Genomic DNA, 112,685 nt, shown 5'->3' with positions numbered 1-112,685 from the left:
GCCGTGCCGACAGTGCCGTGGCACCGAGATCGGCCACTCGGGCCGTCGCGGCGCGCAGAATATAGCTGCCGTCGCTCCCCACCAGCTCCAGCGGCTGATCCAGCAGCAAACCGGCCGGCAGCGTCATGACCAAGGGGCGCTCCTCCCCCACCTCTCCGCTCACCACGATGCCGGTAGCGGCCTGGCGCAGCAGCAGGGCGGCCCCCAGCCCCAGGCGGGTCGTCACATCGAGCCGCACGGTCAACTCGCTGCGGGTATGGGTCGGTACCGGCTCAACCGGCGGCTCTGTGGGTGGCGTCACCACCGGAGGTTCTACCGGCGGCTCTACCACGGGCGGTGTCACCACCGGCACAGAGGGAACGGGCGCCTGGCTATGGTTGTCATTGCAGGCGGTAAGGATCAGCAGGCTGACCAGTAAGAGGCTGGTTTTCATCGTGCAAAGGGTGAGTGGTCTGAGGAGTCGGCGATTATCCAGTCAAATGACAATCATTATCAATATCATCTTACAAATATGTGTTTTGACAACAACCATCCTGCCTCGGGCGACATGACAAGAGGGCAGGCATCCGTCGATGCCTGCCCTCTTTATCTCCGTGTACCGGCCACCCGGTGACCTCAGCTTGTCGTCAGGAGCACTTCTTCAGGCTGATATGCCAGTTGGCGCCCGATTGCACCTGATGTTGGGCGGCGAAGCTGTCCATGTTCAGTGCCACCGACACCTGCAGCAGGCTGTTGAGGTAGACCAGCGGCTGGCCTTCCGGCACATCGCCAAAGCTGCTGACATAGGGGGCCTTGCCCTCGTACTTCAGCGCATCCCCTTCGCTGATCTTGATGCAGGCGTTGTCGCCCTTGTTGATCCCCGCCTTGGTCAGCAGGCTGTCGTCGATGTTGGTCCAGACGTTGCCGTACTGCACGTCCAGGATTGGAATGGTGCCCCTGAGGGTGCCGTCCTGCTCGGCCACTGCCGGCTGATAGGGGATCTTCACCACCTCGGCCGGCAGCTTGGGCCCCACCTGCTCATAGCTGATGGCACCGGAGGCGAGGCGGGCGCCGGTGTAGGCGTAGACGTCGCGGCCGTGGAAGGTGTAGGACTTCTCGGAGCCCTTGAGGCGGTTGGTCTTCTCGTCGATCTGGCGCACGGTATCGATGCCGAAGTGCTCCGCCACCAGGGTCAGGGTGCCGTTGTCCGGGCTGACGATGTAGTGGCCGCTCTTGGTCTTGAGCACCACCGACTTGCGATCGGTGCCGACCCCCGGATCCACAACGCTGACGAACACGGTCCCCTTGGGCCAGTACTGCAGAGTCTGGTAGAGGCGGTAGGAGGCTTCCCAGATGTTGTAGGCCGGGATCTCGTGGGTCAGGTCATAGAGCGGCAGGGTGCGGTCCACCCCGAAGGCGACCCCCTTCATGGCCGAGACGGCACCATCCTTGAGACCAAAGTCGGTCTGGATCACCAGCGCCTCGTTGGCGGTGGCCAGGCCGCTGGCCAGCAACAGGGCGAGCGCAAGCGCGCGCGGGGCGGTACGAATATCCATATCTGAACTCCTGAAGGTAACGACAAAATAACCATCTAGACATCCAGAATGCCATCGATACCACATATTGCAAGCCGTATTCCCCGGATGGGGGGCGCCGAAAGCCCTCGCCAGCAGGTCGCGGCGGGTGTATGGATAGGGCTGAGTCGCGACCGCTACAAGGAGATCCCATGACCCACAACCAGACCGCCATCCTGCTCAGCCTGGGGGAGCACAGCAGCCAGCTGCAGCTGACCCGGGCCGACGGCACCCGCTTCACCCGCGACTTGGGCTTCGGCCTCGAAGCCATGACGCCGGGCCCGTTTCGCCGAGATCCGCCGAGCGCGCTGGAGTTGGAGCAGGCCATCATGGTGGTGGAGGACGTGCTGATGCCGCTGGCCGCCGAGGTACCGCCCCATGAGGTGGTGACCCTGCAGGCGCCGCTGCCGCTGGCCGAGGTGCTCGGCAGTCGTGAACTGAGCCGGGAGAGCCTGGAGCAGCTGTTCGGCCAGTTTGCCGCCATGGTGGAGGGTGACCCGCTGGCCGCAGCCAATCTGCCCAAGACCCGGCGCTTTGCCGCTGCCCTCTTGATCCTGCGTGAATGGATGCACCATCTGTCAGCCGAGCGAGTAGTGCTGGCCGACTGAGCCACACTAACCTGCCCAAGACCCGGCGCTTTGCCGCCGCCCTCTTGATCCTGCGCGAATGGATGCACCATCTGTCGGCCGAGCGGGTGGTGCTGGCCGACTGAGTCACGCTAGCCGGCAGCCGGCTCGAAGCGGGTGCGCCAGGCCGCCCAGGCCAGCCCCAGGCTGATCAGCACGCTGCCGACGGTGAGCAGATCCACCGCCGCCTGCACGCCGGCCCCGTCGCTGACCCAGCCCAGCAACACAGGCACCCAGTTCGCCACATAGGCGATCACGTAGAAGAGCGACACCAGCCGGGCGTGGCTGGCAGCCGGCGCGATGCGGTTGACCAGGGTCGCACTGCCGACGAACACCGCCCCCTGGGCGTAACCGGCCACCAGCAAACCGACCACCGCCAGCCACCACGACTGGGCATGCACGGCGCCGGCAAATAGCAGCATGCAGAGCGCCAGCGCCAGGGCGCCGCTTTGCATGGTGTGACGGGCATCGAGCCGGCGGGCCCAGAGCTGACAAAGGCCGGAGAGCACCATGTAGGCCGCGATGAGATAGCCGAACAGGCCCAGATCCCGCAGCCCCAGCAGCTGGCTCGCCACCTTGGGGCCGATGGCCAGCAGGCTGGCCGCCACCGCCCAGGCGGTAAACAGCGCCAGTGCACAGATGAAGAAAGCCACCCCGGTGGCCTTGAGCCCCTCCCCCAGCGATCCCCTGCCCTGCTGCGTTTCCGCAGCCGGCGCCCCTTGCGCGCGGGAGGGCCAGCTCAACGCCACCCCCGCCATGGCGCAGGCCGCCAGCCCCATGATGAGCAGGAAGGGCAGTTGGGTCGGATAGCACTCCAGCTGCAGCGCCAACCCGCTGAACACCGGACCGAGTGCCAACCCGGCGGTGAAGGAGAGGGTCGCGCTGAGGGCGGCCCGCTTGCCGCCATCGCGTGGGCCGAAGCGCAGCAGAGCCACGTTGGCGGCGCCGGTCAGGGCGCCGGTGCCGATCCCGGCCAACACCCGCGCCAGTAGCAGCGACCAGAAGGAGTCCGCCAGAGAGAACAGCAGGGCGCCCCCCAGTACCGCCAGCAGGGCCGGCAGGATCATGGCGCGCAGATCGCTCACCCTGCCCGCCAGATTGCCCACCCCGAACAGGGAGATCAGCACCCCGCCCGCATAGCCGCCGTAGATGAGGGTGAGGCTGACATCGCTCAGGGCCAGCGCCTGCTGATAATGGGGATAGAGGGGGGTAGGCACGCTGCTGTTGAGCAGCGCCGACATCAGCGCCAGCGGCAGAAACAGCAGGATGGCGCGATGGGAGGTAGCCGCCGTAGAGGGGGCGGCGGCGCAAAGAGATGATGACATGCAAGGCTCCGATGAGGGCGGGCAAGGCCGCTGACGAGAGGCGCCATGATAGCGCCCGTCGTGGCCCCTCGACAGCGACACAAATGCATCAGCCTGCTTCAATAATGCATGTCAGTGGCATCTATCTGCATGTCGACAAGGGCACTCTTGCCTTGTGCTCCCGCCGGCGCTGGCTTCTAATGAGCAAGCTCCAACAGGGGCTGACAAACGGGAGGCTCGATGATCAACTGGGACGACGCGCGGTTTTTTCTGGCACTGGCACGGCAGGGCACCCTGCGCGGCGCTGCCGGCGTACTGGGGGTCGATCAGGCCACCGTGGGGCGCCGCATCACGGCGCTGGAGCAGAACCTCGGCTCCAAACTCTTTATCCGCACCCCCAAGCTCTATGATCTCAGCCCCCTCGGCGAGGCCATGCTGGCGGATGCCAGCGCCATGGAGCAAGCCATCAAGGCCATCGAGCGCAAGGCGAGCGCCGGCGATCAGAGCCTGTGTGGCGAGGTGCGCATCGCCACCACCGACACCCTGGCCCAGGCCTTCGTGCTGCCCGCCCTCACCCTGCTGCGCGAGCGCCACCCCGGCATCCGGCTCAGCCTGCAGACCGCGGTCAGCGTCAGCGACATCGCCTACCGGGAGGCCGATCTCGCCATTCGCGGGCTGCGCCCGGACAACGACGAGCTGGTGATCAAGCGCCTCACCACCATAGAGATGGGGCTCTATGCCTCTCGCGACTATCTGGCCCGCCACGGCACGCCCAAGAGCGGCCACGCCCTCAGCCAGCACGCCCTGCTGCTGTTTGCCAGGGAGCTGGTCTCCCGCCACTGGCACAGCCTGTGCGGGGAGCCGCTGCACGAGCCCAACGTGGTGCTGCAGTGCAACGCCCAGCTGCTGTTGCTGGCGGCGGCTCGCCAGGGGCTCGGCATCGCCCTGCTCTCCACCTTTCTGGCAGACAAGGAGCCGGAACTGGTGCGCGTGCTGCCCACCCTGTGCGATCCGGTCGACATCTGGCTGGTGCTCCACCCCGACCTGCAAAAAGCCAGCCGGGTGCGCGCCGTGGTCGATGCACTGGAAGAGGTGTTTCACTGCCGCTGAGCCGGCGGCGCCTTCTGCCCGCGGCCCCGCATCTGTTACCATGCCGGCCATCAAGACTGTTTCCAGCGCGGCGTGGCCGCGCCCATCCCGACGGGTACCCTTATGTCCATTGCCTCCTTCGCCGATCTGGCGCTCTCCCCCCGCCTGCAGCAGACCCTGACCGAGCTTGGCTACGCTGCGCCGACCCCGGTGCAGGCCGGCGCCATCCCGCTCATTCTGGCGGGGCGCGATCTGATGGCGGGCGCCCAGACCGGCACCGGCAAGACCGCCGCCTTTGTGCTGCCGCTGCTGGAGCAGTTGCTGCAACACCCGGCGAGCGATGCCCCCCGCCCCATCCGCGCCCTGGTGTTGGTGCCGACCCGCGAGCTGGCGGTGCAGGTGCATGAGAGCGTCACACGCTACGCCAAGGGCTCCGACCTCACCAGCACGCTGGTCTACGGCGGGGTGAGCATAGCCGCACAGGTGGAGGCGTTGAAAGCCGGGGTGGATCTGCTGATCGCCACCCCGGGCCGGCTGCTCGATCACCTGCGCCAGGGGGCGCTCACGCTGGCCGAACTACGTCATCTGGTGTTTGACGAGGCGGACCGGATGCTCGACATGGGCTTTATGGACGAGATCAAGGCGCTACTGAAACAGATCCCGGCGGATCGCCAGACCCTGCTGTTTTCGGCCACCTGCGACGACAACCTGTTTGCCTTGAGCAAGGTGCTGCTGCACGACCCGGCACTGATTGAAGTGGCACCGCGCAACACCACGGCGGCCGAAGTGGAGCAGCGGGTCTATACGGTGGATGGCGATCGCAAGCTGGCGCTGGTCGAGCACATGTTGAAGGTAAAGGGCTGGGCGCCGGCGCTGATCTTCAGCCGCACCCGCCAGGGGGCAGACAAGCTGGCCCAGCAGCTCGGCAAGGCGGGCATCAACGCGCTGGCCTTCCACGGTGATCTGTCACAAGGCGCGCGGGAGAAGGTGCTGCTGGAGTTTCGCGCCGGCACCCTGCAGGCGCTGGTTGCCACCGACGTGGCGGCCCGCGGCCTCGATATCACGGATCTCAACTACGTGATCAATATGGAATTCCCGTTTGTGGCGGAGGATTACGTGCACCGTATCGGTCGCACCGGTCGCGCCGGCAACAAGGGGCTCGCCATCACCTTGTTCAGCCCGGAAGATGCGCCGCTGCTGGAGAAGGTGGAGGCGGTGCTCGACACCCGCCTGCCCCAGCAGTGGTTCCCGGGCTTTGAACCGGATCTCACCCGCTTCGAGCCCGAACCGCGCCGCAGCAGCAAGGCAGCCCAGAAGCAGCGCGCCAGAAAGCAGGCGCTCGCTGGCAACAAGAGCAAGGCCCGCCGCTGATCCGGTGAGGGAGCCCAGGCTCCCTCCGCACGGCCACATGGCCTACTCATTTACACCTTTTTTGGCCCTGTGACCGGGTCCATGACGGGCATACAGTGCCTCATCACCCCAGCATGGACACCAGATGTGGCACACACCCTCCACCCCCTCGACGACGAAGCGGCCTTTGCCGCCAGCTTCACCCTGATGCAGCAGCTGCGTCCCCACCTCAGCAGCCCGGAGCGCTATGTGGCGCAGCTCACCAGGCAGACGCAACAAGGCTATCGCCTGCTGGCCGTGCGGGACGCCGAACGCATCGTCGGCCTGGCCGGCTATCGCCTGCAGGAGAACCTCATCTACGGACGCTTTGTCTATATCGACGACCTCGTCGTCAGTCCCGACCTGCAGCGCAGCGGCCTGGGGGCGCAGCTCCTGGACGCCGTGCGCGCCGAAGCCATGCGACTGGGGTGCGATCACCTGGTGCTCGATACCGGCCTGCACAATGCGCTGGCCCAGCGCTTCTACTTTCGCTGCGGGTTGCTCTCCCGCGGGATGCACTTTTGCGAGGATCTGCGCCCATGAACCAGGTACTGCTGATCAACGCCAGCGCCCAGGGAACTGCCTCTCACGCCAACCGGTTGGCGCTGGATCTGGTGGCCTGTCTGCGACAAGCGCACCCGGCCCTCGCGCTGGTCGAACGCCCTGTTGGCACTGACACCCTGCCGGCGCTGAGCCAGGCCTATGTACAGGCGCTGACCACGACCACCCCCTTTGACGCCCCCGAGCTGGCCCTCTCCGAGACGCTGATCCGGGAGCTGGAGCAGAGCGATGCCCTGCTTATCGCCACCCCGCTGCACAACTTCACCCTGCCGGCCGCCCTCAAGCTGTGGATTGACTATGTGCTGCGCATCCATCGCACTTTCCGGTCGAGTGCCGAGGGCAAGCTGGGGCTGCTGGCCGACCGCCCCGTCTACGTCCTGGTGGGATCGGGCGGCTTTCATCAGGGCCCGCGAGCCGGGCAACCCGATTTCCTGACCCCCTACCTGCGCCACGCGCTCAACACCCTGGGGCTGTTCAACATCCATTTCTTCTATCTGCAGGGACTGGTGTTCGGTGACGAGGCGGTGCGCCAGACCATCGACACCAACCGCGCGCTGCTGGCGCAGCAGCCCCTGTTTAGCCGGCTTGCCGATCCACACCACCTTGGAGTACTGCCATGACTCAGCCAAGACTTCCCTTTTCCACCCTGTCAGCCGAGGCCTATCAAGGGCTGCGCGCCACCAGCGACGCCCTGGCCGCAGGCCCCCTCGGCGCCCCCTTGCTGGAGCTGGTCTATCTGCGCATCTCGCAGATCAACGGCTGCGCCTTCTGCCTAGGCAAGCACGCCAAGACGCTGCGCGAGTGCGAAGTGTCGCAGCAAAAACTCGATTGTCTGGCGGGATGGCGGGTCAGCGACCTGTTCAGCGAACGCGAGCGCGCCGCCCTTGCCTGGGCCGAGACGCTCACTTATGTCCATGAGGCAGGCGCACCGGACGAGCGCTACGCACCGCTCAAGTCCCATTTTTCCGATCGCGAGATCTCGGACCTGACTCTGGCGGCCGCCCTGATGAATGCCTTCAACCGGCTGGCCGTTGGCATGCTGCTGTAACCCGCAGCGCGACCCAATAAAAAACGCCCAAGCGGGCGTTTTTTATTTTTCGGCTAACCGCAGGCTGCTATGAATCGGTGGCCAGCACGGGCGGCAGGGCCCGCAGGATGCGCTGCTCGGCCAGGGTGGAGAGCACAAACATCACCAGATAGCCGAGGCCGAGCGCCACGATAATGGCCACCACGTTGGTGGTGAAGCGGGCCACCAGGTAGTAGGCCGCCACCAATGCCACTATGCCCACCGCCCGGATCAGCAGGCTCTGGGTAAAGTGGCCGTGGGCCTTGATGTAGGCAAGCTGGTAGCCATTGAGCATCATAAAGATGAAGAAGAGGGAGAAGTGCAGCAGCACCGGCACGGCGCCCAGGTAATCGGCCGGGAACAGCAGCGACACCAGCGGCTTGCCCGCCAGCAGCATCACCAGAAAGAACACCAGGCTGACGATGGCGCTGAGGCGGAAGATCCAGCGCCGGATCAGGCGGATCTGGCGGTGATCGCCGCTGCGCAGATTGACCGCCAGCTCAGGCAGCACGAAGCGGTAGATGGGGAAAACGAAAAGCAACGTCATATAGGTAAAGATGGGGCGCACCACCACCTGAAAATCCCCCAGCTCGTCGAGGCTGAAGTGGCGGATGGTGAGCAGTACCGTGATGTAGATCATCAGGATACTGGCCCCCGCCTCGAGGGACGCGGTAAAGCTCTTCTTCACATAGCTGCGCATCTCGGGGCCAAGCTCGACCCTGGCCAGCGGCCGGGTGGCGATGGCCCTACGCCGGTGCAGATACATGTAGCCGGCGATGCCGAGCGAGGAGAAGGTCAGCCCGTAGAAGAGCGAAGCAAGCGCATCAAGGCCAAGTGCGAAATAACAGGCCATAAACAGCAGACCATTGGCCAGCGGCTCCAGCCAGGTGACCCGGTTGGAGATCCCGTACATCCGATACATGGCCACCAGATTGGTGAAGTAGACCTTGAGCCCCAGCCCGAAGATGACCCCCACCAGTTGCAGATATTCGGCCCGGATATGGAGCCCGTGCTTGATGTAGGGGATCACCAGCCCCCAGGTGAGCAGTACCATGCCGATGAGGAAGTAGCGGAAGATATTGATGATGTCCCGATCGTTTTTGGTCTGGGAGTAGCTCACCACCATGGAGGAGCGAAAGCCGGTCATCAGGATGAGGGACAGCGAGATCAAATCCACCACGCTGTTGAACAGCGCCAGGTCCCCCTTGGCCACCCACTGCGCCAGCCACACCTTGAAGGCGAAGCCGATGATGATGCTGGCAAGAGACGCCCACATGCCGGTGATAAAAGCCTGCTTGAGGCGGCCAAGTGAATCGGGTTGTTCGTCTTGAATTGCGTGCATCACGAAAGGCCCGCTAACTGCGTGAAGAGAGGCCCATCTTATGAAAGGGGGCCGCCCTTGAACAGCCCGAAACAGGGGGCAAGGGCGTCCCCCTGCCAGCAACGCCCGGCCTGGCACCTCTTTTACCGTGCGTCCAGCGCGTCATCCGGCTGCCGCCGCGCCGGCTTATGACTGGGGCGCAGCCTTGATCAGCGCCTCGTAGTGATCGATAAGCTCAGGCCCATGCAGCGGCGAGTCGTGACCGCCCACCACCGTCTTGATCGGCAGCTTCATCGCTTTCAGCCGCTCAAGGGTCTGCGGATAGGCCTTCACATCGGCAAAGCTCAGGTTGCCCAGCTTCTCCTTGAGGATGCAGTTGCCATAGAGCACCTGCTCATCGGGGAAGTAGACAAAGATACCGTCCGGCGTGTGGGCCGGGCCCGCGTAGAAGGCGCGCAGCTTGCCCTCTTGCAGCGTGAAGTTGCCCTCGTGCACCACGTTGGGCAGCACCAGCGGCAGATCCGGGTAATCCGGCAGCCCCTTGCGGGTAAAGGCGACTATCTCGGCCCAGTCGCTCTTCATCAGATCCCGGGTCTGACGGGTCGATACCACCTTGGCTCCGATGGACTTCCAGTAGGCGTTACCGCCGGCACGGTCGGTGTGGTAGTTGGTGTTGATCACCTCCAGCACCGGCTTGCTGCTGACCCGTTTAATGAGCTTGTGCAGCTCGCGGGCGGTATCCGGCGTCCAGGTCGCCCCCACTACCGTCACCCCCCTGGCCCCGAAATAGACCATGGAGTTTTCCTGTATGTAGTAGTTGTCCTCTACCACATAGACAGGGCCGCTCACCTGCGTCAGCGACATCCCCGCCGCCCGCACGCTGCCACCCCAGAAACTCGCCATCAGCACCACGGCCCCGGCCAATCCGCACTTTATCCAACCTTTCATCATCTTGCTCCCTCGAACCAACCGCCCCCTCGCCACCCCTGTGGCAAGCCGGGCCTTTTAAGCAGTGGGCAGAAGATACGGGGGATTTGTGAGGGGAAAATGAGGTTGTGTGAAGAGAAGGTGAAGTCTGGGGGAATGCAGAAAAATCAGGGGGGAATCGGCGACGAGCCACGACCAATATGGCGATCGACGGTGCGGGAAGTGGAGAGAGGTAAAGGCTCAAAACGAAACGACAACACAGATAGCAGCCCCTCACCCTAGCCCTCTCCCGAGGGAGAGGGGATGGCCCATGCCAATTCCAAACCCCCACCCGAACCTCGTACGTAAAGCACAATCAGCGGAGCCTATTTGCTCCCTTCTCCCCTTGCGGGAGAAGGGCTGGGGATGAGGGGGGAGGTAACAATAAGCCACATCATGTAGGGTCGATTAGCGCAGCGTAATCGTCCGCATACCGCCACGCATCGAGTTATGGCGAGACTAGCAGGAAATCTTGGACTCCAACTGCCTCTGGGCCACTATCTTTTCGCGATCGTCCGAATTCATTTTGCTATTCATATATATGCGATCTCGGAATACCTATTGAACATTTTAACTATATGAAATACATTTACACCTTAATCACAAGATAAAATAAATAGCAACAATCATCGGTCAAAAAATCATGTCAGAAGATAGTAAAAAAAATGGCATAAGCATAATTATGCTTCTAAGTTGGGTCGGGATTGCAGGTGCAACCAGCGCTAGTGCTGCATGGACTGTTGGCCGAGCCTTTATGGCTGACGAGCTTGAGCAATATAAGTCTGCCAATCATTTGAAAATACAAGATGCAATAATAAAACTAACAACATTGTCTGACTCACTCAACAAAAAACTAGATAAAATTAATGATTACGAAAACCTAATTAAAGAAAAACAAGAAATGCAGTCAATCATTAACCAACTAAGAACAGAAAAAAACACTATTCAAGATAATAATAAAAAACTACTGCAGCAGAAAGAAAAAGAAATAAACACATACAAAAGAACGCTACAGGAAAAAGATGAGATAATTTCTCAAACAAACAACAGGATATTATCTTTAGTCGGAGCAACTATAGACATACCTGTGGGGCAAGCATTACCCGTTGGAAATAAAAAGATAAAGGTTGGCGTTACATCAACAACAACCATGTATAATTGGGCATCAGTGGTCTGCGGCTCTTATAACAACCCAACCATGAAGGTCGGTGATGCCTTCGAAAAAGATATAGATGATAAGACATACACAATAACATTAACTAAAATTAATAATACCTCTGCTGAATTTTCTTATGAAACAAGCAAGAAACGCAACACCCTATAATTTACTTTAATAATTTCAAAAAGCAACACATTATTATGTGGCGAGTTATTCATTACAATCCAGGAATAATGGTTTATCAGCGAGGTGTAAGTTCAGTATATTGCTGACACATTGATTGTTCCGCAGTAAAATTATCACTATTGTATATTTTAACGAGTAAGAAGAAGCTTTTACACCTAAACCAACTTTTATTTATCTACCCGTAGTAAAAATAAAACTCACCTGCCATATAGCATGGTGAGTTTATTTTTACTATCACGGGGTACACCGGAGTATTTAATTCAGAAAAACAATCAACCCAGCGGCGGCGTGCGTGGCGGCACCATCCGCTTGCTGCCAGTGGACTCGAAGGCCGAGGCGAAGCGCAGCAGGTTGTTGTCGTCATAGGCGCGACCGGCGAAGGTCAGGCCCACCGGCATACCGATATCGGCCATCACCCCCATGGGGACGGTGACGGTCGGCACGCCGAGATGGCGAATGGCGAGGTTGCCGTTGGCAACCCAGATGCCGTTGCTCCAGGCGATATCGGCGGAGGCCGGATTCACATCCGCATCAGCCGGGGCGACGTCGGCGACGGTGGGGAACAGCACGGCGTCGAGCTTGAGCCCGTCCATCCAGTCTTCCAGATCCAGCTTGCGGGTCTTTTCCAGACCGCGCAGGCCGTCCGGCACTGTGGGGATCTCGTCAAAGCGCTTGATGCCGCGCTTGGCCATATTGACGTACTCTTCCATGCCCGCCGCCAGATCGCCCTCGCGGTTAGGCAAAGTGCCCGGATCATGGGGGAAGATCTGGGGGCCATCGACATCGGCCAATTGCTTAAGCTTGGGGTCGCCGTTGGCGCGCAGGAAGTCGTCGAACGCCCAGCCGGAGAGCTCCCACAGCTCGTCGTTGAGAAACTCGGGGCTCACGATGCCGCGATTGAACACGGTCGGCGCACCGGGTCGGTCCCCTTCGCAGTTGGAGACCAGCGGGAAGTCCACTTCGATGATCTCGGCGCCCGCGGCTTCCAGCGCCTGACGGGCCTGCTCCCAGAGGGCAATCACGGAGTCGCGGGTATGGATGCGTTGACCGGTCGGGCCGCCGATACCGGGGTTATCGCTGGTGCCGGCCAGTTCATCCTTGTTGATAAACATGCGCGGCACGCCGAGGCGCTTGCCCTTGAGGGCATCGGCCTTGACAGCCAGCTCCAGGTAGGACGCCGGACGCACCTCGGAGGCCTTGGGCAGCTGCACCCAGGGCTGCAGGCGCCACAGATCGCCACGGGTATCGGCATCGTCGGCCACCACCACATCCAGCACTTCCAGCAGATCGGCCATGGTGCGGGCGTAGGGCACCACCACATCCATGGTCGGGGTCAACGGCCAGTTGCCGCGCACCGAGATGACGCCACGGGACGGGGTGTAGGCACACAGACCGTTGTTGGAAGCCGGGCCACGGCCGCTCGACCAGGTCTCTTCGGCGAGACCAAAAGCGGAGAAGCTGGCGGCGGTGGCGGTGCCGGCGCCATTGGAGGAGCCGGAGGCAAACGGCGCGGTCAGGTAGTCGGCGTTGTAGGGGCTCTCGGCACGGCCGTAGACGCCGCGCTGCATGCCGCCATTGGCCATCGGCGGCATATTGGTTTTGCCAAGGCAGATGGCACCGGCAGCGCGCAGCCGCTCAACGGTAAAGGCATCGCGCTGGGCCACCAGATCCTTGAAGGCCGGGCTGCCGGAGGCGGCAGTGAGCCCCTTGACCAGATAGCTGTCTTTGGCGGTGTAGGGGATGCCGTCGAGCGGGCCCAGAGTTTCACCACGGGCGCGGCGCTCATCAGACGCTTGCGCCTCTTTCAGCGCATCGGGATTGGGCACTACCAAAGCATTGAGCTTGGTGTCGGTCTCGGGGCCGTTGTAAGCCTTGATCCGGGCCAGATAGGCCTTGACCAGTTCGACCGCTGTGGTGCGGCCTGCTTCGAGCGCACCGCGCAGCTCGGCAATGGAAACCTCGGTCACTTCGATCATTTGGATCTCCTGTAAAGGGTGACGGTGTGCGATATCGGCTAACGCGGCAATATCGCAGCGAATCGCTTCAGGGTGGTCGCAGCCGCTACAGCTCCCGACCCCCGTATATCAAGAGACAAAACCCCACGATGTGGGGTTCTGTCGAGTTAGTCGAGCCTGCAGCTTATTTCCCTGAGGGGATCTGCTGGGTAATGCAGTGAATATTGCCACCGCCCAGCAGGATCTCGCGGGCCGGTACGCCGACGACCTTATGCTCCGGGAAGATCTCTTCCAGAATGCGCTGGGCTTCGCCGTCGGTGGCGGCATCCAGCAGCGGGTAGACGATGCGATCGTTGGTGATGAGGAAGTTCACGTAGGAGCCGGCCAGACGACCTTCGGCCTCGCGCGGCACACCGGTACCGCTCTCGACGCCGGCAGACTCTTCCTGGGTGCAGTAGAGCGGGCCCGGCTGGGGCAGCTTCCACACTTTCAGCTTGCGCCCCTTGGCATCGACCGCCGCTTCCAGCACCTTGAGGGCGGCCACGGAGCGTTCGTACTGGGGATCGTTCTGGTCGTCAGTCCAGTGCAGGGCCACTTCACCCGGACGCACGAAGCAGCACATGTTGTCGATGTGGCCGTCGGTCTCGTCCATGTAGACGCCTTCGTCCAGCCAGATAAAGCTCTGCACACCCAGATAGTCGCGCAGGTGAGCTTCGATCTGCGCTTTGCTCAGGTGCGGGTTGCGGTTTTCGTTGAGCAGGCACTCGGCGGTGGTCAGGCAGGTGCCTTCGCCGTCGACGTGGATGGAGCCCCCTTCCAGAATGAGCGGCGCGTCGTAACGGGCCATGCCGTGCTGTGCCAGCATCTGGGCCGCCACTTGCTCGTCTTGATCCCAGGGGTAGTAGAGACCGCCCTTGTGACCGCCCCAGGCGTTGAAGCCCCAATCCACCCCACGGCACTCGCCGGCCGCGTTGGTGACGATGGTGGGGCCGCTGTCGCGGGCCCAGCAGTCATCGCTGTTCATTTCAACCAGGGTGACGTGGGCAGGCATGATGGCGCGAGCCTGCTCCATAAACCGGGCCGGCACCCCCATAAAGACCGGGGTGGCTTGCCCAATGGCATCCGCCACCTTGGCGAAGGTGACTTGCGCGAAGCGACCGGCCTCACGCCAGTTGTCCGGGCGAAACGGCCAGATCATCCAGACGGCCTGCTGGTGTGCCCACTCGGCGGGCATGGTGAAGCCGTCGGCGGCCGGCGTGGTGTTCATGGTCTTGATGCTCATCGCAAGGCTCCTTGCATGGATTGAGACCCCGCAGGCGTGAAAACGCGGCGCGGGGATCCTGGAAAAATAACAGTGGTCGCAGTGTAAGAAGTTGCGCTCACATCCATCAAATGAATAGGATGGATTGTCCCATAAGCCTGGCAAATAATCTTGATGAAACTGCACCAGCTCGACCTCAACCTGCTGCTCGCCTTTGACGCCCTGATGGCGCAGGGCAGCGTCACCCGCGCCGCCGAAACCCTCTTTATCAGCCAGCCCGCCATGAGCCATGCGCTCAATCGTCTGCGCACCTTCTTTGGCGATCCGCTGCTGGTGCGTACCCCGCAGGGGATGCTGCCAACCCCGCGCGCCCAGCGGCTGCATCTGGGGGTGCAGCAGGCGCTGCGACTGCTGGAACAGCAGCTCAGCGACGAGGAGGTGTTCGAGCCGAGCCAGTCGAAGCGCCGCTTCGTGCTCTGCACCACGGATTACGTGGAGTGTGTGCTCATCCCGCCCCTGATCCAGCGCCTCAAACGGCTGGCCCCCGGGGTCACCATCGAGATCCGCATCCTGCGCGACACCCTGCCCGAAGCCGAGCTGGCGAGCGGCGAGATAGACCTGGTGCTGGGCTTTGACGAATACATGCAGGTGCCTGGGTATCTGGGCAAGGAGACCTGGCTCACCGAGCCGCTGGCCGGGCTGGTGCGCGCCGATCTGCCGATGGCGACCCCGACGCTCGCCGAGAGTGGGGATGATCCGGCGCTGCCGGCCGAGCGCATCAGCTTGTCGCAACTTATCGAGATGCCCCACGTGTTCCACTCGCCCCTTGGCACCTCGGAGGCGAGCCTGGATCGCTATTTGAAGACCCTGGGCTTCAGTCGCACCATCTCGGTCAACAGCCAGAGCTATATGTCCGCCGCCGCCATCGTCAGCCAGAGCGATCACCTGCTGGTTCTGCCCAGCATGGTGGCCGAGCTGCTCGCCAGCCACTGGCCGCTGAAAAGCCTGCCGCTGCCCGAAGATGTGCCGGATTATCACCTCAACTGCGTCTGGCATCCGGTGCATGCACAGCAACCCGCGCTGGTGTGGCTGAAAGATTTGATGAAGGAGCTGGTGAATCCGGATTAACCCGGCAACGTGTGCCCCCTCATGCCCAACCCTTCTCCCGCAAGGGGAGAAGGGGGCTAGTTCCGTGCCACTGGCGACATGGCTGACAACCTGCCAGCCTGCCTCCTTGCCGGGGCGAAACATATCCATCCCACAACGATCGACTCATCAGTTCATCCGTTCATTGTCACAAAACTCCACTCAAGCCCGAGATGACCGACAAGATGCCCACCGTCACTCGATCTGTCCCCTCTCCCTCTGGGAGAGGGTCAGGGTGAGGGGAAGAAATCCACTCAGTCACCAGACCGGGGAGTGGCTATATCTAATAGGGTCAAATAGCTCTGGATAGGCACCATGAGAACCCATCCATTTGCCAAACGAATGAGGCGAGAAGCCACCCTTGCCGAACAGAAGCTGTGGCTGCAATTGCGCGACCGCCGTCTGGTCGGGGTGAAATTCCGTCGCCAGATGCCCATCGGGCCCTACATTGTCGATTTCATCTCTCTTGAACAGAGGTTGATCATCGAGGTAGACGGGTCACAGCACAACGAACCGGCGGGGCGGCAATATGATGGCGCAAGAACGGCCTACCTCAATCAGCAGGGCTTTCGGGTGATCAGGGTGTGGAATAACGATGTGTTGAGTCGGATGGAGGCCGTACTGGAACTTCTTTTGCTCTCATTGCGCTGAGCAGAGCCCTCCCCCTCATCCCCAACCCTTCTCCCGCGAGGGGAGAAGGGAGCAAACACCCCGGCGGCGTGTGACATCCCCAGAAACAGCCATGGCTCCCACAAGGGGAGAAGGGAGCAAACAACCCGGCTGCGTGTGGCATCCCCAGAAACCACCATGGCTACCGCGAGGGGAGAAGGGAGCAAACAACCCGGCTGCGTGTGACATCCCCAGAAACAGCCATGGCTCCCACGAGGGGAGAAGGGAGCAAACAACCCAGCTGTGCGTGACATACCCAGAAACAACCATGGCTCCCACAAGGGGAGAAGGGAGCAAACAACCCGGCTGCGTGTGACCTCCCCATAAACAACCATGGCTCCCGCGGGAGCCATGGTTGTTTATGGGCGAGGCATTACGCCCGCAGGGCCGTCATCAACTGGGTGACCACGCCGCCCAGCAGGACGGGGTCGGGGCGGCACTGGGCGAAGGTGACCAGGCCCTGGATGTTGATAAGCAAAAAGGCGGTCAGGGTCGTGATGTCACGCCCGGCCGCCAGCTCGCCGCGCTCAAGGGCCAGGCTCAGCACCGCCGCCAGATCCGCATCCAGCTCGCCGTAGATGGCCTTGAGCTTCAGGTGCAGCTCCTCGTCCTGCTCCGCCAGCTCCATCAGGGTGCGGGTCACCAGACAGGTGCCGCAGAGGGCGTCGTTCACCACCTGCTCGAGGTAGGCCTGCACCCCCGCCAGCGGGCTCGCGGCGGCGAAGAAGCTGCGCCGCAGGGCGCTCTTCTCCTGCACATAGTGGTCGACCGCCGCCAGCAGCAGGCCGCGCTTGTTGCCAAACGCCGCGTAGAGGCTGCCCGGATGCAACCCGGTCGCCGCCACCAGCTCCTGCATGGTGGTCTTGGCGTAACCCTTGGCCCGAAATGCCTCCATGGCATTTCGCAAGACGTCGTCCCGGTTGAACTCGGCGCTGCGCATGGTTTCTCCGTTGAAAAAGCGGATTCACCGGCCTGGGGCCGGCGAGGGGAAATAAGAGGGCGGCAAGTTTACCCCAGCGGGCCGGCAACACCAACCCATGTTGAATGCTCGTTCAAAAAAGACTTGCACACAAAACAAAAAACGTCTTGAATGCACGTTCAAGAATCACTCCCTCAGGACAGACGATCATGAATACCCTGTTTCAGCCCTATCGCCTCAACGACACCCTCACCCTCGCCAACCGTTTCATGATGGCTCCCCTCACCCGCTGCATGGCAGGCCCGGGCCTGGTACCCACCGAGCAGATGGCCGCCTATTATGCGCGCCGCGCCGACATCGGCCTCATCATCTCCGAAGCCACCATCATCCGGCCGGACGGGCAGGGCTACCCCAATACCCCGGGGCTCTACAGCGCCGAGCAGATCGCCGGCTGGAAGAAAGTGACCGGCGCCGTGCATGCCAAGGGCGGCAAGATCTTCGCCCAGCTGTGGCACGTGGGTCGTCTCTCCCACCCCTTCTTCCACCACGCCGAAGTGCTGGCCCCCTCTGCCGTCGCCCACGAGGGCACGGTGCCGCGCATGCGCGAGCTGGTCTATCAGGTGCCACGTGCCCTGACCGAGACCGAAATCGCCCAACTGGTCGAGGATTACGCCCAGGCCGCCGCCAACGCAATTGAGGCGGGCTTTGACGGGGTGGAGATCCACGGTGCCAACGGCTACCTCATCGATCAGTTCCTGCACCACGCCAGCAACCTGCGCACCGACAACTACGGTGGCAGCCCCGAGAACATGAGCCGCTTCGCGCTGGAGGTGGTGGATGCCATCAATGCCCGCATCGGCGGGGATCGGGTGGGCCTGCGCCTCTCCCCCGGCGCCTATGTGCACCTCGAAGGGGATGCCCGGGATCGCGCCGTGTTCGACCACCTGCTGAGCGAACTGAACCAGCGCAACCTGGCCTATGTGCACCTCGGCATCTTCGATGACAGCCTCACCTTCGACTACCTGGACGGCCGCGCCTCCGACTACCTGCGCGCCCGCTACGACGGTCATCTGGTGGGGGTGGGCAACTACAGCGCCGAGACCGCAGCCGAGGCCATCGAGGCCGACCGCTTCGACCTGGTCGCCATCGGTCGCCCGCTCATCGCCAACCCGGACTACCTCTCCAAGGTGAAACAGGGCGACGCCCTGGTGCCCTATGCCGACACCATGCTGGCCGAGCTGGTCTAACGCTCGCCGTACCTTGCCTGACCAAGGATGGGATCCGCGCCCTCGCGCGGGTTTCCAATGTTTGGGCCCCTCTCGGGCCCTTTTTTGTGCCCGCTCGTCATGCCCGCCAGTTCCGTGATCCCTCTCTGACCCAATAAAAAGTTGCTAGTAACAACTAGTTGGCTATATTGGTTGTTGATGACAACCAAATAGGAAGCCCTGATATGGATCCCCGCCCCCTGCGCGCCCTGTCGCGCGATCTGGTTCGCGAACTCGGCATGCTCTCCCAACAGTGCGGCGAACTGGCGCTCAGCCCGCTCGAAGCCCATCTGCTGATCGAGCTGGAGAGCGGCCCCGCCACCAATCAGCAACTGGCGGAGCGGCTGCGCATCGACAAGTCCAACGCCAGCCGCCCGCTGGCCCGCCTGGCCGAGCGCGAGCTCATCAGCTGGCATCCCCATCCGTCCGATGGTCGCAGCAAGGAGGCACGCCTCACCATCGCCGGCCAGGCTCAGCTGCTGGATCTGCATCAGGAGATGGACAGCGCCATGGAGGAGACCCTGGCCCAGCTCACCCTCACCGAGCGCGAGCAGCTGTGGGAAGGCCTGCGCCTCTATCGCAGCGCCCTCTCCCGCGCCCGTCGCCAGCAGGGCTATCGCATTCGCCCCATCACCCAGGCCGATAACCCTGCCATCGCTGCCGTGGTGCGCGCCGTCTCCGCCGAATACGGCCTCACCGCCGACAAGGGCTACGGCGTAGCGGATCCCAATCTCGACTTTCTCCATGAAACCTACCTGGGTGAGCGCAGCCGCTACTGGGTGATCGAGGGACCCGATGGCTCCATTCTGGGCGGGGGCGGCATAGCGCCGCTGGCGGGGGAAGAGGGGCAAGTCTGCGAGCTGCAGAAGATGTACTTCATGCCCTCCCTGCGCGGGCTGGGACTGGGGCGGCGGCTGGTGCTGCAGGCGCTGGACGAGGCGCGCGCGCTCGGCTATCAGCGCTGCTACCTGGAGACCACCGCCGTGCTGCGCGAGGCCACCGCGCTCTACGAGTCTCTGGGCTTCGAGCACCTGCCGGGGCCGCTCGGCAGCACCGGCCACGATGCCTGCGAGATCTGCATGGTGCTGGCGCTCGCCGCCAACGAGACCCTGCCTGTGGCGTGAAGCATAAAGACTGGATGAACAAGGGCGGCCCTGGTACCGCCCTTTTGTTTGCCTGTTGCTCAGAGCCGGGCGGCGAGTGGCGCGAAGAAGCATGAAGGGCGAGGCCTGACGTCATCCTGTATCAATGAACGACGTTTGTGATCAGGCCAGGGCAGACAGGGGCGCTGGGCGCCTGTCAGGTGGGTAAATAGAACCATGCCGTTTTGATAAGGCCGGCCTCCACCTCGAACACCGCCATGCTCTCGATGGGCTCGGGGGAGAGGCCATAGATCAACTCGTGATCGAACACCTTGTTGCCGATGACGGTGCGTGCCAGCAGCTCGGCCCGCAAGGCCGGGTTGTTGAAACGATGTTCGGCATAGAAGGCGCTGAGCGCCTCCTTGCCCACTGTGCTCGGGCTCTCCGTCGGCATCCGGTACCCCTTGAACGCATCGGAGAAGCAGGCCAGGAAGGCCTCGAGATCGTGGGCGTTGTAAGCGTTAAATTGTGCCTCGACGGGCAGTTCGACCGACATGCATCACTCCCTGAATCATGTGTGAGCCTCCTTTATAGGGGGCATTGCTCCCCTTGTCGACGGGTGACGGCGGCTCTCCCCCCTCCGCGCCCTGTTCGCCATCCAAAAAGAGACCCCGCCGAAGCGGGGTCTCTTTTTATCTTGTCTGCCTGTCGGCAAGCCCTTGTCAGTGCTCGCGGGTCTGGCGGAACTGGACGTCGGCGTGACGCTCCTGGGCCAGGCGCAGGTTGACCATGGTCGGCGCGATGTAGGTGAGGTTGTCACCACCATCGAGAGCCAGGTTGACCTCGTTCTTGCGCTTGAACTCCTCGAACTTCTTGACGTCGGTCCCTTCCACCCAGCGGGCGGTGGCGACGTTGACCGCCTCGTAGATGGCCTCGACGTTGTACTCGCTTTTCAAGCGCGAGACCACCACGTCGAACTGCAGCACACCGACCGCACCGACGATGAGATCGTTGCTGATAAGCGGACGGAACACCTGCACCGCCCCCTCTTCGGAGAGCTGCACCAGCCCCTTGAGCAGCTGCTTCTGCTTGAGCGGGTCGCGCAGGCGGATGCGGCGGAACAGTTCCGGCGCGAAGTTCGGGATGCCGGTGAACTTGAGATCTTCACCCTGGGTGAAGGTGTCGCCGATCTGGATGGTACCGTGGTTGTGCAGGCCGATGATGTCGCCGGCGAAGGCGTCTTCCGCCTGCTCCCGGTCACCGGCCATGAAGGTGACGGCGTCGGAGATGTTCACATCCTTGCCGATGCGCACGTGGCGCATCTTCATGCCCTTGGAATAGGTGCCGGAGACGATGCGCATAAAGGCTATACGGTCGCGGTGTTTCGGGTCCATGTTCGCCTGGATCTTGAACACGAAGCCGGAGAACTTCTCCTCGGTCGCCACCACTTCGCGGCTCTCGGCCTTGCGCGGCATGGGGGCCGGCGCCCAGTCGGTCAGGCCGTCCAGCATGTGGTCGACACCGAAGTTGCCGAGTGCGGTACCGAAGAAGACCGGGGTCATCTCGCCGGCGATGAAGGCGTCGTGATCGAACTCGGGGGAGGCGCCCTGCACCAGCTCCAGTTCTCCCCGCAGCTGGGCCGCGAGATCCTCGCCGATGGCGGCGTCCAGCTCGGGGTTGTTCAGCCCCTTGACCACCCGCTTCTCCTGGATGGTGTGGCCCTGACCGCTCTGATACAGATAGGTCTCGTCCTTGTAGAGGTGATAGACACCCTTGAAGGATTTGCCGCAACCGATGGGCCAGGTGATGGGGGCGCACATGATGTTGAGCTCACGCTCCACCTCGTCCATGACCTCCATGGGATCGCGCACTTCGCGGTCCAGCTTGTTCATGAAGGTGAGGATGGGGGTGTCGCGCAGCCGGGTCACTTCCATCAGCTTGCGGGTCCGGTCTTCAACACCCTTGGCGGCGTCGATGACCATCAGGCAACAGTCGACCGCCGTCAGGGTACGGTAGGTATCTTCGGAGAAGTCCTCGTGACCCGGGGTATCGAGCAGGTTGACCAAGCAGTCGGCGTAGGGGAACTGCATCACCGAGGTGGTGATGGAGATACCACGCTGCTTCTCCATCTCCATCCAGTCGGATTTGGCGTGCTGGCCCGAGCCACGGCCCTTGACGGTACCGGCGCGCTGAATGGCCTGTCCGAACAGCAGAACCTTTTCGGTGATGGTGGTTTTACCCGCATCCGGGTGCGAGATGATCGCAAAAGTGCGTCTCTTGGAGACTTCACTCAGAAATTCAGCTGACATAATTCAACGTTCTTCTATTGGGCGGCGGCCTTGGCCACCGTGGGAATAATTCCGGGATGCCGCATTGACTCACGGTCCGGCATGGATACGCAACGGGCCACTCGGGCGGGCATCAGATCCGCCGGTGGAGAGAGGAAGAGGGTTGCGTTACATGGGTCTTCTCACCTGAGCCAAAGCAAAATTGCGCGACATTATACCCGCGCGAGTGAAAAATACCCAGCCCGGCTTTGCAGGGTGGTGCACCCTATTCGGCCCGCATCACCTGGTTGCGGCCGGCCTGCTTGGCCCGGTACATGGCCTCGTCGGCCCGCTGCACCAGCCCCCCCAGGCTCTCGTCAAGAGGACCCTGCTGGGCACAACCGATGCTGACGTTGACAAAACGCCCCTCCGGCATCCCCTCGATACGCAGCTGGGAGACGCGATGACGGATCCGCTCCGCCACTTCCATCGCCTCGTCCAGACAGGTGTCGGGCAGCAGCACCAGAAACTCTTCGCCGCCGTTGCGCCCCACTCTGTCCAGCGAACGCAGCTGGGCGGCGATGCACTTGGCCACGGCGGCCAGCACCAGATCCCCTACGTGGTGGCCCAGCTGGTCATTGACCAGCTTGAAGTGATCGATGTCCAGCAGCAGCACCGAGAAGGGCTTGCCCTGCTCCCGCGCCTGTCTGAACCAGTTCTGGCCCTTGTTCTGGATCTGGCGGCGGTTGTGCAGCCCGGTCAGATCGTCGGTCATGGCAAGCCGGCGCATCTGGCGGGAGCGATTGAACTGGTGCAGCGCCAGCATGCCCATCACCAGCAACAGCAGGGCCACCACCACGTACTGCCAGTGGCGCCGCTCCTGCAGCTGCTTGAGCTTGGCCTCCTGCAGCAGCTGCTTGGTCTTGAGGGCCTGGTTCTCCAGCTCCTTGCGGGCCAGGTCGAACTCGAAGCGCATCTGCAACGAGCGCTGCTCCCTGAGCACCCGTTCCAGCGAGTGCTTGGTCTCGACAAACAGCTTGAGGTTGCTGAGGGCGGCGCTGATCTGGCCCTGCTGCTCCAGGATCCGCGCCCGCACCTCGTAGACCCGCGCCAGGAAGCGCTGGTTCTTCTCCTTGACGAAAATGGGTTCGGCGTGGGCCAGGTAGTAGAGCGCCTTGGTCGGGTTGCCCTGCGCCGCCTCCGCCATCCCCATCACCAGTTGCCAGTGACCCAGGGTGACGCTGTCGGAGCTCTCGCGCCCCTGCAAAATGGCGTCAGCCTGGCGCAGCTTGCTCACCGCCTCGGTCACCTTGCCCTGATTGAGCAGTATGGTGGCGATCTCGATCCGGACCCAGGCCAGCAGCCCCTCTTTCTGCTGCGAGCGATAGAACTGCTCGGCCATCTTCATCAGCGGCAGCGCCCGGTCATACTCCCCCATCTCGGAGTAGAGCAGCCCCTGCTGGGAGCGGATCCTCACCAGCGGCTCCTGGGCGCGCAGGGCACTGTAGTCATGGGCCAGCTCTTCGAAATACCCCTCGGCCCGCTCATAGAGCCCCATCCGCCGATAGGCGTTGGCGATCTGGGCCAGCACCTCCCGCGCCTTGCCATCCAGCCCCAGCGACTCGAAGCGCTTGTGCGCCTCGATGAGCTCCATCAGCCCCTCCGCCAGCTCCCCCTGATAGGCGTACATGTCGCCGCGCAAGCTGAGGATGTCCGCCTCCTACACCCGATCACCGAGCCGGCGGGCCAGCACCAGCGCCTGCTGGTAGTCCTCCTTGGCCTGCTCCATGTTGCCGAGCATCTGCTGATGAAAGGCGCGGCAGGCCAGCAGACCTGTCTCGGTGATCCTGTCCTTGCGGGCCCGGGCACCGGCCAGTTCCTGGTCGGCAAAGTCCACCACGGCACGGTACTCGTCGTCCCACTCGGAAGGCATGGCCCAGCACTGCAGCCGCACGATGCGCCCCTGCACGTCGGGGGGATAGGCCTCCTTGCTCGCCACCAGGGCGGCGATGCGCAGCCGGAACATGCGATCGGGCTGGAACCCCTCCTCCAGCAGCTGCAGCTCGCGGGAGAGCTGGGGCTCGGTCAGCGGCGCCCGGGCCGCCCAGGCGAGGGGCGTACACAATCCCGTCAACAGGATCAGGGTCATGATGCGTTTCATGCCGGTTCGGTTTCCCCTCAGGTGGTGCTAGTACACGAATATGCTCACTCCCCCCATCATATCTCGCCTTGCAGCAACACACAGCAACCATGGAAAAAGAGAGGAGATAGGCCAGATCCGGCAGGCTCTCACGCTGACCTAACGCGCCCCTTTACAGATGGAAAATCAGCATCGACTATAGGCGCCATCCAACACAGGGAAGCGCAGGTTGATGACATATCAGGAGCTGCAGGCGGCCTACGACAAGCTGCTGCAGGAGAACGAACGGCTCAGGCGGGTCGCCGACGATGCGCGGGAGAAGCTGGAAGCCGCCATGGACGGCACCGGTCTGTGCATCTGGCAGAACCATGTGCCCACCGGCAAGCTCATCATCTTCAACCGGCGCTGGGGTTCCATGCTCGGCTACCAGCCCAAGGAGCTGTCGGCCCACTTCGACGTCTGGCGCGAGCATCTGCATCCGGAAGACAGGGAGCGGGTGCTGCAGGCCTTCTTCGATCACCTGAGCGGCAAGAGCCCGTTTTATCAGGTGATGCACCGGATGATCGCCAAGGACGGCAAGACCACCTGGGTGCTGGACCGGGGCCGGGTGGTAGAGCGGGACGCACAGGGCAACCCCGTTCGGGTGATGGGCACCCACATCGACATCACCCACGAGAAGGAGTACGAGCAGCAGCTGGCCCGGCTCGCCCACCGGGATCCCCTCACCGGCCTTGCCAACCGCACCGCCCTGCAACGCAAGTTCAACCAGGGTTTCAAAGCCATCTGCTTCATCGATCTGGACGACTTCAAGCAGGTCAACGACAACCTGGGCCACCGCGCCGGTGACGAGCTGCTGATCGCCCTCACCCGTCGGCTGCGCGACTGTTGCGAGGAGGGGGTGAAGATAGGCCGGCTCGGCGGCGACGAATTCGTGCTGCTGCTGCCCTGGGCAAGCGACGATCCCCGCACCAGCCAGCTGGCCAGCCAGTGCATCGACGCCATCGCCACCCCGTTCGAGCTGCCCAACGGCGACGCCTCGGTGGGCTTGAGCATGGGGATTGCGGCAATCCGGCCGCAGGATGATTTCAGCACGGCGCTGGCCCGCGCCGATCAGGCCATGTATCGGGTCAAGCGCGGCGGCAAGCGGGGCTTTCATGTCGCCCGGCCGAGTGGCCAGCCACTGCTGGATCAGGAGCAGGTAAACGAGCGCGGGCTCGGCCACCAGCCCAGCCCCTGAACAGGGTCAGATGGGCAGCGGCCCCATCACCTTGACCGCCCGAATGGCGAAGTGGCTGCTGATGTCGTTGACCATGTCCTGGGACTGCAACCGCCGGATCCACTGCTCATAGGCGGGCAGGTCGGGTACCACCACCTCCAGCAGGTAGTCGTAGTTGCCGGAGACGGTGTGACAGCTGATCACCTCCGCCATGGCCGCCACCGCCTGCTCGAAGGCCTCCACCAGCGGCTCCCTGTGCTGACTGAGCCGCACGTTGACGAAGATGGTGATACCCAGCCCGAGCTTCTCCCGCGCCAGCACGGCGCGATACCCCCGTATATGGCCCTCCCCCTCCAGCCGCTTCAGGCGGCGGGCACAGGGGGAAGCAGACAAGCCGACCTGCTCCGCCAGCTCCACGGTCGTGAGGCGCCCATCCTGTTGCAGCAAGCGCAGCAGATGTAAATCAATCCTGTCGAGCATATTGGTGATATCCGGTAAAAATCCCTTTTGGATTGGCTGAAACTAGCAATTACCCCCGAATATCTCAAACAGTTTGCCCTGCAACACCCTCCCCCCTGGCGTGATAATGAGCCGGGACACGCCATGGAGGGAGCCCGATGTCATTCACACCATCACCCCGTTGCAGCGGCTGGGCCGCCGCCCTCGCCACCGTGCTGCTCTGGTCCGGTTTCTTTCTCTCCCTGCGCCTGGGCGCCGAGGAGAAACTCCCGCCACAGGCGCTGGCGCTGCTGCGCTTCGGTATCCCGGCCCTGCTGCTGCTCCCCTATTACTGGCGTCACCGCATCCGTCTGCGCCGCACGCCCCTGCGCTGGCAGCTGGCCATGCTGGCGGGAGCCGGCCTGCCCTTCTTCTGGCTCGGCGCCACCGGCATGCAGCTGGCCCCGGTGGCCCAGGGCAGCGCCCTGATCCCGGGCACTGTGCCCCTCATGGTCAGTCTGCTCGGCCTGCTGCTGTGGCGCGCCCCCTGTCCCCTGCAGCGGCGCTGGGGGCTCGCCCTCATCGCCCTGGCCACCACCATCCTGTTGCTGGGCGGAGAACCGGGATTATGGCAGGGACAGCTCTGCTTTCTGGGGGCGGCCCTGCTGTGGGCCCTGTTTACCCTGGCGGTCAGACGCAGCGGACTGGCGGCGCTGGATGCGGCCGCGCTGGTAGCGGTGCCGTCGGCCCTGCTGCTGCTGCCGACGCTCCTGTGGAGCCCCTTGCCCACCGTGAGCCATGCCAGCGTCTGGCTCTGGCAGGGTCTGCTGCAAGGGATAGGCGCCGGCTTGCTGGCGGCGCTCTGTTACGCCCACGCCATCCGCACCCTGGGCGCCGAGGTCAGCTCGGCGCTGGGCTCGCTCACGCCCGTGATGGCGGCCATGCTGGCCTGGTGGCTGCTGGGGGAGAGCGTCACGCCGCCGGTGTGGCTGGCGCTTGGCCTCTTGTGTGTCGGGGTGGTGCTGGCCAGTCTGCCGGCACGGCGGGTTTCAGCTGCGCTGCCAGCGGCGCAACAGGCGACCGCGCAGGCCGCAGTCGAGTAGCCAGCTGTTGTCGAACACCCGCAGCAGCGCCGGTTTGGCGTGGCGGGACATGGCCACCGCGTGGAAGCGGGTCTGCTGCTTGCGTTGGCGGTTCATCCGATCCAGCAGGCTGTGGGGCAGGCTCTGGGCGATAAAGTCGGAGACCACCAGCACGTCCGCTTTGGCAAAGGCGGGGTCATCCAGCTTGATCAGGGCCTTCTCGAGGCAGGGCACCAGATCGGTGCCGCCGTGAAAACTCATGGAGAGGAAGCGCTCCGCCTTGTCGAGCCCTGTGTCGGCGGTGATCTCCAGGGTCGCCACCTCGGTGGAGAAGAGCATCAGGTAGCAGCCTCGCTTCTCGTCCATCGCCACCTTGAGCAGCGCCAGAAACAGCGCCTTGGCGCACTCCTCCGGGTAGCCCCCCATGGAGCCAGAGGTGTCGATGCAGACGATGAAGGGCCCCCGCTGCTGCAGCTGCCGCCCGCCAAGCTCAGGGGTGCGCAGCATGATGCGCTGACGCGGCAGGGTGCCGCGCGACTGGTAGCTGAGCAGGCGCCGCTCCAGATAGCGGCGGTAGAACTCCAGCTCCAGCTCCGGCAGCGCCAGCATCACCGCCTCGCTCGGCAAGAGGCGCATCAGGTCGCTGGCCGGGTGGATGCCCACCAGATCGTCCGGCACGTCGTCGGTCTGCACCTCCTCCAGCTCGTGCACCTGCACCGGCGGCACCGGCGAGTCGTTGGCCCGGTTGTCCTGCTCGCTGCGTCCCAGCAGGTTGGCGATCTCCGCCAGCAGCGGCTCGCGCTGCAGCATGCGAGCGTACTGCTTGACCAGCACCAGGCTGCGCTTGTGCCAGCTGCCCTGCGCCAGATCCCAGAGCCCGCCGGCGGAGATCTGGTTGGGGTCCAGCGCATCAGCCAGGGTACGGCTCGCCAGCAGCTGATCTTCGATCTCCTGGCGCTGCTTCTCCCGCTCCGCCTCGGCGATCTGCTGCTGCAGCTGCAGCAGGCTGCCCACCAGGCTGGTGCGCCACTTCTCGATCAGCAGCTGGCGCTGGCTGTCGGTGGGGTGAGCCATCAGCTGGCGCACCAGGCTGCGCGCCTCGCCGGCGAAGGGGCTGTACTGCTCAAGCCCGTCCAGCAGGGCCGGCAGGCGCCCCATCAGCTCGGCCAGCGGCAACCCCTTGTGGGCCTGATAGAGGCGATACTCCTGCTCCAGCGCCACCGGCACCGGCTTGTGGCGCATCTCCTCCCCCAGCTGATCGCTCCAGCGGCGGATGCGCTTTTGCAGCAATTTGCCCTGCAGCGGGGAGCGTTTGATGAACTCGGAGATCTTGGGGGTGGAGGCCAGCAAGAGCGCCATCTCGCCCGCCAGCTCCCCCTCGCCCATGAGCAGCCCCAGATCCATCATGCCGATCTCAAGCATGGCGACCTCCGCTGGCCTGGCTCACGACCGCCCCCTTCGCGCTCGTCATGACTCAGGCGTCCAGCTGCGGCAGCCGGTCGTGCCACTGGCTGATGTCGGTGCGCAGCTGATCCAGATCCCGGTTCAGCACGAAGAAGCTGTCCTCCACCTGCTGCAACCAGTGACGACCGATGAAGAGGTGCTGCTGATGGCGCTCGAACAGGTTGCGCTGGCGCTTGAGCTCCTGCGCCAGCACGCCGGCTTCTGCCAGCAGCTCGGTCAGGGCCGCCTGCCAGGGGGTGATCACCACCTCGGGAATGGGGGTACGCTCCACCAGTACCAGCGGGATCTGCTGGCGTTGCAGATCCAGCACGTGCAGGCGCAGCTCGTCGTCCAGCACCAGCTCGTAGTGGCCCTCCTTGGGGTTGCCGAGCGGCCAGCCCACAAGCGACTCGCCGGTGGGGTGCCAGTGGGAGAGCAGGGTGCGGTCGAACACCAGCGTCTCCACCAGCCGCTCCGGATCGTCGCCATCCAGCGCCGCCGGGGTGAGCAGATGGAAGTGCACCAGCTTGCCAAACGGGCGGGCATTGGCCAGCGGGATCTGGATGCCGCGGGCGCGGCGCCCGAACCACTGCTGGCGCTTTCTGGCCTTGCAACACAGGCGCTGGGCCACGCTCTGTTTGAGCTGCTTGAACTTGTCCCGCAGCCCCATCAGCTGACGGGTCATGGTCAGCTGCTGATAGCCGTAGAGGCGGGAGAACTCGGTCATCATCTCCAGCAGGGCGGTGCGCGAGGCCTCGTCATGCCAGAGGCAATCCTTGAACAGCAGCAGATCGAGCGGGGCCACCTCGTCGCGGCCGTTGAAAAAAGCGCTCGCCTTGATCAGCCGCACGGCCTTCTTCCAGCGCCGATCCGACACGTAGCAGCTGTGGGCCAGCTGGCTGTCGAGCTGCTGGCGCAGCTGATAGATGAGCTCGAAGCAGTCGTCCGGCAGCCGGACCCGGTCGATCTGCTCCTGCCACTCCAGATACTCCTCACCGTGGATCTGCACCGAGGGCGGCAGATTCTGGTGGGACTGGCCGTCGCTGGCCAGCATGGCCTGGAAGTTGGCCTTCTCCTGCACCCGGTCCATCCAGATCCGCACCAGCATACGGTCGTAAAGCGCCTCCAGCCCGCTGTCGGGGGCCGGCAGCTCGTTGGAGGCGGTCACCAGCAGCCGCATCGGGATGGGGTGCTGGCTGTCGCCGTTGCGAAACTGCCGCTCGTTGATGGCGGTGAGCAACGTGTTGAGGATCGCGGGGCCCGCCTTCCAGATCTCGTCGAGGAACACCACCTCGGCCTCCGGCAGGTAGCCGGCGGTGAGCCGCAGGTACTTGCCGTCCTCCTTCAGCGCCTGGATGGAGAGAGGGCCGAACACCTCCTCCGGCGTGCTGAAGCGGGTCATCAGGTACTCGAAGTGGCGCGCCTCATGAAAGGCCAGCTTGAGGCGCCGCGCAATCAGGCTCTTGGCGATGCCGGGCGGGCCCAGCAGAAACACGCTCTCGCCGGACAAGGCCGCCAGCAGACCGAGCCGCAGGGCATCCTGGCGCTCGTAAAGCCCCTCGCCGAGGGCCGACAGCAGGCGTGGCAGCCGTTCGTGAATGGGGGCGAGACGAAGATTCTGTGATGCTAAAGGTGGCATAGGCGCACTTCCGATACTGGGGTTGTCTGGAACCGGCACACCCGCGACGCGATCGAAGGTTCCCTGTCCTGCTTGTTGTATTGTCGGGAGGTCGCCTCTGGCTAGCACCGGTCGGTTGCCGGGCACCGGAGCGCCTCTCCTGGCTAAAACATACCGCAAAAGATGCAGCAAAACGCGTTCGAGTGTACCCTGCGCAGAGCTTTTTTCATCAATGCAGATCAAGACTGAGTCATCGCCCATGCAAGATCCAGTGCAGCTGACCACGGCGCGGGAGCCCGTTCCCGAGCAACCCGACCAGGCATCCGCTCGCCTGCGGCAACACCTGCTGGCCCGGATGGGCATCCCTAGCTGGCAACTGCGCCGGCCGGCCCTGCTGACGGGCCATCAGGCTGCGCCCGCGCCGGCCAATGAGCCCCAGGCAAATCTGCAGGAGGCGGCCCCCGCCCCGGCCGTGCCGAGCGAGCCGCCGAGCGGCAAGCTCTGGATCCTGGCGAGCCGGCTGCCCGCCCCCGGTCTGCTGGCGGATCTCTGCCAGCTGCTCGGCATCGGCAGCGACGAGGTCAGCCTGCTGAGCAGCCTGCCTGCCGGCCACACCCCGCCCTTGCTCTGGCTGGAGGCGGCCGATCCCGCCTGGCCAGAGGCCCTGATCTGCCCGCTCACCCCCAGCCCGGCCCAGAAACGGGCTCTGTGGCTGCAGCTCAAGGGGCGCCTCGGCTGACCAGCCGTGCGCCCCGCATCTCTCTTCGTTCAGCCGCCCCGACCCGGAGCCACCATGGTGCAATTTCGTCCCCTGCTCGAGACCGACTTCGAGCTCATCTACCCCATAGAGCAGGCTGCCCACAAGGAGCCCTGGAGTCAGGCCAACCTGCTCTCCTGCTTCGGGCCACGCTATCTCAACGGCCTGCTGCTGGTCGACGGCCAGCCGGCCGGCTTCTACATCTCGGATCTGGTGGCGGGCGACAGCTCGCTGATGAACATCTGCGTGCATCCTGACTTTCAGGGCAAGGGGCTGGGGCGGGCGCTGCTCAGGGAGTACCTGAGCCGCAGCAAGGCCAACAAGGCCGAGGCCTGGTTCCTCGAGGTGCGGGCCGGCAACAGCACCGCCATCAGCCTCTACGAGAGCGAGGGGTTTGCCGAGTACTGCCGGCGTGCCGACTACTACGGCACCGGTCAGGATCGGGAAGATGCCGTGCTGATGTCCCGCCTGTTCGACTTCGGCTAAGCCGCCGCGCTACATCTGCAGCACTAGAGCAGCGGCGCGTTGTCGAGGGCCGGATCCTGCAGGCTTTGGGTGGTGTGCAGCACCGCCTCGAAGCCGGCGGCGGAGAGCGGCATGAAGAAGCCGCGCTGCCAGGTCACCCCGGGCATCCAGATCTGCTGGATATCCACCACTATCTTGATGGGCTTGAGCTGCTCGCCCGGCTGCTGCACATAGATGCCGGGCGGCGTTGCCACCTGCGGGAAGCGGCGCAGTATCTGCTCGCTGCCATCCCCGGCATTCGGGTTGAGGCGCACCTTGACCAGCCGGGCCAGCACAGGCGCCATCTCCTCTGTCTGCCACAGGGTGGTATCCAGCAGCTTGCAGCGCCGGCATTTGGCGCGTTCGATCACGTAGAGCAGCGGATAGCCCTTCTGCAGGGCCAGCTGCTGTGCCTGGGCGTAGCCTTCGGCGCCGCTCAGCCAGGGGTTGTCCTCCTCGCCACCCGTTCCTCCCAGCGTAAACCAGAGCCCGCCGGCCCCCGCCAGCAACAGCAATACCCCGGTCACCACCCCCTTGATACCGACACTCATTATGCTCCCTCCCTGAATGGCTCCACACGTCAGCCACCATCATGCCTCAAGCCCCCCTAATTGACGACTTTGTGATCCAAGACAAATGGCGAACACTTGTAAGCTGTAATCTTAGAGTTTAAACTCCAGCGCGATTTTTCAGTGCCCCTTAGGGCGTACAACTGTTACTTGAGGATGTCTGACTGATGCCGAAACACCACCTGGTTCGACTGATGCGGGAACGTATCGCCCGGCTTGGCAACAAGGCCGCCCTGCGCGTACAACAGAATGGCCAGTGGCGTGCCATCGGCTGGCGTACCCTGGGGCAGGCCATGGACTACTGCGCCCAGGCGCTGATCCGCGCCGGCCACCAGCCTACCGAGATGGTCGGCATCTATGCCCGCAACATGCCGGAGTGGACCCAGGCCGATCTCGGCATCCTGGCCGCCCGCGGCGTCAGCGTCCCCATCTACCCCACCAGCACCCTCGATCAGCTGCGCTACATCGTCAAAGATGCCGGCATCAAGGTACTGTTCGTCGGCGAACAGCCCCAGTTCGACCAGGCGCTGCAACTCATTGAAAGCGGCGAGATCCAGCAGCTCATCGCCCTCGACGGCAGTGTCAACCTGCGCGGCTGCCCGCAGGCGAGCCACTTCCAGGAGTTCCTCTCTTCCGGCAATCACCAGCCCAGCGAACAGGTGCTGCGCGAGCGTGAGAGCCAGTACCGGATGGACGATCTGCTGACCCTGATCTACACCTCGGGCACTACGGGTGAGCCCAAGGGGGTCATGCTCGATTTCGCCAACATCGCCGCCTGCTTCGAAATGCACAACAGCCGCCTCGATCTGAACGAGCAGGATGTGTCGCTCTGCATGCTGCCGCTCAGCCACGTGTTCGAGCGCGCCTGGACCTACTACGTGCTCTATTGCGGCGCCGAGAACGTCTACATCCGCGATCCGCAGAAGGTAATGGATGTCATCGGCGAAGTGCAGCCGACCGTGATGTGCGCCGTGCCGCGCCTCTACGAGAAGGCCTACGCCATGATCCAGGCTCGCGTCGCTCAGGCCCCACGCCTGCGCCAGGCCCTGTTCGGCTGGGCCACCCGGGTCGGCAAACAGATGGTCGCCACCCGTCAGGCGGGTAAAGCCGCTTCCCCCCTGCTCTACGGCCAGCTCTGGCTCGCCGAGCGGCTGGTGTTTCGCAAGCTGCGCGCCCGTTTCGGCGGCCGTACCCGCTTCCTGCCGGTGGCCGGCGCCCGCCTCGCCGACGAGGTGAACTTCTTCTTCCAGGCCATGGGGCTCAACCTCAAGTACGGTTACGGCATGACCGAGACCACCGCCACCGTCTGCTGCTACGAAGACAGCCAGTTCAAGCTGGGCTCCATCGGCACGGCGCTCAGCGGCATCGAGGTGAAGCTGAGTGAGAACAACGAGCTGCTGGTGCGCTCTCCCACCGTGATGCGCGGCTACTACAACAAGCCGGAAGCGACCGCCGAGGTGATGACCGAGGATGGTTTCCTGCGCACCGGCGATGCCGGCGAGCTCGACAGCGAAGGCAACATCTACTTCACCGAGCGCCTTAAGGAGCTGATGAAGACCTCCAACGGCAAGTACGTGGCGCCGCAACTGGTGGAGGGGACCCTCGGCAAGGATCGCTTCATCGAACAGATCGCCATCGTCGCCGATGCCCGCCACTTCGTCTCGGCGCTGATCGTGCCCTGCTTCGAGTCGCTGGAGGAGTACGCCCGCTCCATCAACCTGCAGTACCAGTGCAAGACCGAACTGCTGCGCCACTCCAAGGTGGTGGAGTTCTTCGAGGCGCGCATCCAGGATCTGCAAAAAGAGCTGGCCAAGTTCGAGCAGGTGAAGAAGTTCACCCTGCTGCCGAGCGCCTTCTCCATGGAGCTGGGTGAGCTGACCCCCACCATGAAACTGCGCCGCAAGATCATCGAATCCAAGTACCAGAGCGAGATCGAGGCCATGTATAACCATGTCTGAGTACAACCACGTCTGAGACCGCTCGGATTTCCGGAAATAAAAAAGCCGCTTCAAGAGCGGCTTTTTTTGTTGCCTGTCATCAGGCCGGGGTCTTGCTGGTCCCGAAGTAGTCGGCCAGGAAGTCGTCAAACGACAGGCTGTCGCTGCGCTCCCGCTCCCGCTGCTTGGCCAGGGACTCTCGTGCCTCGCCGGCAAAATAGGCTTCGTCCCAGTACTGCAGCTCGCCAGCCAGCATCTCTTCCCGGTAGCGGCTCGCCAGCTCGTCGGCGAAGGCGCCGTTGTCCTTGCCGCTCTCCAGCAGTTGCTTGAGCAGGCGGGCGGAGTAGGTGAGCTCGGGGTTGAGCAGCTTCTCGCGGTGCATCGCCAGCGTCTCACGGTAGCGGTTGCGGCCGCAGCAGCGATCCAGCAGCGCGGCGACCTCGGCCAGCTCGTCGAACAGCTTGAGGCCGAACTCCTTGAGGCCGATGGGGTTGCCCTGCTCGTCCTCCAGCTCGAGGCCGGGACGGCGCCCCTCTAGCACCACCTTGGTCTGGTTGCGGCGATTGCGGGCGATCTCCTCGTCACCCAGCACCGGGGACGGGCGCAGCAGGCACCAGACCAGGAACAGGTCGAAGAAGCGGATCTGATCCACCTCGATGCCGTACGGGGTGAAGGGATTGACGTCCACGGTGCGCAGCTCGATGTATTCGATGCCACGCTGCTCCAGCGCGTCGGACGGCTTCTCGCCGCTGCGCGGGGTGCGCTTGGGCCGGATCGGCGCGTACAGCTCGTTCTCCAGCTGCAGCACGTTGTCGTTGAGCTGGCGGTACTCGCCGTTCACCTTGACGCCGATCCTGGCGAAGTCGGGATCATGGGTGTTGATGGCGCGGCGCAGGCTGCTCACATAGGCCGGCAGGTTGTCGTGACTGATCTTGAGCCCCGCCTGGGCGCTGTTGGTGTAACCCAGATCCGACAGCCGCAGGGCGGTGGCATAAGGCAGGTAGAGGGTGCCCTTGCCGGTCTTCTGGAACGGCAGGTTGCTCTTGCGCCCCTTGAGGAAGGATTCGCAGATGGCCGGCGAGGCGCCGAACAGGTAGGGCACCAGCCAGCCGAAGCGGTAGACGTTGCGGATAAGCCCCATGTACTTGTCGGAGATGAAGCGCTGGCTGCAGCACCCCTCGCACACCAGCTCCTGCCACTCGCACCAGAAGCTGTCCGGCATGGAGAAGTTGAAGTGTACCCCGGCGATCACCTGCATCAGGCTGCCGTAGCGGTTCTTCAGCCCCTGCCGGTAGAGGGTCTTCATCCGGCCGATGTTGGAGCTGCCGTACTGGGCCAGCCGGATGTTCTCCTCGTCGCCGACGAAGCAGGGCATGGAGAGCGGCCAGATCCGCTCATCACCTAGGTGATGAATGGTGTGACGGTGGATGTCGCCAAGCTGTTCCAGCAGGCTGTCGATAGAGTCGGTGGCCGGCGTGATGAACTCCAGCAGGCTCTCCGAGTAGTCGGTGGTGATGTTGGCATGGGTCAGTGCCGAGCCCAGACTTCTGGGGTGATCGGTCTGGGCCAGGGTTCCCTGTGGGGTGATGCGCAGACATTCACGTTCGATCCCGCGCCGGATCCCCTTGAGGGCGGTCAGCCGTTCCGGCGAACCCAGGGCGGTCAACAACTCGGTGAGTGACAAGCTTGTCGTAGTCATATTCACGGCTCATGTGTGGCCGCCCCACAGGGGGGCGGCACTATTTTTATGTAGCGCCCTCAGGGCAGCTGCAGCGGATAGATGGGAAGATGAAGCTCCTGCAGGGGTTTTTCAAGCTTTTGCTTGTCCCCCACCACCACAATCACCATCTCGGCCGGGTCAAGCCAGCGTGCCGCACTGGCCTTGAGCGTCTCGGCCGACACCGTCTTGATCAGGTTGTTCTGGGCCTGCACATAGTCCGGCTTCAGGTCATACATGATCATCTGCAGCAGGAAGCCCGCCTTCTGGCCAAGCGTCTCGTAAGAGAGCGCATCCTGCTGGGAGACGGCGCTGCGCATATAGGCGAGCTCGACCGGGGTCGGGCCGCTCTTGCGGTAGTTGTCCATCTCCTTGAGGAACTGGCGGATGGCATCCACGGTCGCATCGGCCCGCACGTTGGCACCGGTGGCGAAGGTCCCCACCTCCCGGTTGGCGGAGAAGCCCGAGCTGGCCCCATAGGTATAGCCCTTGTCTTCCCGCAGGTTGAGGTTGATGCGGCTGTTGAAGTTGCCGCCCAGGTTGAAGTTCATCAGCCCGGCGGTGAAGTAGTCACCCGTGGTATCGAACGGCATGGCGCGGCGGCCGATGCGGATCACCGACTGGGGCGCCCCCGGCTTGTCCACCAGATAGATGCCCGGCTTGGCCTGCTCGCCTTCGGGCTTGAGACTGCCAAGAGAGGGCGCAGCCCCCTTCCACTGGGTCAGGAAGCCGAGTTGATCCTCCACCTGGGACTGGGTCACGTCACCCACCACTACCACCTTGGCGTTGGTCGGGTTGTAGTAGTTCTGGTAGAAGCGCTTCACGTCCGCTAGGGTCAGCTTCTCCACGTCGGCCAGCACGCCGTCACCCGGCTGACCGAGACGGTTCTGCTTGCCGTAGATCAGCTCGCGGAAGGCCTGACCGGCCAGCCACTCGGGCTGCTGCTCGCTCTGTTTCATCCCCTGCAGCATCTGCGCCTTGACCCGCTCGAAGTCGGCCTCGCGCATGCCGGGCCGCTCATACACCTCGCGCACCAGCGCCAGGGTCTGCGGCAGCTTGTCGGCCAGGCTGCTGATGGTGACCAGGTTGTTGTACTGGGCGCTGGAGACGCTGACGCTGGAGCCGAGCTTTTGCAGCTCGTCGCTGAGCTGGGCCTCGGTCAGACGCACCGAGCCCTGCCCCATCATGCTGGCGGTGAGGCTGGCCAGCCCCAGCTCGCCCTTGCCTTCGGCCCGCATGCCGCCCGGCAGGGCGACCATGATGGAAACCGCCGGGATTTCATCGCTCTGGGTGCCGATGATCTCGATCCCCTTGTCGAGCTTGCCGTGCCAGATGGCCGGCACCTTGACGCTCACCGCATCGGCCGCCTTGGGCTGCACGCTGCGATCGAAGTCGTCTTTCACCGGCCGCTCGGCCAGCACCTTGTCATGCTTGGCGTAATCCGGCAGCTCGCGCTTGGCCGGGGTGAAGTTGGGCTTGGCGGCCTGCCAGTCGCTCTTGCCCTTGGGCACCACGCTCAGCACCACCGCCGGCTTGTTCAGGATGAACTTGTCGTAGGCGGCCTTGACCTGCTCCGGCGTCACCTTGCCGATGGCGTCCAGGCTCTTGAACACATAGTTGGGATCCTGGGCGAACACCTGGCCCATGGCGAGCTGGCTCACCTTGCCGGAGACGCTGTCCAGACCCCAGATGGCCGAGGCACGATAGCTGTTGATCGCCTTCTCCAGATCCTCCGGCTTGAGGCCGCGGCCGGCGAACTCGCCGATCACCTTGTCCACCTCGCTCTTGAGGGTCTTCAGGCTGCCATCCACCGCCGGATTGGGATAGGCGTAGACGGTCAGGGTGCAGGCCAGCTCCTCACAGTAGTGGGAGGCCCCCGCATCAATAGCCTTGCCACTCTTGACCAGCGACTGGTAGAGCATGGAGCTGGCGGAACCGCCCAGCACGTCTGCGAACATGTCGAGGGCCGGCTCCTGCGCATCGCCAAGCGACACGGTCGGGTAGCTGATGTAGAGCAGCGGCAGGTGCACCTTGTCCTCGAGCGTCACGTAACGGGTCTCGGGCAGGGTCACCGGCTCGGGGGTCGGCTCGGCCACCTCGGGTCCACGCGGGATCGGGCCGAAGTACTTCTCAATCCAGGCCAGCGCCTGCTTGGTGTCGAAGTCGCCGCCCAGGGTCAGGGTGGCGTTGTTGGGGCCGTACCAGCGCAGGAAGAACTGCTTGAGATCGTTGACGTCGACCCGGTCGAGATCCTCCACATAGCCGATGGGCTGCCAGGAGTAGGGATGGGTGCGCGGGTAGAGCGCCTCCCCCACCTTCTCGCTCACCAGGCCGTAAGGCTGGTTGTCGATGCGCTGGGCCCGCTCGTTCTTGACGGTGGCGCGCTGGATCTCGAACTTCTTCTGGCTCACCGCGTCGAGCAAGAAGCCCATGCGGTCGGCCTCCAGCCAGAGCACCTTCTCCAGCTGGTTGGCCGGCACGGTCTCGTAGTAGTTGGTGCGGTCCTTGTTGGTGGTGCCGTTCATGTCGCCACCGGCCTCGTTGATGATCCGCATGTGCTCCTGATCCCCCACGTGCTTGGAGCCTTGGAACATCATGTGCTCGAAGAAGTGGGCGAACCCGGACTTGCCCACCTGCTCGCGGGCCGAGCCCACGTGATAGGTGACGTCCAGGTGCACCAGGGGATCGGATCGGTCGGGCGCCAGAATGACGGTCAGGCCGTTGTCCAGCTTGTACATCTGATAGGGAATGCCGAGCTTGCCCTCTTCCTTGACCTGTTCCGACACCAGGGTGGGTGCCGCCAGCACGGGCAGAGAGAGGCCCAGAAGCATGCTTAATGGAATGAGTTTGTTCACGGTTACCTCGTGAGTGAAGCTAGAAGATCTGCCTGGCCAGCAGAAAGACCAGGGCATAACGCAACAATTTGCCGAGCCCGATGAGAATGAGAGAGCGCCAGAAGGAGAGGCGCAGCCAGCCGGCCAGCAGACAGAGACCATCGCCGACCACAGGCGTCCAGGCCAGCAGCAGACACCAGTGGCCATGTTGTTTGAGCCAACCGAGGGCTTTTTGTTCCCCACGGCCTTGAAAATCTTCCGGTTTTTTCTTGAAGGTGGCGAGCCAGCCGAGCCACCAGGTGGTCATGGAGCCGAGGGTATTGCCCAGCGTCGCCCACAGCAACAGGCTGGCCATGCTCCACTCCCCCTTGGTCGCCATGGCCCCCAGCAGCACTTCCGAGCTGCCGGGCAGCAGGGTGGCGGAGGTGAAGGCGCTCAGAAACAGCCAGCCAAGCCCCAGCTCGGTGATGCCATTCATCCGGCCAGCTCATCCGCGGCGGGCATGCGCAGCAGCAGCTTGCCGCGCACGTGGCCCTGCTCGATGGCCTGATGGGCCAGGGCCCCTTCCGCCAGCGGGAATTCGCCGGAGACGGTGATCTGCACCTCCCCCTGACGCAGCAGGATCAGCATCTGGCTCAACTGCTGGCGGTCAGGATGCACCAGCATGCCGAGCACCTCGATGGCGCTGCCGGCCGCGGCATCCTTGATCTGCTGGGCGGTGATGGTGGGTACCGTCACCAGCCGGCCGCCCGGCTTGACGCAGGCCAGCGCCGCCTTGCCGCTCTCGCCACCCACCAGATCCAGCACCAGATCGACCGGACCGTCGGCCACCACCTGGGCGGCCCAGTCTGCATCGTGGTAATCCACCATCTTGCTGGCCCCCAGCGCGTGCAGGAAGCTGTGGTTGTCACCGCTCGCCGTCGCCACCACCTCGGCGCCATAGGCGCTGGCAAACTGCACAGCCAGATGGCCGACGCCGCCGGCCCCGGCCAGGATCAGCACCCGTTGCCCCGCCTTGAGGGCGCCGTGTTCGAACAGCCCCTGCCAGGCGGTGAGGCCGGCCAGCGGCAGCGCCGCCCCCTGCCTCAGAGCCAGCTCCTCCAGCTTGACCAGCTCCTCCTCACGCGCCACCACGGACTCGCCGTAGCCGCCGGCGGCGAGGGGAAAGCCCACCATGCCGCATACCCTGTCCCCCTCGGCCAGCGAGTCGACACCAGGGCCGACCTTCTCGACCACGCCGGCCACGTCATAGCCCGGCGTCCAGGGCAGCTTCTCCTTGTTTTGCGCCGCCGCCCAGCCGAGGCCGGCCCGGGTCTTGGCATCGATGGGGTTGACCCCCGCAAAGCAGATGCGCACCCGCACTTCGCCCTCGGCAGGCACCTTGTCCTGGGAAGGGTTGAGCCTGAGTACCGAGGGGGCGCCGAATGCGGTAATCTGTAGCTGCGTCATTGCACAATCCATCCTGTTGATTGATCAAGGGTCAACAGAATAACAGCGAGGACACCATGGCTCGAATGTTTCTTATTCCTCTGTTGCTGGCCCTGGGGTGGTGGGCGTTTCTGCTCTACTTCCGCATCCCGCTCAAGCAGGGGGCCAAGGGGTTTTACTGGATCATCGGCATCGGCGGCGGTCTGGCCGCCTTCCTCAGCCTGATGATGGTACTGACCCACTAGCACAGCCCCCGTGCGGCAATAAAAAGGCCACCCTGCGGTGGCCTGATGATCAACTCCCCTGCGAGCTGAGATGGTAGTGGCGGTTGCTGCCCTGCCCCAGCACGCCCTGGGCCAGCAGATGCTGGAACACCCGGTCCACTTCCTCCAGCGACAGCGACAGCGCCTGGGCGACGCTGCGCTTGCTGCACTTGAGCTCGCCGCTCTCCAGCGCGCTGCGCACCTGTTCCACTACCTCTGGCTCAGGCTCCGGCCGGCCGGGCAGCTGCTGTGCCATGGCAGCGGCCTCCGCCTGCTGCAGCACGATCTGTTCCCGCTCGCGGTCCCGCTGCCACAGCCAGCTGCGGCGAAAGCGGTTTTCCTCGCCGATCAGACTGACGAAGAAGGCGCCGAACACGTCGAGCAGCACCGAGAGGAAGCAGACCAGCAGAAACTGCACCTGGCTGATGCTCATGCCCACCCCGTCCGCCAGGCTGCTCATCAGCCCCAGCATGGAGGATTGTTCGTTGACGGGCTTGGCGTCGCGCTCCTGGCGCAGCTCGTCCTGGCGCAGCCTGAGCTTGGTGTTGGCCTGCTGCAGGCCGCTGACGCCGCTGGAGATGCGCGCCATCTCGATGTACTTGCGGGCCGCCTCCTCGTTGAGCTGGATCTGCCGCTCTATGCTGGCGATCTGCTCGTCGAAGCGGGCGATCTCCCGCTCATGGCGCGCCTGCTGGTTGAGGATGGTGTTGGTGGCGCTGTTGATGCCGCCTATGCTGCCGCCGATGGAGATGGCGGCCAGCACGCTGTAGAACAGCAGCGACCAGAAGGCCCCACCCAGATCGCGACGCGCCTTGCACTCCCCGTATTCATACCAGACGTAGAACTTGCCCAGTTCGAAGATGATGGCCAGGCCACCGAACAGCCACTTCATCAGGGGATTCTCGTCGATGGAGAGAAACAGCAGCAGGGAGAAGACAATGGAGGCCAGAATGGCCAAGCCGGTAAAACTGTACACCGTGGTCAGTGCGAACCACCCCTTGGGGTAGCGCAGCACGGCAGAAGCCTGTGTGGTCATGAGAAAGCGGGCGCGATATGCAGGAAAAGTTGGCTGCCGATTATAGTCAGCAGACTCCTCGAGAGAAGGACAATCACCATAATTGCACGAGATCCGTGGTCAGCTGCCCAGAGTGCGACCAAAACGGACAAATCGGCAGCAAAAAGTCGATACACTCACTGCCGACTCTCGTAGCATGGGAGATTGAGCCTGATTCTGCCCGGATTCAGCAAGACTGGCATACACTGACCCGCAACAACCAACCACCGAGGCCACAATGAACCGAACGACTAGCTTGTTACTGCCCCTGCTTCTGGTTGCCGGCACCGCGCTGGCAGCACCGCAGTATGAGGAGGAAGGTGGTACGGCATTCTCCGTCGATGCACTAACCTTCAACCTGGACTGGGATGACAAGCAATTTGGCTGGTCATCGACCAACTGCTTCGAGCCGGGAATGAACGATGGCACCCAGACGCCATGCCGGGAAAGCAGGGTCAGCTTCGACGATGAAGAGCACCGCAATGATCCCCCCGGCAGCAACCAGATGCCCGCCACCCAGGGCACCGGCCAGTAACCAAGGAGAACTTTCGTCATGACTCATTCAACCATGTTCAACAAAGGCACCCTGCTGCTCTCCCTGCTGTTGGCCAACGGGGTTGCCTTTGCCGCCCCGCCCCACTCCAAGGATGGCGATGGCATCCGCCTTTCCACCGACAACATCAAGCTGAACGTCGACTGGGATGACAAGGAGTACGACTGGTGGCAGCACAACTGCCTGGATCTAGGCATCGGTGACAGCCGCATCAAGCTCAACTGCGACAAGATCGACGGCAAGTACCGGGATCACTACAACCGCAGCATCCACAGCGGCAACAACCCGGGGCAGGGACATGACAAGTTCAAAGAGAAGGACAAGGGCCACGGCAACAAGAAGCACTGATCTGACTGCCGTCGAGCATGAACAAGGGGCCCATGGCCCCTTGTTCGCTTTTCCTACCAGTAATTCTCCGCACTGATGTTGCCAGGGGCCCGCCGCAGGTTCTTGGCCAACCCCAATGACAACAGGGTCTGCTGGGTCTCCTTCACCATGCCCGGGTTGCCGCAGATCAGCACCTGGCTCAGCGCGGGAGCAAATTCCAGCCCCACTCGCGCCTGCAGGCGACCATCGGCGATGGCCGCCGGGATCCGCCCCTCCATCGCTCCGGGCCAGCTTTCACGGCTGACGAAGGGGACGTAGCGAAAACGCTCGCCATGACGCTCGGCAAAGCTCACTATCAGATCCCGATAGCTCAGCTCCTCCCCCTTGCGCACCCCGTGCACCAGCACCAGATTCTCGAAACGGGCAAAGGCTTCCCCGTCGGCCAGCATGGAGAGGAAGGGGCCGATGGCGGTCCCGGTGGAGAGCAGCCAGAGATCGCGCCCGGCCGGCACCTCGTCCAGGGTGAGAAAACCGGTCGCCAGGGATTGCACCAGCAGGCTGTCGCCCGCCCGCAAAGAACCCAGGGTCGGAGTCAGCTCCCCATCGGGGATCTCGACGAAATAGAACTCGTGGTAGGGAGTCGAAGGCGGATTGACGAAGGAGTAGGCCCGCTGGACGCGGCGATCGCCCTGCTCGAGGGCCAGTTTGGTGAATTGCCCCGCCTTGTAGGGGGCCAGCTCGGCCGCCACACGCAGGGAGAACAGGGTGGGCGTCCACTCGATGCGTTCAAGGACGCGACCTTCGACCCAGGCCATAGGGATCTCCTCCAGAGGAACAGGTCTTTACTCTACCCCCGGGCCTGAAAATAAAAAACCCGCGCAAGTGCGCGGGTTTTTTCTACAAAAGCGAATCGCTATTACAGGGCAACAACCTGGATCTGTACGGTTGCTTTAACGTCAGCGTGCAGCTGAACAGCAACTTCGTAGTCACCGGTGTTACGCAGAACGTTGCCCATGCGGACTTCGCTCTTGGCAACGGCTACGCCGGCAGCAGTGATGGCTTCAGCCACGTCACGGGTACCGATGGAACCGAACAGCTTGCCTTCGTCGCCAGACTTGGAAGCGATAACCACGGTAGCCAGTTCGGCCAGCTTGGCAGCACGCTCTTCAGCAGCAGCTTTGTTGGCAGCCAGTTTGGCTTCCAGCTCAGCACGACGAGCACCGAAAGCTTCGATGTTGGCCTTGGTGGCCATAACAGCTTTGCCTTGCGGGATCAGGAAGTTACGGGCATAACCAGCTTTCACGGAAACTTGGTCACCCAGACCGCCCAGTTTGGCGATTTTGTCGAGCAGGATAACTTGCATTACCTTTCCTCTATAAATTTCGTTGAGTTAGGCTTAAGTGCCGGACCGATTCTTACTTGTTGTGCAGATCGGTGTACGGCAGCAGAGCCAGGTAACGAGCACGCTTGATGGCGCGTGCCAGCTGACGCTGATACTTGGCGCGGGTACCGGTGATACGGCTCGGTACGATCTTGCCAGATTCAGTGATGTAGTTTTTCAGAGTAACGATATCTTTGTAGTCGATCTCGGTAACGTTCTCGGCGGTGAAGCGGCAGAACTTACGACGACGGAAATAACGTGCCATGGCCTTTATCCTCTAGTCAGTGATCCAGAATTACTCTTCGGAAGCAGCTTCAGTAGCTTCTTCGCGGCGCTCGTCGTCACGACGGGTGAAGCGCTCTTCCTTGGCCTTGGCCATCGGAGAAACTTCAGTCACGGCGTGCTTGGTGCGCATGATCATGTTGCGGATAACGGCATCGTTGAAGCGGAAGTTGGTTTCCAGCTCATCGATAACGGCTTGCTCTGCTTCTACGTTCATCAGAACGTAGTGGGCTTTGTGCAGTTTGTCGATCGGGTAAGCCAGCTGACGACGGCCCCAATCTTCCAGGCGATGAATGGTACCACCGGAGGTGGTGATGGCGCCGGTGTAACGCTCGATCATGCCAGGTACTTGCTCGCTCTGGTCCGGATGAACCATGAAGACGATTTCGTAATGACGCATTTTAGCTCCTTACGGATTAATTCAGCCTCCGCCCAGGTGCAGCCAGACCTCGGAGGCAAGGAACATAATGGTGTTTAGACGCTGCTTTTCTAGGGCGGCGTATTGTACGAAATCCCATCCCTCACTGCAACCAGCCACCGCCGATGTTTTTATCTATGGGAACAATACAAAACTTCAATTGATAATAATTATCATTTAGATCTATTCTATCTCCATGCACTTATGGAGGCTGATACCATGCAACCCGCGCTGACCACGGCCATCCCGGCCCGCAAATTCAAACTGACCCTGCTCGGGCCGGCCTTTATCGCCGCCATCGGCTACATAGATCCGGGCAACTTCGCCACAAACATTCAGGCCGGCTCCACCTTTGGCTACCAGCTGCTATGGGTCGTGGTGTGGGCCAACCTGATGGCCATGCTGGTGCAGACTCTCTCGGCCAAGCTCGGCATCGTCACCGGCAAGAACCTGGCGGAACACATTCGAGACCGTCTGCCCAAGCCGGCGGTCTGGGCTTACTGGGTGCAGGCGGAGATCATCGCCATGGCCACCGATCTGGCCGAATTCATCGGGGCCGCGGTCGGCTTCAAGCTGCTGCTCGGGGTCACCCTGCTGGAAGGGGCCGGCATCACCGCCGTGCTCACCTGGGGGATCCTGATGCTGCAGTCCCGCGGCCAGAAACCGCTGGAGTTCGTGGTGGGCGGCCTGCTGCTGTTCGTGGCGGCGGCCTACATCGTCGAGCTGGTGTTCTCCCGCCCCCATCTGCCGAGCCTGCTGGAGGGCGCCCTCTTCCCCGGACTGCCCAACAGCGACGCCGTCTATCTGGCGGCCGGGGTGCTCGGCGCCACCGTGATGCCTCACGTCATCTATCTGCACTCGGCGCTGACCCAGCACACCCAGGATCAGGGCTCGGTTCCCCAGCGGCTGCACACCACCCGGGTCGACGTGGCCATCGCCATGACCATCGCCGGCTTCGTCAACCTGGCCATGATGGCCATGGCCGCGGCCGCCTTCCACAGCTCCGGCAACCAGCAGGTGGCCGAGCTGGAGTCCGCCTACCAGACCCTGACTCCGCTGCTGGGCCAGGCGGCTGCCACTCTGTTCGGCCTCTCGCTGGTCGCCTCCGGTATCAGCTCCACCGTGGTGGGCACGCTGGCCGGGCAAGTGGTGATGCAGGGCTTCGTGCGCTTCACCATCCCGCTCTGGCTGCGCCGTGCCATCACCATGGCCCCCGCCTTCGTGGTGATCGCCATGGGCCTCAACACCACCGAAATTCTGGTGCTGAGCCAGGTGGTGCTGAGCTTCGGCATCGCGCTGGCGCTCATCCCGCTGCTGATATTGACCGGCGATCGCGCCCTGATGGGGGAGTATCGCAACCACCCGGTGACCCAGGCGCTCGGCCGCCTCATCGTCGCCCTGGTGATCGGGCTCAACGCCTACCTGCTGGTCGCCATGATCTAGCACTCATCATCCTGCCTCCGGACCGGCTCATTAACCGAGGTTAATGAGCCGCTCTGCGCTTTGACGTATGCTGGCGGCTCTCTTCCTCTTCGATCTGCGGGAGCCATCCATGTCACATACCCGAGCCAGCTTCGTGCTGGGCCACCACCAGGAGCAGGCCAGCGTCATCTGCTGCCAGAGCGGCGATATCAGCCTGCTGGTCACCGACCTTACCCCCTTTCATCCCCAGAGCCACCTCTGGCCCGATCAGCCGGGTGACGTGGGCACAGTGCGCTGGGAGGGTGGCGAAGCGGCCGTCGGCCCCTGCCGCATGGGGGCCATCAGCCCGGATGGGGAGCTGTTCGTCGACCAGGCGATCCCGGTCAAGCGAGGCGCGGAAGGGTGGCGTTTCGTGGTGGTGCACCCGCTGGCCTGTCACTGTGCGCTGCCGGTGGGCAGTCAGGTGACGCTGCAAGTGGATGCCGAGGCCCGTCACGCCCTGAGCCTGGGTCACAGCGGCTGCCATCTGGCAGCACTGGCCCTAAACCGGGCGCTGATGCCCTACTGGCGCAAGGAGGTGAGCGAGCGGGACGCGCTGGATCAGCCGGATTTCGATCGTCTCGCCATCCAGACCTCGCGAGTCGAGCCCAATGGCTCGCGCGAGCAGTACCGGATCGGCAAGAGCCTGCGCAAGAAGGGGGTCAACAGTGAGGCCCTGCTGGCGGATCTGGCGCAGATTGAAGCGCACATCAATCGCCAGCTGGCCGACTGGCTGGCAACCGGAGGCGAGATCCGCCGCAGCCGGGCCGGCGAGTCGATCATCGACTCCCGTTACTGGCACTGCCCGCTGGAAGGGCGGGAGGTCACCATCCCCTGCGGCGGCACCCATGTGGCCACGCTGGCCGAGCTGGGACGGATCGAGACCAGCCTCACCGCCGATGCAGAAGGGTTTGTCATGATGACCCGGGTCTACCCCTGAGGGCGTCCGAACTCGGCGACCAGCGCGTCGATCAGGGCGCGCACCCGGCGCGGCTGATGCCGCCCGGAGGGGTAGACGATCTGCAGCCGTGACGCCGGGGCGGCGAACTCGGGCAGGATCTCCACCAGGCGGCCACGGCTCAGATCCTCCCCCACATCCCAGCGGGACTTGAGGCAGATCCCCTCCCCCTGCAGGCACCACTGGCGCACCAGATAACCGTTGTTACTGATGCGCCGCCCCTGCACCATCACCCGCTTCACCACACCCTCGACCTGAAAAGACCACCAGCGCTCCGGATGTTCTCCGAAACGCATCAACAGGCAGTCATGATCGGCAAGCTCTTCCGGATGGCGGGGCTCCCCCTTGCGCGCCAGGTAGGCGGGTGAGGCACAGACGATCCGGCGGTTCTCCCCCAGCGAGAGGGTGCGCAGTGTGCTGTCGGCCAGCTCTCCGTAGCGCAGGGCCAGATCGATCCCCTGCCCCACCAGATCCAGATAGCCGTCGGTCAGGTTGAGATCCAGCGTGATCCCCGGGTGTTGCGCCATGAAGCGATCGAGCAGCGGCACCAGCCGGCTGATCCCCAGATCATGAGGGGCGCTGATGCGCAGCAACCCGTTCATTTCGTCCCCGCCATCGCGCAGACGGCGCTTGAGCCCCTCGGCCTGGGCCAGCAGATGGCGCCCCTCCTCCAGCAACAGGCGCCCCTCTTCGGTGAGGCTGATGGAGCGAGTGGTTCTGCTGAGCAGGGTCGTACCGTAGTAGCGTTCCAGGGAGGCCAGCCGCTCCGAGACGGTTGCCGGGGAGAAGCCCAGCTCACGCCCCGCGGCGGCCAGCCCCCCTTTTTCCACTATGACCAGGAACAGATTGAGGTTCTCGAGCATGATTGTATTGATAATCCGAATTATGTTTTAGATTTTGCGGCAATTATCAAAATACACCGTCACATCTATCTTCTCCAGCAGACACAGGCGCGGATCCCCCGCCGTCTCAGAGAGGAACATTGCCATGGCATTTCATCAACATACCCTGTCCCTTGTCATCGGTGGCCACACAGGTATCGGCCGCGCCGTCGCCGACGCCCTGCGCCAGCGCCCCGGTCAGGTCATCGTCGCCAGCCGCAAGAGCGGCCTGGATATCACGGACCAGACCTCCATCGATAACCTCTTGACCGATCTGGGCCAGCTGGATCACCTGGTCATCACCGCCGGTTCCCAGGCGCCTGGTGGGTCGCTGCTCGAGCTGGATCTCACGGCGGCCAAGGCGGCCTTCGACACCAAGTTCTGGGGCACTCTGACGGTCATTCGCAGCCTTGCCCCGCATATGGCCCCCGGCGGCACCATCACCCTCACCACAGGGTTCCTGGCCCGCAAAACGGTGCCCGGTACCCTGGTCAAGACCACCATGAATGCCGCGCTCGAAGCCGCCGCCAGGCTGCTAGCCCGTGAGCTGGCCCCCATCAGGGTCAACGTGGTCAGTCCGGGGCTGACCGATACCGAGGCCTACGCCGCCATGGCACCCGAGGCGCGAGAGGCCATGCTGGGCCGGGCGGCCGCCAGCCTGCCGGCCGGTCGGTACGGCCGCGCCGAAGATCTTGCCGCCGGCTATCTGCTGGCCATCGACAACCCCTTCATGACCGGCGCCACCATAGATATCGATGGCGGCGCCCTGATCAACTGAGGAGATGAGCATGAAAGAGGCCAACACGCTCCCGGCCCGGATCTGGATCCTGACCCTGAGTGCCTTTGCCATCGGCACCGCGGAGTTCCTGATCGCCGGCATCCTGCCCCAGGTGGCTGAATCGCTGGGGGTCACCACGGGCCAGGCGGGCAACCTCATCACCGCCTATGCCCTGGCCATCGTCTTTGGCGGCCCGCTGCTCACCCTCTGGCTGGCCCGCTTCGAGAAACGTCGCGTCCTGCTGGCACTGATGGTGCTGTTTGTGGTCGCCAACCTGATCGCGACCTTCAGCACCGACTACGTCACCCTGATCGTGAGCCGTATCCTGGCCGGCCTGACCCAGGGCCCCTTCTATGGCATAGGTGCCGTGGTCGCCACCCGCATGGTGAGCGACAAGATGGCGGGCCGCGCCGTCGGCCAGATGTTTGCGGGCCTGACCCTGGCCAACGTGCTGGGCGTGCCGGCGGGGGCCTGGATAGGCAATGCCTTCGACTGGCATACCACCTTCCTGGTGGTCGCCGGGCTGGGTCTGCTCTCCATGCTGGCCATCGCCCTCGTCATCGAGCGCCAACCCAGGGAGAGCGCCACCTCCATCAGCCAGCAGCTTGCCGCCTTCCGCAGTTGGAACCTGCTGGCCAGCCTGCTCTTTACCGTACTGGGCTGGGCCGGCTTCATGACCCTCTATGGCTACATAGCGCCGCTGGCAGAAGAGGTGGCGGGCTTCGAACGTTCCGCCATCACAGGCGTGCTGGTGGTCGTCGGGCTGGGCTTGGTGCTTGGCAACAACATCGGCGGGCACAGCGCCGACCGCAATCTGCGGCGCTCCCTGCTGGTGTGGCCACTGCTGACCATTCTGGCCCTGCTGCTGGTCGGCGTGGTGGAGCACTACCCATGGCCTTTCCTGATCGCCACCTTCCTGTTTGGTGTGGCCACCTTCGCCAATCTGCCCGCCATGCAGATGCGGGTGATGAAATATGGCCGGCAGGCCCCGGAGCTGGCGGCCACCGCCAACATCTCTGCGTTCAACATCGCCAACGCCTTGGGCGGAGTGATCGGTGGTGCCGTCGTCGACAGTCAGCTGGGACCGGCTGCCCTCCCCTTCTTCGCGGCGCTGGTACCGGCCCTGGGGCTGCTGTTCATTCTGACCCAGGAGCGAAGAGGGCGGCCAAAGGCCCTGGCCTGCTAGGCGACGACCCCTTCACCCGCATTCCGAGCCGACAGGAGGCCATATGACCATACATGCCATCGACCACGTCACGCTTCGCACGGATCAGCTGGAGCAGACCATAGCGTTTTATCGCGATGCCATTGGCCTGCAGGAAGGGGGGCGGCCCCCCTTTCCTTTTCCGGGTTGCTGGCTCTACGCAGGAGGGCGCCCCCTGCTGCACATCGTTGCCAACACCCAGGGCGAGGGACTGACCGACTATCTGGGGAAACGGGAGACGGAGCAAGGCAGCGGCTGCATCGATCACATCTCGCTGAGCGCCTCGGATCCTGTAGAGACGCAGGCTCGCCTGCTGCGACTGGAGGTACCCTTCGTCAGCCGGGTCATCCCGGAGCGCAACGAGCTGCAGCTCTTTCTGAGGGATAACAACGGGGTGCCGGTCGAGTTGCTCTTCACCCAGACGGACATCGACCAGCACGACAACCCGCCGACCGGGGGAGATAGGGATGAGTAACAGACGACACTTCATCAAAAGCGCGATCGCCATGGGCACCCTGGCAGTGGCGGGGCGTGCCTTGGCAAGCCCCCGCTCCCCCTCGGGCCAGGGCGCAGGCCCCCAGCTCAGGCTCGGCATCACGGATCTCTCATTCCACCGCATGACCGGGGCCCTGGTGACTGCCGTTCTGGAGCAGCGGGGCTACCGGGTCACCCGCAGCCACGCCCCCCATGAGGCCAATTTTGAACGGCTCGCCAGCGGCGAGATCGATCTGCTGGCCTCCGCCTGGCTGCCTGCCAGCCACGGCATCTACAAAGCCGAGGTCGAGAAGCGGGTGGCCGTGCGTGAGCTGGGGCTGCACTACCAGCCCTATGCCCTGTGGGGCGTCCCGGACTATGTTCCCGTCGATCAGGTGGCCGAGGTCGCCGACCTTCTGCGCCTCGAGGTAAGGCAGCGCATGACCCCGCAGATCCAGGGGATCGGGCCGGGGGCTGGCATCAGCCGCTTCTCGCGGGAGATCATGAGGGTGTACGGGCTCGAGCAGACGGGTTACCGCTTCCTGAACGGGACACAGGAGCAGTGTCTGGCCGCCTTTGAGCAGGCCGTGGCCGAGCAACGCTGGGCCATAGTGCCCCTGTGGCGCCCCCAGTTCCTGCACGCCATCCATCCCATCCGTGAGTTGAAAGAACCCGGGGGGCTGCTGGGCGGGGTCGACAGGGCCGTGCTGCTGATACGGGAGGATCGCCTGGGCAGACTGGACGACGCCACTCTCACAGCGCTGGACAAACTGCGCTTTGGCAACGAGCTGATAGAGCACCTCGACTATCGGGTCAGCCGGCTCGGCGAGCCCCTCGACCGGGTCGCCCGGGAAGCCATTGCCGCCTTGCAGCAACCAGCCTGATGTCGCCGCCACCGGCATCCAGGTCGGGGGCGGCCGTCAGCTCCGAGGGGCACGCCCCTAGCCGAGGCGGATCAGCAGGATCCCGCCCAGGATAATCAGGGCGGCCAGCAGCCTGACCCGCCCCAGCTTCTCCCCCAGCCAGCCCCAGGAGATCAGCACCGCAAACAGCACGCTGCTCTCGCGCAGGGCCGCCACCAGGCCGATGGGCGCCCTGGTCATGGCCCAGATGACGATCCCGTAGGCCAACAGCGACAAGGCTCCCCCGATGGCGCCACTGCGCCACGCTGCAGGCCCCAGCTCGCGCCAGGCAGTGCGACTCTGCCAGCGCATCAGCAGCGGCATCATCAGCGCGGTGAGGGCGAACAGCCAGAGGGTGTAACGCACCGGCTCGCCGGCCGAGCGAGCCCCCGCCCCATCGGACAGGGTGTACGAGGCGGTAAACAGCGCCGTGACAAGCACCGCCTGCAGCGCGGCCGGTGCCAGCCGCAGGCCGCCGCGCCACGCCATCAGCAGCACGCCGCTCACCAGCACCACGGCTCCCGTCACCGCCACCATTCCCGGTACTTCACCCAGCAGCAGGGCACCGAACAGCAGGGTCACCAGCGGGGCACTGCCCCGGGCCAGCGGATAAATCTGGCCGAACTCACCCAGCCGGTAGGCCCGACCGAGAAACAGGCAGTAGCCGCAGTGCAGCAGGATGGAGAGTGCCAGCCAGGGATATTCGGCCGCCACCGGCCAGCCCACCAAGGGGAGAAAGGGGGCGGCAAACAGACCGGAGCAGAGGGAGACCAGCAGGACGCTGACCCGCCCCTCGGCCTGGCGCTTGGCCAGCGCATTCCAGAGCGCGTGCAGCAGGGCTGCCAGCAGGATGGCGGCAAAGATGGTTGGGGTCACGACAGGGTTCCGATAGCAACAGGCCGCCCAGCATACCCGGTTTGCCCGACCATGACAGAGAGCGGCCTCATAAGATGCCTGTTTTTTCATCCGGCAGCCTGCTGCCGGTCTGGCCTCAGCGCAACCGGCGCTGCCAGTGAATGGCCAGCAGGATGAAGCTCACCCCGACCCAGAGGTTCCACGCCGGGATCTCGCCAAACAGCCAGACCCCCAGCAGCACCACGAACATCAGGCCCGAGTACTCGGTCGCCGCGATGCGGTTGGCCTCTACCTGACGATAGGAATAGAAGCAGCTGGCGTGATAGAGCAGTTGCATGACGCCGCTGCCGCCGATCAGCACCAGCAGCCGCCAGTCCACCGGCTGCCACTGACCCACCGCCAGACCCGCGGTCAGCGGCATGGCCAGCAGGTTGGCCCAGAACAGGGTCGCCACCACCGAGATCCCGGCCGGCAACTTGCGTCCCGTGATGTTGAACAGCGCCAGGGTGAAGGCGGTCACCAGGGCGCCCAGCCCGGCCAGATGGAAATCCCCCGGCCGCAGCACGAACACTACCCCGAGCAGCCCCATGCCGCTCAGCAGCCAGACTCTGGGGTGGATCTTCTCCTTGAGCAGCCAGGCCGCCAGCGGCAGCGTCAGCAGCGGGGAGACATAGAAGATGGCGTTGGCCGTGGCCAGCGGCAGCTGGGTCAGAGCCAGCATCATGCCACCGCCGCCGAGCAGGCAGAGGTGGCCGCGCAGCAGGTGCCACTTCCAGGCACCCAGCCCCCAGGCCGAGCGCGGCACACGCAGCATGAAGGGCAGCAGCACCAGCAGGGTCAGCAGCTGGCGCAGGAACATGTATTGGAAGGGGCTGAAACCGGGGCCGATCAGCTTGACCAGCACGTCGGAGAAGGCCTGTGCCAGATTGCCCAGCACCAGGGTGATGATGGCGAAGGTTTGCAGGTCCAGTGCGAACCGCTTGCGCAACAACTCCATCAGCGACAACCGCTCGTGTGACGAACGCAAATAAAATGGCTCAACGGCTCAATCGCTGAATCTTGTTCTGTATTAATGGGGTAAAAGACCATTTTTAAAACCTATCCATCAACTGTTGCCGATTAATCACTCAGAGGGTACCCACTAACATGGCGCCAGGCACCCGTTTTCTTTACTACCTCAAGACATAATAATTTCATTGTTATGCCTAAAAGGCATTAAGAGGTGCTCATGCCGATGTGGGGAATGTCATCTTCCAGATAGGGTTCCCCCACGGCGGTGAAGCCGTGACGGCCGTAGAAGCCCTGCAGGTGCGCCTGCGCCCCCAGATAGATGCTGACCCCGGGCCACAGCCGGGCACACTCCTGCAGCGCCTGCTGCATCAGCCGGTGGCCCAGGCCATCGCCTCTCGCCTCGGGGGCGGTCACCACCCGGCCGATCACCACCTGCTCACTCTTGGCCACACCGGGCGCCATCAGCCTGGCATAGGCCACCAGTGCCCCATCCTGCCAGCCGAGCAGGTGCAGTACGTCGGGGCGCTTGTCGACGCCGTCCAGATCGAGAAAGACGCAGGTCTGTTCCACCACGAAGACCCGGGATCTCAGGGTGAGCAGTTCATAGAGTTCGTTGACGTCGAGTTGTTCGAAAGATTTGAGAGACCAGTTCATGGGGATTCCTTGCTCATGATGAGAAGGGCAGCATAGCCAGCCGCACGCGGGCCGGCATTAACCTTTGTTAAGATCCTTCAGCCGTTTACGAATGCGGCTCAGGCTGATGGGGGTGATGCCGAGATAGGCGGCGATCTGGTGATCGGGCACCCTGGCCTCCAGCGCGGGAAAACTGCGCAAAAAGTGCTGATAGCGGGCCTGCGGGCTCTCGGTCAAAAGCAGCAGCTCCTTCTCCTCCTTGATGCGCAGCTGCACCGCCAGCAGATGCTGATACCAGGCGGGCCAACAGGAGAGCGTGCGCAGGTCGGCCAGATTGAACAGCAAGAGCCGACAGGGCTCCAGCGCCTCCACGCTGTAGCGGGCCGGCTCGCCACTGAGCAGGTGGTGGAAGTCGAGGAACTCATCCCCCTCCCAGTAGAACTCCTTGATGTACTCACGGCCGTCTGCCAGCACCACCTTGGCCCGCAGCAGCCCCTGCTCCACCATCACCAGCAGATCGGGTCGATCGCCGGCATGCCAGAGGCAGGCGCGGGGGCTCAGGGTCAGCGGCCGGGCAAAAGAGAGGAGGCGCGCGGCCTCCTGCTCATCCGTGACCCGATCCCGGCAAAACGGGGGTCTGTCCATTCAGCTCGCCTCAGGCGCGGCGCTGGCGCACGGCTTCAAACAGACAGACGCCAGTCGCCACCGAGACGTTGAGGCTCGATACCGCCCCCGCCATCGGGATGCTCACCAGCTCGTCGCAGTGCTCGCGGGTGAGGCGACGCATGCCCTTGCCCTCTGCGCCCATCACCAGCGCCATCGGGCCGGTCAGCTTGGCCTGATAGAGGTCGTGATCCGCCTCACCGGCGGTGCCGACCAGCCAGACGCCACGCTCCTGCAGCTCGCGCAGGCTGCGAGCCAGGTTGGTGACCTGAATGAGCGGCACCACTTCGGCGGCGCCACAGGCGACCTTGCGCACGATCGGAGTCAGCCCGGTGGCTTTGTCGCGCGGCACGATCACCGCATGCACCCCGGCCGCATCGGCGCTGCGCAGGCAGGCACCCAGGTTGTGCGGATCGGTCACCCCGTCCAGCACCAGCAGGAAGGGCTGAGTCTGTTGCTCGGCCAGCTTGTCCAGCAGGCTGGCCAGATCGTGCTCGGCCAGCTTGGGCGCCTCCTTCAGCCGGGCCATGATGCCCTGGTGATTGTTGCCCTCCGCCTTGTCGTCGAGCGTCTTGCGGTTCACGCTCTGCACCTTGAGGCCGAGTGCATCCAGCTCCGCCAGCAGGGGCTGCAGCCGCTCATCGTCGCGGCCCTTGAGGGCCCACACTTCGATGAAACGCTCCGGCTCGCGCTCAAGAAGGGCGGCCACGGCGTGGATGCCGTAAATCAGTTCACTGCTCATGTTCAAGATCCGTGGTGTGGGTTCGCACCCAGTGCGCCCCAAAGAAAAATGGCCCTACCGGCAGCCTGACCACCATGATGCTGGCGTCGTCACCGGTCGCTAAATGATGGCGCATCATACCAGAGACTCCGGCCCCTAGGGAGTTCAGCCACACTCCTTCGCCTGTGCCAAGCATCCCAATCCCTGCGGGATTGCCACTATGCGGGGTTTCGCCCGCCCTGCGGGCTGCGGCGAGTGACGTCTTGCTGGCCCAAGAAGTCACCAAGAAGGCCTTCCCCATGCTAATTAATTTGTTGATCCTGCCCAGGAAATCATCACTCCCCTCTTTTCTCCCCGGCGGCACTCGCTATCATAGCCGTTTGGCAACAGCCTCGTCGGAGTCACCCATGAGCCAGGCCAGTGCAACATCACAGATTAACATCAGCAGGCTGGAGGCTGAAATTCAGGGGCGGTAGCCTTGCCGGATGGAGTGGATAAACGAGAGCTGCCCACTACGACCCACTCAACATGGTGACGGCCTCATGGTTATTTCTGACCCGTTCACGCAGGCGTGCTTTGGCGACGCTTTCCAAGACTGTTCTGAGCACTGTTTTTTCACACAGTGGCAACAGTGGCGCAAAAAGAGGAAGTCAAGCGAATACGCTCAGTACTAGAGCGAGCTGGTAATCTTATGATTTAATGATGACTTTCACTTGGCGGCGATGAAGATGTTACAGAGTTATATGGAATGCTCTGCTAACGGATTAGTACCGCCTTCCATCTAATCACTGTTATGTTTACCGCTCAAATTTGGCGAATTGAATATAGAGGAAGTTAACTAAGTGGAAGCGTTCATATTGCCAGCGCTCCTTGTAATACTAAGTTCAGTGTTAAGGAGCTTTATAGTGAACAAAAGAAGTACGCCTACCATACTTGGTGAAATTGGGTTGGGGCTGCCTGTCGATCTTACTTTTGTCGCACTTTCAGTAGCTATTTCTTCAGCTGCAATAGTTCAGTACTGGCTGGATAATAGAGCAAACCTGATAGTGGGTATTCTGGTGGTAGCAATAATTCAGCTAGGCGCAATATACAGGCCGTGTAAAGAATATATTGATGAAGATAAGAATTGGCATTCTTTTGGGCTGTGGCTTTTGAATATTCTTGTCACGTTTGGTGTTTTTAGTTTCTTGGTTTTTAAGGTGGTGAAGTGATGGGAAATATGAGCTCATTCGAATTTATTGTTGCATTCGCCATCTTAATGCTAGCCATGACGGCTGTTATGGCGCTAATGTTTTATACAATGCAGAAAAAAAGGGAGTCGCGTTATGACGAAGAAAGAAAGAAGATTGAACTCGACTTACTTCGTCACAATGTCGAATCAGAAATATATGGCTTGAATAAAAGGCTTAGTAAAACTTCAGCTAGGTTCGAAGATGCTTATCATCTTCAGCTGGATGGTAACAAAATCTCTATCGAGAAAGAAAAGTCAAAGATTTTACTAAATGAATTTTTAAAAAGCGCCGGTCTAAAACAGTCTGATTTAATTGAAAAAGATTTCGTTTTTGTTCTTACGCCGTTTCATGGAGAATTTGATGAAGTCTATGAAACAATTAGATCTATATGCGAAAAAGCAGATATTCGGTGTATTCGGGGAGACGAGCAAAATTTTAAAGGAGATATTTTCTCTCATGTACTGAAGAATCTTGTTCAGGCTAAGGTTGTTATTGCAAACCTTGGAGGGAGAAATCCCAACGTCCTGTATGAACTTGGGCTGGCACATGCGCTGGATAAAACAACAATTTTAGTGTCTCAACTGCTAGATGAATTACCGGTGGATATAAAATCAAAAAGAGTTGTTACGTACAAAGACTTCTCTGATTTGAAAAGTATTCTTCCAGTTGAGTTACTTAAAGCTATGAAATAAACATAACAAACCAAAACACACGGACGCAGCGGAGCTGCGCCGGTGTTTGGGGCGTTAGATTTATCGTATATTTTAAACCATGGGGATCATAATGAAGAAAGAAAAAACAAGAAAGTTATGGTGGCTAATATCCCCAACATATAAATTTGCAGAAAAGAAGAAGCTCGAACTGATAGCAAAATCTGGCAAACCCAGCGACCTATCTGATGCACTGCGCGAATATAATAGGCGTTATCTTCTTATGTCTATCAGCTGGTGTGTGGGGGCTGCGATTTTAGTACCCATAGGGCACTATTTTTTTGATGGTGGGTATTATGCGCATGATTTTGCCAAATATGTGTTTGGTGGGCTGGTCATTTTATTATCTTGGATTTTTCTTATTTCAAGAGCCATAGAAATATTTAAGGCATTTCTGGATGATGCGGTTCAAAAACTCGATGGTGATAAGCCTTCGAGTGACCTTAAATATGGACAGAGACTAAGGCTTTCATTTAATAGCTACATTGAGCTAATTATAAACTTTGCCACCTTGTACTATTTAGCACCGTCCTATTACTTTAAGGATTGCTACCAGTTTTCGACAATATTTGAAGCGATATATTTTAGTGGCGTCACTATAACTACTCTTGGCTATGGCGATATAAGCCCATCAAATCCTATCCTCCAGCTACTTTCGGTTTTTCAGGTTCTTGCAGGGTTTTCACTTATTGTTGTCTGTTTTGCAATTTACTCTGGCCTCGCTCTCGGCCAGGAAAAATCTAACAATCACGTCAATTAGGACGCTTGCAAGCTCGCTCCTATTACGCGGGCGTTACACGTACAGGAAATATTGAGGTACACATCATGATCAAAACAACACATGTTTCAATCAAATGTCCAGAGTGTGGCCATACGGAATTCGAACAGCCAGATAATGTTCAAGATGATGATTTCGTAAAGTGCGATGGTTGCGGGTTTCAAATTATGCTTGCAGATTTAAAAGAAGTAGGTGTTGAGCAAGCAAAAGAAATTGTAATACCTGAGGCAAAGAAAGAAATTGAAAAAATGCTTAAAAAAGTATTTAAAGGCCGCTTGAAATGAGCAAATATGAAATACTAAGCTTATTTATATCTATTTTAGCTGTTGTTGTTTCGGCTGTTTCCCTTGTCAGGACAAGAAAAATAGCTAAAGAACAGCTTGAACTTGAAAAGGTCACAGCAGAACTATCTCGTTTACAAATTGATTCACTCAACGAAGAAAAATCAAACAAAGATAAGCCAAGCTTTAATGTTACCCTGACCAAGCTTGGAAAATCATATAATTTCTATATTTCCAATACAGGTCAAGGTAGCGCATATAACGTAAACTTCGAGTTGGTTGATTGCGAAGATAGCCCCCTATGTAGTGATATTGTAGACAAGTTCCCACACCCGGAAATGAAGCCAAACTCACGAGTAAAACTTATTGCTGCAATACACATGGGTAGCCCGCTGAAATATCAGGTAAGGCTTTCATGGCAAAATAAAGAAGGTGAGAACTTCAATGATATCCATTGGGTCACCATGTAATGTACGTGTAACAAATGAACCCATATGACGCCCACTAAGAAAAATAGGACACCCACCTTTCCGCGCGCTGCGTCGCGGCCAATAGCGTGACCATCCCGCAGGGATATGTGCCCCTGGCCATATAGGCACGGAGCTTGGCCGATATCCGCCGAAGGGCTAAGCCCCTCCCCTTTTCGCTGAACATAAAAAATCCGAACCCCGGTAACAGGGTTCGGATTTTTTTCGTCTCCGGGACTATCGGGCGCTGGTGAAGATAACCCGGGGCCATCAGCCCCTTACGGCCTCAGCCCGGGTCGCTGGACCCAGGCCATGGCCGAAGGGCTTACCCCTTGGCCTTGTCGCGCGCTTTTTTGCCCGGTCGTCTGTTGCTGGGTTTGGCACGGCCGCCCTTGGCGGATTTGCCGTGGTCCTTGCCCTCTTTCTCTTTGCGTTTGTCGTGGCGCTCGGCGCTCTTGGCCTTCTCCTTCTTGATCTCGGCCATCTTGCGCACCGCCTGCTTGGCGTTCTTGCCGGTGATCTTGAGGGGCTCTTCCACCATCACGAAGTCGATCTTGCGATCGTCCAGGTTCACGCCCATCACCTTGACCCGCACCTTGTCACCCAGACGGTAGCGGCGGCGGAAGTTCTCGCCGATCAGCTGCTGGTGCAGCGGGTCGAACTGGTAGTAGTCGTTGGTGAGGGTGCTGACGTGCACCAGACCGTCGATGTGGATCTCGGCCAGACGCACGAAGAAGCCAAAGCCGGTGACGCTGGCGATGACGCCGTCGAACTCGTCACCCACGTGATCCAGCATGTACTCGCACTTGAGCCAGTCGGCCACGTCGCGGGTGGCGTCATCGGCGCGGCGCTCGGTCATGGAGCAGTGCTCGCCCATCGGATCCACTTCTTCCAGCTGGTAGTGGTAGCCACCGCTCGGAGTCCACTTGTGACGCAGGTTGCCCTGCTGCTCCTTGGCGGTCTGATACTTGATCGCCCGGTGCAGGATGAGGTCGGGATAGCGACGGATCGGCGAGGTGAAGTGAGCGTAGGACTTCAGCGCCAGACCGAAGTGGCCGATGTTGTCGGCCTGATAGATGGCCTGACGCATGGAGCGCAGCAGCATGGTGGAGAGCAGCTCCGCATCCGGGCGCCCTTCAAACTTGGCGGCCAGGTCGGCGAAATCTTTCGGCTCGGGCTCCAGGCCCCCCTTGAGCTCCAGGCCCAGCTCGGCCAGGAAGTCACGGAAACCGGTGAGGCGCTCTTCGCCCGGACGGTCGTGCACCCGGAACAGGGCGGCGGCCTCGTTCTTCTCGATGTAGCGGGCGGCAGCCACGTTCGCCTGGATCATGCACTCTTCGATGATCTTGTGGGCGTCGTTGCGCACCAGCGGCACGATGCGGTCGATCTTGCGCTGGGCGTTGAAGATGAAGCGGGTCTCTTCGCTCTCGAACTCCACCGCACCGCGCTGATGGCGGGCATGCTTGAGCGCCTTGTAGAGATTGTTGAGCTCCTCGATGTGGCCCACCAGCGGCTCGTACTGCTGGCGCAGCTTGGGATCGCCATCCAGGATCGCCGCCACCTTGGTGTAGGTCATACGGGCGTGGGAGTTCATCACCGCTTCGTAGAACTTGTAGCCGGACATGCGGCCGGCGGCGGAGATGGTCATCTCGCACACCATGCAGAGTCGGTCAACCTGCGGGTTGAGCGAGCAGAGGCCGTTGGAGAGCACCTCCGGCAGCATGGGCACCACGAACTCGGGGAAGTAGACCGAGTTGCCGCGCTGGTAGGCCTCGGTGTCGAGGGCGGTGCCCGGCTTCACATAGGCGGAGACGTCGGCAATGGCGACCCACAGGCGCCAGCCGCCGCCGCGCTTGGCTTCACAGAAGACGGCGTCGTCAAAGTCGCGAGCATCTTCCCCGTCGATGGTGACCAGCGGCAGGGCGCGCAGATCGATGCGGCCCTCTTTGGCCTTCTCCGGCACCTGTTCGCCGAGACCGGCAACCTCCTTGGTCACTTCCTCGGGCCAGGTGTGCGGGATGCCGTGGGTACGCAGGGCAATCTCGATCTCCATGCCGGGTGCCATGTTTTCACCCAGCACTTCCAGCACGGTGCCGACCGCGTTGAAGCGGGCAGTGGCGCGCTGGTTGATGCGCACGACCACCACCTGGCTCTGGCGAGCCCCCTTGTTTTCCCCTTCCGGGATGATGATGTCCTGGCCGATACGGCTGTCGTCGGGTACCACGAAACCGACGCCGTTCTCGACGAAATAGCGACCGACGATGTCCGCCTCGCGGGCCTTGAGCAGGCGCACCAGACGCGCCTCCTGGCGACCCTTGCGGTCGATCTCGGTGGGCTGCACCAGGGCATAGTCGCCGTGCATCAGGCGCTGCATCTCGCGGTTGTTCAGGAACAGATCCGGGCCACCACCCTCGGGGCGCAGAAAACCGAAGCCATCTTTGTGGCCGAGCACATAGCCTTTGACCAGATTCAGGCGATCCGGCAGGGCGTAACACTGGTTGCGGGTGAAGACCAGTTGACCGTCGCGCTCCATGGCGCGCAGACGACGACGCAAGGCTTCCAGCGGCTCTTCTTCGGTCAGCTTGAGGACCTTGGCCAACTCTTCACGGGACATGGGCTTTTCATGGCCCTTGATGAGGTCGAGGATCAGCTCGCGACTGGCGATCGGATTCTCGTATTTTTCGGCCTCGCGTTCGAGGAAAGGATCTTTTTGAGACATAAGCAGGCCTTAGGGTAGGTGGTAACGGCGACATTATATCGGAGGGGGGGGCGAATGGCATCCATCGACTGCCTTTTGGCCAATCTCTCTGTCATACTATGCACAGTTTGCAGTCATGATGAGACATGGAACTCATGAGCAAGGATTCGTTCGCCCAATCCGCCGCCTATCTCAAGCAGGCGGTTCCCCTGATGATCAAGTATCAAATCCCCACCACGCCGGATAATTACACCCTTTGGTATAACTATGTGGCGGCCAGCATGCCCGAGCTCAATCAGGCCATCGATCAGGCCATCAAGCTGCAGGGCACCTGCTCGCTCACCACCTGCGAACGCCTCTATCACCAGCACCTCGCCGCCCAGGACGAGCAGCAGATGGAGGCGATGAAGCTCAACCTGGCCGCCATGGCCAACGAGCTCGGCCACACCATGCAGGATGCCATCTCGGATACCGGCATGTTCCAGGAGATGCTCGACAAGAGTTTCGACCGGCTGAGCCTCATCGATGACGAGGGGCTGAGCCTGGAGGACACCATGGGGATCCTGCGGGATCTGGTGCGCGAGTCGCGGGACGTGCGCATGTCGACCATGCACTTTCGCAACCAGCTCAGCAGCGCCGAGAAGGAGATCAAGGAACTGCGCGAGGCGCTCAATGAGACCCGCAAGCTGGCCAACGAGGATGCCCTCACCAGCCTGCTCAACCGGCGCGCCTTCGATCTGGAGATAGACAGCCTGCTGCGCAGCAAGCAGCCCTTCTCGCTGATCCTCGCCGATATCGACCGCTTCAAAAGTTTCAACGACGAATATGGCCACCTGCTGGGAGACCAGGTGCTGCGTGCCTTCAGCAAGCGACTGCGGGAGACCTGCAAGGAGGGCGTCACCGCCTACCGCCTCGGCGGCGAGGAGTTTGCCCTGCTGCTTCCCATGCGCAACCTGGCGCTGAGCCGCCAGATGGCGGAGAGCCTGCGCCGGGCCATCGAGAAGATGTCGATCCTGGACCGCAAGTCGGGCCGACGCATCGACCACATCACCGCCTCGTTCGGCGTTGGCGAGTACAACGGTCAGGAGACGGGCGACAGCCTGGTCGAGCGCACCGACAAGCTGCTTTACAAGGCCAAGGAGCTGGGCCGCAACCGGGTGATGCCGCTGCCATCCTGAACTCGCCAAACGCAAAAAGGCCGGTCATTGACCGGCCTTTTTCATGTTTGCCATCCCGGGATCAGAGGCTTTTCAGCTTCTCTTCCGGCAGGGCCAGTTCGTCATTGCGGTTGACGCCGATACCGCGCTCCAGCACGTGGCGGGCGATGGCATGGGCCTCTTCCAGCGAGTGCATGCTGTAGGTGCCGCACTGATATTCGTTCAGCTCGGGGATCTTGCCCTGCTCCTGCACGGTCAGCACGTCGCTCATGGCGGCCTGCCAGGCGGCGCCAACCCGGGCTTCGTCCGGTGCACCGATCAGGCTCATGTAGAAGCCGGTGCGGCAGCCCATGGGGGAGATGTCGATGATCTCCACCCCGTTGCCGTTCAGATGATCACGCATAAAGCCGGCAAACAGGTGCTCGAGGGTGTGGATGCCGCGCTCGGAGAGGATCTCCTGGTTCGGCACGCAGAAACGCAGGTCGAACACGGTAATGGTGTCCTTGTTCGGGGTCTGCATGGTCTTGGCCACACGTACCGCCGGCGCGGCCATGCGGGTGTGGTCAACGGTAAAACTGTCCAATAACGGCATTTCTGACTCCTGATTTGGTTACCAGAACCAGCCCCCGCTGGAGAGCTGATCCTTGCATTGTCGATACTGGGCGCCGTAGCGCTGGGCGCGGGCCTCCACCTTGCGGGATGTCTTCATCAGCCATCCCTTGCTGCGGTAACTGCCACGCCGATAGCCACCCCACCCTTCGTGATAGTTGAGATACTGGCCATACGCATCCCACTTGGAGGTGCCGTTTAGCCGCTGGGCCTTGTGAGTGTACCAGCCCATGAAGTCGATGGCGTCGGCAAAGTCATCGCGATCGCTCCAGCTGTTGCCGGTCTCCCGCTGATAGTCGGCCCAAGTTTCATCTTTGACCTGGGCATAGCCGTAGGCGGAGCTGGCCCGCCCGGTCGGGATGAAGAGGAAATACTGCATCGGCGGCTGGGCATCGTGCACGAAGGAGGACTCCTGATACATCATGGCCATCACCACCTGCACAGGCGTTCCCCACTTCTCGTTCATCTTGAGCGCCGCCTCGTGCCAGTCCGGCTTCTCGCGAAAGATCTGGCAGAGGTTTTCCGGCTGGGCCGGCGGCCGGGTACTGCAGGCGGTCAGACCGGCCAGCAGGCCGGCCACCGCAACGAGGCGCATCCAGGACATCAGCGAGCTCGAGTCTCCATTCGTTGGCTCATCACAAGGCTCGGCCATCCGTCAGATGGCGTCTTCGTTCTCTTCGCCGGTACGGATGCGGATGACCCGCTCCACCTCGCAGACGAAGATCTTGCCGTCACCAATCTTGCCGGTGCGGGCGGTGTTCTGGATCGCTTCCAGACAGGCATCGAGATCCTCGTCCTGCACCACCAGCTCCACCTTCACCTTGGGCAGGAAGTCGACCATGTACTCGGCGCCGCGATAGAGCTCGGTGTGGCCCTTCTGGCGGCCGAAGCCCTTGACCTCGGATACCGTCATGCCGTTGATGCCGATCTCGGCCAGGGCCTCGCGCACATCGTCCAGCTTGAACGGTTTGATGATGGCTTCAATCTTCTTCATGGTGACTCCTTACCAGTTCTGTTTGCCAAACCCGGACGTGATGGGGTAACGGCGATCCTTACCAAAGTTGCGGGCCGTGATGCGGGGCCCGACCGCCGCCTGACGGCGCTTGTATTCGTTGAGATCCACGAGGCGGATCACCTTGCGCACCACCGCCTCCTCGAAGCCTTCCGCCACCATGTCGGCCACGGAGGCATCTTCTTCCACATAGCGCTTGAGGATGGCATCCAGGATGTCATAGGGGGGCAGGCTGTCCTGATCCACCTGGTCCGGTGCCAATTCTGCCGAAGGAGGACGGTCGATGACCCGCTGCGGGATCACATAATCGACGGAATTGCGGTATTCGCACAGCTTGAAGACCAGCGTCTTGGGAACATCCTTGAGCACGTCGAAACCGCCAGCCATGTCGCCGTACAGGGTGGCATAGCCCACCGCCATCTCGCTCTTGTTGCCGGTGGTCAGCACGATGCGGCGACGCTTGTTGGAGAGCGCCATCAACAGCACGCCACGGCAGCGGGCCTGCAGGTTCTCTTCGGTAGTGTCGCGGGCAGTCCCTTCAAACAGCGGCGCCAGCTGGGCCATGAAACCCTCGAACATGGGCTCGATGGAGATGATGTTGAACTCCACTCCCATCCGTTCGGCCTGCTCCTTGGCATCCTCCACGCTCATCTGGGCGGTGTAGCGGAACGGCATCATCACCGCCTGCACCTTGTCGGCGCCGATGGCATCGGCCGCAATGGCCAGGGTCAGTGCCGAGTCGATGCCGCCGGAGAGGCCCAGCACGGCACCGTGGAAGCCGTTCTTGGTGACGTAGTCGCGCACCGCCAGTACCAGTGCCTGATAGGTCTCGGCCAAGGGTTCCAGTGGTGCGGCGGGTTCCCGCTCCTTCACCGGCTGGCCATCGGCAAAGCGCACCAGCGCCAGCTCTTCGGCAAAGGGGGCCAGCTTGTGGGTCAGCTCGCCCTGGCTGTTGAACACCTTTGAGCAGCCATCGAAGATCAGCTCGTCCTGACCGCATACCTGGTTGAGGTAGATGAGCGGCAGACCGGTATGATCGCAGCGCTCGGCCATCAGCTCGCGGCGGATCCAGGGTTTTTCCTGATCGTAGGGCGAGGCATTGATGGTGAGCAGCAGCTCGGCCCCAGCGGCCTTGGCGGCCAGCGCCGGCCCCGGCTGCCAGAGATCTTCGCAGATGAGCAAGCCCAGCTGATGACCACGGAAGGGGACCACGCAGGTCTCGGTTGCCGCGGTGAAGTAGCGCTTCTCGTCGAAGACCCCGTAGTTGGGCAGATCCTGCTTGAAGTAGCGTGCGACCAGCTGCCCCTGTTCATAGAGGGAGGCGGCGTTATAGAGCGCCTCCCCTTCACGCCAGGGGTGACCCACCAGAATGGCGCAAGCCCCCTGCCATGCCGCGATGCGGGTCAGCGCGGCCTCAACCCGGATCATCAGATCGGCGCGCAGCAGCAGATCTTCCGGCGGGTAGCCGGTCAGGGCCAGTTCGGAGCAGACCAGCAGATCGGCGCCTTGCCGGTCGGCTTCGGCGGCTGCCGCCAGCACCTTGTCACAGTTATCTTCGATGGCGCCTACCGTCAGATTCAACTGGGCAAGCATCAGAGAGAGGGCTTTTGCCATGGCGATGCATCTTGAATTCGAAAATGATGGGGAATGATAAAGAAAAGGCGCTGGCTGTGCCAGCGCCCAAGACTCAGGGGGTACAAGTCAGGCTGCTCGCGTTGGTCACGCCGTTGTCCACCAGCAGGCCACAGGGCCCGGTGATCACCTGACCGCTGGCGGGCGGTGTCATGGCGATGCTCAACGACGCCGGTTTCAGCAGATAGGTGGTGTTACCCTGGGCACTGTAGGAGAAACTCACCACCAGGCTGCTGTTTTGTGCCGCCGTGCAGACATAGGTGGCCGGCTGGTTGTTGGCCTGGGGCTTGTCGATGCGACAGGTGGCCCCCGTGGTGGTGGTGGTCACGCTCAACCCGTTGAAGGTGTTCTTGTTGCACGCCGTGGGGGATGGGTCCTTGTTGCTGACCTTCTCCAGACACTCGATCCGCCCCGACACGGTCAGGGTCGGTACGGTTTGGGCGCTGGTATCGATCGCTACCGGCATGCTGGCGCTCTTGGCTTCACTCTGATCCACTGGAGAGATGAGCGAGGCAGTGATCCCCGAGTTGCCTTGATAGGCGGTCACCTTGATCGACGCGCTCTGCAACACGTTGGAGGCATCCTTGGTGCTCTTCTTGGCAGACAGGTAGCCGCGACTGTAGCTGCCGAAGTAGTAGTTGTTGAGATCGACCACCGTCTTGACCGTCTCGTTGGTCACCCCCACATAGTCGGAGACACTGCCGGTCAGCTGGCCACTCAAGGGCACCAGACTCCACTCGGCCAGCATGGTCAGGTTGATATCCTGGAATGGCACCCTGGCCAGCAGATCCTGCGAGGTCAGGTCGAGTGCGGCCAGATAGGTGGGCGAGAGCACATCCACATAGATGCCACGCGCGATCAGCTGGGCCGTGCCCGTGCTCATGGTGACCTTGGTCGTGGTGTCTCCCCCCGCCGCTGCGTTGGCTGGCAACCAGTCGGCAAACTCGGTGATGGTCGGTGGCGTGGCGGTGGGGTTCGCGGTCCAGTTGAGGGTATTCTTCTGCCAAGTGATGTAGGTGGTGACCACGTACTTGATGTAATTCTGGTAGCTGGTCTGATTGGCCGTCTTGGCGAGGAAGTCGGCGCTGGTCACTATGACTTTGATCAGGTTCCACTCTGGCAGAGGGCGATAATAGCCATCGAGCCGGACGAAGCGGCAGGCATCCACATAGTCGCCACTGTTGACCGAGGTGAGCGAGCTGTTATAGCGCTGCCTGTTGGTGTGCAGCGGGGAGTAGAACTGATCAAAGCTGCTGCCACTGCCATCGAAGTGGTTCTTGCAGCAACTGGTGCAGAGGGTGGGTTGATCCTTGACGCTGCTGTTGAGGATGCCGGTCTGCTTGGTGACCTGGGAGCCGACGCTCCAATAGAGCAGATTGCTGTCGGTCAGGATCGCCTGGCCCGGCAGGTAGGCATTGACGCTCGAGCCGTAACTGCAAGAGCAGGAGACCGAAGCCAGATCCTGCAGCACCTGCTGGGTGTTGCCGCCGTTGTCGGGCTTGTAGGTGACCGTCTCGAACTGCACCAGCTTGCCGACGGTGCCATCCTTGGAGGTCACCGTCGGCAGCGGTTTGCTGGTCTCCTGCTTGCGCCCTTCCTGATCGATCTGGATGGAGATGACGTCCGGCGCCACCCCCGGGGTATAGACCACCTGGGGTGGCTCGCGACTGGTATCGAGCCCGCCATTCAACTGGTTCTGGGCCAGTGACTCTGCCGGCGACACTGCACCGGCCAATAACAGCGAGATCGGATTCCCGTCATTGTCGCTCCAGCTGACGGTCACGTTGACCACCTTGCGACCCGGGTAGGACTGCAGGTATCCCGCCGGGACAGTGGTCTGCCAGATCGTACCATTCCAGTACTGGTTGTTGACGGTCCAGCTCAGAGTATAGGTCCCGCCGCCGTCGGCGGGGGTGACGGTACTGGTGCCCGCCGCAATGCTGTTATAGGCCGTGAGCGGAGAGACGGCACTCACCACGCCGTTGAAGGTACGAAAATCATCGAGTTTCGACTCGGCCAGCCGCATCGCCACCTCATAGCGCCGCCCATCCTGGGAGGCCCCGAGGATCCCGCGCGACATGGCCACCAACCCGGCCACCCCCACCCCGAGCAGAACCAGGGTGATCAAGATCTCCAACAGCCCGAATCCCTTGTGCGGTTTCATGTTCGCTCCTACCAGTCCCGCCAGCTACCGGGCACTAGGTTAATGATCTGAAATGCGGCTCCATTCTCGATATTGCTCAGCACCGCCTGGTCGTACTTGGCGTCGAAGGTCCCGTTGGCGGTCTTGCCCAGTTGGTAGTTGGCAACCACAGCGCCATTGACGATGGCGCCCCCCTTCAGGCTGATATCGTTGGTAGCCGTGGCGGGAGTAGAGGAGTAGGCGAACACCAGCCCATAGAGGGTGGCGTTGCCGTTGACCATCAGATCCCCGTTGCGCACGATAAGTACCACAGGTGCGGCAACCGAACCGATCGAACCGCCCGGCTTGCAGTCCCCATCGACGATGATGAGCCCACGGGAGGCGGTCGACAACGAATCGCAATTGGTCAGCATCTGCACTGCCCGCGACTCCAGATTGGCCCACCCTGTTGCATCGTCATTCTCGTTGAACAGATACCAGACCAGGTCGCTTGGGAAGGCGGTATCGTTGTCCTTGATGTCCGACTGCTTGTCCCCCTTCTGGCTGATGTAGGCACTGCACCCTCCGCTGTAATCCCCCTGATGGCAGGTCTGACCGGAACCATTGGTCAGATCCACATTACCATTGGTCCAGATGGAGAGCGGCACGCCAGGCCCGCCCCCGTTGGGATTGGCCACCACGGTAAAGTTGCCGGAAACGGCCATGCCACCGGCAACCGTCAGAGGGGCGGCCGGGGTGCCAGCCAATACGCTGACCTTGATTGTCTTGATCTCCACATCGGCATTGGCAGTACTGTCAACCAGGGTAGCCTGGGCTCGCACCCTGACCGGCGTCACGCTCGCCCCGCCCACGGTCACGGCTGTGTCGTCCAGCGCAAACAGGGTATAGGTACCGGCCGACACAGTGACCGACACGCCACTGCTGGCGCTACGCCAACTTGCGTCCTGTGCCAAGCGGCCGACCCCGTCGGATAAACCCAGTTCGGCCAGGGCCAGCGCCTGTCGATACTGCACCTCGTTGAGGCTGACACGGCGGTCAGACACCATCAGCTTGCCCACCAGCAGCGAGATGCTCAGCAACATCACAGTAAGCAACAAGGTAACGGTGAAGGTGGTAAAACCAAGATGACGTTGCATGACATCAATACCCGTCGTTGCGCAGCTTGATATCACGCTGCAGAGTGAGTTTGAGTGCGGTGTTGGCCTTGAACTGGCCCGATATGTTCAGCCGCACCGTCCGTGCACCTGACGAGACGCTGCCACTCAACAGCGAGAAGGTGAGATCCGTAATTTCGATGGTATTGTCGGTACTCAGCAGGCTACCGGTGCTGCAAGTGGTGCCGAGCTGCACCCCTTTGTCGGCACTGTCGTAGCTGTAGATATAGGTTTCATCAGCCCCAAGCACGCCGTTGTTATCATCATCGTATTTCAGCCTGATGCAGCGATAAATCTTGGAGCCTGTGACCGTCTCATTCATCAGATCGCTGCTGGTATCGAAATAGAAAGGAGATCTGGTTCCCGATGCCGCGCCGAGAAAGGCTGTCGCCCCCTGATCATAACCGGTGCGCTGCACGTCACGGGCGATCATGTCGGTGACGCTCTGCAGCTCCTGATTGAGGCGGCTCACCTGCATGGAGGTTTGATTGACCCTGAGGATGGTGGCAAACAGGGATGTCACCGCGGCGACCAGCAGCAGGCCTGCGACCATGGCAACCATCAGCTCCACCACATTGAATCCCCTTGGTGCTCTCAACATGCAGGCACCCCACTGACATTGCTGACACCGCAGGTACGCACACGTCCGACATTGTTGGTCTTGACCTGCATGGAGTAGGTACCGGATGAGATGGCAATATTCCCCGCCGTCAGGGAGGACCTTCTGGGAGAGATACTCAGGGGTCTGATGTTGCTGGCCGATTCACTGTAGCTGGCGACCAGGCTGATACCGGGATATTCACTGGCATCGCCCCCCTTGCGCCCCTCAATACTGGAGCAGTGATCGCTGCAACTGTTGCAGCTGCCATCAATAAAAATGCGATAACACCAATTGCTGGTGCCGCTGTTGAAGATGATGAATTGCAGGGTGCGGTTACGCTTGATGGCCTCGGACTTCAGCAACATCACATCCGTATACACCGCCTGGGTGGCGGCCTTGACCATCTGCTCCTGGCGCAGGGATTGATAACTGGGAATCGCAACGGTCAGCAGCAGAGCGACCAGAGACAGGGCGACCATCAGCTCTATCAGGGTAAAACCGGCGGATCTGCCCTTTCTGCCTTCCATCGTTCAAGACTCCTTTCTTTTTGCACATGCCAGTAGAGCACACCGTCAGTACTATCCTATAGTATCAACCTGTTTCACGAAGCATGCCGCCCCATGAAAGCCAAACAGTCCGGAATCACGCTGCTGGAACTGCTCGTTGCAGTCGCCATCGTCGCCATCATTGCATCCATCGCCTACCCCAGTTTCAGCGACGGTTTGCGCAAATCCCGTCGAGCCGAGGCGTTCAAAGGCTTGCTCAGCATGCAGTTGAAACAGGAAGAGTTCAGAGTCTCCAACACCAGCTACGGCACGACCCCGTCCCAGGTGGGCAATCCCACCAGCAGCTACTACGACTTCACCATCTCCGGGGCTACCGCAACCACCTACACCCTGATCGCCACCAGCAAGGGAGCGCAGGTGGGCGACAAGAGCGGCAGCACCGCCTGCGATACCCTCACCCTCAACAAGGCTGACATCAAGACCCCGGCAGCCTGCTGGTAACGCATTACCAGCACTCGGCGGCCGTCATGCTGGCCATCGACACCCCCTGCTGCCCCCCCTGATCCAGGGTCAGCAAGCCGCAGGGGTCGCCGTTCATCACTCCGGTCGGGATCGCCGTCAGGGTATAGCGGGCGCCGCTGGCATTGAGCGCCAGATTGTAATAGGCAGCCCCGCCATCCCTGGGCAAGGTGGCCAGTCCGGCTGAGGCCAGATTGCCGCCATCATAGTTGCCATCGGCGGTAAACTGCCGCTCCATGTATTGCGCCGCCTCTAGCAGGGCAGCCTTGGCCTCGGCCCGCTTGGCCGATGCCATGTAGCTGTTGTAGCTGGGGTAGGCAATCAGGGTCAGAATCGCCATCACGGCTACCGCAATCATCAGCTCCAGCAGGGAAAATCCACGCGCCATCTCCACCTCTACTCCAGTTGCAACCAGGACTGGCGACCCCCAAGGTCACCCGCCCCCTCTTCCAGGGTGACCGAGATATTGCCGCTGGAACCGCTGATGTACTTGCGCTCCATGTCGGCATCCTCCACCACGCTCGGCGTCGTGGTGAGCTCGTCAAACTGCTTGCCGCTGACCGGCACCTTGATGTCGTTGCCGCCGCTGTCCTTGATCCCCACATAGTCGTCATCGTTGACGGCTCCATCGCCATTGACGTCGAACACCGAGTAGCTCAGACGTGCCCCCGATACGGGATCCAGCTCCATCAGCCAGGAGCGTCCACCAAAGTCACAGGCATCCGCCGAGGGGATCAGGGTATTGAAGATCAGCCGTTTGTTGCGGTAGAGCATCTCCGAAACGGCTCGCTCCCCTACCCCCTTGCTCAATGCTGGGGACTTCAGTACCAGATACCACCCTTTCTGACTGGTGTAGTTGACCGCCGTGTTGGAGACCACCCTCACGTTGAACTTGATGGTGGTGCCATTGGCGGAGTATTCGTGAGTGATGCTCTGCTGCTGCAACTGGCTGGCGAGCACGGTCGCCCCCGCATCCCAAATGCCGTAGACGGCCTCCAGCCTGGGGGTTGCCGGCAACAGCTTGTCGTCATTGGTGAAATAGCTGCCGGTTCCCATCAGCACCATGATCCCCCCCTTGGGGTGGCGGATGGCCAACGGGCGCATGGTGATGGGTTGGCGCGTGCTGGCAGAGCAGGTCCCGTTGCACGCCTGAAACAGCGGTTTTGGCTTGTTGCCGGTCTTGAAGGCGCTCCCCCACTGGGCGCTGTTGTTGTCGGTCAGGTCGAATTTCCACAGATTGCCCTGCAGATCGCCGGCATAGACATAGTCCGCCACCCGATCGCCGTCCTCGTCTACCGGCAGTGGGGATGAGAGGCCATTGGGTTCGCTGGCCGAGCCCACCTGGGTATCTATCTCCTTGATCACGGCGCCGGTCGCCAGATCCAGCACAAACAGCCGGGCGGTCTGGCTGGTGCTGTTGTAGCCGTTGGCCACCAGCGCCACCCATTTGTTGCCGGACTTCACCCGGACCAGGGTCGGCGCAGCCAGCGCTACCCCCATCTCGGCGTTGGTAAACTCCCACAACATCTTGTCGGCGGTGAAGTTGTCGGGGGCCGTCACGTCGATGGCAAAGACCGCCTTGCCTCCCGCGCCGGTCGACCCCAGCAGCACGGTTTTCCAGCTGCTGCCAAGATAGGCATCCCCCACCTTGGGCGTACCGTCCACATAGTAGCGGTGGCTGTAATCCGGCTTGGTCAGCAGGCTCAGATCCCCCAGCAGGCTGGCCGGGATATAGCCCAGCGTCTCCACCCCGTTGGCGACCCGAAAACCGTGCAGCATGCCGTCATTGGCCCCCACGTAGAGCATGGGTGTGCGGCGACTGATGGCCGTCGAGCCGAGGAAACTCTGGTAGCCCTCCCGCTCGGCCTGGATCAGGCCGGTGGCGCTGCCATAGCCGTAGTCCCGGTTACCGACATAGACGGGATCCGAGTTGATGATGTCCCCCAGCAGGTCGCTGCGGCTGCGAAACAGGCCGCCATTGCTCTGCTCACGGCTGCGATCACCGCGCAAGTAGGCGACCCGGTTTTCCCCCTGGTTGTCACCGGCGAGGTTGAACAGGGCGCGATTGGTGGCGTTGAGATCGGCCCAGGTGAAAGGAATGCCGACCCCGTTCTGGCGAGTGAAGAGGCTGCGGGCGGTATAGGCAGGGATCTGGGTTGCGGCATCCCAGGCCATGTTGCCCAGCGAGCCGTCGCTGTTGAGCGGAATGGAGATGAGCTGCCCGGACCAGTCGCCACTGTTGTAGCGGGCCTGATAGATGTGGGTATTGCTGTCCAGCCGGGTGGCGTTGGCGGTCACCGAACTGGCGGAGCTGTTGCGTGCCGCGATCTGGGCCAGGGTACTGCTCAGGGCCGCGGCAAAGACGTCGGGGTCACCCGCGCTGAAGAAGCTGCCCTTGCTGTTGAGCGCCGCGTGCCACAGGTCATCGATCTTGTACTCCGGAATGTAGGTCGCGTTCTTGTACTCCTTGTCATCCGGATCATGGGGATTGGGCCAGCTGTTCGGGATGCCGTTGGCCGGATTGAGCGACCCGTTGACCCCGAGCCCCACGGTAAAGTTGACCAGATGCTGCCAGTTGGCGGGATCTGCCGTGCTGGTCGGCACCTTGTCGGCCAGATCGGCACGCAGGTCTGTTTTCCAGTACTTGTAGGCCACGTCGGCCAGGGTATTGCTGTAGCCATCCTTGTCCAGATCCCCCACTGAGGGGGTATCCCCGTTCCAGTAGCCATCGGTCATCAGGATGTTGTAGCTCTGCCGGCAGGTGAGGTGGGGCAAGGTGCTGCCGGCGCTGGCCGCCCAGGGGCCATTGTTGTCGGTGCGGGAGAAATACTCCCCCACATCCTTCAGGCTGGTGCGCAGCGGCGTGCCGGCGGCCGGAATGTCGCGGCTGTAGAGGTCGCTGAAAAAGGCGCTGCGATCGGTGCCGGAGAAGGGCGCCACCCCGCGGATCACGCTGCCGCTGGCATTGATGGTGGCAAACCCCACCCGCAGGGCCTGTCCCTGACTGGCGAAGGCACGACCGACCCCGGCCCGGGCCGCCAGGATCCGGGAGCGATAGTAGGTGTACCAGTTGGCGAAGTTCTGAATCTCCTCCTCATAGGTACAGACAGGAGCACTCTTGCAGTCGCTGCGATTGGGACGCCCGCCATAGGTGCTGCCCGACTTTATCTCGACCCGGGTATAGCTGCTCGCCCTCTTTACGTCACCGCTGCCCTTGTAGGCGAAATAGACGGCGGGCCAGAAGGTCTCGTCATCGTTGTAGTCGCTGGAGGAGAACCCGGTGTAGTAGCGCAACGACTTCGAGCGGTTGTTCTTGGTCAGGTCGCGACAGCCGGCGGCGGTGTTGAAGGGGTTGTGCGGCGCGCAGCTGATGCTGGCATTCGCCATCAGGGTACCGTCCGCCTTGGCCCATGGGCGGTAGCTCAGCAAGGGGTTATAGTAGAGCTTGTTGTTGTTGCTCGAGCGGGTGTAGGCGTTGCGATCGTTGTTGCTGGTGAAGGTCACGGTCCGGTTGTCATAGTCCTCGCTGCCATAGACGTTGTCGGCACGGGGATAGACGTAACGAGCGCTGTTTTCGATCAAATCCTCCGGCATCAGTTCGAAGTGCATCGAGCCGGAGTCATCCAGACTGAACATGATGTTGGGTTCGGCCCGGGTGCCGAGATAGAGGGGAACCTGGGCGATGTCGAGCGCCGCCTGCACCTGGGTGCAGAGCAACAGGGCGCAAAATCCGTAGCCAGATGCACGCATGGTTCCCTCCTAGCGGCTGTAGGTCGATTGCAACAGCACCCGGCTCTCGTCCGAGAGGCCGAATCCCCGAGCCGTGATGCGATAAAGACGACGCTCGCTGATGGGCTCGTCCACCGCCAGACTCTCGTTGCTGCTCTGGGTGTAGGGCAACCGCTCGATGAAGTACTCTGGGGCCCGTCCCGCCAGCCCGCTATTGGCATAGGTCCGCCAGGCCGTGGAGGGAGAAGCGGGATCCACCGCCACGCTGACGAACTCATAGAGGCCGGCGCTGTTGTCGTAGGGGCCTGAGTTGCCCGCCTCCAGATAGCGCTCGGCAGCGCGCAGTGCCGCCTCCGCCGCCTGCAGCGCCTGTTGCGACTCCTTCTGGTTGCCCGCCATCTTCTCCTGCAGCAGGGCGCTCTGCATGCTGGCCATCGCCAGCAGGCTCACTACCGCGAGAAAAATCAGGCTGATCACCAGTGCCATTCCCCCTTGTCGCCCCATCATGCCTCCCTCCTCATGGCAGCCGGTTGCGCAAGGCGACCGTGGTTTCGGCCACCCAGTACCAGTGGCTGTCGGTTGCCTGGAAGGTAGCGCCGGCGAAGCTGATGGCCTGCGGATCCGACACCACATTGCCCTGGTTGCTGCGCATCAACAGCTGAACGCCGATCCCCAGCACGTTGTCCCAGTTCGGGTTGCTGGCGGCACTCACGTAACGATCCGCCGCCCGATCCCGGTTCTGATCCTCACCGAAGGTCAGCTGGATGTCGGTGACCCCGTCCACCAGCAGCATGCCTGCCCCCAGTCCGCTCTTGCGATAGAGGGCATAGGGCGCGCCGGCCGAGGGGCGGGCGATGTAATAGACCCGGGTTTCCATCCGGCTCAATACCGAGCCGGCGCCGAAGCGCTCCTCGACCGGGCTGCTGGCCCCGCCCCAGGAGCTGACGGCATTGCCCGGGGTGTATTTGTTGTCGTTGGAGTGGCCGATGTTGACCTCGCTGCCCCCTCCCACCACCTGGGTCTGGGTGATCTGGAAGATCCGCGCCTTCTGGCAGTCGGAGACCATGACGATGTCCCCCTCGCACAGGTCGCTGTAGCCCTGCTTGCCGGTGCCGCAGTAGTTGGCCTTGTTGGAGAGTTGTTGCACGAACAGCTGGGCCGCGCTGTTGTTGCGGGTCACCGGCACACCGCTGCCGGTAGGCCCCTGCACCAGCAGCACGTCGGTTCCCGGCTTGGGTTTGGGCTCGGCCGCGGTAAACAGGGCTGACAGCGGCGCAGGCAACGTCGCCGTGACATTGTCATAGCCGCGCAGATAGACGGTGAAGTTGTAGGGCAACGCCGTCGCTCCGTTGAGGGTATTGGTGATGTTGACCCCCTGCTTGCTGAGGCAGCCCTGGTAGCCCACCATCCGCAGCTCTTGTTGCAGCAGGTTGACGGCAAACCGGCTGTCCTCCTGCACCCGGGCGATGGCCTCACCGGTCAGGTAGGTTTTGTGGTTGCCAAGCAGCACCTGGATGATGACCCCGACCGTCAGCAGCGACAGCAGCAGGGCGATCATCACCTCCACCAGACCGACACCGGCCTGGCGCAGCAAGGTGCGCCCCCCGTTCACAGATCGGTCCTCAAGGTCATGCTGCGCAGCGCAGGCTCGGTGGCCAGCCGGCTGGCATCCCACTGGATGGTGATGGTCGCCTGTCCGGCACTCACGGCAATGGCCCCATCACAGCCGGGCAGGCCGCCGAGCGCCTGTTTCCAGTACTGCACATCCTGTATCGCCATCGAACTGCCGGAGACCGCCTCCCCCAGGCCGACGTTGTACTGGCCGAGCAGAGCCGCGCTGCGGTTGGCCCGCATCATGTCGGTGATCATGTAGGCAAACTGGGTCGCCTCGGTCCGGGTCAGGGCCGACTGGTTGCTCTTGAGTGCCTGCAACTGCAGGGTCGCCATGCCGAGGATGCCGATCGACAACACCAGCACGGCGATCATGATTTCAAGCAGCGAGACGCCTTGCTGGTGCTTCATATGCAGCTGGTCTCCGTGATTGAAGGGCGGCCGGCCGGGGTGATAGTGATGTCGCGCGATGCCTCCTGCGCGCAGTCGGGCGGCTGCAGGGAAAATACCAGCGCCGCCTGGGCGCGACCATCGAGAAAGCCATTGCCACTGAAACGTACCAGCGACGTATTGCTGACCAGGGTGCCTGCCCCCATGTCGGGAAAGAGTCGCAGCAACTCGCCGTTGTCCAGGGTGCCGTTGCCGTTGCTGTCGACCCAGATCTGCCAGCCCGATTCCCAGTGGTTCTGGGTCAGGTTGCTGGTGGAGGCGGAGAGAGTGACCGCCGTATTGCGGCGAATGGCTTCGGAGCGGGCAAGGTTGATGGCGGCCACGAAGTTGTTGGCCTGGCTGGTCAACGTCATGTTGCGCATTATCGCGCTGAAGGAGGGGACTCCCAGCGTCAGCAGGATAGAGACGAGCGCAATGGTGACCATCAGCTCGATGAGGCTAAAACCTGAACGCAAAAACATCCTGTTTCGCTCTGATTTTGTCGGGGGGCCGGCTGCACATCCATCTGCCATCAAGCCGGTGATAAGTTCATCAGCAGTCTAGGCCGCGAACCTTCGCTTGCAATTCAATCTACTCAAATCTTGGACATACATCATCAAATTTCGCTGCGATCTCACGGCAAAGCGGCCAACAAGAGCCATAAGAATCACCCATGAAAAAGCCACCTCGCTGGAGGTGGCTCAAAGACGGTGTAGTCCCGCAAGGGACGCATCACTCACAGGATGCGCAGTTCCGGCGGCACTTCAAACACCACGTTCTCTTCACGACCGGGGTGTTCGGCCACCACCTTGCCGCCCAGCTCGCGCAGACGGGTGATGACGGACTGCACCAGCACCTCGGGGGCGGAGGCACCGGCGGTGACACCGATCGCCTTGACTCCCGCCAGCCAACCGGCCTCGATCATGGAAGCGTCGTCGATGAGGTAGGCCTTGGCGCCCACCTTCTCGGCCAGCTCCCGCAGGCGGTTGGAGTTGGAGGAGTTGCGCGATCCCACCACCAGCATGGCGTCCACCAGCCCGGCCATCTCCCGCACCGCATCCTGGCGGTTCTGGGTGGCGTAGCAGATGTCATCCTTGCGCGGCCCCTGGATCTTGGGGAAGTGCGCCCGCAACGCATCGATCACGTCCGAGGTCTCGTCCACGCTGAGGGTGGTCTGGGTGACGAAGCAGAGATCGTCCGGGTTCTTCACCTTGAGCCTGGCCACGTCTGCCGGCGTCTCCACCAGATACATGCCGCCCTCGCGATTCTCGTACTGCCCCATGGTGCCGATCACCTCGGGGTGGCCGGCGTGGCCGATGAGCACGGCTTCGGAGCCCTTGCGACTGGCGCGATGGACCTCCATGTGCACCTTGGTCACCAGCGGACAGGTGGCATCGAACACCTTGAGGGCGCGGGACTTGGCCATCTCGCGCACCGCCTTGGAGACGCCGTGGGCGGAGAAGATGACGATGCTGTCGTCCGGCACCTCATCCAGCTCCTCGACGAAGACGGCGCCCGCCTCCTTGAGCTTGTTCACCACGTAGCGGTTGTGCACCACTTCATGGCGGACATAGATGGGGGCACCGAACTTCTCCAGCGCGCTCTCGACGATGCTGATGGCGCGGTCGACACCGGCACAGAAGCCGCGGGGATTTGCGAGCAGGATATCCATCAGTGCACCTTCTCCTCGTCATCAACCCCCAGGATCTCCACCTCGAAGGTGACGGTGTGACCGGCCAGGGGGTGGTTGAAATCGACCGTCACCGACATCCCTGCCACCGCCCGGACGATACCCGGCAGCTCGCTGCCGTTGGGCTGGTCGAACAGGATGATGGTGCCGACCTTGGGCTCCACATCGGCGCCGAACTTGGCGCGGTCCAGATGGTAGATGTTGTCGGGGTTGGAGAGGCCGAACGCCTCTTCCGGCGCCAGGGTGAAGCTCTTGCTCTCCCCTTCGCGCAGCCCCAGCAGGCACTGCTCGAAGCTCGGCGTCAGGCTGCCGTCTCCCATCCGCAGACGGGCCGGCTTGCCGTGCAGCGCCGTGCTGTCGGCCACCGAGCCGTCTTCCAGCTTGATGGCGAAATGGAACAGTACGCTGCTGTCCGCAGCAATCAGCTGGCTCATGAGTTCGCGTCCTGTTTTTTCTCGCCACGCAAGCCGTCCAGCACGATCATGGCGGCACCGATAAAGATGAAGCTGTCGGCCAGGTTGAACGCCGGCCAGTGGGCGCGCTGCCAGTAGAAGTCGAGGAAGTCGACCACATGACCCAGCACCAGCCGGTCAAACACGTTGCCGAGCGCCCCGCCGATGATCAGGCTGTAGGCGATACCGCTCCAGCGCTGGGTGACCGACTGCTTGCGCAGCCAGTAGATCAGCAGGCCGCAGATGGCGAACGCCAGTACGGCGAAGAACCAGCGCTGCCAGCCCCCCTGATCCGCCAGGAAGCTGAAAGCCGCCCCCTTGTTGTAGACGTGGACCAGGTTGAAGAAGGGGGTGATCTCCACCCCCGGGTAGCCAAACGGCAGCAGCTTGACCACGGCGAGCTTGCTCGCCTGGTCCAGTACGAAGGCCAGCACCGCCAGCCACAGCCAACGCAGGCCGCTTTTATGTTGAGTCATGTTCATCAGGCAAATTGACGAGTTTCGCCGTCACCCTCGACGTTGGTGACGCAGCGGCCACAGATCTCTTCATGGCCCGCAATGGTGCCCACGTCTTCCACATGGTGCCAGCAGCGGTCGCACTTGGCGGCGGCAGACTGGGCCACGCTCAGCCACAGGTCATCGCGCTCGGTTGCCACGGCCTCAGCCGGTGCGGCATCGACGCTGACCACCTTGGCCTTGGAGGTGAGCAGCACGAAGCGCAGCTCATCGGCCAGGGCGTTCAGACGCGCCGCCAGCTCAGGCTTGGCGAACAGGGTCAGTTCGGCCTGCAGAGAACCGCCGATGCGCTTCTCGCCACGGGCTACTTCCAGCGCCTTGTTCACTTCACCGCGCACGGTGAGGATCTCGGCCCAGAACTCGTCGTTCAGCACTTCGCCCGCTTCCAGCCCGAACAGGCCGTCGTACCACTCCTCGGTAAACACGAACTCGCCGCGCTCGCCCGGCAGCAGGGCCCAGATCTCGTCGGCAGTGAAGCTCATGATGGGCGCCATCCAGCGCACCATGGCTTCGGCGATGTGATAGAGGGCGGTCTGGCAGGAGCGACGGGCCAGGCTGTCGGCCTTGGCGGTGTACTGACGATCCTTGATGACGTCCAGATAGAAGGAACCCATCTCGATGGAGCAGAACTGCATCAGCTTCTGGGTCACACCGTGGAAGTTGTACTCGTCGAACGCCGCCACGATCTCGGCCTGTACCGCCTTGGCACGGCCCACCGCCCAGCGATCCACCACCACCATGTCGGCCGGTGCCACCATGTCGGTCGCCGGATTGAAGCCGTTCAGGTTGGCCAGCAGGAAGCGGGCGGTGTTGCGGATACGGCGATAGGCGTCGGCGGAGCGCTTGAGGATCTCGTCGGAGACGGTCATCTCGCCGGTGTAGTCGGTGCTGGCGACCCACAGACGCAGGATGTCGGCACCCAGCTTGTTCATCACGTCCTGCGGGCTCACCACGTTGCCGATGGACTTGGACATCTTGCGGCCCTGACCGTCCACGGTGAAGCCGTGAGTCAGCACCTGGTTGTAGGGGGCCTTGTCCTTCATGGCAACGCCGATCATCAGGGAGGACATGAACCAGCCACGGTGCTGGTCAGAGCCTTCCAAATACATGTCGGCCGGCTTGCCGTTGAACTCGGGACGGGCGTCGACCACGGAGGCGTGGGTAGAGCCGGAGTCAAACCAGACGTCCAGGGTATCGGGCACTTTCTCGTAGTTGTCGGCGTCCGCGCCCAGCAGCTCGGCCTTGTCCAGATCCCACCAGGCCTGGATGCCGGACTGCTCGACCCGCTTGGCCACCTCTTCCATCAGGCGCACGGAATCCGGGTGCAGCGCCTGGGTATCCTTGTGGACGAACAGGGAGATGGGCACGCCCCAGGTACGCTGACGGGAGATGCACCAGTCAGGACGGTTCTCGACCATCGCCTGGATGCGATTCTTGCCCCAGGCCGGGACCCAACCGCTCTGGCCGTGTTCGGCGATGCCCTGAGTCTCGATACGCTCGATCTCTTCCAGGGCGCGCTTGCGCAGACCCTTCTGCTCCATGCTGATGAACCACTGGGGGGTGGCACGGAAGATGATCGGGGTCTTGTGACGCCAGCAGTGCGGGTAGGAGTGGTTGAACACCTTGTGGTGCAGCAGGGCGCCACGCTCGGTCAGCACCTCGACCACGGCCGCATTGGCCTTGAACACGTGCTGGCCGGCAAACAGTTCGGTATCCGGCAGATAGACGCCGTTGCTGCCAACCGGGTTGGCCACTTCCAGACCGTACTTCTGACCGACCACGAAGTCTTCCTGACCGTGGCCAGGGGCGGTGTGCACCGCACCGGTACCGGCGTCCAGGGTGACGTGATCACCCAGCACCACAGGCACGTCGAAGCTGTAGAAGGGGTGGTTGAAGCGCAGCAGCTCGAGCGCCGCGCCCTTGGCGTAGCCCAGGTTGTGGAAGTGCTCGATGCCGGCGCGATCCATCACGTCCTTCACCAGCTCGGCGGCCAGGATCAGACGCTCGGGATTGTCACTCTCGACCTGTACCAGTGCATAGTCGAGATCGGCGTGCATGGCGATGGCGCGGTTGGCCGGCAGGGTCCACGGGGTGGTGGTCCAGATCACGGCAGAGAGGGGTCCCTTGCCGGTGTGGCCTTCGGCGCAGTCAAACTTGGCGGCCACGGCAGCCTCGTCGACGGCCTTGAAGCGCACGTCGATGGAGGGGGAGTTCTTGTCGTAGTACTCCACCTCGGCTTCAGCCAGCGCGGAGCCGCAATCGGTACACCAGTGCACCGGCTTGGAGCCTTTGTGCAGGTGGCCGTTTTCAACGATCTTGGCCATGGAGCGGATGATGTTGGCTTCGGTGCCAAAATCCATGGTCAGGTAGGGGTGTTCCCAGTCACCCAGCACGCCCAGACGGATGAAGTCGGTCTTCTGCGCTTCGATCTGGGTCTTGGCGTATTTGCGGCACTCGGCGCGGAACTCGGCGGCGGAAACCTTCTCGCCCGGCTTGCCGACCATGCCTTCCACTTTCAGCTCGATGGGCAGACCGTGGCAATCCCAGCCTGGCACGTAGGGGGAGTCGAAGCCGGAGAGGCCCTTGGACTTGATGATGATGTCTTTGAGGATCTTGTTGACCGAGTGACCGATGTGAATGCTGCCGTTCGCATAGGGGGGGCCATCGTGCAGAATGAACGAAGGCTTGCCCGCTTTGGCGCGGCGAATGGCGCCGTAAAGATCCTGATCGTACCAACGTTTCAGCATGTTGGGTTCGCGTTTGGCCAGATCGCCACGCATCGGAAACTCGGTTTCCGGAAGATTCAGGGTGTGTTTATAGTCGCTCATCAGTCCTGGGTTCCCTTCTTTTCTAAAAGAGTGCTGGGTAAATGAAATTGTGGCAGCCCGAACCAGGCTCGGGCCGCCAGGGCATCTCGTTCGATCTGCTCTTTCAAGGCGGTGAAAGAGGCAAACTTCTGCTCTTCGCGCAGCTTGTGGCGAAGCAGCACCTTGACCTGTTGACCATAAAGGTCGCCAGAAAAATCAAATAGATGTACTTCCAATCTGGCTTGTGTACCGCTCAAGGTCGGCCGTACACCCACATTGGCGACACCGGGGAAGGTCTTGCCGGAACATATCACTTCCACCGCGAACACGCCACCGACCGGGATCACCTGACGCTTGAGGGCCAGATTGGCGGTGGGAAAACCTATGGTGCGGCCCAGCTTTTCACCGTGAGCCACCCGACCGCTGATGGTATAGGGACGGCCAAGCATCAGCTCCACCTCCGCCATCCGGCCAGCCGCGAGGGCCTCGCGCACCAGCGTGCTACTCACCCGCTGACGGGACAACTGGAAGCTCTGGGTGCTGATCACCTCGAAGCCGAAGCGCCGGCCGGCCTCCTCCAGCAGGTGGAAGTCCCCTTCCCGCCCCTTGCCGAAGCGAAAATCGTCGCCGACCACCAGATAGTGCACGCCGAGTTTCTCCACCAGCAGCTGCTCGATGAAGGTGGTGGCGGACTGCTCGGCAAAGCGGTGGTTGAAGCGCACGCAGAGCATGCGATCGATCTGCATCCCCTTGAGCGCCTCGTACTTCTCCCGCAGGCGGCTGAGGCGGGCCGGCGCCGCGGCCCCGGCAAACAGCTCCAGCGGCTGGGGTTCGAACAGCATGACGCAGGCCGGCAGGCCGAGCTGGGCGGCCTTTTCCTGCAAGCGAGCCAGCACGGCATGATGACCCTGATGGACCCCATCAAAGTTGCCAATGGTCAATACACACCCCCGGTGACGGGGCTTGATATTGTGAATACCGCGGATAAGCTCCATCAGTGCCTTGTGCTTTGCTGCTATGAAAATCGCCGGATTATATATCAGGCGGCACGCCGGGTCAGCCCTGTTGCTGACCCGATTTCAGCCGCTCCGCCCCGACAACAGGTTCAGGCGGGGCTATCTCGCCGCAGGGGCTGACTCAGTCGTCCCGCCCCGCTCTCAGATCTCTTGGCCGGATCCCAAGCGCCAGCAGGACACCGGCATAGATGGCCCCCCCCACGACCAGCAGCATGGCCAGCTGCATGGTCGCCTTGCTCATGTGCCAGGCGCCCCACTGGGCCAGATCCGGCGAGAGGTACAAGAGCACGCCCCCCATCAGCAGGCTGGCGGTCAGCAGTTTGAGACAGAATACCCCGGTGTGACGGGACGGGCGGTAGACGCTCTGCTGATGGAGCCCCCTGAACAGCAAAGCCGCGTTCAGCGTGCCCGAGCAGGCGGTCGAGAGGGCCAGCCCCACGTAGCCGAGCGGATAGATGAAGAGCAGGTTGCAGACCATGTTGGCCGCCATCGAGATCATCCCGATCCGCACCGGCGTGCGGGTATCCTGGCGGGCGTAGTAGCCCGGTGCCAGCACCTTGATCAGCATCAGCGACAGCAAGCCCGTGGTCGATGCCAGCAAACTGGCGCTCGACATGCTCACCTCGTGCAGGCCGAACTCGCCGCGCATGAACAGCACCCGCAGGATGGGCTCGCGCAGCACGGCGATGCCCACCATGGCCGGCAGGCCGAGCAGCATCACCATCCGCACCCCCCAGTCCATGGTACGGGAGAAGTCGGCCGGGTCGGCATCCACGTGCTTCTTGGCCAGCGCCGGCAGAATGACGGTGCTGATGGCGACGCCGAACATGCCGAGCGGGAACTCCAGCAGCCGATCCGAGTAATAGAGGTAGCTGATGGCACCGGTCGCCAGGAAGGAGGCGAGCATGGTGTTGACCAGCAGGTTGATCTGGCTGACCGAGACCCCGAACAGGGCCGGGATCATCAGGGTACGGATCTTCACCACCCCCGGGTGGTGCCAACCCCACTTGGGCCACACCAGCATGTTGAGCTGGCGCAGGAAGGGGAACTGGAACAGGAACTGCACCAGACCGCCGAGGAAGACACCGATGGCCAGCGCCAGCTCGGGGTTGTCGAGCCAGGGTGAAATCCACCAGGCGGCGGCAATCATGGTGATGTTGAGAAAGATGGGGGTAAAGGAGGAGACCCCGAAGCGACCGAAGGTGTTGAGAATGGCCCCCGCCATGGCGGTGAAGGTGATGAACCAGAGGTAGGGGAAGGTGATCTTGAGCATCAGGCTGGCCATCTCGAACTTCTCGGCCGCCGGCCCGCCGTGCAGCCAGTCCCAGAACCAGCCCCAACCAAACAGGGCGGTCAGCACGCCTGACCCCAGCACCCCGAGCAGGGTGACCACGGTAACGATCCCCCCCAGGGTGCCCGCCACCGCAGCCAGCAACTCGCGCACTTCGCTCTCGTCGCCTTTTTTCTTGTACTCCGTCATCACGGGAACAAAGGCCTGGTTGAAGGCACCTTCGGCGAACAGGCGGCGCAGAAAGTTGGGAATGCGGTTGGCAAAGAAGAAGACGTCTGCGGCCACCCCGGCGCCAAGCAGATTGGCGATGACCACATCGCGAACCAAGCCCATCACGCGGGACGCCAACGTCATTCCGGACACTATCATGCCGGATTTGATCAATTTCTTACTCAAGACGAGGCCTCTGGAACTGTCGGAATGAAAAGAATGCTGATAGAATCGGCCGACAGTTTAACCGTCTCCCACCTGACACACCACCGGGGGGCGGTGTTTATTTGCACAAATCATTTGACAATATGTGGTTGAGAAGGCATATTTCCGGGCCTTTTCAATACACTCGCTAAGACAGTTTTAGGAGTTTTACCTTGGCTAACATCAAATCTGCTAAGAAGCGCGCTCTTCAGTCAGAGAAACGTCGTCAGCACAACGCCAGCCGTCGTTCCATGACCCGTACCTACCTGAAGAAAGTCATCGCTGCCATCGCCTCCGGCGACAAGGCTGCTGCGACTGCCGCTTTCGCTGTTGCTCAGCCGATCATGGATCGTATGGCGACCAAAGGCCTGATCCACAAGAACAAAGCTGCTCGTCACAAGAGCCGCCTGTCTGCCCAGATCAAAGCTATGGCTTAATCAGCGTCTGCTGATAAAGCTGAAAAAACCGGCCTTTGTGCCGGTTTTTTATTTCTGTTCGCAGCAGTACAACTTGTGCAGCAACCCTATCATCTCGCGCACCTCGTAGCTGCGCAGCGAATAGTAGACCGTCTGGGCCTCCTTGCGCGTCTCCACCAGTTCATCCCGCCGCAGCACGGCCAGGTGTTGTGACAACGCCGACTGACTCAGACCAAGCCGCTCGTTGAGCTCCCCCACCGACAGCTCCCGCTCCAGCAGCTGACACAGGATAAACAGCCGCCGTTCATTGGCCAGCGCCTTGAGCAGTGCCACCGCCCGGCTCGCATTGGCCTCCATCTCTTCCAGTTGCATCTCATTCCCTCTCGTTCGAGGCAAGAATCATACTCTGTGGCCCGTCAATTTAAAATGACAGGGTTGCCGGTTGAATCGTGGCAAAGTCCTCCTGGCCGGCAAACAGGAAGGAGAAATCACTCTCGCACACCCGTTTTACCGCCGGGTGCTGGATCATCCGCTCGGCGAAGATGACGTAGTACTCCTCCATCAGATCCTGGGTCTCGCCCAGCAGCATCACCCCCTCCCCTTCCAGGATCTCCTCCCGGTAGATGGTGGGTGCCATGAAGATGCCCTGGTTGAAGAAGCCGAACGCCTTCATCAGGGCCGCATCGTCAAACTCGCCGAGAATGCTGGGGGAGACCCCCTGCTGCTCGAACCACTGGGTCAGCTGACGACCCATGGCGGTACGCCGGCCGGGGATCAGCAGCTTGCGCTCCTCCAGACAGGCGGGAAACGGCAGCGATGGCAGCGGCGCCTTGCAGAAGAAGCTGACCCCGCAACCACCAAGTCGCTTGGAGAGCAGGCCGGCGTGCTGGCTGGAGTCCACCGGGCAGTCGGAGAGGATCATGTCGAGCTTGTGTTCGCTCAGCTGCTCCAACAACAGCTCGTGGGTCGATTCGAAGCAGCGCAGGTGGATGGAGCCATCATTGGGGATGACGGAGAGCAGCACCCGGCTGGCGAGGCGTTTGGAGAGGGCGTCTGCGATGCCGACGTCGAACAGGATCTGGCTCTCCTTGCGGTAGTTGACGATATCCAGCATCTCGTAGGAGAGGCTGAACATCTTGTCGGCATAACGGAACACCAGCTGGCCCAGCTCGGTCGCCTCCAGGGAGCGTCCCTTTCTTATCAGCAATTTGCCGCCGAGGCGCTGCTCCAGCAGCTTGATCTGGCCGGTGACGGTCTGCGGGGTCAAAAAGAGGGCTTCCGCCGCTTGCGTGACGGAGCCCTTCTTCTGGGTCATCCAAAAATAATAGAGATGGTTGTAGTTAAGGTGTGACATCCGATGGGGTTCCCGCCTGGCGCGGGCTCCGGTAGCAACTGAGTTCAGCCGCCAGAATGTCATACATGTCGCTGATCGAGTCAACCTTGTTCGCGCCGAACTGCTCCTGCAGGTGGGTCTTGAGGCTGACCGGATCCGGCATCCGTTCCCCGCAGTAGCGCTTGTTGGACTGCTTGACCCGCTCGCCGGCCCGGCTGCTCAGCGCCCGCTCGGCAAAGGTCTCGCCAAACTGCGCCTTGGCCTGCTTGTCCCCCAACAGCAGGGCGCTGTCGACCACGCCGCTGAGGTAGGCCGAGCAGCTGGCCGAGGCTGCATCCTGCTGGCAATCCTGCAGACTGCCGGCCCAGGCCGCCTGGCTCAGCGCCAGCATGACCAACCATCCGACTCTTTTCATAACCCCTCCGTGCTTTGATCGGCCTCCCGGTTCGGGAGCGCCATGCGCAGGGCGAGATAACCGACTACCGCCGCCAGGGTGGATCCCACCAGGATCCCGAGGCGAGAGTAGCTGCCGTAATCCAATCCGCCGTGCTCGAAGGCCAGCGAGGCGATGAACATCGACATGGTAAAGCCGATGCCGCACAGAATGCTGACCGCAAAGATCTGCCTGAAGTTGACCCCGGGTGGCAGTTGGGCAATGCCCAGCTTGACCGACAGCCAGCTGATAGTGAACACCCCGAGCGGCTTGCCGATGAACAGCCCCAGCATGATGCCCATGGGCACCGGGCTCAGCAGGGAGGAGAGACCTATCCCCTCCAGCGACACCCCGGCATTGGCAAAGGCGAACAGCGGCAGGATCAGGTAGGCACTCCAGGGGTGCAGGGCATGCTCCAGATGCTTGAGTGGCGACTCATAACGCTTGCCGTTGAGCGGGATCATGAAGCCCACCACCACGCCGGCCAGGGTCGCATGGACGCCCGACTTCAGCACCGCCACCCAGAGCACCAGCCCGACCAGCATGTAGAGGCTGATCCGATCCTCGCCGCGGCGATTCATCCACAGCAGGGTCAAGGTCGCCAGGATGCCGATCGCCAGCGCCGTCAGCGACAGCTGCTGGGTGTAGAACAGGGCGATGATGATGATGACCCCCAGGTCATCCATGATGGCCAGCGCCAGCAGAAACACCTTGAGGCTGACCGGCACCCGCTTGCCGAGCAGCGCCATCACCCCGAGAGCAAAGGCGATGTCGGTAGCGGCGGGAATGGCCCAGCCGGCACGCGCCACTTCGTCCGAGTAGTTGAAGAAGGCATAGATCAGGGCCGGCGCCAGCATGCCACCCACCGCCGCGATGGCCGGGAAGGTGGCCTGCACCCGGGAAGAGAGGGCCCCTTCCAGCATCTCGCGCTTCACCTCGAGGCCGACCAGCAGGAAGAAGACAGCCATGAAGCCGTCGTTGATCCAGAGCAGCAGCGGCTTGTTGATGTCAAGGGCGGCAATGCGCACCTGCACCTGGGTATCGAGGAAAGCCTGATAGCTGCCGGCCAGGCCGCTGTTGGCCAGGATCATGGCCAGCATGGCTGCCATGATCAGAATTATTCCGGAGGCGGCCTCCAGCTTGAGGAACTTCTTGATTACGTCGCTCATGGTTAAAATATCCACAGTCTTACTTTTATTTGAGTCTATATCCGATAACAATCCGTGAAAAATCGTTTCTTACTGCGAAATACAACGACAAAACCGAAGGCAAAAATCAAACATGCCTGCTATAAGCAGGTTTTCTCTCGGGCGGATATCACTCGAAACTCCCCCATAAGAATGAATATTCTGTGGCTTTTATGCATAAAAAAGGCGCCTCATGGGCGCCTTTCACATCAGATGGCGACGGGCGCCTTGATGCCGGGATGGGGGTCGTAACCCTCGATCTCGAAATCCTCGAACCGGTAGTCGAAGATGGAGTCCGGCTTGCGTTTGATCAGCAGGGTCGGCAGCGGGCGCGGCTCGCGGGAGAGCTGCAGCGCGGTCTGCTCCATGTGGTTGGAGTAGAGGTGCACGTCACCACCGGTCCAGACGAAGTCCCCCACCTCCAGGTCGCACTGCTGGGCCATCATGTGGGTCAGCAAAGCATAGCTGGCGATGTTGAACGGCAGGCCGAGGAAGACATCGCAGCTGCGCTGGTAGAGCTGGCAGGAGAGTTTGCCGTCCGCCACATAGAACTGGAAAAAAGCGTGGCAGGGGGCCAGCGCCATCTTGTCCAGCTCGCCCACGTTCCAGGCGGAGACGATGATGCGACGGGAATCCGGGTTGTGCTTGATGTCGTCCACCGCCTTCTGGATCTGGTCGATAACAGACCCATCAGCCGCCGGCCAGGAGCGCCACTGGGCGCCGTAGACCGGGCCAAGATCGCCGTTCTCGTCGGCCCACTCGTCCCAGATACTGACACCATTTTCTTTCAGATAGGCGGTATTGGTGTCGCCGTTGAGGAACCAGAGCAGCTCGTGAATGATGGAGCGCAGGTGGCACTTCTTGGTGGTCACCAGCGGGAAGCCTTCGGCCAGGTTGAAGCGCATCTGATGGCCGAACAGGGAGACGGTGCCGGTGCCGGTACGGTCGGACTTGACGGTCCCCTCATCCAGGATCTTCTGCATCAGGTCGAGATAGGCTCTCATTGTTTTGCCTCCTTCACGGCGTTGCCGAACAACTGCGGGCGCTTGTAGGCGGCCCAGATCATCAGGGCACCGATGAGGATCATCGGAGTAGAGAGGATCTGGCCCATGCTGATCTCGTTGAAGTAGAGCCCCAGCTGGCTGTCAGGCTGGCGCACGAATTCCACCAGGAAGCGGAACAGGCCGTAGAACAGCAGGAACATGCCGGAGATAGCGCCGCGCGGCGGGTTCTTGCGCCAGAACAGGTTGAGGATGATGAACAGTACCACCCCTTCCAGTGCGAACTGGTAGAGCTGGGAGGGGTGGCGCGGCTCGGGGCCGGCTTCCGGGAAGATGATGGCCCAGGGCACATCGGTGACCCGACCCCACAGCTCGCCGTTGAGGAAGTTGCCGATGCGGCCGACGCCGAGGCCAAACGGAATGAGCGGTGCCACGAAATCGGCCACGGTAAAGAAGTGGCGCTTGGTCTTGTGGGCAAACCAGACCATGGCGGTGATGACCCCGATCAGGCCGCCGTGGAACGACATGCCACCGGTCCAGATCTTGAACAGGTAGAGGGGATCGGCCAGGAACATGTCGAAGTTGTAGAACAGCACGTAACCGACCCGACCACCCAGGATCACCCCTAGGAAGCCGTAAAACAGCAGGTCGGACACCTCGTTGCGGGTCCAGCCGCTGTTCGGCGCATCGGCGCGGCGCCCCGCCAGCCACATGGCAAAGGCGAAACCAAACAGATACATGAGACCATACCAGCGTACCGATAGTGGTCCCAAACTGAATGCTACGGGATCAATCTGCGAGAAAACCCAATATCCATCGTGCTGCATAAGCGGCCCCAGTCATAAGAAAAGCCGCATTTTCCGATCATTCGTCAGCAGGGACAAGGCATGATTATCAATCAATCTGTTTCGCTTTGTGACCGGCGCGCAGCAAACCGCCCAGACCGTGCTCTTCCAGATAGCGGGCAAACAGGCCACGCAGCACATGGGGATTGTCGTGCTTGAGGCCGTCGGTCAGCAGCACCGTCAGCTCGCTCAGGTTGGCCTGGCGCAGTACGTACTTGATGCGGGCGATGTTGTGGGTGTTCATGCTGAAGCGACGATAGCCCATGGCCAGCAGCAGCAACACCCCGACCGGATCACCGGCCAGCTCGCCACAGACCGAGACCGGTTTGTGGTAGCGACGGGAGGCATCGACCAGCAGCTGCAGGGCGCGGATCACCGCCGGATGGAAGGCGTCGTAGATGTTGGCGACCCGGGCGTTGTTGCGATCCACCGCCAGCAGGTACTGGGTCAGGTCGTTGCTGCCCACCGACCAGAAGTCGATGAGCGGCGCCATCTCAGGCAGGATGTAGAGGGCGGAAGGCACCTCGATCATCACCCCGAGGCTCGGGTAGCGGATCACCGCCTCACGGCTGGCCGCCTCTTCCGACACCTCGCGCCAGGCCTGATCCAGCAGGCGGCGGGAAGCCTTGATTTCGCTGACGCTGCTGATCATCGGCAGCATGATGGCCAGATTGTCCAGCCCTTCGCTGGCCCGCAGCATCGCCTTGAGCTGCACCAGGAACAGTTCGGGGTGATCCAGGGTGAGCCGGATCCCCCGCCAGCCAAGGAAGGGATTTTCCTCGACGATGGGGAAATAGGGCAACTGCTTGTCACCCCCCACGTCCAGAGTCCGCATGCAGACGGGGCGATTACGGTAAGTCTCCAGAATGCCGCGATAGCGGGCAGTCTGCTCCCACTCTGACGGGAAGCTGTCCTGCAGCATGAAGGGGATCTCGGTGCGATAGAGACCGACCCCGTCCGCCAGATGATTGAGGGCTATCTCGGTATCGGCGCTGAGGCCGGCGTTGAGCAACAGGGAAACGGGGGTGCCATCGGCGGTTTCTGACGGCTGGTTGTCGACGCTGCGCACCAGAGTATCGAGGGCCCGCTCCTCATTGAGCAGCTGGCGATACTCGGTCAGGATCACCTGATTGGGCTCGATGAAGAGATCGCCGCTGTAGCCATCGACCACCAACATGCGACCACCGATGTCGCCGAGCGGCAGATCCACCCCCATGATGGCCGCCACCCCCATGGCGCGGGCCAGGATGGCGGCGTGGGAGTTGGTGCCCCCCTTGAGGGACACCACCCCGGTCAGGAACTCGCGGGGCACCTCGGCGAGGATGGTGGCCGTCACCTCGTCGGCAACCAGCACCACAGGCTCGCCGATGGCGATGTGCTCGGGCTCGTTTTGCACCAGCCGACTGATGAGCCGCTGAGCGATGTCCTTCACATCGGTGGAGCGTTCCTGCAGATAGGGATCCTTCATCCCCTTGAACTGCTCGATGAGACGATCGCTGATGAGCTTGACCGCCGAGACCGCCGTCCAGTGCTCCTTGCTCACCTTGTTGCGGATCGGCTTGATGTAGCCGGGATCGTCCAGCAGATGCAGATAGATGTCGAAGATGGCCACCGAGTCCTGGCTGTAGCTCTCGCGAAAACGCAGGGCCAGGCTCTCCAGATCGTGACGCACCTCTTCCACCGCCACGTTCAGCCGCGCCAGCTGGCTGGCGTGATCCTCATCCTTGCGCGGGGTGATGGAGCGCAGCTCCTTGCGTGGCCGCCACACCCAGGCCTTGGCCATGGCGATGCCGCTGGCCCCGGCAATGCCGCGCAGCGGCTTGCTCCAGTCGGTCTTCTGCAGCCACCCCTTGGCCTGAGCCTGGGCGATGCGCGCCGCCAACTGGGCCGCCAGGGTGACCATGAAGGACTCCTCCCCCTCATCGAAGAGACGGCTCTCCTTCTGCTGCACCACCAGAATACCCACCACCTGGCGCTGATGCATGATGGGGGCGCCGAGGAAGGAGCGAAACGCCTCTTCGGCCACATCGGGCAGGAATTTGAAACTGGGGTGGGAGGGGGCATCAGCCAGGTTGATCAGCTCTTCACGCTGACCCACCAGGCCGACGATACCCTGCTCGAACGGCAGGGTGGCCTTGCCCACCGCCGACTCGGCCAGACCATCGGTCGCAGCCAGCCGGTAGCGGCGCATTTCAGGTTCGGAGACGTAAACGGAACAGCAGTCCACCGACATGGCCAGCCGGGTCTGGCTGACCAGTGCCTGCAAGGCCAGCTCGAGGGTATTGGCTTCGGCCATGCTTTCGACGATGCGCCTGAGTTCCGTTAACAACTAATCTGTGCTCCTTAGCGGGCGCGATTACGCCGCCCATCCTTCTTGTTGACCTGCACTGCCGGCACCGGCATCGCCAGCGGGGCAAACTCCTTCATCACCCGTCGATAGACTTCCCGCTTGAAGGAAACCACCTGACGCACCGGGTACCAGAAGCTGACCCAACGCCAGTCATCAAACTCCGGATGACCATGACAACCGAACTGGATCCTGGACTCCCTGCCCGGATCCAGCTGCAGCAGGAACCATTTTTGTTTTTGGCCAATACAGACCGGTGAACTGTCCCAACGAACGAGGCGTTTTGGCAAGCGATACTTCAACCAGTTGCGACTGGTCGCCATGATGGTCACATCCTCGGGCTTGAGGCCTATCTCCTCATACAGCTCACGATACATGGCCTGCTCTGGCGTCTCACCGTCATCAACTCCTCCCTGCGGAAACTGCCAGGAGTGCTGCCCATAACGCTTGGCCCACAATACTTGTCCGTCACGGTTACAGATCACGATTCCGACATTGGGACGAAACCCGTCGCCATCTATCACGTGATCACCTTATAAAGGCTGAATCTATAAGGGGATTGTTCCACATTCACCTCGTGGCAGCAAACAAGGACTGCAATCCCCCATTCATGAATAACTTTCGATTTCAAGCAAACTTATAAACAAATTAAAGGATCAGATCCTGCAAGTTGCCCACCCAGACTGTGCATAAGCCTGTGAGCAAGCGGGTATATACAGTAGTTTTATTTATCTGCTCCAAACTGCCCCACAGCATACAGGATGCGATAGAAAACAAAATATGTATTTAAATACATGGTGTTAAATAAAGAATGCTGGATCAAGATCCATGTCTTTTACCGCCGGCGAGCCGGGATCCGGATTGTGAACAAGTTCGACTGTTCAAAGATCCACCACGGCTATTTTATCCACAGGAGTGGCACACTATCTGCCCCGATATCGCCGCAAAAATCGGTGCCGTTTCACATTTTTTTGTAACAACAGGGTGACTATTCCTACTTTTAAGCAGTTATCCAAGATTTCTGTGGATAACTGTGTGAAACAGCGCTAGCAAACCCTTGGACAACTATTTCAAGGCAGGATCCAGCGCTACGCCCATCGATAAATTGGAGACAAATTCCTTTAAAATCATTACGATAAACACTTACACACAAAACTGCTCCCCCTGTGCATACCCCTGCCAGGATCGGTTATAAAAACAGCGATCCTCAGGGAGGATCAGAGTTGCTAGAATAATCCCTCTTTGCAGGAGTCACTCATGCCCGCCAACCCCCGCTCAGAACAGGAACTGCTGGCCCGCGCCTACGCCATGGCCGGCTTCACCCTGGCCCAGCTGGCCGCCGACGCCAACATCGCCGTGCCGGCGGATCTGCGTCGGGACAAGGGCTGGGTCGGTCAGCTGATCGAGTGGCAGCTGGGAGCGAGCGCCGGCAGCAAGCCGGAGCAGGACTTCCCGGATCTGGGCATCGAGCTCAAGACGATCCCCATCGATCCTCAGGGCAAGCCGCTGGAAACCACCTTCGTCTGCGTGGCACCGCTGATCGGTGTCAGCGGCCAGCGCTGGGAGGAGTCCAACGTGCGCAACAAGCTCTCCCGCGTGCTCTGGATCCCGGTGGAGGGCAGCCGAGAGATCCCCATCGGCGAGCGCCGGATCGGCATGCCGCTGCTGTGGAGCCCGAATGAAGAGGAGGAGATGCTGCTGCGCCAGGACTGGGAAGAGCTGATGGACATGATAGTGCTGGGAGAGGTGGAGCAGATCAGCGCCCGCCACGGCCAGGTGCTGCAACTGCGTCCCAAGGCGGCCAACAACAAGGCGCTGACCCGGGCCATCGGCCGCAATGGCCAGCCGATCCTGACCCTGCCCCGCGGCTTTTACCTCAAGATAGGTTTCACCCACGGCCTGCTGCAGCGCCACTTTGCCCTGCCCGCTTGATCTCTGTTATCAACATCCTTGTCATAAAGTGATATAAAAATAGACAGCCGCTATTTTTCGCAATCAGGACAAGGAGGCGTCATGCCGATCAACAAGCAATTTCTCAAGTCCCGCCCCGAGGTCAAGGTGACCTTTGCCGTGAAAAGAGAGGCCGCAGGAGAAGCCGAGCAGGTGTTGTTGCTGGGAGAGTTCAGCCAGTGGCAACCCATCGAGCTCAAGCGGATGAAGAGCGGTGAGTTCAAGACCACCCTCAACCTGCCGACCGATGGCCCCAGCCATTTCGAATACTGCTATCAGCTGGTTCAGCCGAACGGGGAGACCCGCTACGACAACGACTGGGCGGCGGATGACTACGTACCCGGCCCCTTCGGGCGAGACAACTCTGTGGTGCGGGTCAGCCAGCCAGGTTAAACCGGCACACCCGAAAGTGGATACAAAAAAGGCTCGCCATTGGCGAGCCTTTTCACTACCTGTCGAGCATTTCGCCGACATATCGACACCAATTCGAATCGAATTAGTTGAGCTTCTCTTTGATACGAGCAGCTTTACCGGACAGGTTGCGCAGGTAGTACAGTTTGGCGCGGCGAACATCACCACGACGCTTCAGTTCTACACTGTGGATCAGCGGAGAGTGAGTCTGGAATACACGCTCAACACCTTCGCCGTTGGAGATCTTGCGAACGGTGAAAGCAGAGTGCAGACCGCGGTTACGCTTGGCAATCACGATGCCTTCGAAAGCCTGCAGACGCTCTTTACCACCTTCTTTAACACGAACTTGAACACGTACGGTGTCGCCCTGGGCAAAAGCCGGGATGTCGGTACGCATTTGCTCTTGTTCAAGCTGCTGAATAATCTTGCTCATTGTCTTTCCTTACCTAGGATAAACTGAAAACTCTACTTAACGCTGTCACGCACTTCGCGGACATACTCGGCAAGAAGTGATTCTTGCTCGTCAGTCAGAGCTAGGTTGTTAATAAGTTCCGGCCTTCTTTGCCAGGTTCGTCCGAGCGACTGCTTGAGACGCCAGCGTCGAATCACTTCGTGATTGCCGCTTGTCAGCGCCTCGGGCACCGCCAACCCATCCAACACCTCCGGCCGAGTATAGTGGGGATGATCCAGCAGACCGTCCGTAAAGGAGTCCTGCTCGGCACTGGCCTGATCGCCCAAAACCCCTGGGACCAGACGCGAAACCGCATCGATCAGGGTCATGGCAGGCAACTCGCCACCACTTAACACGTAATCCCCGATAGACCACTCTTCGTCGACTTCGGTTTGTATCACGCGTTCATCGATACCTTCGTATCGACCGGCTACCAGAATCAGTTTCTGATTCGTCGCCAACTCGGTCACGCCCGCTTGAGTCAGCTTGCGTCCCTGAGGGGAGAGATAGATGACTTTCGCCCCGTCTCCCGCCGCTTGCTTGGCTGCATGAATCGCGTCACGCAGCGGCTGAACCATCATTAGCATGCCGGGCCCACCACCATAAGGACGATCATCGACCGTACGGTGTTTGTCGTGGGTAAAGTCCCGGGGGTTCCAGCACTCAATCTGCAGCAGGCCACTCTTGACGGCCCGACCCGTTACCCCGTGCTCGGTAATGGCTCGGAACATTTCAGGGAAGAGGCTAATCACCCCAATCCACATAAGAAACCTCCGGCACTCGTGTTACCGCGGGAAACTAGAAACCAGGATCCCAATCAACTTCGATTGTTCGAGCAGTCAGATCAATATTCTTGATCACCTGCTCTTCCAGGAACGGAATCAACCGCTCCTTTGCACCAAAGGCATCTTTTACATTGGCCTCAACCACCAACACATCGTTGGAGCCGGTTTCCATCAATTCGGTCACCTTGCCCATGTCGTATCCCTTGGTGGTCACTACGGAGCAACCAATCAGGTCACGCCAGTAGAACTCGCCCTCAGGCAACGCAGGCAACAGATCGGCGGCTACGCCAATCTCGACATTGGTCAATGCCAGGGCATCCTCGCGCACGTCGATACCATCGAGTTTGCAAATCAGACCCTTGTTGTGACGCTTCCAGGATGAAACCTGAATTTCACGCCACACCCCGTTCTGATTGATCAGCCAGGGGTTGTAATCGAAAATCGCTTCGGCAACATCGGTGAAGGAGTTCACTTTAAGCCAGCCCTTGATGCCGTAAACGGTACCCAGGGTGCCCAGAACTACAGGTTTTTCCACCTTAACTCCTTACCGTTTGGCTGATTAAGCAGCTTTGGCAGCGTCTTTGATCAGCTTGGCAACGCGGTCAGAAACAGCGGCACCAGTAGCAACCCAATGCTCGATACGAGCCAGGTCCAGGTTCAGCTTTTCAGCGTTACCAGAAGCAACCGGGTTGAAGAAACCAACGCGCTCGATGAAACGACCGTCGCGGGCGTTACGGCTGTCAGCAACTACTACCTGGTAGAACGGACGCTTTTTCGCGCCACCACGTTGTAAACGAATGGTTACCATATCGTCCTCATTAACATCTAATGAACAAGGCCCGCAAACACGCGGACCCTAGCTTAAAATAAGCCGCATAATTCTACTTGGATTCGTAATAATTGCAACCAAGCCAGCCATTTTTTGCGCAGAGCCGCAATGAAAAGGGTCTGCCAATGGCAGACCCTCACTCGCTACGTCAGCCCGAATAATCAGAACGGACCGCGGCCGCCACCGAAGCCGGGAGGCAGCATGTTCTTCATCTGGCTCATCATCTTGCGCATGCCACCCTTGCCGGACATCTTCTTCATCATGCGCTGCATCTCGGTGAACTGCTTGAGCAGCTTGTTGACGTCCTGCACCTGCATGCCGGAACCCGCGGCGATACGGCGCTTGCGGGAGCCCTTGATGAGATCGGGATGGGCACGCTCCTTGGGGGTCATGGAGCTGATGATGGCCTCCATCCGCACGGTGAGCTTGTCATCCATCTGATCCTTGACGTTGTCCGGCAGGCCGGACATGCCGGGCAGCTTGTCGAGCATCCCCATCATGCCGCCCATGTTGCGCATCTGGGCCAGCTGCTCGCGGAAGTCTTCCAGATCGAAGCCCTTGCCACTCTTGACCTTGCTGGCAAGCTTGGCTGCCTTCTCTTTATCGACGGTGCGCTCCACCTCCTCGATAAGAGAGAGCACATCGCCCATGCCGAGGATGCGGGAGGCAAGACGATCCGGGTGGAACGGCTCAAGCGCGTCGGTCTTCTCGCCCATACCGATGAACTTGACCGGTTTGCCGGTGATGTGGCGCACCGACAGCGCGGCACCGCCGCGGGCATCGCCGTCCGCCTTGGTGAGGATCACGCCGGTGAGCGGCAGCGCCTCGTTGAACGCCTTGGCCGTATTGGCGGCATCCTGACCGGTCATGGCATCCACCACGAACAGGGTCTCCACCGGCTTGATGGTGGCGTGAAGGTGTTTGATCTCCTCCATCATCTCGCCATCGACGTGCAGACGACCGGCGGTATCGACGATCACCACGTCATAGAACTTCTTGCGCGCCTGATCGATGGCCGCGTTGGCGATGTCCACCGGCTTCTGGCTGGCATCGCTCGGGAAGAAGTCGACGCCGATGTCGCCGGCCAGGGTCTCCAGCTGCTTGATGGCCGCCGGGCGGTAGACGTCCGCACTGACCACCAGCACCTTCTTCTTGTTGCGTTCCTTGAGCAGCTTGGCCAGTTTGCCGACCGTGGTGGTCTTACCGGCACCCTGCAGACCCGCCATCAGGATGATGGCCGGCGGCTGGGCCGCCAGATTGAGCTGCTCGTTGGCCTCCCCCATCACGGAGACCAGTTCGCCGTGCACAATCTTGATGAAGGCCTGGCCCGGGCTCAGGGACTTGGCCACTTCCTGGCCCACCGCCCGCTCCTTGACGCGCGCGACGAAGTCACGCACCACCGGCAGGGCGACGTCCGCCTCGAGCAGCGCCATGCGAACTTCGCGCAAGGTATCCTTGATGTTCTCTTCGGTCAGGCGGCCACGGCCGCTGACGTTGCGCAGGGTGCGCGAGAGTCGTTCAGTCAAATTCTCAAACATGACGCATTCCGGTTCTTGGCGTAACAAATGGGAGGCATTATACCTCACTCGCACGATGAGGACGATTATTCGCCGCACTCGGCTGCGGTCAGCCCTGTGCGGCTGACCCAACATGCTGCCTATATATGGGCAGATCGGCGGCAGCACAACTGGCGAGCACATCTTGTGCAAGGTATACTGCCCTTCCTATTCCCAATCGCTTGCTCGACAACGACCCGGTTATGATCGTGATCTCTGTTCTGGCCCTGGCGTTCTATCTGCTGGCCATCATCGCCTCTCTGCACCTGCTGCTCAGTGCCAAACCAGTGGGACAAACTCCCCTGTTTGCCTGCATCGGACTGGCCCTGATCGCCCATGGCGCCGCCCTCTCCGGCGAGGTGCTGGTGACCCACTCAGGGCAGAATCTGAGCATGCTCAACGTGGCCTCACTGGTCAGTCTCATCATCAGCTGCTTCATGACCTGCGTCACCCGCCGCTTCAACGGCTGGATCCTGCTGCCGGTGGTCTACAGCTTCTCGGCCCTGTTGCTGGCCGCCAGCGCCCTCATTCCCGGTCGCTACATCACCCACCTGGAGGCCCATCCCCAGCTGCTGCTGCATATCGGTCTTGCGCTGATGGCCTACTCGGTATTGATGATCGCCTGCCTGTTTGCGCTGCAGCTCGCCTGTCTGGACCGGCAACTGAAGACGCGCAAGATCAGCCAGCTGCCGGCCATGCCGCCCCTGATGACGGTCGAGAAGCGGCTGTTCCAGCTCATCTCGGCCGGCGTCCTGTTGCTGACCCTCTCCATTGCCTCCGGCCTCTTCTTCCTCGAAGACATGTTCGCCCAGGGCAAATCCCACAAGGCCATCCTCTCGATCCTGGCCTGGTGCGTCTACGTGCTGCTGCTGTGGGGCCACCATACCCGTGGCTGGCGCGGTCGCAAGGTGATCACCCTGAGCCTGATCGGCAGCTTCATTCTGACCCTGGCCTACTTCGGCAGTCGCTTCGTCAAAGAAGTGCTGCTGAGCTAAACGCCCACTACTTCTTCATCACCCAGTCCCACAGGAGCCCTTCTTGGACAGTATCTCAACGAGTACATTGCTGATTGTTCTCGTTATCTTGATCCTCATGTCTGCCTTCTTCTCAAGTTCTGAAACCGGCATGATGTCGCTCAACCGTTACAAGCTGCGGCATCTGGCCCAGACCAAGCACAAGGCTGCCCGTCGGGTGGAGAAACTGCTCTCCCGGCCCGACCGCCTGCTGGGGCTGATCCTGATCGGCAACAACCTGGTCAACATCCTGGCGTCAGCCATCGCCACCATCGTCTGTATTCGTCTGTTCGGGGATCTGGGGGTGGCCATCGCCACCTTCGGCCTGACCCTGATCGTGCTGGTGTTTGGCGAAGTGACTCCCAAGACCCTGGCGGCCATGTTCCCGGAGAAAGTCGCCTATCCCGCCTCCTGGGTGCTCAAGGGGTTGATGGTGCCGCTTGCCCCCTTCGTCTGGATGATCAACGGCATCACCAGCGGCCTGCTCAAGCTGCTGAAGATCAATCCGAACAAGGATGACTCCCTCAATACCGAGGAGCTGCGCACCATCGTCAACGAGGCGGGCAGTCTGATCCCCCAGCGCCATCAGGAGATGCTGCTCAGCATCCTGGATCTGGACAAGATGACGGTGGAGCACATCATGGTGCCGCGCAGCGAGATCTACGCCATCGACATCAACGATGACTGGAAGACCATACTGCGTCAGCTGGCCCACTGCGCCCACACCAAGATCCTGCTCTATCGCGACAACATCGACGACGTGGTGGGTTTTCTGCACGCCCGCGACGCGCTGCGCCTGATGGCCAAGGATCAGTTCAACAAGTCGAGCCTGCTGCGGGAAGTGGACGAGATTTACTTCATTCCGGAAGGGACGCCCCTCAACGTGCAACTGGCCAAGTTCCAGCGCAACAAGGAGCGGATTGGTCTCATCGTCGACGAGTATGGCGACATTCAGGGGTTGATCACCCTGGACGACATCCTGGAAGAGATAGTGGGCGACTTCACCACCTCCATGACCCCGGCGCCCAGCGACGAGATCCATCCCCAGCCGGATGGCTCCTTCCTGGTGGAGGGCTCGGCCAGCATCCGCGAGCTCAACAAGGAGATGAACTGGCAACTGCCCATCGACGGGCCCCGTACCCTCAACGGCGTCATCCTCGAATATCTGGAGGAGATCCCCCAGCCCAACATCAGCCTGCGGCTGGCCGGCTACCCCATCGAGATCCTGGAAGTGGAGAACAACATGGTGAAGATGGCGCGGATCATGCCGGCGTTGTACCGAAACGAGTCGGGACTGGAAGATTGAAAAAAGGCTGCCGATGGCAGCCTTTTTCTATTGCGTCATTGGCCGGCGATCGGCTCACTCATCTTCGTCGCCAGACTCCAGCACCAGAGTCGGGATCAACTCGCCGAAGACCTGTTGCAGCTCGTCGCGATTGGCCAGCAGATCCTGCAGCGTGTAGCTGTCCATCACCGCCAGAAACGCATTCATCGCCTCTTTCAGGGCACTCTTCAGCAGGCAGACAGAGACGATGTGGCAGGCCGGCGAGTTGCAGTCGATGCCGTCCAGATTGCCTTCCAGCGCCCGGATCACCTGGCCGATGTTGATGCTCTCCGGCGCGCAGGCCATGCGAATGCCGCCATTCTTGCCGCGCTGGGACTGCAGGTAGCCCAGTTTCACCAGCTGGTTCACCACCTTCACCATGTGGTTGCGGGAGACGTCATACAAGGCGGAGACCTTGGCCACGCTAGACAATTCGCCCTCCGGCAGGGTCGCCAGATAGAGCAGGGCTCTCAATCCAAAATCGGTATAGCTAGTTAGTCTCATAGTGCCTGTGTCGCATCACGCGGAAATTGATTATTGATTCAGATCAAATAAACATCTAGGATGCAGCTTATTAAGTGACATTCTAGATGTTCAATTAGAAAGGAACCCCTATGTTAGACCAAGCCACCATCGCCGTCATCAAAAGCACCATCCCTTTGCTCGAATCAGCGGGCCCCGCGCTCACCCAGCATTTCTACCAGCGCATGTTCAGCCATAACCCGGAGCTGAAGGACATTTTCAACCTGGCGCACCAGCGCAGCGGCGGCCAGCCGTTGGCGCTGTTCAATGCGGTGGCGGCCTACGCCAAGAACATCGACAACCTGGGTGCACTGGCCGGTGCCGTGGAACGCATCGCCCACAAGCACACGGGTTTCCTGATCCAGCCAGAACAATATCACATTGTAGGTAGTCATCTCTTGGCCACGCTCAAAGAATTGGGTGGAAGTGCGGTCACCGACGAGGTGCTGGATGCCTGGGGCAAGGCTTACGGCGTGCTCGCCAGCATCTTCATCGGCCGCGAGAGCGAGATTTATCAGGAGAAAGCGAACGAGATCGGTGGCTGGCAAGGCCCCCGCCCCTTCCTGATCAAGGAGAAGCGGGTCGAGAGCGAGCTCATCACCTCCTTCCTGCTGGCGCCGGTGGATGGCAAGCCGGTGCTGGACTTCAAGCCGGGTCAGTACCTCAGCATCAAGCTGGTCCATCCCGAGCTCGAGTATCAGGAGATCCGCCAGTACTCCCTCTCCGATGCCCCCAACGGCCAGCACTACCGCATCAGCGTCAAGCGCGAGCCGCAGGGCCAGGTTTCCAACCTGCTGCACGATCATCTGCAGGCGGGCGATCAAGTGGAGCTGATGCCGCCCACCGGCGATTTCTACCTGAAAGCCGATAACCGTACCCCGGTGGTACTGCTCTCGGCCGGTGTGGGTGTCACGCCGATGATGAGCATGCTCAACCAGCTGCTGACGAGCAGCCATCAGGCCGACATCACCTGGCTGCACGCCTGCGAACAGGGCACAGTGCATGCCTTCAGGGAGGATATTCAGCAGAAATCCCGCCAGCACGCCAACCTGCTGAGCCGGGTCTGGTATCGGGAGCCACAGACCAGTGACGTGCAGGGCGAAGAGTACCATCATGCCGGCACCATGGATCTGAGTGCCGTGCAGGAGCGCATCACGCCGCAGGCCCACTACTACTTCTGTGGCCCTCTTGGCTTCATGCAGGCCGTCAAGCAGCAGCTGATCGTGGCGGGCATTCCGGCTGGCCAGCTCCATTACGAAGTTTTTGGTCCCCACCAAGATCTGTAAGGCGGGCGGATCACTATAACCTGATGAGGGGCCAGCCTGTCACGGCACGGCGGCTGGTCCCTCCCGGCCCACGGATGCAGATCCGTGGGTCATTTTTTGGGATCAGTGCATCGCCTTGGCACGGGCGATGGCGTTGGCCGGCATCCGGTTGCCGAGCCGGCTCAACAGACCGGTCGCCTTCTGGTGCAGCGCCTTGTCGCCGATCACCGTGCTGTGCAGCCAGTGGTAGGCCTCTTCATAGTCGAGTGGGCTGCCCATCCCCTGCAACAGCATCTCCACCCACTCGATCTGCGCCCGCTGGAAACCCAGGCTGGCGGCCTCCCGCATCAGGGTCTCGGCCTTGAGCAGGTCCTTTTGCACCAGGGTGCCCTTCCAGTAGTAGCGACCCAGCTGCTCCAGCGCCGGCGCCAGCCCCTGGTTGGCCGCATCCCACATAAATTTCACCCCCAGCTCCGCATTGGGCTTGATGCAGACCCCCCAGGCCAGCATGTCCCCCCACAGAAACTGATAAGAGGGGATCTTCATCACCTCGGCCCGCACCTCGATATCCTGGGTGAGCTGGCACCTGTCCTGCTTGACCTGCTGCAGATGACGGCCCTGCTCAATCCAGTTGAGCAGCTCGTCCTGGCGATAGAGCGGCACCGCCTGCAGCGCGCCGCTGTCCACGGTCAGACCGCTGGCCGGGGTGCTGGTCATGGGACGATTGTTCGGCGAACGGTCGCCCTCTGCAGCGACAGGCGCGGGAATGGGGGCTGCCGCTGGCGCAGCGGCGGGTGTTGCACTCGCTGCCGCAACCGGTGCAGAGGGGTTGGCGGCTGGCGTTGCCGTAGTTTGCACGGCAGCCGGTGCGGGAACCGCAGCAGAGGACGGGGCAGCCGCAGAGGGCTGGGCGGCAACCTCCGGCTGCGCCGGCGCACTGGTCGCCGGCGTGGCCCCGCTCGTCGCGGCGGCGGCAGAGGTGGAAGGCTCGGCCCCCTGCGCTTGGCCCGTCAGCAATGGGGGCGTCAGCAAACAGAGCAGGCCGACAAGGGTAATAGGTTTCATCATAAGGATCTCCTGCAGCACCCTGTTATCGGCAGCCGGCGGCATCCCCTTAGTCCGGCACCACCTGCCCATAACGACAAAGGGGAGCCGAAGCTCCCCTTGCTGTCCATCCGGACGCCTTACTTGACGAAGTCGACACCCAGCTGGATATCGGCTTTCAGGGTGGCCAGCATGCCATCCATCGCCTCTTGTTCGAAGGCGCTCAGCTTGCCGTAGTCCAGCACGGTTTCGACGCCGTTCTTGCCAAGCAGGATGGGCTGCGCGAAGAAGGTGGCGTGCTTGCCGTCGCCTTCCACGTAGGCGCACTCGATGACGTTGGCTTCACCCTGCAGACCCTTGATGAGCGACAGACCGAAACGGCAGGCAGCCTGACCCATGGAGAGAGTGGCGGAACCGCCACCGGCCTTGGCTTCCACCACTTCGGTACCGGCGTTCTGGATACGCTTGGTCATGGCGGCCACTTCGTCGGCGGTGAAGCTGGCACCTTCGATCTGGGAGAGCAGCGGCAGAATGGTCACGCCACTGTGGCCACCGATCACGTTGACGCGCACCTTGTCGACGTTCAGACCCTTGGCGTCGGCCACGAAGGTCTCGGCACGGATCACGTCCAAGGTGGTGACGCCGAACAGGCGACGCTTGTCATAGACACCGGCCTTCTTCAGCACTTCGGCAGCGATGGCGACCGTGGTGTTGACCGGGTTGGTGATGATGCCGATCAGCGCTTTCGGGCAGGAGGCGGCGCACTTTTCCACCAGATTCTTGACGATGCCGGCGTTGATGTTGAACAGGTCGGAACGATCCATGCCGGGCTTGCGAGCCACGCCGGCGGAGATCAGCACGACATCGGCGCCGACCAGAGCCGGGCTCGGATCTTCACCGCAGAAACCTTTTACTTTCACGTCAGTCGGGATATGGCTCAGATCGACCGCCACGCCCGGGGTCACCGGAGCGATGTCATACAGGCTCAATTCGGAACCAGCAGGCAGACGGTTTTTCAACAGCAGAGCGAGGGCTTGGCCGATGCCACCGGCGGCACCCAGAACGGCAACTTTCATGATCAACTCCATGTTTAAGCGTAGGTTTAAGGTTGTTTCTTGTTGTGCGCCCAACCTTAAAGGATCCCCCCCTAAAAAACAATCTGATAACAGTTGTAATCACAGGTTCTGTGAGCCAATAAACAGGCGGCGAATAAAAATGGGGGAAAATGCAAAAAATTGGAGGGGAAGCACAGATTTCCTGCACTTCCCCTCACCATTAATAGGTAGATCTGCCGACTTCAGCCCTGGAAGGCCAGCGCCCTGCGTTCACACCAACGAAAACCAATTGTTAACAATCCGTTCATGGTCAGGTAGAGGGCACCAGCCACGGTGAACACCGCCAGGGTGTCATAGGTCTGGGCATTGAGGCGCTGGGCCAGCCCCATCACATCCATGATGGTGATGGTACTGGCGAGCGAACTCCCCTTGAGCACTAGGATCACCTCGTTGGAATAGGCGGGTACCAGTCGCCGGGCGGCGTGACGCACCTTCATCCACAGGGTCTGGCTGGCGGAGAAGCCGAGCGCGCGGCAGGCCTCTACCTCACCGGCCGGGATGGCGTCGAGCGCCCCCTTGAACAGCCGGGTAGAGTAGGCGGCGGTATTGAAACCGAGCGCCAGCACGGCGCAGAACCAGGGCTGCTTGAGCAGCGGCCAGAGCGGCCCCTCCTTGAGCCAGGCAAACTGGCCCGGCCCGTAGTAGATGAGGAAGATCTGGATCAGCAGCGGCGTGCCGGTGAAGACCAGCACCCACAGCTGCACCAGCTGGGTCGCCACCGGGATGCGGCGCTCCAGCACCCAGGTCATGGCCGCCGCCATCAGCACGCCCAGCAGCAGACTGCCGGCGGTCAGTTGCAGGGTAATCGCCAGGCCACCCAGCAGGGTCATCAGGTAATCCTGCATGATCAGCCTCCGTAACGGCGGGTGTAACGGGCAGCCTGCTTCAAGCCGAACTCACTCACCAGGCTGATGGCCAGATAGATGAGAGCGGCAGCGGCATACCAGGTGAAGGGTTGATAGGTACTGGCCGAGGCCATCTGGGCCTGGCGCATCATCTCGTTCACCCCGATGAGGGAGACCAGTGCGGTGTCCTTGAGCAGCACCAGCCACTGGTTGCCGAGTCCCGGCAGAGCGTGACGCCAGGCCTGGGGCAGCACGATGCGAAAGAAGATGTGGCGCTTGCCAAGGCCGAGCGCCAACGCCGCCAGCCGCTGCCCGGCGGGCACCGCATTGAGGGCGGCCCGCAGGGTCTGGGTGGCGTAGCTGGCGAACAGCAGGGAGAGCGCCAGCACGCCGCAGGCGAACGGGCTGAACTCCACGTACTCGCCGGTGATGAGGAACAGCACCTGGGTCGAGCCGAAGTAGATGAACAGCACCACCAGCAGCTCGGGCAAGCCGCGAATAAGCGTGGTGAGGGTGGCCACCGGCCACACCAGAGCACGCTGCTTGCTCAGTTCGGCGGCGCTGAACGCCAGCGCCAGCACCATGCCCCCGACCAGGGATGCCAGGGCCAGCCCGAGGGTCATCCAGGCTGCATCCAACAACAGGCTCAACATGGCTTAGTGCGCGAAATATTTGTCGTAGATCTTCTGATAGGTGCCGTTGGCCTTGATGTCGGCCAGCCCCTTGTTCAGCTGGGTCAGCAGTTCCTGATTGCCCTTGGCCACCGCGATGCCAAAACCGGTACCGAAGTACTTGGCGTCAGTCACCGGCGTGCCGATCACGGCATACTCCTTGTGCTGCTTGAGCCAGTCGGCGGCGACCGCGGTATCGGCAAACACGCCGTCGGTACGGCCGTTCATCATGTCGAGGAAGGCACTCTGGTAGCTGGCGTAGGGCACGGTCAGCAGCCCCTTGCTCACCCAGTTGTCCACCAGATAGGACTGGTGGGAGCTGCCGTTCTGCACGCCGACAGTCTTGTCCACCAGATCTTCCGGCCCCTTGAAGGTGTCCTTCTTGGTCACGAACACGGCGGAGTTCTGGTAATAGATGTCGGAGAAGTCGACCTGGGCGGCCCGCTCCGGGGTCACGTCCATGGCGGCGATGGCGGCGTCGTAGCGACGGAATTTCAGGCTGGGGATCAGGCTGTCAAAAGCCTGGTTGTGGAAGCTGCACTCCAGCTTGGCCTGTTCACAGATGGCGCGGGCCAGGTCGATGTCAAACCCCTGGAACTCGTTCTTGTCGTCCAGGTATTCGAACGGTGCGTAGGTGGCCTCGGTGGCGAACTTGATCTCTTTCGCCAGCACCTGGGTGCTCAGCAGGCCCATGGCCGCGATCAGCAACAGACTCTTTTTCATGACAGCTTCCTTATCGATTTGAATATCAATGCATCAAGAATTCGGCAAACCGGCTGGTTTGCGGGGCTTGGAAAATGGCGGCGGAGCCCGCTTCGATGATCCGCCCCTTTTCCAGATAGATCACCTGGCTGGCCACCTTGCGGGCGAACTCCACCTCGTGGGTCACCACCACCTGGGTGATGCCGGTCTGGCCAAGGTTGCGGATGATCTCCGCCACTTCCTTGGTGATCTCGGGGTCGAGGGCTGCGGTCGGCTCGTCAAACAGCAGCACCTGGGGATCCATCATCAGGGTACGGGCGATGGCCACCCGCTGCTGCTGACCGCCGGACAGCCGCGCCGGCCAGGCGTCGCGCTTGTCGGCCAGTTGCAGCTGGGCCAGCAGATAGCCCCCCTTCTCCATGGCCGCCGCCTTGCTCATGCCGAGCAGTTTGACGGGCGCCTCGATGAGGTTCTCCATCACGGTGAGATGGGGCCACAGATTGTACTGCTGGAACACCATGCCCACCTTGCGCCGCAGCGCCTGGGTCTGGCGGTTGAACTCGGCGGTGGAGAGGCTGGAGGGGAAAGAAAATTCACTTTCACCGATGCGCAGGACACCGGCATCCGGGGTGTCCAGCAGGTTCATCATGCGCAGCAGAGAGCTCTTGCCGGCACCGCTCGGACCCAGCAGCACCAGGGTTTCACCGGGCGCGGTCCGAAAGCTGACCTGTTGCAGTACCGGCACCTTGTGCCAGGATTTTTCGATACCGATTAATTCAATACCCATACAGCCCAATTGAATAAGTTTTCAAAATTTCGTCCTGATTCTAACGCTGGCATGGGTGGATGCAAGCTATATTTGAATCAATATGCAGAACAAGCGCCGCTTCCTTGCAAAAATAGGCATATGAATGCAAAATGGGCACGCTGTTCATATCTGCCGCCTGAGCGTGACAGGCAGCCAAACCTCCTCATTCGTGAGTCCAAGATGAAGCATAACGACAAGCAAGAAAAACTGGCCAAGGCCTTTAAAGCCTTGCTGAAAGAAGAACGATTTGGCTCCCAGGCAGAGATAGTGACTGCCCTGCAAGAGATGGGCTTCGAAAACATCAACCAGTCCAAGGTATCGCGCATGCTGAGCCGCTTCGGCGCCGTTCGCACCCGCAATGCCAAGATGGAGATGGTCTACTGCCTGCCGGTGGAACTGGGCGTGCCCACCACCTCCAGCCCGCTCAAGAATCTGGTGCTGGATGTCGACCACAACGGTGCCCTGGTGGTGATCCACACCAGTCCGGGTGCGGCCCAGCTGATCGCCCGTCTGCTCGACTCCCTCGGCAAGGCCGAAGGGATCCTCGGCACCATCGCCGGTGACGACACCATCTTCATCACCCCGACCAGCGACACCGACATCGAGGAGCTCTACCTCTCCGCCCTCGAGCTGTTCGAACAGACGCCGTAAGGGCGGCAACCGCCCCGTGGCGGTTGCTCCAGAACGCAAAATCCCGGCCAAGGCCGGGATTTTTGTTATCTGCGGGTGGGCGAGCCTTATTTGCCCTGCCCTACCAGAAAATCTTCTGAGGGAGCGAAGAAGGCTGCGCCGGTCACCGCCCTGGTGAAGCGCAGCAGGTGATCGAAGTGGCTGCCCTCCCCCTTGTACATGCTGGCCAGCATAGCGTTGAAGTGCAGCGGAGTGCGACAGCAGGAGATGAAGTAGAGCCCCTGCTCGGTCATGGTGCCCCAGGGCATGCTCTGGCGCAGGATCTCCATGGACTCCCCCTTCGGGGTCTTGAGGTTGACCCGCTTGATGTGGGCGGTCAGCGGCTTGTCGGCCGACTCGTACTCGATGTTGTCGACCTTGGTGCGACCTATGATGTCTTCCTGCTCTTTTTGCGCCAGCTTCTCCCAGTCGCTCATGGCGTGGACCCAGCGCTGCACGTGGATGTAGGAGCCGCCGGCAAACTCGCCATCGGCCAGCAACGCCACTTCGGCGCGGTGCTCATCCTGCGGGTTCTCGGTGCCGTCGACGAAACCGGTCAGGTCGCGGCAGTCGAGGTTGCGAAAACCGCGCACCTCTTCCGCCAGCTCCACCAGCCCGGCCAGCAGGGCCATGACGCGCTGACCGGCGTGGTGCAGCACATCCACCCGATCGGCGCGCAACTGTACGAACAGATCGAACGGGGTGTTGGGGGCCTCCTGGCCGTTGGCGGATTGCGCCATGAAGCCGCGGAACTGGGGCGGACGGGCGGCGGGATAGAGGCCATCCCAGGCGTCGGCACCGACGGCGACCAGACCGCTGAAGCCGGCAGCGGGGAAATCGGCGGCCACCGCCTCCCACAGGGCCGGCAGCCTGGCCAGACGGGCCACCAGCTCGGCGGCGTCACCGGTGCGGTTGAACATCAGATAGAGGGCGTGCAGATTGGGCTCGGCACAGATCCCGGCTTGGGCTTTCATATATCTCTCCCCTGAACAGACATTGGCGATATGGGCGGTTAGCGTTGCGCGATTATAAACCAGCGCGGTTCCAGTTCATTGATTTCACGACGATATCACGCGTTCAGGGTAAAGGGTCAAACAACACCAGGGCGTGAGGGGTCACCCTGACCCGTGCCCGCGCGCCCTCCAGCGGCTCGCCGATGCTCGCCTCCAGCCGCAACTCGCCACTCTCGAACAGCACCCGGCAGTGGTGGCCTAAGAACTGCTGCTCCACCACCTTGAGCTCGCCATCCGCGGCGCTCTCCAGCAGCAGCTGCTGGGGCCTGAGCATCAGTTGCAGCAACTCACCCACAGCCCGGCCGTGAGGCTCGCTGCCGCAGATGACCCCGAGCGCCGTGCGCACGCAGTGACCGTCCACCACCTCGGCCGCCAGGTAGTTGACCCCGCCGAGAAACTCCGCCACGAAGCGATTCTGCGGGCGACGATAGAGCTGCTCAGGCTGGCCCACCTGCTCGATGTGACCCGCGCGAAACAGCGCCAGCCGATCGGCGAAGGCAAAGGCCTCTTCCTTGCTGTGGCTGACGAAGATGGCGCCGATCCCCTGCTGCTTGAGCAGGGCGCGGATCTCAAGGATCAACTTCATTCGCACCTGGGTGTCGATGTTGGAGAAGGGCTCGTCCAGCAGCATCAGCCGCGGCTTGCACACCAGGGCGCGGGCGATGGCCACCCGCTGCTGCTGGCCGCCGGAGAGCTGGTGCGGATAGCGATCCCCTAGCCCCTGCAGATTGACCAGCGCCAGCGCCTCGTCCACCTGCTGCTGGCGGACACGGCGATCGAGCCGGGTCAGACCGAAACCGACGTTGTCCGCCACCGTCAGGTGGGGGAAGAGGGCGTAATCCTGAAAGATCATGCCGATGTTGCGCGCCTCGGGCGGCACGCTGGCACCCGGCCCGTCGAGCAGGGTATCGCCGAGGCGAATCGTGCCCTCCGCCAGCGGCAGCAGGCCAGCGATGGCCTTGAGCAGCGTGGTCTTGCCGCAACCGCTCGCCCCCAGCAGGCAGACAATCTCGTTGTCAGCCACCGTCAGGGAGAGCTGTTCCAGCACATTGCGGCCGTTGTAACGGCAACTGACATTTTCAACCTGCAAACAGGACAAGGCTGACTTCCTCATATTCTTTTGAACCAGACCGACCGGCGGCCGGACAACATTTCAAGGTTGGCGGGCTCAGTGCCCCGCCCCATCCAGGTTGCGGTTGACCCAGATGAGCGGCAACAACCCCACCAGCACGATGACGATGGCGCCGAGCGCGCCGCGCTCCAGCATCTCGTCCGAGACGAACTGGTAGACGTGGGTCGCCAGAGTATCGAAGTTAAACGGCCGCAGCAGCAGGGCGGCGGGCAGCTCCTTCATGGATTCGATGAACACCAGCATGGCACCGGCAAACAGGCCGCGCCGCACCAGCGGCAGGTGCACCCGCCGCAGCATGGCGCCATCCCCCAGCCCCAGGGAGCGGGCCGCCATGTCGAGGCTGGGGGAGATCTTGCCCATGCTGCTCTCCACCGAGCCGATGGCGATGGCCACGAAGCGCACCAGATAGCCGAACACGATGGCGGTGAGGGTGCCGGTCAGCAGCAACCCAGGCCCCTGACGCCCCAGCCACTCGGCCAGATCGTTGATGGCAAAGTCGAGGGCGGTGAGCGGCACCAGCACCCCGATGGCGAGCACGGTACCCGGCATGGCGTAGCCCATGGCGGCGATGCGCAGGGGCAGCAGGCTCTTGAACCCGCCATCGAGGCGGCGGCAGAAGCCGAGCAATAGGGCGATGCCCATGGCCAGCAGAGCGGTCAGCGCCGAGATAGCCAAGCTGTTGCCGGCGAAGCGGACAAACTCCGGCGTCCACGACAATTCGAAGTAGCGCACGCCGTAATCCAGCAGGATGACGAACGGCAGGCCGAAGCCGGCCAGCACCAGCCCCCAGCACCAGATCGCGGCCAGCCAACGGCGAATCCCCTTGAGCGGGTAGCGCAGCGGCTGCTCGTGGCCCATGGACTTCTGGAACACCTGCTGCCGGCTGCGAGAGCGGCGCTCCAGTGCGATCAGCAACACCACCGCCAGCAGCATCAGACAGGAGAGCTTGGCGGCGGTGGCCAGACTGCCATAGCCAAGCCAGGTGTCGTAGACCGCCGTGGTCAGGGTGTTGATGGCAAAGAAGTGGACGGTGGCAAAGTCCGCCAACGTCTCCATCGCCACCAGGGATACCGCCACCATGATGGCGGGGCGTGCCAGCGGCAGGCTGAGGCGGCGAAAGCTCTGCCAGGGACTGCAACCCAGCAGGCGGCTGGAGTGAATGAGGCTGACCGACTGCTCCAGAAAGGAGGCGCGGGTCAGCAGATAGACGTAGGGAAACAGTACCAGCGCCAGCACCCAGGCGGCGCCGCCGAGGGAGCGGATGGCCGGAAACCAGTAGTCGGCCGGACTGCTCCAGCCAAACAGCTGCCGCAGCCCCGCCTGCAGCGGACCCGAGTAGTCGAGCAGATCCGTGTAGACGTAAGCCACTATGTAGGAGGGCATGGCCATGGGCAGCATCAGCGCCCACTGCAGGGCCCGGCGCCCCGGCACCTGGCACATGGCCACCAGCCAGGCGGTCGGCACGCCGAACAGCAGGCTGAGCAGCACGACCCCGACCACCAGCCCCAGGGTATTGGCCAGATAGTCGAACAGCACGGTATCGGCGAGGTGGCTAAACAGATCTCCGTCGGCCGAGAAGGCAGAGAAGACCAGGGCAAGCACCGGCAAGGCCAGCAGCAGGGCGCTGGCCCAACTGCCGGTAATCCATCCAAAATTTTTCATGAGACCACAGAGGTTGATGGGGCCGTTGGCCCCATCTGATTACAAGTCGAATTTCACTTCATCCAGCAGCTGCAAGGCGTCCTTGCGGTGCTTGGCGTAATCGCTGACCGGCATGGGGTCAGACTTGAAACTGCCCCAGGACTTGACCATGGCGGAAGGCTCGACCCCGGCCTTGACCGGATACTCGGCATTCACGTCCGCATACATGTGCTGGGCGGTGTCGCCGGCCAGAAACTCCATCAGCTTCTGGGCCTCGGCCTTGTTCTTGGCATATTTGGTCATGGCCACGCCGCTCACGTTGACGTGGGCACCGCGATCCCCCTGGTTCGGGAAGTTGATGTAGACGGCATCGGCCCAGGACTTCTGCGCCGGATCCTTCAGCATGGCGCCCAGGTAGTAGCTGTTGCCGAGCGACACGTCACAGATACCATCCTTGATCGCCTTGACCTGATCCCGGTCGTTGCCCTGCGGCTTGCGCGCCAGGTTGGCCTTGACCCCTTCCAGCCAGGTTTTTGCATCCGCCATGCCGTGATGAGCGATCATGGAGGAGACCAGCGCCACATTGTACTCATGCTTGCCGCTGCGGGTGCAGATTTTTCCTTTGAATTCAGGCTTGGCCAGATCTTCGTAGCTGATGGTGTCCAGCTTTCCGAGGCGATCCTTGCTGGAATAGATGGCGCGCACCCGGGTGGTCAGGGCGAACCAGCGGTTGTCCGGATCACGATAGATGGCGGGGATGTTCTCCTGCAGGATCTTGCTGTCCACCGGCTGCACCAGCCCCTTGTCCACCAGATCGGTCAGCCGGCTGATGTCGACGGTCAGCATCAGATCCGCCGGGGAGAGCTTGCCTTCCCGCTCCAGACGCTCGTTCAGCCCCTCTTTGGCGAACACCACGTTGACCTTGATGCCAGACTCTTTCTCGAACTGCTGGATGATGGGCTTGATCAGCTCATCCTGGCGGTTGGAGTAGACATTCACTTCCCCTGCGGCAAACGCCGACTGAGCCGCCAACGCAGAGAAAGCCAGTGCCAACATCTTCATTTTCATCATCCATTCCTTGAGTTGCTATATCGAGTGAGAACCATTGCTGTTTGCATTTTGCATTGAGCTCGACAGCAGGATCAAGAAATCCTGACGTTGCGGGATCACATATTTAAACGCCGTTCAAACAAAGGGGCCGGATAGAATCCTATCCAGCCCCGCCATGGAGTCAATCAGCGACACCCCATCGACCACCAGCCCCGTCAGGGCCGTCAGAGCGCCTCGTCGTCGTTCTCGCCGGTCCGAATGCGCACGGCCTGCAGCAGGTCGTAGACGAAGATCTTGCCGTCACCTATCTTGCCGGTGTAGGCGGCCTTGCAGATCGCCTCGATCACCCCTTCGACGTTGTCATCGGCGGTGGCGATCTCCAGCTTGACCTTGGGCAGGAAGTCGACCTGATACTCGGCTCCCCGGTATAATTCGGTGTGCCCCTTCTGGCGGCCAAACCCTTTGACCTCGGACACGGTCAGACCCTCGACCCCCAGGATGGCGACGGCCTCGCGCACGTCATCCAACTTGAAGGGTTTGATAATCGCAGTAATCAGCTTCATCTGGTTGCTCCCAATCCATGGTATG

General features: G+C 61.7%; 115 protein-coding genes and 1 pseudogene (1 of these 116 cut by a window edge). 40 read left to right on the top strand and 76 right to left on the bottom strand.

From position 1 onward, the window contains the following. Both CK627_RS07640 and CK627_RS07635 read right to left on the bottom strand, forming a co-directional pair. Positions 1–433, bottom strand: the 5' end (the start) of a protein-coding gene (locus CK627_RS07640; protein WP_095592044.1) for a cytochrome c peroxidase. It extends 2,618 nt beyond the left edge of the window; only the first 433 of its 3,051 coding nucleotides appear in the window; the start codon lies at positions 431–433; its stop codon lies beyond the left edge, outside the window. A 193-nt stretch (positions 434–626) separates the two neighbouring features. Then, the gene (locus CK627_RS07635) at positions 627–1,535 is read right to left on the bottom strand and encodes an SAM hydrolase/SAM-dependent halogenase family protein (RefSeq protein ID WP_017788712.1); all 909 of its coding nucleotides are present in this window, start codon (positions 1,533–1,535) and stop codon (positions 627–629) included. Between the two features lie 170 nt (positions 1,536–1,705). Here CK627_RS07635 and CK627_RS07630 point away from each other — a divergent pair, with 170 nt between their 5' ends. Then, positions 1,706–2,161 carry a hypothetical protein gene (locus CK627_RS07630; protein WP_010635074.1) on the top strand — a complete coding sequence of 152 codons (456 nt, stop codon included), beginning with the start codon at positions 1,706–1,708 and terminating at the stop codon, positions 2,159–2,161. Further along, positions 2,116–2,265: a hypothetical protein gene (locus CK627_RS22520; RefSeq protein ID WP_157737159.1), complete on the top strand. Its 150-nt coding sequence runs from the start codon at positions 2,116–2,118 to the stop codon at positions 2,263–2,265. The genes CK627_RS07630 and CK627_RS22520 overlap by 46 nt, the downstream gene beginning before the upstream one ends. A gap of 6 nt (positions 2,266–2,271) precedes the next feature. On the opposite strand, the gene CK627_RS07620 is transcribed toward CK627_RS22520, so the two are convergent. Then, complete coding sequence (locus CK627_RS07620) at positions 2,272–3,504, bottom strand: MFS transporter (protein WP_095592043.1); 1,233 nt, start codon at positions 3,502–3,504, stop codon at positions 2,272–2,274. Between the two features lie 219 nt (positions 3,505–3,723). Here CK627_RS07620 and CK627_RS07615 point away from each other — a divergent pair, with 219 nt between their 5' ends. From CK627_RS07615 to CK627_RS07595, 5 genes are all read left to right on the top strand, one after another. Continuing rightward, the gene (locus CK627_RS07615; protein WP_017764057.1) at positions 3,724–4,593 is read left to right on the top strand and encodes a LysR family transcriptional regulator; all 870 of its coding nucleotides are present in this window, start codon (positions 3,724–3,726) and stop codon (positions 4,591–4,593) included. Between the two features lie 102 nt (positions 4,594–4,695). After that, positions 4,696–5,943: a DEAD/DEAH box helicase gene (locus tag CK627_RS07610; protein ID WP_095592042.1), complete on the top strand. Its 1,248-nt coding sequence runs from the start codon at positions 4,696–4,698 to the stop codon at positions 5,941–5,943. A 126-nt stretch (positions 5,944–6,069) separates the two neighbouring features. Continuing rightward, the gene (locus tag CK627_RS07605; RefSeq protein ID WP_095592041.1) at positions 6,070–6,504 is read left to right on the top strand and encodes a GNAT family N-acetyltransferase; all 435 of its coding nucleotides are present in this window, start codon (positions 6,070–6,072) and stop codon (positions 6,502–6,504) included. Next, positions 6,501–7,142, top strand: coding sequence for an FMN-dependent NADH-azoreductase (locus tag CK627_RS07600; protein WP_095592040.1), 642 nt, complete (start codon positions 6,501–6,503; stop codon positions 7,140–7,142). Before CK627_RS07605 ends, CK627_RS07600 begins: the two co-directional genes overlap by 4 nt. After that, positions 7,139–7,570: a carboxymuconolactone decarboxylase family protein gene (locus CK627_RS07595; protein ID WP_005308985.1), complete on the top strand. Its 432-nt coding sequence runs from the start codon at positions 7,139–7,141 to the stop codon at positions 7,568–7,570. Before CK627_RS07600 ends, CK627_RS07595 begins: the two co-directional genes overlap by 4 nt. A gap of 67 nt (positions 7,571–7,637) precedes the next feature. On the opposite strand, the gene CK627_RS07590 is transcribed toward CK627_RS07595, so the two are convergent. After that, a complete protein-coding gene (locus CK627_RS07590) occupies positions 7,638–8,930 on the bottom strand; it encodes a lipopolysaccharide biosynthesis protein (protein WP_095592039.1) in 1,293 nt (430 codons plus the stop codon). Positions 8,931–9,095: 165 nt separating this feature from the next. Then, a complete protein-coding gene (gene cphA, locus CK627_RS07585) occupies positions 9,096–9,860 on the bottom strand; it encodes a CphA family subclass B2 metallo-beta-lactamase (RefSeq protein ID WP_095592038.1) in 765 nt (254 codons plus the stop codon). 658 nt (positions 9,861–10,518) lie between these two features. Here cphA and CK627_RS22515 point away from each other — a divergent pair. After that, entirely contained in the window at positions 10,519–11,199 is a 681-nt protein-coding gene (locus tag CK627_RS22515) for a hypothetical protein (protein WP_157737158.1), read from the top strand. A gap of 293 nt (positions 11,200–11,492) precedes the next feature. On the opposite strand, the gene CK627_RS07580 is transcribed toward CK627_RS22515, so the two are convergent. Together CK627_RS07580 and aguA are read right to left on the bottom strand one after the other, a co-directional pair. Next, a complete protein-coding gene (locus tag CK627_RS07580; protein WP_095592037.1) occupies positions 11,493–13,196 on the bottom strand; it encodes an amidase in 1,704 nt (567 codons plus the stop codon). Positions 13,197–13,359: 163 nt separating this feature from the next. Further along, a complete protein-coding gene (aguA, locus tag CK627_RS07575) occupies positions 13,360–14,457 on the bottom strand; it encodes an agmatine deiminase (protein WP_095592036.1) in 1,098 nt (365 codons plus the stop codon). A gap of 153 nt (positions 14,458–14,610) precedes the next feature. Between aguA and CK627_RS07570 the strand changes: the two genes are divergently transcribed. Next, positions 14,611–15,564 carry a LysR family transcriptional regulator gene (locus CK627_RS07570; protein ID WP_167385415.1) on the top strand — a complete coding sequence of 318 codons (954 nt, stop codon included), beginning with the start codon at positions 14,611–14,613 and terminating at the stop codon, positions 15,562–15,564. A 333-nt stretch (positions 15,565–15,897) separates the two neighbouring features. Then, on the top strand, positions 15,898–16,233 hold the full coding sequence (locus CK627_RS07565) for an endonuclease domain-containing protein (protein ID WP_095592034.1): 336 nt from the start codon (positions 15,898–15,900) through the stop codon (positions 16,231–16,233). A gap of 391 nt (positions 16,234–16,624) precedes the next feature. Here the strand turns inward: CK627_RS07565 and CK627_RS07560 are convergent, their stop codons facing one another. Further along, the gene (locus tag CK627_RS07560; protein ID WP_095592033.1) at positions 16,625–17,191 is read right to left on the bottom strand and encodes a TetR/AcrR family transcriptional regulator; all 567 of its coding nucleotides are present in this window, start codon (positions 17,189–17,191) and stop codon (positions 16,625–16,627) included. A gap of 188 nt (positions 17,192–17,379) precedes the next feature. Between CK627_RS07560 and CK627_RS07555 the strand changes: the two genes are divergently transcribed. Together CK627_RS07555 and CK627_RS07550 are read left to right on the top strand one after the other, a co-directional pair. Then, on the top strand, positions 17,380–18,417 hold the full coding sequence (locus tag CK627_RS07555) for an alkene reductase (RefSeq protein ID WP_167385304.1): 1,038 nt from the start codon (positions 17,380–17,382) through the stop codon (positions 18,415–18,417). Positions 18,418–18,620: 203 nt separating this feature from the next. Next, positions 18,621–19,559, top strand: coding sequence for a bifunctional helix-turn-helix transcriptional regulator/GNAT family N-acetyltransferase (locus CK627_RS07550; protein ID WP_041203432.1), 939 nt, complete (start codon positions 18,621–18,623; stop codon positions 19,557–19,559). A 175-nt stretch (positions 19,560–19,734) separates the two neighbouring features. Here CK627_RS07550 and CK627_RS07545 read toward each other — a convergent pair whose 3' ends face one another. From CK627_RS07545 to CK627_RS22510, 3 genes and pseudogenes are all read right to left on the bottom strand, one after another. Continuing rightward, a complete protein-coding gene (locus CK627_RS07545) occupies positions 19,735–20,073 on the bottom strand; it encodes a nuclear transport factor 2 family protein (RefSeq protein ID WP_017780226.1) in 339 nt (112 codons plus the stop codon). 166 nt (positions 20,074–20,239) lie between these two features. Further along, complete coding sequence (gene prfC, locus CK627_RS07540; RefSeq protein WP_024941984.1) at positions 20,240–21,829, bottom strand: peptide chain release factor 3; 1,590 nt, start codon at positions 21,827–21,829, stop codon at positions 20,240–20,242. A gap of 241 nt (positions 21,830–22,070) precedes the next feature. Next, positions 22,071–23,933 (bottom strand): annotated as a pseudogene (locus CK627_RS22510) (GGDEF domain-containing protein). A 223-nt stretch (positions 23,934–24,156) separates the two neighbouring features. On the opposite strand from CK627_RS22510, the gene CK627_RS07525 reads away from it, so the two are divergent. Continuing rightward, positions 24,157–25,161 carry a sensor domain-containing diguanylate cyclase gene (locus tag CK627_RS07525; protein ID WP_095592031.1) on the top strand — a complete coding sequence of 335 codons (1,005 nt, stop codon included), beginning with the start codon at positions 24,157–24,159 and terminating at the stop codon, positions 25,159–25,161. A 6-nt stretch (positions 25,162–25,167) separates the two neighbouring features. On the opposite strand, the gene CK627_RS07520 is transcribed toward CK627_RS07525, so the two are convergent. Further along, positions 25,168–25,620, bottom strand: a complete 453-nt coding sequence (locus tag CK627_RS07520) for an Lrp/AsnC family transcriptional regulator (RefSeq protein ID WP_043169196.1) — start codon at positions 25,618–25,620, stop codon at positions 25,168–25,170. A gap of 137 nt (positions 25,621–25,757) precedes the next feature. Between CK627_RS07520 and CK627_RS07515 the strand changes: the two genes are divergently transcribed. Continuing rightward, positions 25,758–26,681, top strand: a complete 924-nt coding sequence (locus CK627_RS07515) for a DMT family transporter (protein ID WP_095592030.1) — start codon at positions 25,758–25,760, stop codon at positions 26,679–26,681. Here CK627_RS07515 and viaA read toward each other — a convergent pair. Continuing rightward, positions 26,628–28,082 carry an ATPase RavA stimulator ViaA gene (gene viaA, locus CK627_RS07510; protein WP_017787533.1) on the bottom strand — a complete coding sequence of 485 codons (1,455 nt, stop codon included), beginning with the start codon at positions 28,080–28,082 and terminating at the stop codon, positions 26,628–26,630. The two genes, CK627_RS07515 and viaA, sit on opposite strands and share 54 nt — an antisense overlap. A gap of 52 nt (positions 28,083–28,134) precedes the next feature. Then, the gene (locus CK627_RS07505) at positions 28,135–29,742 is read right to left on the bottom strand and encodes an ATPase RavA domain-containing protein (protein ID WP_167385303.1); all 1,608 of its coding nucleotides are present in this window, start codon (positions 29,740–29,742) and stop codon (positions 28,135–28,137) included. A 238-nt stretch (positions 29,743–29,980) separates the two neighbouring features. Between CK627_RS07505 and CK627_RS07500 the strand changes: the two genes are divergently transcribed. Both CK627_RS07500 and rimI read left to right on the top strand, forming a co-directional pair. Next, the gene (locus tag CK627_RS07500) at positions 29,981–30,460 is read left to right on the top strand and encodes a DNA polymerase III subunit psi (protein WP_095592028.1); all 480 of its coding nucleotides are present in this window, start codon (positions 29,981–29,983) and stop codon (positions 30,458–30,460) included. 54 nt (positions 30,461–30,514) lie between these two features. Beyond that, on the top strand, positions 30,515–30,964 hold the full coding sequence (rimI, locus tag CK627_RS07495) for a ribosomal protein S18-alanine N-acetyltransferase (protein ID WP_010635099.1): 450 nt from the start codon (positions 30,515–30,517) through the stop codon (positions 30,962–30,964). Between the two features lie 23 nt (positions 30,965–30,987). On the opposite strand, the gene CK627_RS07490 is transcribed toward rimI, so the two are convergent. Next, positions 30,988–31,533 carry a thioredoxin domain-containing protein gene (locus CK627_RS07490; protein WP_017786141.1) on the bottom strand — a complete coding sequence of 182 codons (546 nt, stop codon included), beginning with the start codon at positions 31,531–31,533 and terminating at the stop codon, positions 30,988–30,990. A gap of 185 nt (positions 31,534–31,718) precedes the next feature. Here CK627_RS07490 and CK627_RS07485 point away from each other — a divergent pair, with 185 nt between their 5' ends. Continuing rightward, complete coding sequence (locus CK627_RS07485) at positions 31,719–33,509, top strand: AMP-dependent synthetase/ligase (RefSeq protein WP_095592027.1); 1,791 nt, start codon at positions 31,719–31,721, stop codon at positions 33,507–33,509. 79 nt (positions 33,510–33,588) lie between these two features. On the opposite strand, the gene gshA is transcribed toward CK627_RS07485, so the two are convergent. From gshA to CK627_RS07465, 4 genes are read right to left on the bottom strand one after another with little or no spacing between them, the layout of a single operon-like run. After that, positions 33,589–35,187, bottom strand: coding sequence for a glutamate--cysteine ligase (gshA, locus tag CK627_RS07480; protein WP_017780236.1), 1,599 nt, complete (start codon positions 35,185–35,187; stop codon positions 33,589–33,591). 59 nt (positions 35,188–35,246) lie between these two features. Beyond that, the gene (locus tag CK627_RS07475) at positions 35,247–38,060 is read right to left on the bottom strand and encodes a M16 family metallopeptidase (RefSeq protein ID WP_095592026.1); all 2,814 of its coding nucleotides are present in this window, start codon (positions 38,058–38,060) and stop codon (positions 35,247–35,249) included. A 19-nt stretch (positions 38,061–38,079) separates the two neighbouring features. Next, on the bottom strand, positions 38,080–38,517 hold the full coding sequence (locus CK627_RS07470) for a YqaA family protein (protein ID WP_017785611.1): 438 nt from the start codon (positions 38,515–38,517) through the stop codon (positions 38,080–38,082). Continuing rightward, positions 38,514–39,488: an NADP-dependent oxidoreductase gene (locus tag CK627_RS07465; RefSeq protein WP_167385302.1), complete on the bottom strand. Its 975-nt coding sequence runs from the start codon at positions 39,486–39,488 to the stop codon at positions 38,514–38,516. The genes CK627_RS07470 and CK627_RS07465 overlap by 4 nt, the downstream gene beginning before the upstream one ends. A 56-nt stretch (positions 39,489–39,544) precedes the next feature. Between CK627_RS07465 and CK627_RS07460 the strand changes: the two genes are divergently transcribed. Then, entirely contained in the window at positions 39,545–39,712 is a 168-nt protein-coding gene (locus CK627_RS07460; protein ID WP_005308905.1) for a hypothetical protein, read from the top strand. Between the two features lie 49 nt (positions 39,713–39,761). Here the strand turns inward: CK627_RS07460 and CK627_RS07455 are convergent, their stop codons facing one another. After that, complete coding sequence (locus CK627_RS07455) at positions 39,762–40,766, bottom strand: hypothetical protein (RefSeq protein WP_026141415.1); 1,005 nt, start codon at positions 40,764–40,766, stop codon at positions 39,762–39,764. A gap of 274 nt (positions 40,767–41,040) precedes the next feature. Between CK627_RS07455 and CK627_RS07450 the strand changes: the two genes are divergently transcribed. Continuing rightward, positions 41,041–41,319, top strand: coding sequence for a hypothetical protein (locus tag CK627_RS07450; RefSeq protein ID WP_024941996.1), 279 nt, complete (start codon positions 41,041–41,043; stop codon positions 41,317–41,319). A 33-nt stretch (positions 41,320–41,352) separates the two neighbouring features. Beyond that, positions 41,353–41,685, top strand: a complete 333-nt coding sequence (locus CK627_RS07445; protein ID WP_095592024.1) for a hypothetical protein — start codon at positions 41,353–41,355, stop codon at positions 41,683–41,685. Between the two features lie 53 nt (positions 41,686–41,738). Here CK627_RS07445 and CK627_RS07440 read toward each other — a convergent pair whose 3' ends face one another. The 4 genes from CK627_RS07440 to rpsF all read right to left on the bottom strand — a co-directional run bounded on the left by CK627_RS07440 (position 41,739) and on the right by rpsF (position 43,727). Then, positions 41,739–42,479, bottom strand: a complete 741-nt coding sequence (locus tag CK627_RS07440; protein WP_095592023.1) for a ferredoxin--NADP reductase — start codon at positions 42,477–42,479, stop codon at positions 41,739–41,741. Between the two features lie 101 nt (positions 42,480–42,580). Continuing rightward, positions 42,581–43,027: a 50S ribosomal protein L9 gene (rplI, locus tag CK627_RS07435; protein WP_005308892.1), complete on the bottom strand. Its 447-nt coding sequence runs from the start codon at positions 43,025–43,027 to the stop codon at positions 42,581–42,583. A gap of 52 nt (positions 43,028–43,079) precedes the next feature. Next, on the bottom strand, positions 43,080–43,310 hold the full coding sequence (rpsR, locus tag CK627_RS07430) for a 30S ribosomal protein S18 (protein ID WP_005308890.1): 231 nt from the start codon (positions 43,308–43,310) through the stop codon (positions 43,080–43,082). A gap of 30 nt (positions 43,311–43,340) precedes the next feature. Further along, the gene (gene rpsF / locus CK627_RS07425) at positions 43,341–43,727 is read right to left on the bottom strand and encodes a 30S ribosomal protein S6 (protein ID WP_005308887.1); all 387 of its coding nucleotides are present in this window, start codon (positions 43,725–43,727) and stop codon (positions 43,341–43,343) included. Positions 43,728–43,964: 237 nt separating this feature from the next. Here rpsF and CK627_RS07420 point away from each other — a divergent pair, with 237 nt between their 5' ends. Both CK627_RS07420 and CK627_RS07415 read left to right on the top strand, forming a co-directional pair. Then, positions 43,965–45,188, top strand: a complete 1,224-nt coding sequence (locus CK627_RS07420; RefSeq protein WP_167385300.1) for an Nramp family divalent metal transporter — start codon at positions 43,965–43,967, stop codon at positions 45,186–45,188. Positions 45,189–45,255: 67 nt separating this feature from the next. Beyond that, complete coding sequence (locus tag CK627_RS07415) at positions 45,256–46,146, top strand: alanyl-tRNA editing protein (protein WP_167385299.1); 891 nt, start codon at positions 45,256–45,258, stop codon at positions 46,144–46,146. On the opposite strand, the gene CK627_RS07410 is transcribed toward CK627_RS07415, so the two are convergent. Further along, complete coding sequence (locus CK627_RS07410; RefSeq protein ID WP_042008753.1) at positions 46,137–47,027, bottom strand: LysR family transcriptional regulator; 891 nt, start codon at positions 47,025–47,027, stop codon at positions 46,137–46,139. The genes CK627_RS07415 and CK627_RS07410 overlap by 10 nt on opposite strands. 124 nt (positions 47,028–47,151) lie before the next feature. Between CK627_RS07410 and CK627_RS07405 the strand changes: the two genes are divergently transcribed. From CK627_RS07405 to CK627_RS07390, 4 genes are read left to right on the top strand one after another with little or no spacing between them, the layout of a single operon-like run. After that, entirely contained in the window at positions 47,152–47,823 is a 672-nt protein-coding gene (locus CK627_RS07405; protein ID WP_095592021.1) for an SDR family oxidoreductase, read from the top strand. Between the two features lie 10 nt (positions 47,824–47,833). After that, entirely contained in the window at positions 47,834–49,009 is a 1,176-nt protein-coding gene (locus tag CK627_RS07400; RefSeq protein WP_095592020.1) for an MFS transporter, read from the top strand. A 43-nt stretch (positions 49,010–49,052) separates the two neighbouring features. Beyond that, on the top strand, positions 49,053–49,502 hold the full coding sequence (locus CK627_RS07395) for a VOC family protein (protein WP_042008750.1): 450 nt from the start codon (positions 49,053–49,055) through the stop codon (positions 49,500–49,502). Between the two features lie 31 nt (positions 49,503–49,533). Then, positions 49,534–50,385 (top strand): glycine betaine ABC transporter substrate-binding protein, encoded by an 852-nt coding sequence (locus CK627_RS07390; protein ID WP_095592019.1) that lies wholly within the window; start codon positions 49,534–49,536, stop codon positions 50,383–50,385. A 57-nt stretch (positions 50,386–50,442) separates the two neighbouring features. Here CK627_RS07390 and CK627_RS07385 read toward each other — a convergent pair whose 3' ends face one another. The 5 genes from CK627_RS07385 to rlmB all read right to left on the bottom strand — a co-directional run bounded on the left by CK627_RS07385 (position 50,443) and on the right by rlmB (position 54,307). Then, positions 50,443–51,279 (bottom strand): EamA family transporter, encoded by an 837-nt coding sequence (locus CK627_RS07385; protein WP_095592018.1) that lies wholly within the window; start codon positions 51,277–51,279, stop codon positions 50,443–50,445. 115 nt (positions 51,280–51,394) lie between these two features. Next, positions 51,395–52,255: a DMT family transporter gene (locus tag CK627_RS07380; RefSeq protein WP_010635120.1), complete on the bottom strand. Its 861-nt coding sequence runs from the start codon at positions 52,253–52,255 to the stop codon at positions 51,395–51,397. 218 nt (positions 52,256–52,473) lie between these two features. Then, positions 52,474–52,923: a GNAT family N-acetyltransferase gene (locus CK627_RS07375; RefSeq protein WP_095592017.1), complete on the bottom strand. Its 450-nt coding sequence runs from the start codon at positions 52,921–52,923 to the stop codon at positions 52,474–52,476. Positions 52,924–52,980: 57 nt separating this feature from the next. Beyond that, entirely contained in the window at positions 52,981–53,547 is a 567-nt protein-coding gene (locus tag CK627_RS07370) for a Crp/Fnr family transcriptional regulator (protein ID WP_005308861.1), read from the bottom strand. Between the two features lie 10 nt (positions 53,548–53,557). After that, positions 53,558–54,307, bottom strand: coding sequence for a 23S rRNA (guanosine(2251)-2'-O)-methyltransferase RlmB (gene rlmB, locus CK627_RS07365; protein ID WP_017780253.1), 750 nt, complete (start codon positions 54,305–54,307; stop codon positions 53,558–53,560). Between the two features lie 884 nt (positions 54,308–55,191). Between rlmB and CK627_RS07355 the strand changes: the two genes are divergently transcribed. The 5 genes from CK627_RS07355 to CK627_RS07335 all read left to right on the top strand — a co-directional run bounded on the left by CK627_RS07355 (position 55,192) and on the right by CK627_RS07335 (position 57,757). Further along, positions 55,192–55,497: a hypothetical protein gene (locus CK627_RS07355; protein ID WP_095592016.1), complete on the top strand. Its 306-nt coding sequence runs from the start codon at positions 55,192–55,194 to the stop codon at positions 55,495–55,497. An 8-nt stretch (positions 55,498–55,505) separates the two neighbouring features. Further along, positions 55,506–56,210: a hypothetical protein gene (locus CK627_RS07350; RefSeq protein WP_157737157.1), complete on the top strand. Its 705-nt coding sequence runs from the start codon at positions 55,506–55,508 to the stop codon at positions 56,208–56,210. A gap of 91 nt (positions 56,211–56,301) precedes the next feature. Further along, positions 56,302–56,988 (top strand): potassium channel family protein, encoded by a 687-nt coding sequence (locus tag CK627_RS07345; protein ID WP_157737156.1) that lies wholly within the window; start codon positions 56,302–56,304, stop codon positions 56,986–56,988. 65 nt (positions 56,989–57,053) lie between these two features. Beyond that, positions 57,054–57,290, top strand: coding sequence for an ECs_2282 family putative zinc-binding protein (locus CK627_RS07340; RefSeq protein ID WP_095592013.1), 237 nt, complete (start codon positions 57,054–57,056; stop codon positions 57,288–57,290). After that, a complete protein-coding gene (locus CK627_RS07335; RefSeq protein WP_095592012.1) occupies positions 57,287–57,757 on the top strand; it encodes a DUF8453 domain-containing protein in 471 nt (156 codons plus the stop codon). Before CK627_RS07340 ends, CK627_RS07335 begins: the two co-directional genes overlap by 4 nt. Before the next feature lie 322 nt (positions 57,758–58,079). On the opposite strand, the gene rnr is transcribed toward CK627_RS07335, so the two are convergent. Continuing rightward, positions 58,080–60,473, bottom strand: coding sequence for a ribonuclease R (rnr, locus tag CK627_RS07325; protein WP_095592010.1), 2,394 nt, complete (start codon positions 60,471–60,473; stop codon positions 58,080–58,082). A 134-nt stretch (positions 60,474–60,607) separates the two neighbouring features. Between rnr and CK627_RS07320 the strand changes: the two genes are divergently transcribed. Then, a complete protein-coding gene (locus tag CK627_RS07320; protein WP_024942009.1) occupies positions 60,608–61,630 on the top strand; it encodes a GGDEF domain-containing protein in 1,023 nt (340 codons plus the stop codon). Positions 61,631–61,691: 61 nt separating this feature from the next. Here CK627_RS07320 and luxS read toward each other — a convergent pair whose 3' ends face one another. The 8 genes from luxS to CK627_RS07280 form a co-directional block, all read right to left on the bottom strand. After that, positions 61,692–62,201, bottom strand: coding sequence for an S-ribosylhomocysteine lyase (gene luxS / locus CK627_RS07315; RefSeq protein ID WP_011704660.1), 510 nt, complete (start codon positions 62,199–62,201; stop codon positions 61,692–61,694). Between the two features lie 18 nt (positions 62,202–62,219). Then, complete coding sequence (locus tag CK627_RS07310) at positions 62,220–62,813, bottom strand: transglycosylase SLT domain-containing protein (RefSeq protein ID WP_275056027.1); 594 nt, start codon at positions 62,811–62,813, stop codon at positions 62,220–62,222. Positions 62,814–62,873: 60 nt separating this feature from the next. Next, a complete protein-coding gene (gene glnB, locus CK627_RS07305) occupies positions 62,874–63,212 on the bottom strand; it encodes a nitrogen regulatory protein P-II (protein WP_005308848.1) in 339 nt (112 codons plus the stop codon). A gap of 9 nt (positions 63,213–63,221) precedes the next feature. Continuing rightward, positions 63,222–64,844 carry an NAD+ synthase gene (locus CK627_RS07300; protein WP_095592008.1) on the bottom strand — a complete coding sequence of 541 codons (1,623 nt, stop codon included), beginning with the start codon at positions 64,842–64,844 and terminating at the stop codon, positions 63,222–63,224. A gap of 73 nt (positions 64,845–64,917) precedes the next feature. Continuing rightward, positions 64,918–67,026: a type IV pilus modification PilV family protein gene (locus tag CK627_RS07295; protein ID WP_095592007.1), complete on the bottom strand. Its 2,109-nt coding sequence runs from the start codon at positions 67,024–67,026 to the stop codon at positions 64,918–64,920. Between the two features lie 8 nt (positions 67,027–67,034). Then, a complete protein-coding gene (locus CK627_RS07290) occupies positions 67,035–68,141 on the bottom strand; it encodes a hypothetical protein (protein ID WP_017764001.1) in 1,107 nt (368 codons plus the stop codon). 4 nt (positions 68,142–68,145) lie between these two features. Further along, a complete protein-coding gene (locus CK627_RS07285) occupies positions 68,146–68,733 on the bottom strand; it encodes a PilW family protein (protein WP_095592006.1) in 588 nt (195 codons plus the stop codon). Positions 68,734–68,753: 20 nt separating this feature from the next. After that, positions 68,754–69,287: a GspH/FimT family pseudopilin gene (locus tag CK627_RS07280; RefSeq protein ID WP_019839935.1), complete on the bottom strand. Its 534-nt coding sequence runs from the start codon at positions 69,285–69,287 to the stop codon at positions 68,754–68,756. 93 nt (positions 69,288–69,380) lie between these two features. Here CK627_RS07280 and CK627_RS07275 point away from each other — a divergent pair, with 93 nt between their 5' ends. Continuing rightward, positions 69,381–69,767 (top strand): type IV pilin protein, encoded by a 387-nt coding sequence (locus CK627_RS07275; RefSeq protein ID WP_005308836.1) that lies wholly within the window; start codon positions 69,381–69,383, stop codon positions 69,765–69,767. Positions 69,768–69,771: 4 nt separating this feature from the next. On the opposite strand, the gene tppA is transcribed toward CK627_RS07275, so the two are convergent. From tppA to murJ, 12 genes are all read right to left on the bottom strand, one after another. Further along, positions 69,772–70,173 (bottom strand): type IVa pilus pseudopilin TppA, encoded by a 402-nt coding sequence (tppA, locus tag CK627_RS07270; RefSeq protein WP_010635132.1) that lies wholly within the window; start codon positions 70,171–70,173, stop codon positions 69,772–69,774. 8 nt (positions 70,174–70,181) lie between these two features. After that, on the bottom strand, positions 70,182–73,535 hold the full coding sequence (locus tag CK627_RS07265; protein WP_095592005.1) for a pilus assembly protein: 3,354 nt from the start codon (positions 73,533–73,535) through the stop codon (positions 70,182–70,184). Between the two features lie 9 nt (positions 73,536–73,544). Beyond that, entirely contained in the window at positions 73,545–74,021 is a 477-nt protein-coding gene (locus CK627_RS07260) for a pilus assembly PilX family protein (RefSeq protein ID WP_005308830.1), read from the bottom strand. A 10-nt stretch (positions 74,022–74,031) separates the two neighbouring features. After that, positions 74,032–75,126: a PilW family protein gene (locus CK627_RS07255; RefSeq protein ID WP_095592004.1), complete on the bottom strand. Its 1,095-nt coding sequence runs from the start codon at positions 75,124–75,126 to the stop codon at positions 74,032–74,034. Continuing rightward, entirely contained in the window at positions 75,123–75,536 is a 414-nt protein-coding gene (tppB, locus tag CK627_RS07250; RefSeq protein ID WP_095592003.1) for a type IVa pilus pseudopilin TppB, read from the bottom strand. Before tppB ends, CK627_RS07255 begins: the two co-directional genes overlap by 4 nt. Further along, positions 75,533–76,036 (bottom strand): type IVa pilus pseudopilin TppE, encoded by a 504-nt coding sequence (tppE, locus tag CK627_RS07245; protein WP_005308824.1) that lies wholly within the window; start codon positions 76,034–76,036, stop codon positions 75,533–75,535. Before tppE ends, tppB begins: the two co-directional genes overlap by 4 nt. A 254-nt stretch (positions 76,037–76,290) precedes the next feature. Then, positions 76,291–77,226, bottom strand: coding sequence for a 4-hydroxy-3-methylbut-2-enyl diphosphate reductase (gene ispH, locus CK627_RS07240; RefSeq protein ID WP_005308820.1), 936 nt, complete (start codon positions 77,224–77,226; stop codon positions 76,291–76,293). Further along, positions 77,226–77,678 (bottom strand): FKBP-type peptidyl-prolyl cis-trans isomerase, encoded by a 453-nt coding sequence (gene fkpB, locus CK627_RS07235; protein ID WP_005308818.1) that lies wholly within the window; start codon positions 77,676–77,678, stop codon positions 77,226–77,228. The genes ispH and fkpB overlap by 1 nt, the downstream gene beginning before the upstream one ends. Further along, a complete protein-coding gene (gene lspA / locus CK627_RS07230; RefSeq protein ID WP_010635137.1) occupies positions 77,675–78,178 on the bottom strand; it encodes a signal peptidase II in 504 nt (167 codons plus the stop codon). The genes fkpB and lspA overlap by 4 nt, the downstream gene beginning before the upstream one ends. Beyond that, a complete protein-coding gene (ileS, locus tag CK627_RS07225; RefSeq protein ID WP_095592002.1) occupies positions 78,178–81,039 on the bottom strand; it encodes an isoleucine--tRNA ligase in 2,862 nt (953 codons plus the stop codon). Before ileS ends, lspA begins: the two co-directional genes overlap by 1 nt. Continuing rightward, the gene (gene ribF, locus CK627_RS07220; protein ID WP_005308812.1) at positions 81,039–82,013 is read right to left on the bottom strand and encodes a bifunctional riboflavin kinase/FAD synthetase; all 975 of its coding nucleotides are present in this window, start codon (positions 82,011–82,013) and stop codon (positions 81,039–81,041) included. The genes ileS and ribF overlap by 1 nt, the downstream gene beginning before the upstream one ends. Positions 82,014–82,155: 142 nt before the next feature. Further along, positions 82,156–83,721, bottom strand: a complete 1,566-nt coding sequence (gene murJ, locus CK627_RS07215; protein WP_010635140.1) for a murein biosynthesis integral membrane protein MurJ — start codon at positions 83,719–83,721, stop codon at positions 82,156–82,158. A 191-nt stretch (positions 83,722–83,912) separates the two neighbouring features. Here murJ and rpsT point away from each other — a divergent pair, with 191 nt between their 5' ends. Further along, on the top strand, positions 83,913–84,176 hold the full coding sequence (gene rpsT / locus CK627_RS07210; RefSeq protein WP_005308808.1) for a 30S ribosomal protein S20: 264 nt from the start codon (positions 83,913–83,915) through the stop codon (positions 84,174–84,176). Positions 84,177–84,224: 48 nt separating this feature from the next. On the opposite strand, the gene CK627_RS07205 is transcribed toward rpsT, so the two are convergent. From CK627_RS07205 to rppH, 8 genes are all read right to left on the bottom strand, one after another. Further along, the gene (locus tag CK627_RS07205) at positions 84,225–84,527 is read right to left on the bottom strand and encodes an ArsR/SmtB family transcription factor (RefSeq protein WP_167385298.1); all 303 of its coding nucleotides are present in this window, start codon (positions 84,525–84,527) and stop codon (positions 84,225–84,227) included. Between the two features lie 49 nt (positions 84,528–84,576). After that, positions 84,577–85,509 (bottom strand): transcriptional activator NhaR, encoded by a 933-nt coding sequence (nhaR, locus tag CK627_RS07200; protein ID WP_095592000.1) that lies wholly within the window; start codon positions 85,507–85,509, stop codon positions 84,577–84,579. Beyond that, complete coding sequence (locus tag CK627_RS07195) at positions 85,496–85,879, bottom strand: Rossmann-fold NAD(P)-binding domain-containing protein (RefSeq protein WP_174704194.1); 384 nt, start codon at positions 85,877–85,879, stop codon at positions 85,496–85,498. The genes nhaR and CK627_RS07195 overlap by 14 nt, the downstream gene beginning before the upstream one ends. 20 nt (positions 85,880–85,899) lie before the next feature. Beyond that, positions 85,900–87,090: a Na+/H+ antiporter NhaA gene (gene nhaA, locus CK627_RS07190; RefSeq protein ID WP_017787504.1), complete on the bottom strand. Its 1,191-nt coding sequence runs from the start codon at positions 87,088–87,090 to the stop codon at positions 85,900–85,902. A 227-nt stretch (positions 87,091–87,317) separates the two neighbouring features. Beyond that, positions 87,318–88,112 carry a thymidylate synthase gene (gene thyA / locus CK627_RS07185; protein ID WP_042008720.1) on the bottom strand — a complete coding sequence of 265 codons (795 nt, stop codon included), beginning with the start codon at positions 88,110–88,112 and terminating at the stop codon, positions 87,318–87,320. Next, positions 88,109–88,936: a prolipoprotein diacylglyceryl transferase gene (gene lgt, locus CK627_RS07180; RefSeq protein WP_017765294.1), complete on the bottom strand. Its 828-nt coding sequence runs from the start codon at positions 88,934–88,936 to the stop codon at positions 88,109–88,111. The genes thyA and lgt overlap by 4 nt, the downstream gene beginning before the upstream one ends. 67 nt (positions 88,937–89,003) lie before the next feature. Continuing rightward, positions 89,004–91,283, bottom strand: coding sequence for a phosphoenolpyruvate--protein phosphotransferase (ptsP, locus tag CK627_RS07175; RefSeq protein ID WP_095591999.1), 2,280 nt, complete (start codon positions 91,281–91,283; stop codon positions 89,004–89,006). Positions 91,284–91,297: 14 nt separating this feature from the next. Then, on the bottom strand, positions 91,298–91,825 hold the full coding sequence (gene rppH, locus CK627_RS07170) for an RNA pyrophosphohydrolase (protein ID WP_005308708.1): 528 nt from the start codon (positions 91,823–91,825) through the stop codon (positions 91,298–91,300). Between the two features lie 733 nt (positions 91,826–92,558). Between rppH and mutH the strand changes: the two genes are divergently transcribed. Then, entirely contained in the window at positions 92,559–93,233 is a 675-nt protein-coding gene (gene mutH / locus CK627_RS07165; RefSeq protein ID WP_005308705.1) for a DNA mismatch repair endonuclease MutH, read from the top strand. A gap of 81 nt (positions 93,234–93,314) precedes the next feature. Then, entirely contained in the window at positions 93,315–93,644 is a 330-nt protein-coding gene (locus CK627_RS07160) for an isoamylase early set domain-containing protein (protein ID WP_095591998.1), read from the top strand. Positions 93,645–93,747: 103 nt separating this feature from the next. Here the strand turns inward: CK627_RS07160 and rplS are convergent, their stop codons facing one another. The 5 genes from rplS to ffh all read right to left on the bottom strand — a co-directional run bounded on the left by rplS (position 93,748) and on the right by ffh (position 97,265). Further along, positions 93,748–94,095: a 50S ribosomal protein L19 gene (gene rplS, locus CK627_RS07155; protein WP_005308701.1), complete on the bottom strand. Its 348-nt coding sequence runs from the start codon at positions 94,093–94,095 to the stop codon at positions 93,748–93,750. Positions 94,096–94,127: 32 nt separating this feature from the next. After that, a complete protein-coding gene (gene trmD / locus CK627_RS07150) occupies positions 94,128–94,877 on the bottom strand; it encodes a tRNA (guanosine(37)-N1)-methyltransferase TrmD (protein WP_005308699.1) in 750 nt (249 codons plus the stop codon). A 34-nt stretch (positions 94,878–94,911) separates the two neighbouring features. Continuing rightward, complete coding sequence (rimM, locus tag CK627_RS07145) at positions 94,912–95,433, bottom strand: ribosome maturation factor RimM (RefSeq protein WP_005308697.1); 522 nt, start codon at positions 95,431–95,433, stop codon at positions 94,912–94,914. Between the two features lie 24 nt (positions 95,434–95,457). Then, positions 95,458–95,706: a 30S ribosomal protein S16 gene (gene rpsP, locus CK627_RS07140; protein ID WP_005308695.1), complete on the bottom strand. Its 249-nt coding sequence runs from the start codon at positions 95,704–95,706 to the stop codon at positions 95,458–95,460. A gap of 182 nt (positions 95,707–95,888) precedes the next feature. Continuing rightward, positions 95,889–97,265 (bottom strand): signal recognition particle protein, encoded by a 1,377-nt coding sequence (gene ffh, locus CK627_RS07135; protein WP_005308693.1) that lies wholly within the window; start codon positions 97,263–97,265, stop codon positions 95,889–95,891. Positions 97,266–97,486: 221 nt separating this feature from the next. Here ffh and CK627_RS07130 point away from each other — a divergent pair, with 221 nt between their 5' ends. Together CK627_RS07130 and CK627_RS07125 are read left to right on the top strand one after the other, a co-directional pair. Then, on the top strand, positions 97,487–98,278 hold the full coding sequence (locus tag CK627_RS07130) for a cytochrome C assembly family protein (RefSeq protein ID WP_043169441.1): 792 nt from the start codon (positions 97,487–97,489) through the stop codon (positions 98,276–98,278). Positions 98,279–98,321: 43 nt separating this feature from the next. Beyond that, positions 98,322–99,602, top strand: coding sequence for an HlyC/CorC family transporter (locus CK627_RS07125; RefSeq protein WP_005308688.1), 1,281 nt, complete (start codon positions 98,322–98,324; stop codon positions 99,600–99,602). 54 nt (positions 99,603–99,656) lie between these two features. Here the strand turns inward: CK627_RS07125 and CK627_RS07120 are convergent, their stop codons facing one another. Continuing rightward, positions 99,657–100,124 carry an Rrf2 family transcriptional regulator gene (locus tag CK627_RS07120; RefSeq protein ID WP_095591997.1) on the bottom strand — a complete coding sequence of 156 codons (468 nt, stop codon included), beginning with the start codon at positions 100,122–100,124 and terminating at the stop codon, positions 99,657–99,659. A gap of 110 nt (positions 100,125–100,234) precedes the next feature. Here CK627_RS07120 and hmpA point away from each other — a divergent pair, with 110 nt between their 5' ends. After that, positions 100,235–101,428, top strand: a complete 1,194-nt coding sequence (gene hmpA / locus CK627_RS07115; RefSeq protein WP_095591996.1) for an NO-inducible flavohemoprotein — start codon at positions 100,235–100,237, stop codon at positions 101,426–101,428. Positions 101,429–101,530: 102 nt separating this feature from the next. On the opposite strand, the gene CK627_RS22825 is transcribed toward hmpA, so the two are convergent. From CK627_RS22825 to CK627_RS07085, 6 genes are all read right to left on the bottom strand, one after another. Beyond that, positions 101,531–102,124: a tetratricopeptide repeat protein gene (locus CK627_RS22825; RefSeq protein WP_005308682.1), complete on the bottom strand. Its 594-nt coding sequence runs from the start codon at positions 102,122–102,124 to the stop codon at positions 101,531–101,533. A 467-nt stretch (positions 102,125–102,591) separates the two neighbouring features. Then, positions 102,592–103,527, bottom strand: a complete 936-nt coding sequence (mdh, locus tag CK627_RS07105) for a malate dehydrogenase (protein ID WP_017780273.1) — start codon at positions 103,525–103,527, stop codon at positions 102,592–102,594. Positions 103,528–103,748: 221 nt separating this feature from the next. Continuing rightward, entirely contained in the window at positions 103,749–104,411 is a 663-nt protein-coding gene (artM, locus tag CK627_RS07100) for an arginine ABC transporter permease ArtM (RefSeq protein WP_017782222.1), read from the bottom strand. A gap of 2 nt (positions 104,412–104,413) precedes the next feature. After that, the gene (artQ, locus tag CK627_RS07095; RefSeq protein WP_017782223.1) at positions 104,414–105,064 is read right to left on the bottom strand and encodes an arginine ABC transporter permease ArtQ; all 651 of its coding nucleotides are present in this window, start codon (positions 105,062–105,064) and stop codon (positions 104,414–104,416) included. A 3-nt stretch (positions 105,065–105,067) separates the two neighbouring features. After that, positions 105,068–105,805 carry a transporter substrate-binding domain-containing protein gene (locus tag CK627_RS07090; RefSeq protein ID WP_095591994.1) on the bottom strand — a complete coding sequence of 246 codons (738 nt, stop codon included), beginning with the start codon at positions 105,803–105,805 and terminating at the stop codon, positions 105,068–105,070. Positions 105,806–105,830: 25 nt separating this feature from the next. Then, on the bottom strand, positions 105,831–106,571 hold the full coding sequence (locus CK627_RS07085; RefSeq protein WP_005308671.1) for an ATP-binding cassette domain-containing protein: 741 nt from the start codon (positions 106,569–106,571) through the stop codon (positions 105,831–105,833). Between the two features lie 201 nt (positions 106,572–106,772). Here CK627_RS07085 and argR point away from each other — a divergent pair, with 201 nt between their 5' ends. Next, complete coding sequence (gene argR, locus CK627_RS07080) at positions 106,773–107,243, top strand: transcriptional regulator ArgR (RefSeq protein ID WP_005308670.1); 471 nt, start codon at positions 106,773–106,775, stop codon at positions 107,241–107,243. An 86-nt stretch (positions 107,244–107,329) separates the two neighbouring features. On the opposite strand, the gene CK627_RS07075 is transcribed toward argR, so the two are convergent. The 5 genes from CK627_RS07075 to glnK form a co-directional block, all read right to left on the bottom strand. After that, complete coding sequence (locus CK627_RS07075) at positions 107,330–108,235, bottom strand: Dyp-type peroxidase (RefSeq protein WP_024942028.1); 906 nt, start codon at positions 108,233–108,235, stop codon at positions 107,330–107,332. 103 nt (positions 108,236–108,338) lie between these two features. Then, entirely contained in the window at positions 108,339–109,373 is a 1,035-nt protein-coding gene (locus CK627_RS07070; protein WP_095591993.1) for an ABC transporter ATP-binding protein, read from the bottom strand. Between the two features lie 69 nt (positions 109,374–109,442). Beyond that, entirely contained in the window at positions 109,443–111,068 is a 1,626-nt protein-coding gene (locus CK627_RS07065; RefSeq protein ID WP_095591992.1) for an ABC transporter permease, read from the bottom strand. A gap of 39 nt (positions 111,069–111,107) precedes the next feature. Then, complete coding sequence (locus tag CK627_RS07060) at positions 111,108–112,115, bottom strand: Fe(3+) ABC transporter substrate-binding protein (protein ID WP_005308657.1); 1,008 nt, start codon at positions 112,113–112,115, stop codon at positions 111,108–111,110. 206 nt (positions 112,116–112,321) lie between these two features. Continuing rightward, the gene (gene glnK, locus CK627_RS07055; protein WP_005308655.1) at positions 112,322–112,660 is read right to left on the bottom strand and encodes a P-II family nitrogen regulator; all 339 of its coding nucleotides are present in this window, start codon (positions 112,658–112,660) and stop codon (positions 112,322–112,324) included. Positions 112,661–112,685 lie beyond the last annotated feature (25 nt).

The sequence above is a fragment of the Aeromonas dhakensis genome (assembly GCF_002285935.1).
Lineage (GTDB): Bacteria > Pseudomonadota > Gammaproteobacteria > Enterobacterales > Aeromonadaceae > Aeromonas > Aeromonas dhakensis.
This window is presented reverse-complemented; position numbering and strand designations above follow the sequence as displayed.

Coding starts and splice junctions, on each gene's coding strand:
- CK627_RS07520 (WP_043169196.1), bottom strand. CDS start 25,620: ATGCTCGACAGGATTGATTTACATCTGCTGCGCTTGCTGCAACAGGAT.
- tppE (WP_005308824.1), bottom strand. CDS start 76,036: ATGTTTTTGCGTTCAGGTTTTAGCCTCATCGAGCTGATGGTCACCATT.
- CK627_RS07525 (WP_095592031.1), top strand. CDS start 24,157: ATGACATATCAGGAGCTGCAGGCGGCCTACGACAAGCTGCTGCAGGAG.
- CK627_RS07470 (WP_017785611.1), bottom strand. CDS start 38,517: ATGAATGGCATCACCGAGCTGGGGCTTGGCTGGCTGTTTCTGAGCGCC.
- CK627_RS07580 (WP_095592037.1), bottom strand. CDS start 13,196: ATGATCGAAGTGACCGAGGTTTCCATTGCCGAGCTGCGCGGTGCGCTC.
- tppB (WP_095592003.1), bottom strand. CDS start 75,536: ATGAAGCACCAGCAAGGCGTCTCGCTGCTTGAAATCATGATCGCCGTG.
- CK627_RS07440 (WP_095592023.1), bottom strand. CDS start 42,479: ATGGCCTGGGTCGAAGGTCGCGTCCTTGAACGCATCGAGTGGACGCCC.
- CK627_RS07085 (WP_005308671.1), bottom strand. CDS start 106,571: ATGGGTATTGAATTAATCGGTATCGAAAAATCCTGGCACAAGGTGCCG.
- CK627_RS07350 (WP_157737157.1), top strand. CDS start 55,506: ATGAGCTCATTCGAATTTATTGTTGCATTCGCCATCTTAATGCTAGCC.
- luxS (WP_011704660.1), bottom strand. CDS start 62,201: ATGCCGTTATTGGACAGTTTTACCGTTGACCACACCCGCATGGCCGCG.
- CK627_RS07610 (WP_095592042.1), top strand. CDS start 4,696: ATGTCCATTGCCTCCTTCGCCGATCTGGCGCTCTCCCCCCGCCTGCAG.
- CK627_RS07565 (WP_095592034.1), top strand. CDS start 15,898: ATGAGAACCCATCCATTTGCCAAACGAATGAGGCGAGAAGCCACCCTT.
- rlmB (WP_017780253.1), bottom strand. CDS start 54,307: ATGAGCAGTGAACTGATTTACGGCATCCACGCCGTGGCCGCCCTTCTT.
- CK627_RS07065 (WP_095591992.1), bottom strand. CDS start 111,068: ATGAAAAATTTTGGATGGATTACCGGCAGTTGGGCCAGCGCCCTGCTG.
- CK627_RS07445 (WP_095592024.1), top strand. CDS start 41,353: ATGTTCAACAAAGGCACCCTGCTGCTCTCCCTGCTGTTGGCCAACGGG.
- CK627_RS07410 (WP_042008753.1), bottom strand. CDS start 47,027: ATGCTCGAGAACCTCAATCTGTTCCTGGTCATAGTGGAAAAAGGGGGG.
- CK627_RS07415 (WP_167385299.1), top strand. CDS start 45,256: ATGCTGGCGGCTCTCTTCCTCTTCGATCTGCGGGAGCCATCCATGTCA.
- CK627_RS07340 (WP_095592013.1), top strand. CDS start 57,054: ATGATCAAAACAACACATGTTTCAATCAAATGTCCAGAGTGTGGCCAT.
- CK627_RS07485 (WP_095592027.1), top strand. CDS start 31,719: ATGCCGAAACACCACCTGGTTCGACTGATGCGGGAACGTATCGCCCGG.
- thyA (WP_042008720.1), bottom strand. CDS start 88,112: ATGAGAGCCTATCTCGACCTGATGCAGAAGATCCTGGATGAGGGGACC.
- CK627_RS07335 (WP_095592012.1), top strand. CDS start 57,287: ATGAGCAAATATGAAATACTAAGCTTATTTATATCTATTTTAGCTGTT.
- CK627_RS07405 (WP_095592021.1), top strand. CDS start 47,152: ATGGCATTTCATCAACATACCCTGTCCCTTGTCATCGGTGGCCACACA.
- CK627_RS07370 (WP_005308861.1), bottom strand. CDS start 53,547: ATGGACAGACCCCCGTTTTGCCGGGATCGGGTCACGGATGAGCAGGAG.
- CK627_RS07275 (WP_005308836.1), top strand. CDS start 69,381: ATGAAAGCCAAACAGTCCGGAATCACGCTGCTGGAACTGCTCGTTGCA.
- CK627_RS07075 (WP_024942028.1), bottom strand. CDS start 108,235: ATGAAAGCCCAAGCCGGGATCTGTGCCGAGCCCAATCTGCACGCCCTC.
- CK627_RS07160 (WP_095591998.1), top strand. CDS start 93,315: ATGCCGATCAACAAGCAATTTCTCAAGTCCCGCCCCGAGGTCAAGGTG.
- viaA (WP_017787533.1), bottom strand. CDS start 28,082: ATGCTTGAGATCGGCATGATGGATCTGGGGCTGCTCATGGGCGAGGGG.
- CK627_RS07465 (WP_167385302.1), bottom strand. CDS start 39,488: ATGACGCAGCTACAGATTACCGCATTCGGCGCCCCCTCGGTACTCAGG.
- CK627_RS07265 (WP_095592005.1), bottom strand. CDS start 73,535: ATGCGTGCATCTGGCTACGGATTTTGCGCCCTGTTGCTCTGCACCCAG.
- CK627_RS07205 (WP_167385298.1), bottom strand. CDS start 84,527: ATGCAACTGGAAGAGATGGAGGCCAATGCGAGCCGGGCGGTGGCACTG.
- CK627_RS07375 (WP_095592017.1), bottom strand. CDS start 52,923: ATGAACTGGTCTCTCAAATCTTTCGAACAACTCGACGTCAACGAACTC.
- rpsF (WP_005308887.1), bottom strand. CDS start 43,727: ATGCGTCATTACGAAATCGTCTTCATGGTTCATCCGGACCAGAGCGAG.
- CK627_RS07555 (WP_167385304.1), top strand. CDS start 17,380: ATGAATACCCTGTTTCAGCCCTATCGCCTCAACGACACCCTCACCCTC.
- cphA (WP_095592038.1), bottom strand. CDS start 9,860: ATGATGAAAGGTTGGATAAAGTGCGGATTGGCCGGGGCCGTGGTGCTG.
- CK627_RS07490 (WP_017786141.1), bottom strand. CDS start 31,533: ATGAGTGTCGGTATCAAGGGGGTGGTGACCGGGGTATTGCTGTTGCTG.
- CK627_RS07515 (WP_095592030.1), top strand. CDS start 25,758: ATGTCATTCACACCATCACCCCGTTGCAGCGGCTGGGCCGCCGCCCTC.
- CK627_RS07590 (WP_095592039.1), bottom strand. CDS start 8,930: ATGCACGCAATTCAAGACGAACAACCCGATTCACTTGGCCGCCTCAAG.
- fkpB (WP_005308818.1), bottom strand. CDS start 77,678: ATGAGCCAGCTGATTGCTGCGGACAGCAGCGTACTGTTCCATTTCGCC.
- CK627_RS07395 (WP_042008750.1), top strand. CDS start 49,053: ATGACCATACATGCCATCGACCACGTCACGCTTCGCACGGATCAGCTG.
- CK627_RS07295 (WP_095592007.1), bottom strand. CDS start 67,026: ATGAAACCGCACAAGGGATTCGGGCTGTTGGAGATCTTGATCACCCTG.
- CK627_RS07460 (WP_005308905.1), top strand. CDS start 39,545: ATGGCTCGAATGTTTCTTATTCCTCTGTTGCTGGCCCTGGGGTGGTGG.
- rplI (WP_005308892.1), bottom strand. CDS start 43,027: ATGCAAGTTATCCTGCTCGACAAAATCGCCAAACTGGGCGGTCTGGGT.
- rnr (WP_095592010.1), bottom strand. CDS start 60,473: ATGTCTCAAAAAGATCCTTTCCTCGAACGCGAGGCCGAAAAATACGAG.
- CK627_RS07545 (WP_017780226.1), bottom strand. CDS start 20,073: ATGTCGGTCGAACTGCCCGTCGAGGCACAATTTAACGCTTACAACGCC.
- tppA (WP_010635132.1), bottom strand. CDS start 70,173: ATGGCGCGTGGATTTTCCCTGCTGGAGCTGATGATTGCGGTAGCCGTG.
- CK627_RS07595 (WP_005308985.1), top strand. CDS start 7,139: ATGACTCAGCCAAGACTTCCCTTTTCCACCCTGTCAGCCGAGGCCTAT.
- glnB (WP_005308848.1), bottom strand. CDS start 63,212: ATGAAGAAGATTGAAGCCATCATCAAACCGTTCAAGCTGGACGATGTG.
- lgt (WP_017765294.1), bottom strand. CDS start 88,936: ATGCAGCACGATGGATATTGGGTTTTCTCGCAGATTGATCCCGTAGCA.
- CK627_RS22825 (WP_005308682.1), bottom strand. CDS start 102,124: ATGACCAGCACCCCGGCCAGCGGTCTGACCGTGGACAGCGGCGCGCTG.
- CK627_RS07290 (WP_017764001.1), bottom strand. CDS start 68,141: ATGCAACGTCATCTTGGTTTTACCACCTTCACCGTTACCTTGTTGCTT.
- CK627_RS07500 (WP_095592028.1), top strand. CDS start 29,981: ATGCAAGATCCAGTGCAGCTGACCACGGCGCGGGAGCCCGTTCCCGAG.
- CK627_RS07195 (WP_174704194.1), bottom strand. CDS start 85,879: ATGCTGGCGCTGAGCCAGGCGGCCTGGGCCGGCAGTCTGCAGGATTGC.
- ffh (WP_005308693.1), bottom strand. CDS start 97,265: ATGTTTGAGAATTTGACTGAACGACTCTCGCGCACCCTGCGCAACGTC.
- hmpA (WP_095591996.1), top strand. CDS start 100,235: ATGTTAGACCAAGCCACCATCGCCGTCATCAAAAGCACCATCCCTTTG.
- CK627_RS07280 (WP_019839935.1), bottom strand. CDS start 69,287: ATGGAAGGCAGAAAGGGCAGATCCGCCGGTTTTACCCTGATAGAGCTG.
- ispH (WP_005308820.1), bottom strand. CDS start 77,226: ATGGATATCCTGCTCGCAAATCCCCGCGGCTTCTGTGCCGGTGTCGAC.
- artM (WP_017782222.1), bottom strand. CDS start 104,411: ATGCAGGATTACCTGATGACCCTGCTGGGTGGCCTGGCGATTACCCTG.
- CK627_RS07420 (WP_167385300.1), top strand. CDS start 43,965: ATGCAACCCGCGCTGACCACGGCCATCCCGGCCCGCAAATTCAAACTG.
- rplS (WP_005308701.1), bottom strand. CDS start 94,095: ATGAGCAAGATTATTCAGCAGCTTGAACAAGAGCAAATGCGTACCGAC.
- aguA (WP_095592036.1), bottom strand. CDS start 14,457: ATGAGCATCAAGACCATGAACACCACGCCGGCCGCCGACGGCTTCACC.
- CK627_RS07600 (WP_095592040.1), top strand. CDS start 6,501: ATGAACCAGGTACTGCTGATCAACGCCAGCGCCCAGGGAACTGCCTCT.
- artQ (WP_017782223.1), bottom strand. CDS start 105,064: ATGTTGAGCCTGTTGTTGGATGCAGCCTGGATGACCCTCGGGCTGGCC.
- CK627_RS07400 (WP_095592020.1), top strand. CDS start 47,834: ATGAAAGAGGCCAACACGCTCCCGGCCCGGATCTGGATCCTGACCCTG.
- CK627_RS07505 (WP_167385303.1), bottom strand. CDS start 29,742: ATGCCACCTTTAGCATCACAGAATCTTCGTCTCGCCCCCATTCACGAA.
- ileS (WP_095592002.1), bottom strand. CDS start 81,039: ATGAGCGACTATAAACACACCCTGAATCTTCCGGAAACCGAGTTTCCG.
- CK627_RS07630 (WP_010635074.1), top strand. CDS start 1,706: ATGACCCACAACCAGACCGCCATCCTGCTCAGCCTGGGGGAGCACAGC.
- CK627_RS07615 (WP_017764057.1), top strand. CDS start 3,724: ATGATCAACTGGGACGACGCGCGGTTTTTTCTGGCACTGGCACGGCAG.
- gshA (WP_017780236.1), bottom strand. CDS start 35,187: ATGACTACGACAAGCTTGTCACTCACCGAGTTGTTGACCGCCCTGGGT.
- CK627_RS07390 (WP_095592019.1), top strand. CDS start 49,534: ATGGGCACCCTGGCAGTGGCGGGGCGTGCCTTGGCAAGCCCCCGCTCC.
- mutH (WP_005308705.1), top strand. CDS start 92,559: ATGCCCGCCAACCCCCGCTCAGAACAGGAACTGCTGGCCCGCGCCTAC.
- rpsR (WP_005308890.1), bottom strand. CDS start 43,310: ATGGCACGTTATTTCCGTCGTCGTAAGTTCTGCCGCTTCACCGCCGAG.
- trmD (WP_005308699.1), bottom strand. CDS start 94,877: ATGTGGATTGGGGTGATTAGCCTCTTCCCTGAAATGTTCCGAGCCATT.
- CK627_RS07345 (WP_157737156.1), top strand. CDS start 56,302: ATGAAGAAAGAAAAAACAAGAAAGTTATGGTGGCTAATATCCCCAACA.
- CK627_RS07120 (WP_095591997.1), bottom strand. CDS start 100,124: ATGAGACTAACTAGCTATACCGATTTTGGATTGAGAGCCCTGCTCTAT.
- CK627_RS07550 (WP_041203432.1), top strand. CDS start 18,621: ATGGATCCCCGCCCCCTGCGCGCCCTGTCGCGCGATCTGGTTCGCGAA.
- mdh (WP_017780273.1), bottom strand. CDS start 103,527: ATGAAAGTTGCCGTTCTGGGTGCCGCCGGTGGCATCGGCCAAGCCCTC.
- CK627_RS07635 (WP_017788712.1), bottom strand. CDS start 1,535: ATGGATATTCGTACCGCCCCGCGCGCGCTTGCGCTCGCCCTGTTGCTG.
- ribF (WP_005308812.1), bottom strand. CDS start 82,013: ATGGAGCTTATCCGCGGTATTCACAATATCAAGCCCCGTCACCGGGGG.
- rpsP (WP_005308695.1), bottom strand. CDS start 95,706: ATGGTAACCATTCGTTTACAACGTGGTGGCGCGAAAAAGCGTCCGTTC.
- argR (WP_005308670.1), top strand. CDS start 106,773: ATGAAGCATAACGACAAGCAAGAAAAACTGGCCAAGGCCTTTAAAGCC.
- CK627_RS07260 (WP_005308830.1), bottom strand. CDS start 74,021: ATGATGGGGCGACAAGGGGGAATGGCACTGGTGATCAGCCTGATTTTT.
- rimI (WP_010635099.1), top strand. CDS start 30,515: ATGGTGCAATTTCGTCCCCTGCTCGAGACCGACTTCGAGCTCATCTAC.
- CK627_RS07300 (WP_095592008.1), bottom strand. CDS start 64,844: ATGGCAAAAGCCCTCTCTCTGATGCTTGCCCAGTTGAATCTGACGGTA.
- lspA (WP_010635137.1), bottom strand. CDS start 78,178: ATGAACATGACTCAACATAAAAGCGGCCTGCGTTGGCTGTGGCTGGCG.
- CK627_RS22515 (WP_157737158.1), top strand. CDS start 10,519: ATGTCAGAAGATAGTAAAAAAAATGGCATAAGCATAATTATGCTTCTA.
- CK627_RS07380 (WP_010635120.1), bottom strand. CDS start 52,255: ATGGAGTTGTTGCGCAAGCGGTTCGCACTGGACCTGCAAACCTTCGCC.
- nhaR (WP_095592000.1), bottom strand. CDS start 85,509: ATGTCACACCTTAACTACAACCATCTCTATTATTTTTGGATGACCCAG.
- CK627_RS07320 (WP_024942009.1), top strand. CDS start 60,608: ATGAGCAAGGATTCGTTCGCCCAATCCGCCGCCTATCTCAAGCAGGCG.
- CK627_RS07310 (WP_275056027.1), bottom strand. CDS start 62,813: ATGCGCCTCGTTGCGGTGGCCGGCCTGCTGGCCGGTCTGACCGCCTGC.
- glnK (WP_005308655.1), bottom strand. CDS start 112,660: ATGAAGCTGATTACTGCGATTATCAAACCCTTCAAGTTGGATGACGTG.
- CK627_RS07130 (WP_043169441.1), top strand. CDS start 97,487: ATGATCGTGATCTCTGTTCTGGCCCTGGCGTTCTATCTGCTGGCCATC.
- CK627_RS07570 (WP_167385415.1), top strand. CDS start 14,611: ATGAAACTGCACCAGCTCGACCTCAACCTGCTGCTCGCCTTTGACGCC.
- CK627_RS07560 (WP_095592033.1), bottom strand. CDS start 17,191: ATGCGCAGCGCCGAGTTCAACCGGGACGACGTCTTGCGAAATGCCATG.
- CK627_RS07455 (WP_026141415.1), bottom strand. CDS start 40,766: ATGACCACACAGGCTTCTGCCGTGCTGCGCTACCCCAAGGGGTGGTTC.
- CK627_RS07090 (WP_095591994.1), bottom strand. CDS start 105,805: ATGAAAAAGAGTCTGTTGCTGATCGCGGCCATGGGCCTGCTGAGCACC.
- CK627_RS07620 (WP_095592043.1), bottom strand. CDS start 3,504: ATGTCATCATCTCTTTGCGCCGCCGCCCCCTCTACGGCGGCTACCTCC.
- nhaA (WP_017787504.1), bottom strand. CDS start 87,090: ATGAGCGACGTAATCAAGAAGTTCCTCAAGCTGGAGGCCGCCTCCGGA.
- CK627_RS07060 (WP_005308657.1), bottom strand. CDS start 112,115: ATGAAAATGAAGATGTTGGCACTGGCTTTCTCTGCGTTGGCGGCTCAG.
- CK627_RS22520 (WP_157737159.1), top strand. CDS start 2,116: ATGGATGCACCATCTGTCAGCCGAGCGAGTAGTGCTGGCCGACTGAGC.